Genomic DNA, 114,624 nt, shown 5'->3' with positions numbered 1-114,624 from the left:
ACGCGCACCGCCAGCGGCTCATTCAAGTGGGATGCATCCGCGCTGGCAAACGGCGACTACGAGTTTTCCTACGACCTCTACAACGCGGCCGGGCGGGTTGTCTCGTCCAGCAACGGCTTCTTCAATCCGAGGAACACGGCGGGGGCGGTCAACATCGACGCGCGCTGGATGGTCGATGGCCTGACCAACACCAGCAGCCTGATCCATCGGCGCCAGACCCACAATGCCTTTGGCGAGGTGGATTCCGAGATCGATGGCAACGGCAATGTCACCAACCTCGGCTACAACACCATGGGACTGCTGACATCCAAGCAGGCACCGCTGGTGACCAACACCCACGCCAACGGGGTGAAATACACCGAGCGTCCGACCACGTACTACTACTACGACCGTACGGGGCAGGCGGTCGCCATGACAGATGCCAACGGCAACCGCACGGCCCAGACCTTCAATGCCGCCGGGCTCGTCACGAGAGAATGGCACGCCGATGGAAGCTCCAAGCAGAGCGCCTTCGACATCTTTGGACAGCTGCGCATCGCCACCGACGAAATCGGCCGCGTGACGCTCAACACCTACGACAAGAACAAGCACCTCATCCGCGCCGACCGTCCGGTGATCGATGGCGTCACCGGCGCGCGCAGCTTCGATGTCTACGAATACGACGAGCTGGGCCAGCGCATCGCACAGACCAATGCGCTGAATTTCCGCCAGCGCACCTACTACGATGCCCTGGGTCGCGTGAGCAAAACCACCAGCGCGCAAGGCGTCAGCGTTCGCTACAGCTACCAATACGACAGCGGCATCCTGGGCATCACCGGTGCCGCGGCCGGCGGCTGGAAGGTGACCCAGACCACGGACAACAACGATGGGCATGCCACCTTCATCACCATGGTCGACGCCTTCGGCCGCAGGATGTGGCATCAGGATTTTGGCGGCAACGTCTACACCTACACGTACAACTTTGCCGGGCTGATTGCCAGCCAGACCAGCGTTTTGGCCGGAGGCATCCTAGGGCAGAACATCCGCTACAGCTACTACGGCAACGGCTATATCAGCCAGATCGTGGACTCTGGCGCCGGCACTCAGAGCGACTTCGAATACGACAACAACGGCAACCGCAACTACGAGTCCTACCGCTCCACGGCTGGCTCGGGCATCACCTTCCAGGCCTCGCGCACCACCTACGATGCGCTCAACCGCATCACCCGCGTGGACGACAGTGGGCGCTACGACACCAGCTACGAATACGACGCCAACGGCAACCGGATCCGGGTGGTGTCCAACTACTACGATGCGCTGCACAACGTCAAGGCCAACCAGGACTACTACTACGCCTACGACAGCATGAACCGCTTCACGGTGACCATGGGGAAACTGGTGGGCGGCGTGGTCACGCGCGGCACCAGCGGCGACGGCGTGAGCATCGAATACGACTCGGCGGGCCAGCGCAGGCGCGCCATCTACGCCAGCGACGGGCACGCGGAAAACTACGACTACGACGCCAACGGGCTGCTGACCACCACGACCCTGTCCACCGGCCAGCGCACGGTGCGCACCAACGACCTGGCTGGCCGGGTGATCCAGTACCAGGAATGGAACGCGGACGGAACCGGCCGCTCCAGCTCGAGCCGCACCTGGGACAAAGACAACAAGCTGCTGGACGACCACAACGACCTGAAAAACAGCGGCACCCGCTACAGCTACCTGAACGACGGCACACTCAGCGGCTCGGTCACCTACTCGGCCGACAGCAGCGCCACCACCATCACCACCTCCTATGGCTACCTGTGGTTTGACGACGCCAAACAGGCGGGCATCGACGTGCAGGCCAGCAACGGCCAGGTCAACGGCCCATGGGCGCCGGGCTTCACCCGCTTTGGCTACGACGTCAACGGCAACCTGAAAACCGCCTACGACCCCACGGGGCGGCGCAGCTTCAGCTACTACACCGACGCGCAAGGCCACATCCTGCAGCGAGACGAACTCATGGGAGGCACCTTCGATCAGGCCAGCCGCACCGTGATCGGCGCCTCCAAGAACCGCACGCAAAGCTACTACTACTTTGACGGGCGGCGCATCGGCAACGTCGGCAACGACGGGGTGGAGCGCGAAGACTACGCCCAGCAACTGGCGCGGCCGCTGGACGCGCCCAGCGACCCGGACTCCAAATACAAGAACTTCACGCCGGTGGCCAGCGCGGACTTTGACCAGAACTACCAGCCCATCAACGCCACCTACCCCAGCTCCAGCGCCTCCAGCTACACGGTGCGCGAAGGAGAGAGCCTGCAGTCGATTGCACGCTCGGTGTGGGGAGACGCCAGCCTGTGGTACCTGATCGCCGACGCCAACGGCCTGCAGGGCACCCAGCCCGGGGTGGCGCTGACGGCCAACACCGTGCTGGCGATCCCCAACAAAGTCACCAACATCCACAACACCAGCCAGACCTTCAGGCCCTACGACGCGGGCAAGGCCATCGGCGACACCAGCCCCACCATCCCCAACCCGCCGCCGGCCGGAGGCGACGACGACTGCGGAGGCTTTGGCGAAATCATCATGATCGTGGTGGCCGTGGTGGTGGTGGTCTACGCGGGCCCGCAAATCCTCGAATACCTCGCAAAAATCGGAGCCCAGGCAGCCGCCACAGAAGCCGCAGCCGCAGCAACGGTCACCGGTGGCAGCGGAGGAGCGGCCGGCGCGGCGGCGTATGGCAGCGCCATGATGGCACCCGGCGCCCTCGTCACCGCTACGGCGGGAGCCGTCACCGGCATTGCGGCCTCGGTGGCCAGCCAACTCACGGGCATGGCGCTGGGCGTGCAGAAATCCTTTGACTGGAAAGGCGTGGCGCTGAGCGCCCTCGGCGGCGGGGTGGCCGGCGGGCTGCAGGGAGCGGGCATCCTGGCCGACTCCACCGCGCTGCGCATGGCGGCGGGCAACGCGATCACCCAGGGCCTGGCAGTGGCCACGGGGCTGCAGCAGCGCTTTGACTGGAAGGGCGTGATGGCCTCGGCGGCCCAGGGCTACATGGGCGAGTACCTGTCCAAGGACGTGATGGGCGAGCAGGCCAGGAGGTTGGTGGGCAACCTGGGCGGGGGGCTGGCCTACGCGGCGGTGCACGGCGGCAGCGTGGCGCAGGCGCTGCCGGGCATCATCGCCAACGCCATCGGCAACACGGTAGCTGACAACCTGCGAGGGCAGACGACGCAGAGGGGGGTGTTGGCTGAGGGCGGGGCGTTTGGCAATGCGCTGGGTCAAGGGCTCGTGGGCTCGGTGAGTTCGTCGCCTGCAACGACGTTCGGCGAGGACCATGCCCAACGCTTGGCACAATCGAATCCGATGAACTTGCCGATCTACAGCGCGAACGCTGGCCCATCGTTTAGCACGCCCTATGCCTCTGCTGCTTACGACCAGCTGGTGCAAGCGTTTGATGACAACACGCCTGTAGCTGCGAATCCCGACGACGTAATCGTCGTTGCTGGCACTGGCCCGCTCACCAACATGAGAGCGCCGCTCACGCCCGCTTCGGGCGATCGAAATCGTCCACCAGCTGGTGGTCCTGGTCGCACGATGCAGATTCCGGAAATGGATATCGCGGGCAACCCGACTGGCGGCACCACCGATGTTCCCGTGCCGGACAACGTGCTGCTGCCCGGCGAGAACGTCAAGGGCAATGTGTTCTTCGGTGGCGCGGGCATGGATGGTTCGTACATCAAAGACATGGTGCGCGCCTTCAACAAGCAAGGCATCGCGCTCACGCCTGCCAACAGAGACGTTTACTCGAATGGCACCGGGCTAGATGCGACGGTTGGTGTACAGCTCACTCGCTTCGGTGAGTTGCCTTACGTGCCGTTGCTGGACAACGTGCCTCAGGTTGGCGGAAGTCAGTTCAACTTGCTCGGCTACTCGTATGGTTCGAATGTGGCTGCGCAAGTGGCGGTCACCTACGCACGCGGCGGAACAACTGTCGATAACCTGGTGCTCATTGGCTCGCCGATCAGCGCGGACTACTTGAAGACGCTGCAAGCGGAGACGAACATCAAGAACGTCGTCATCGTGAACCTCAACGACAAGGGCGATCCGATTACTGCGGGCATGTCGGATGCCTCTCTCATCGGGTCGGCCTTCACATTGAAGAATCAGATGTCTCAGGGTGCGGGCCACTTCTACTACGCGCCGGACACGCCGGCTGCGGCCGTAAGGAGAGACGCACTTGCACAATATCTTTACCAGCGCGGATTGCGCTGATGCTTTAAGGGAGAGGTACTGTGGCTGAAATCGCTTCGAATCTTCGACTCAAGCTCTGGTTCATGTTCAGCGCAGCGCATGCTGCGTGCACAGCGATCCTGTGGATCTGGACACTTGGGGTGACGGGCCTTGGCTTCAAGGACAAAGACGCTTGGACCACGTTCGATCACTTCCAGGCAACGGTGATACCGGCACTGCTGTCTGCTCTGACGACGCCGGGTCGATTCGTGATGACTACGGATCCCGGATGGGCGGGACTCCTCCTGGCGTTGATTGCGAATAGTTTGCTGTGGGGCGCGGCCATCACGTTGATCTATGTGCTGGCACGACGCCAACCTGCTGCTTGAAAAAGAAACCCTTCTCCCCACCCCTTAGCCGCTAAGGACAGGGGGATCATCAAACACAAGGGCCGCTAGATGCGGCCCTTGGTGCGTTCAACGCTCGATCAGCGGGCCTGTTGCTGCAAGACCGACTCCAGCACCTGCATGACGAACTTCTGCTTGGACTTGGGCAGGGCGCTGATGCGCTCGAGCTGCTGCTGGAACTTGGGAGCCGGCCCTCTCTTGCGAGCGGCGGGCGAAGGCTGCTCGCCGATCAGCTCCTCGACGCTCACGCCCAGGATGCGGGCCAGGGCAGGCAGCATGGAGACGGGCACGCGGCGCTGGCCGCTCTCGTAGGCGGTGATGGCGGCTTGGGAGAGCTCCAGGGCTTCTGCGAGCTGGACCTGGGTGATACCGCTTTGCTTGCGCAGCTGGGCGACGCGGGCTCCCAGCTGCACAAAGAACTCGCGCTCGTCCTGGCTGATGGCCACGTGCAGGGACCTCAAGGAAATGATGGTGTGCATACCTTAAACCCCCGATCTGGAATCGCGTTTGAGAATAACACGAAACGTGATAACGTCCGTCCGAGAAAAATATTTCCTCCCCCGAATCGAGCAATGACCCCGCGCTGGGGTCGGACAAGGACACCCAGATGGCGCGCATCCCCGAAGACGAGATCGAACGCATCAAAAGCGAAGTGAGCGTGCAGCGGCTGGTGGAAGCGGCGGGGATCGAGTTGAAGCGCGTAGGCCGCGACCTGGCCGCGCGCTGCCCGTTCCACGAAGAGGAGACCGCGAGCTTCAAGGTCACGCCCGCGAAGAACCTGTGGCGGTGCTTCGGCTGCAACGAAGGCGGCGGTCCGATCGACTGGGTGATGAAAGCCCGTGGCGTGAGCTTCCGGCATGCGGTGGAGCTGTTGAAAGCCGATCCGGCCTTAGCCGCGGGAGCGCCGCGCAAGGCGACGACCGTGCGCGCGCTTGCCGCGCCGGTCTCGTTCGATGCGAACGAGCAGGCCTTGCTCGCGCAAGTGGTGGACTACTACCACCAGCAGCTCAAGGACAACGAAGCAGCACTCGCGTACCTCAAGGTGCGCGGCCTGGTGCACCCGCAGTTGATCGAGACCTTCAAGCTGGGCGTAGGCGACCGCACGCTGGGCCTGCGCCTGCCGCTAAAAAACCGCGCGGCCGGCGCCGACATACGCGGTCGCCTGCAGCGCGTGGGCATCCTGCGCGAGTCGGGCCACGAACACTTCAACGGGTGCCTGGTGGTGCCCGTGCTGGACGAGCGCGGCCAGGTGCTGGACGTGTACGGCCGTCAACTCAACGACGACAAGCGCCGCGAGCAGGCGCGGCACCTGTACCTGCGCCAGCCCGAAGAAGGGCGGCGGTCGCGCGGCGTGTTCAACATCGCCGGCATCGTGGAAGCGGGCCAGCGCCCGCAAGGCCAGCGCGAAGTGATCCAGTGCGAGGCGATCCTGGACGCGCTGAGCTTCTGGAGCTGCGGCTACACGAACGTGACGGCCAGCTACGGCACGAGCGGCTTCACGGCAGACATGCTCGAAGCGCTCAAAGCCAACCACATCGAGCGCGTGCTGATCGCGTATGACCGCGACGAGGCGGGCGAAGCAGGCGCGCGCGAGCTGGCGGCGCACTTGATCGCCGAAGGCTTCGAAGTGCTGCGCGTGCAGTTCCCCAAGGGGATGGACGCCAACGAATTCGCCTGCAAGATGAGCCCGCCTGAGAAGGCGCTCGCGCTGGTGGTGCGGCAAGCCGAGTGGATCGGCAGCGGCCGGCCCTCGGTTCAACCGGTTGAACTCGCACCCACTGCCGCGCCCGCAGCGAAGACCGCGGCGAAGGAAGAAGGCCCGGAACCCGCCACCTTCTTAGCCGCTAAAACTCCCGGCGCGCCACAGCATTCGACGCACGAGCCTGCTGGCGCGCTGCCCGACGAAGTGCAGCTCGAAGCGGCTGCATGCACGTGGCGCATTCGCGGCTGGAAGAAGAACGCGACGCCTGAGGCGATGCGGGTGAACGTGCAGGTGCGCTGCGACAAGAGCGGCGGCTACTTCGTGGACACGCTGGACGTGTACGCGGCCAGGGCGCGCGCGAGCTTCGTGAAGCAAGCGAGCGTGGAGCTGGGCGTGGGCGAAGACGCTGTCAAGCGCGAGCTGGGCGCGGTGCTGATGAAGCTCGAAGGCCTGCAAGACGAGCTGATGGCGCAGGCGCGCAAGCCACAGACCCCCACGGCGCCGATCCTGTCGGCCGAGGAAGAGGCTGAGGCGATGCAGTTGCTGCGCTCACCCGACCTCATGCAGCGCATCGTGCAGGACCTGCATGCGCTGGGTGTGGTGGGCGAGGACATGAACCTCGTGGCCGCGTACCTGGCGGCCGTGAGCAGGAAGCTCGACGCGCCGCTCGCGGTGCTGATCCAGTCCACGAGCGCAGCGGGCAAAAGCGCGCTCATGGACGCGGTGCTGAACCTGGTGCCGCCCGAAGAGCGCATCCGCTACAGCGCGATGACGGGCCAGAGCCTGTACTACCTGGGCGAAACCAACCTGCAACACAAGATCCTGGCGATTGCCGAAGAAGAAGGCGTGCGGCAAGCCGCGTATGCGCTCAAGCTCTTGCAATCGGACGGTGAACTCACGATCGCGAGCACGGCCAAGGACGAAGCCACGGGCAACCTGCAAACGAGGCAATACACCGTCAAGGGCCCGGTCATGCTGATGCTCACCACAACGGCGATCGACGTGGACGAAGAACTGCTCAATCGCTGCCTGGTCCTCTCGGTGAACGAAAGCCGCGAGCAGACGGCCGCGATCCACGCGAGGCAGCGGCACAAGCAAACGCTCGAAGGCCTGCTGCAATCGGCCGGCCGCGAGCGCGTGCAGGCGCTGCACCACAACGCGCAGCGGCTGCTCGCGAGCGTGGCGGTAGTCAACCCGTATGCGGACCAGCTCACCTTCCTGGCGGACAAGACGCGCACGCGGCGCGACCACATGAAGTACCTCACGCTCATCCGCGCGATCGCGCTCGTGCACCAGCACCAGCGCGAGGTCAAGAGCGTGGAGCACGCGGGCCAGCAGCTGCACTACATCGAAGTCACCAAGGGCGACATAGCGCTGGCGAACCGGGTGGCGCACGAAGTGCTGGGCCGCACGCTCGATGAGATGCCGCCGCAAACGAGAAAACTCCTGCGCCTGATCGCGGCGATGGTCGCCCAGCGCGCGAGCGATGCGCGCATCACGCCCGCGCAGGTGCGCTTCACGCGCAGGGACGTGCGAGGCGCCACCGGCTGGAGCGACAACCAGCTGAAGGTGCACTGCGCGCGCCTGGCCGACATGGAATACCTGCTCGTGCACGCGGGCAGCCGCGGCCACAGCTTCAGCTACGAGCTGCTGTGGGACGGCGGCGGCGAAGACGACGAGCGCAGGCTGTGCGGGCTGATCGAGACCGAAGCGCTGGAGACCGGGCCATCACTACGACCAACGCAAGTTGGGGTCGAGGGCGCGCAAGATGGGCTCAAGATGGCCTCAAGTGGCGGCCATGTTGGAGGCAAGTTGGAGTGGCTGGATGGCCGCGCAAGCTGCGCCCATGCTCGCCTGGCGGGCGATGGCGCCTTGGCTGCGGCGGCCGTTGCATCGTAAGGAGCTCACATGCGAAGCGGCATCGAAGCTCACCCGCACAAGCCACTTGCGCGCGGCCAGTTCAGCCAGGGCGACTACGCACGCGCGACCGGCGCGCCCGGGGACCTGCGAGGCCTGTTCGCGGCGATGCGCCGCTACCTGGAGCATCTGGGCGTGAAGGGCTACACGCGCATGGGCCGCGCGAACGTGGAGCGCTACGTGCGCGACTTCATCATCTGGGCCGACGAGCGCGGCGTGACGCACCCGCAGCAAGTGAGCCTGCAAGTGCTCGAGCGCTACCAGCGCTGGCTGTTCCATTACAGAAAAAAGCGCGACGGCGAGCCGCTGTCGGTAGCCAGCCAGCGCGCCAAGATCACGCCCTTGCGCGGCTTCTTCAAGTGGCTCACGCGCGTGGGCGAAATCCCGGCGAACCCGGCGGCGGACGTCGAGCTGCCGCGCAAGATCAAGCGCTTGCCGCATGCGGTGCTCACCTTCGCGGAGGCCGAGCGGGTGCTGGCGATGGCCGACACGGGCTCGCCGATCGGGCTGCGCGACCGGGCGATGATGGAGCTGCTCTACGCCACGGGCATCCGCCGCGCGGAGATCGCCGGCCTGGCCGTGACGGACATGGAGTTCGATCGGCGCGTGGTGCTCGTGAGGCAGGGCAAGGGCCAGAAAGACCGCATGGTGCCGATGGGCGAGCGCGCGGCGCACTGGGTGCGGCTGTACCTCGACGAGGCGCGGCCGCAGCTCGTGTGGAACCATCAGGACGCCACGCTCTTCTTGGGCAGGGAAGGCGTGCCGCTGTCGCCCACGTGGCTGTCCACGCACATCGCGACCTACGTGCAGGCGGCCGGCGTGAACAAGCGCGGCGGCTGCCACCTGTGGCGCCACACGATGGCGACGCTCATGCTCGAAGGAGGCGCGGACATCCGGCACATCCAGGCGATGCTCGGACACGCGGACATCAGCTCCACGCAGATCTACACGCAGGTGGCGATCCGCCAGCTCGCGCAGGTGCACGCGATCACGCACCCGGGAGCCAGGCTGCGCCCGCGCGCGCGCATCCAGGGCGGCCTGCAAGAGGCGCCGCTCACGCTGGATGCGGCCGAGCCCTGGCTCGATCACGATGCGAGCGCCCGGGACCTTCTGGAGGCGCTGGAGGCCGAGGCCGAGGAAGAAGAAAAGAGTTGATGCGCATGCGCACGGCGGCCGTCGTGACGACCTAATGGGTGACTCCATCAACCCCGGAGCTTGAAATGAAAGACCTGAAAACCCGTGACGAGATTCGTGCGCTGCTGCGCGATGCCGTGATCGCCGATCCCGCCTCGATCGGGCGAGCCGGCGAGCTTGGCGCGATCGAAATCCATCCCCACCCGACGATGCTGCACGAGGTCGACGGCCTGTCCTGGACGTGGAGCTGCACGGGCGCATCGCCGGCGATCCTGGCCGCGCTCGGGCGACATGCACCGGGCCTGCAAGCGCGGCTGGACCTGCGCGGCTGACGCTGGAGCGCGCGGCTCGCGCATGTAAATTACATTGCGCACGGCCGTCACGCGAGAGCGGCTGCTGGCGAGGGACCGCTCTCGTCACGCGGCTTGCGCCGGGTTGGCGCGCGAAGTGCAGCAGCATGCGGGCAAGCCGCGCGCCGTCGCTATACCGTGGCCGCGCTCGGGCGTGACGGGCGGGCCAGCGCTGCTAAGACAAAGCATGGCGCTTCGCGCGAAGCAGGGATGCAGGTTGCATCGGGCATCGAGCCCGCTGCAACCTGGCAGGCGACGCGGGGTGAATTGCTGCGCAATTCAACGTAACGTGGCGTTGCACCCAGCGCGTCCAGTCGCGCGCAAAGCGCGCTTGGTGGCCGCGCTGGACGCAACACACGTTACGTCTGGCGCCCCGCGTCGCCTGCGCGCGCGGTCAGCGCTCACGCGGTGTAGCGCTCACCGCGCGCTGAACATCCATGGTCGGTGCGGTAGCGGCAAGCCGCAACCGCAAGAGCTTTGGTCAGGCGCGCTCTGCGCGCAGTCATCACAAAACAAGGCCCGCCCACCCCGGGCCTGTCTGCCGGCGGCGCGCTTCAGCCCTGCGGGCTTGCCGCCGCGCCGCCGACAGCCAAGCCCTCCCCCAAACAGCCGGGGACCAACAGCCGAACAGCCTGCACGGCGCTGCGCGCCGTGCCCGGTCAGTGCCTCACCACCCATCCCTCTTGAAGGGCGAGGCTGCGGCGCCGTCGCCAGTCAGTCAAGGCCGCTGCGCGCCGCGCCAAGCGCGGTGGCCTGCGGCCAGCCTTGACAGCCTGGCGCCGACGCCGCGTGTTGCGCTCATGAGGGGTGGGGGGTGCTGTGCCCGCTTGCGGGCCAGTCTTCACACATCACTCATCAACCCGAAAGGAAACCCTTCATGCAGCACGAGTCCATCCCCATCACCGTGTACCTCACCGACGAGCAGGCGCAGGCCTTCGCTCAGTTCCTCAAGCGCGTCGGGCTCGATGACTACCGTGGCCTGGCCGTCGACCAGCAGGAAGCCTATGTGATGCGCAGTGCCGGGGAGGCCGTGCGCGCGGGCCTGGCGCTGGCCGGCTACGCGCCTCGCTGAGATCAACCCTCCGCGCGGGCTGCGCCCGCGCTCGGGCGGCCGTGCGTGTGCCGGAAAACCCGCAAGAGGAAAAGTTCGATGAGATTGAGCCCAATGAGGCGAACACCTCAGGAGCCCGGTCCACCATGAATCGAAAGCCCAATCGCAAGCACGCGTCGGAAAAACCGCAGGAAGAAAAGTTCGATGTGATCGAGCACGCTCTTCGCATGAACCGAAAATCCAAACGGAAGATCCCGCTGCATGAAGTGGTGCTGCTCATCACAGCGCTTGGAACACTGCTGCACGAGTTGCATCCCTACGTCGCGCCCTTGCTCTCTTAGCCGCCAGCGCCGCAGGCGCAAAACCGCGTATCGGCGAAATTGCAGCAGAATCGCGCCCATGCCTGCCGCCTCTCACGCCCGCAAGCCCGCGCCAGCATTGGCGCGCGGGCGTGTGCGACTACGGCGGTGCGTCAGGGCAAATGCGTTTGGCAATGCGCTGGGTCAAGGGCTCGTGGGCTCGGTGAGTTCGTCGCCTGCAACGACGTTCGGCGAGGACCATGCCCAACGCTTGGCACAATCGAATCCGATGAACTTGCCGATCTACAGCGCGAACGCTGGCCCATCGTTTAGCACGCCCTATGCCTCTGCTGCTTACGACCAGCTGGTGCAAGCGTTTGATGACAACACGCCTGTAGCTGCGAATCCCGACGACGTAATCGTCGTTGCTGGCACTGGCCCGCTCACCAACATGAGAGCGCCGCTCACGCCCGCTTCGGGCGATCGAAATCGTCCACCAGCTGGTGGTCCTGGTCGCACGATGCAGATTCCGGAAATGGATATCGCGGGCAACCCGACTGGCGGCACCACCGATGTTCCCGTGCCGGACAACGTGCTGCTGCCCGGCGAGAACGTCAAGGGCAATGTGTTCTTCGGTGGCGCGGGCATGGATGGTTCGTACATCAAAGACATGGTGCGCGCCTTCAACAAGCAAGGCATCGCGCTCACGCCTGCCAACAGAGACGTTTACTCGAATGGCACCGGGCTAGATGCGACGGTTGGTGTACAGCTCACTCGCTTCGGTGAGTTGCCTTACGTGCCGTTGCTGGACAACGTGCCTCAGGTTGGCGGAAGTCAGTTCAACTTGCTCGGCTACTCGTATGGTTCGAATGTGGCTGCGCAAGTGGCGGTCACCTACGCACGCGGCGGAACAACTGTCGATAACCTGGTGCTCATTGGCTCGCCGATCAGCGCGGACTACTTGAAGACGCTGCAAGCGGAGACGAACATCAAGAACGTCGTCATCGTGAACCTCAACGACAAGGGCGATCCGATTACTGCGGGCATGTCGGATGCCTCTCTCATCGGGTCGGCCTTCACATTGAAGAATCAGATGTCTCAGGGTGCGGGCCACTTCTACTACGCGCCGGACACGCCGGCTGCGGCCGTAAGGAGAGACGCACTTGCACAATATCTTTACCAGCGCGGATTGCGCTGATGCTTTAAGGGAGAGGTACTGTGGCTGAAATCGCTTCGAATCTTCGACTCAAGCTCTGGTTCATGTTCAGCGCAGCGCATGCTGCGTGCACAGCGATCCTGTGGATCTGGACACTTGGGGTGACGGGCCTTGGCTTCAAGGACAAAGACGCTTGGACCACGTTCGATCACTTCCAGGCAACGGTGATACCGGCACTGCTGTCTGCTCTGACGACGCCGGGTCGATTCGTGATGACTACGGATCCCGGATGGGCGGGACTCCTCCTGGCGTTGATTGCGAATAGTTTGCTGTGGGGCGCGGCCATCACGTTGATCTATGTGCTGGCACGACGCCAACCTGCTGCTTGAAAAAGAAACCCTTCTCCCCACCCCTTAGCCGCTAAGGACAGGGGGATCATCAAACACAAGGGCCGCTAGATGCGGCCCTTGGTGCGTTCAACGCTCGATCAGCGGGCCTGTTGCTGCAAGACCGACTCCAGCACCTGCATGACGAACTTCTGCTTGGACTTGGGCAGGGCGCTGATGCGCTCGAGCTGCTGCTGGAACTTGGGAGCCGGCCCTCTCTTGCGAGCGGCGGGCGAAGGCTGCTCGCCGATCAGCTCCTCGACGCTCACGCCCAGGATGCGGGCCAGGGCAGGCAGCATGGAGACGGGCACGCGGCGCTGGCCGCTCTCGTAGGCGGTGATGGCGGCTTGGGAGAGCTCCAGGGCTTCTGCGAGCTGGACCTGGGTGATACCGCTTTGCTTGCGCAGCTGGGCGACGCGGGCTCCCAGCTGCACAAAGAACTCGCGCTCGTCCTGGCTGATGGCCACGTGCAGGGACCTCAAGGAAATGATGGTGTGCATACCTTAAACCCCCGATCTGGAATCGCGTTTGAGAATAACACGAAACGTGATAACGTCCGTCCGAGAAAAATATTTCCTCCCCCGAATCGAGCAATGACCCCGCGCTGGGGTCGGACAAGGACACCCAGATGGCGCGCATCCCCGAAGACGAGATCGAACGCATCAAAAGCGAAGTGAGCGTGCAGCGGCTGGTGGAAGCGGCGGGGATCGAGTTGAAGCGCGTAGGCCGCGACCTGGCCGCGCGCTGCCCGTTCCACGAAGAGGAGACCGCGAGCTTCAAGGTCACGCCCGCGAAGAACCTGTGGCGGTGCTTCGGCTGCAACGAAGGCGGCGGTCCGATCGACTGGGTGATGAAAGCCCGTGGCGTGAGCTTCCGGCATGCGGTGGAGCTGTTGAAAGCCGATCCGGCCTTAGCCGCGGGAGCGCCGCGCAAGGCGACGACCGTGCGCGCGCTTGCCGCGCCGGTCTCGTTCGATGCGAACGAGCAGGCCTTGCTCGCGCAAGTGGTGGACTACTACCACCAGCAGCTCAAGGACAACGAAGCAGCACTCGCGTACCTCAAGGTGCGCGGCCTGGTGCACCCGCAGTTGATCGAGACCTTCAAGCTGGGCGTAGGCGACCGCACGCTGGGCCTGCGCCTGCCGCTAAAAAACCGCGCGGCCGGCGCCGACATACGCGGTCGCCTGCAGCGCGTGGGCATCCTGCGCGAGTCGGGCCACGAACACTTCAACGGGTGCCTGGTGGTGCCCGTGCTGGACGAGCGCGGCCAGGTGCTGGACGTGTACGGCCGTCAACTCAACGACGACAAGCGCCGCGAGCAGGCGCGGCACCTGTACCTGCGCCAGCCCGAAGAAGGGCGGCGGTCGCGCGGCGTGTTCAACATCGCCGGCATCGTGGAAGCGGGCCAGCGCCCGCAAGGCCAGCGCGAAGTGATCCAGTGCGAGGCGATCCTGGACGCGCTGAGCTTCTGGAGCTGCGGCTACACGAACGTGACGGCCAGCTACGGCACGAGCGGCTTCACGGCAGACATGCTCGAAGCGCTCAAAGCCAACCACATCGAGCGCGTGCTGATCGCGTATGACCGCGACGAGGCGGGCGAAGCAGGCGCGCGCGAGCTGGCGGCGCACTTGATCGCCGAAGGCTTCGAAGTGCTGCGCGTGCAGTTCCCCAAGGGGATGGACGCCAACGAATTCGCCTGCAAGATGAGCCCGCCTGAGAAGGCGCTCGCGCTGGTGGTGCGGCAAGCCGAGTGGATCGGCAGCGGCCGGCCCTCGGTTCAACCGGTTGAACTCGCACCCACTGCCGCGCCCGCAGCGAAGACCGCGGCGAAGGAAGAAGGCCCGGAACCCGCCACCTTCTTAGCCGCTAAAACTCCCGGCGCGCCACAGCATTCGACGCACGAGCCTGCTGGCGCGCTGCCCGACGAAGTGCAGCTCGAAGCGGCTGCATGCACGTGGCGCATTCGCGGCTGGAAGAAGAACGCGACGCCTGAGGCGATGCGGGTGAACGTGCAGGTGCGCTGCGACAAGAGCGGCGGCTACTTCGTGGACACGCTGGACGTGTACGCGGCCAGGGCGCGCGCGAGCTTCGTGAAGCAAGCGAGCGTGGAGCTGGGCGTGGGCGAAGACGCTGTCAAGCGCGAGCTGGGCGCGGTGCTGATGAAGCTCGAAGGCCTGCAAGACGAGCTGATGGCGCAGGCGCGCAAGCCACAGACCCCCACGGCGCCGATCCTGTCGGCCGAGGAAGAGGCTGAGGCGATGCAGTTGCTGCGCTCACCCGACCTCATGCAGCGCATCGTGCAGGACCTGCATGCGCTGGGTGTGGTGGGCGAGGACATGAACCTCGTGGCCGCGTACCTGGCGGCCGTGAGCAGGAAGCTCGACGCGCCGCTCGCGGTGCTGATCCAGTCCACGAGCGCAGCGGGCAAAAGCGCGCTCATGGACGCGGTGCTGAACCTGGTGCCGCCCGAAGAGCGCATCCGCTACAGCGCGATGACGGGCCAGAGCCTGTACTACCTGGGCGAAACCAACCTGCAACACAAGATCCTGGCGATTGCCGAAGAAGAAGGCGTGCGGCAAGCCGCGTATGCGCTCAAGCTCTTGCAATCGGACGGTGAACTCACGATCGCGAGCACGGCCAAGGACGAAGCCACGGGCAACCTGCAAACGAGGCAATACACCGTCAAGGGCCCGGTCATGCTGATGCTCACCACAACGGCGATCGACGTGGACGAAGAACTGCTCAATCGCTGCCTGGTCCTCTCGGTGAACGAAAGCCGCGAGCAGACGGCCGCGATCCACGCGAGGCAGCGGCACAAGCAAACGCTCGAAGGCCTGCTGCAATCGGCCGGCCGCGAGCGCGTGCAGGCGCTGCACCACAACGCGCAGCGGCTGCTCGCGAGCGTGGCGGTAGTCAACCCGTATGCGGACCAGCTCACCTTCCTGGCGGACAAGACGCGCACGCGGCGCGACCACATGAAGTACCTCACGCTCATCCGCGCGATCGCGCTCGTGCACCAGCACCAGCGCGAGGTCAAGAGCGTGGAGCACGCGGGCCAGCAGCTGCACTACATCGAAGTCACCAAGGGCGACATAGCGCTGGCGAACCGGGTGGCGCACGAAGTGCTGGGCCGCACGCTCGATGAGATGCCGCCGCAAACGAGAAAACTCCTGCGCCTGATCGCGGCGATGGTCGCCCAGCGCGCGAGCGATGCGCGCATCACGCCCGCGCAGGTGCGCTTCACGCGCAGGGACGTGCGAGGCGCCACCGGCTGGAGCGACAACCAGCTGAAGGTGCACTGCGCGCGCCTGGCCGACATGGAATACCTGCTCGTGCACGCGGGCAGCCGCGGCCACAGCTTCAGCTACGAGCTGCTGTGGGACGGCGGCGGCGAAGACGACGAGCGCAGGCTGTGCGGGCTGATCGAGACCGAAGCGCTGGAGACCGGGCCATCACTACGACCAACGCAAGTTGGGGTCGAGGGCGCGCAAGATGGGCTCAAGATGGCCTCAAGTGGCGGCCATGTTGGAGGCAAGTTGGAGTGGCTGGATGGCCGCGCAAGCTGCGCCCATGCTCGCCTGGCGGGCGATGGCGCCTTGGCTGCGGCGGCCGTTGCATCGTAAGGAGCTCACATGCGAAGCGGCATCGAAGCTCACCCGCACAAGCCACTTGCGCGCGGCCAGTTCAGCCAGGGCGACTACGCACGCGCGACCGGCGCGCCCGGGGACCTGCGAGGCCTGTTCGCGGCGATGCGCCGCTACCTGGAGCATCTGGGCGTGAAGGGCTACACGCGCATGGGCCGCGCGAACGTGGAGCGCTACGTGCGCGACTTCATCATCTGGGCCGACGAGCGCGGCGTGACGCACCCGCAGCAAGTGAGCCTGCAAGTGCTCGAGCGCTACCAGCGCTGGCTGTTCCATTACAGAAAAAAGCGCGACGGCGAGCCGCTGTCGGTAGCCAGCCAGCGCGCCAAGATCACGCCCTTGCGCGGCTTCTTCAAGTGGCTCACGCGCGTGGGCGAAATCCCGGCGAACCCGGCGGCGGACGTCGAGCTGCCGCGCAAGATCAAGCGCTTGCCGCATGCGGTGCTCACCTTCGCGGAGGCCGAGCGGGTGCTGGCGATGGCCGACACGGGCTCGCCGATCGGGCTGCGCGACCGGGCGATGATGGAGCTGCTCTACGCCACGGGCATCCGCCGCGCGGAGATCGCCGGCCTGGCCGTGACGGACATGGAGTTCGATCGGCGCGTGGTGCTCGTGAGGCAGGGCAAGGGCCAGAAAGACCGCATGGTGCCGATGGGCGAGCGCGCGGCGCACTGGGTGCGGCTGTACCTCGACGAGGCGCGGCCGCAGCTCGTGTGGAACCATCAGGACGCCACGCTCTTCTTGGGCAGGGAAGGCGTGCCGCTGTCGCCCACGTGGCTGTCCACGCACATCGCGACCTACGTGCAGGCGGCCGGCGTGAACAAGCGCGGCGGCTGCCACCTGTGGCGCCACACGATGGCGACGCTCATGCTCGAAGGAGGCGCGGACATCCGGCACATCCAGGCGATGCTCGGACACGCGGACATCAGCTCCACGCAGATCTACACGCAGGTGGCGATCCGCCAGCTCGCGCAGGTGCACGCGATCACGCACCCGGGAGCCAGGCTGCGCCCGCGCGCGCGCATCCAGGGCGGCCTGCAAGAGGCGCCGCTCACGCTGGATGCGGCCGAGCCCTGGCTCGATCACGATGCGAGCGCCCGGGACCTTCTGGAGGCGCTGGAGGCCGAGGCCGAGGAAGAAGAAAAGAGTTGATGCGCATGCGCACGGCGGCCGTCGTGACGACCTAATGGGTGACTCCATCAACCCCGGAGCTTGAAATGAAAGACCTGAAAACCCGTGACGAGATTCGTGCGCTGCTGCGCGATGCCGTGATCGCCGATCCCGCCTCGATCGGGCGAGCCGGCGAGCTTGGCGCGATCGAAATCCATCCCCACCCGACGATGCTGCACGAGGTCGACGGCCTGTCCTGGACGTGGAGCTGCACGGGCGCATCGCCGGCGATCCTGGCCGCGCTCGGGCGACATGCACCGGGCCTGCAAGCGCGGCTGGACCTGCGCGGCTGACGCTGGAGCGCGCGGCTCGCGCATGTAAATTACATTGCGCACGGCCGTCACGCGAGAGCGGCTGCTGGCGAGGGACCGCTCTCGTCACGCGGCTTGCGCCGGGTTGGCGCGCGAAGTGCAGCAGCATGCGGGCAAGCCGCGCGCCGTCGCTATACCGTGGCCGCGCTCGGGCGTGACGGGCGGGCCAGCGCTGCTAAGACAAAGCATGGCGCTTCGCGCGAAGCAGGGATGCAGGTTGCATCGGGCATCGAGCCCGCTGCAACCTGGCAGGCGACGCGGGGTGAATTGCTGCGCAATTCAACGTAACGTGGCGTTGCACCCAGCGCGTCCAGTCGCGCGCAAAGCGCGCTTGGTGGCCGCGCTGGACGCAACACACGTTACGTCTGGCGCCCCGCGTCGCCTGCGCGCGCGGTCAGCGCTCACGCGGTGTAGCGCTCACCGCGCGCTGAACATCCATGGTCGGTGCGGTAGCGGCAAGCCGCAACCGCAAGAGCTTTGGTCAGGCGCGCTCTGCGCGCAGTCATCACAAAACAAGGCCCGCCCACCCCGGGCCTGTCTGCCGGCGGCGCGCTTCAGCCCTGCGGGCTTGCCGCCGCGCCGCCGACAGCCAAGCCCTCCCCCAAACAGCCGGGGACCAACAGCCGAACAGCCTGCACGGCGCTGCGCGCCGTGCCCGGTCAGTGCCTCACCACCCATCCCTCTTGAAGGGCGAGGCTGCGGCGCCGTCGCCAGTCAGTCAAGGCCGCTGCGCGCCGCGCCAAGCGCGGTGGCCTGCGGCCAGCCTTGACAGCCTGGCGCCGACGCCGCGTGTTGCGCTCATGAGGGGTGGGGGGTGCTGTGCCCGCTTGCGGGCCAGTCTTCACACATCACTCATCAACCCGAAAGGAAACCCTTCATGCAGCACGAGTCCATCCCCATCACCGTGTACCTCACCGACGAGCAGGCGCAGGCCTTCGCTCAGTTCCTCAAGCGCGTCGGGCTCGATGACTACCGTGGCCTGGCCGTCGACCAGCAGGAAGCCTATGTGATGCGCAGTGCCGGGGAGGCCGTGCGCGCGGGCCTGGCGCTGGCCGGCTACGCGCCTCGCTGAGATCAACCCTCCGCGCGGGCTGCGCCCGCGCTCGGGCGGCCGTGCGTGTGCCGGAAAACCCGCAAGAGGAAAAGTTCGATGAGATTGAGCCCAATGAGGCGAACACCTCAGGAGCCCGGTCCACCATGAATCGAAAGCCCAATCGCAAGCACGCGTCGGAAAAACCGCAGGAAGAAAAGTTCGATGTGATCGAGCACGCTCTTCGCATGAACCGAAAATCCAAACGGAAGATCCCGCTGCATGAAGTGGTGCTGCTCATCACAGCGCTTGGAACACTGCTGCACGAGTTGCATCCCTACGTCGCGCCCTTGCTCTCTTAGCCGCCAGCGCCGCAGGCGCAAAACCGCGTATCGGCGAAATTGCAGCAGAATCGCGCCCATGCCTGCCGCCTCTCACGCCCGCAAGCCCGCGCCAGCATTGGCGCGCGGGCGTGTGCGACTACGGCGGTGCGTCAGGGCAAATGCGTTTGGTAATGCTATCGGTAGCTCTCTGGCGGAGAGCATGAGCAACAGCCAAGGAGCGGGTGCCATGAGGCAACCGTACGTGGATGCCAACGGTGACCACATCGTTCTGGGCGATGTACCCAAAAACAACTGGGCAACCATTGAAGGGTTAGGCACTCGGCCATACGTGCCGCAGCCATCTGATACCAGCGAAGATGTGTTGGTCGCAAACGGCGCCACCTCTGGTGTGTATCAGTACGAAAGCGTGAAATGGGGAGCTCCTGCGAGCCAGGGCACTTTGCGTGAGGTCGTTGTGATTGCTCATTCCTCGGGGCCGGATGACTTGGTGGACGGACTCGGTGATTTCCGAAGCGTGCCCATGGTTACCATGACCCCGTCGATTGCGAGTGACCTCAGTGCCGGCTGGAATCAGCCGTATTGGAGCGTTCTGCAAGGGGAGCAGTCCTGGGCCAACAAACTCGGGAGCGCTGCCAAAACTGTTACCGATGGAGCGCGCACTTTGGGGGGAGCAATTGTCAGCGGGTTGACCGGCTATGGCGCTGCGACGCAATCCCGGCAAGCCGTTGCGCAAGGTCAATATGTCCGAGGAGTCGTCTACGGCATGCAAGCTGTAGGTGAAGCGAGCCTGACACTACTGTCCGGGACCAGCTACGCGTTGGGCAAGGCCGCAGCGACTGGCGCATGGACAGCGAGGAACGTGACAAGCGCTTCAATGATGTCAAGAACTGGCGGTGCAGGAAGTTCCGGTGCACTTGATGCTGCAGCAGGCGCTTCCCCCATTAAGCTGTCGGAGCTACGAGCCTTGCGCGATATGGGACTTAGCACTACTGGTCGTAGAGCAGTTTTGGAAGGCTTCGACCTCGGGCTGGGTCTTACACGTACTGAAGGTCAATGGGCATTGCGCGACTTTGCCAGCAGCCAGAACGCAAAAATCTACTACTCCTATGGTGGTGGAAACTTGAATATGTTCGCATCTGCTATGCCCGCGAGCGACGAGGCGCTCGCGTCCAATATTCGGTTCCTCATGCAGCGCTCGGAGGGTATTAAGTTCAATTTGAACGGCGTGATATCGTCTGCCGCTGAAATTCCAGCCGTTTCACAACTAGGAACACAGGGACTTGGTGCTCGTGTTACATATCGAGGGCTTGAGATTGGAAATCACACCAACTGGGAGCTTTCAACTATTCTTGCGAATGATGAACTCTTTGCAAAAACGACGTTCTTTTTCGGAGGAAAGCCGCTGAATGTGGTGAGGTAAGTATGACTATGACGAATCGAGATATTGAAAAACTCCGGTCTCATTTGCAGGAATGGAGGGGAGGAGTTGTGTCCTTCAATGCATTTCATGATGACCATGACCGGCTCATTCTCAAACTTGTACATCCGTCTGGAGCAAAGGAGCCGATTGGGCTTGCGCTGTTTTACTGCAACTATTTGGCTGGACCGATTAGATGGTCCAGTTCAGAACTGGAGCCGAAAATTTGGATTCAACCAGATGGGATTGCAGGCCTTGAGTTGACCGACAAAGCGGCTGGATTTACCGTTCGCTGCGCCAGTGCGTCGCTCTATGGGGAGCCAGGATTAACAATTCCTCAGACTTAAGGTAAAAATGCGCTCGCAGCTACGGGCCAGTTGCGTTTGGCAAACTACGACTACGACGCCAACGGGCTGCTGACCACCACGACCCTGTCCACCGGCCAGCGCACGGTGCGCACCAACGACCTGGCTGGCCGGGTGATCCAGTACCAGGAATGGAACGCGGACGGAACCGGCCGCTCCAGCTCGAGCCGCACCTGGGACAAAGACAACAAGCTGCTGGACGACCACAACGACCTGAAAAACAGCGGCACCCGCTACAGCTACCTGAACGACGGCACACTCAGCGGCTCGGTCACCTACTCGGCCGACAGCAGCGCCACCACCATCACCACCTCCTATGGCTACCTGTGGTTTGACGACGCCAAACAGGCGGGCATCGACGTGCAGGCCAGCAACGGCCAGGTCAACGGCCCATGGGCGCCGGGCTTCACGCGCTTTGGCTACGACGTCAACGGCAACCTGAAGACCGCCTACGACCCCACGGGGCGGCGCAGCTTCAGCTACTACACCGACGCGCAAGGCCACATCCTGCAGCGAGACGAACTCATGGGAGGCACCTTCGATCAGGCCAGCCGCACCGTGATCGGCGCCTCCAAGAACCGCACGCAAAGCTACTACTACTTTGACGGGCGGCGCATCGGCAACGTCGGCAACGACGGGGTGGAGCGCGAAGACTACGCCCAGCAACTGGCGCGGCCGCTGGACGCGCCCAGCGACCCGGACTCCAAATACAAGAACTTCACGCCGGTGGCCAGCGCGGACTTTGACCAGAACTACCAGCCCATCAACGCCACCTACCCCAGCTCCAGCGCCTCCAGCTACACGGTGCGCGAAGGAGAGAGCCTGCAGTCGATTGCACGCTCGGTGTGGGGAGACGCCAGCCTGTGGTACCTGATCGCCGACGCCAACGGCCTGCAGGGCACCCAGCCCGGGGTGGCGCTGACGGCCAACACCGTGCTGGCGATCCCCAACAAAGTCACCAACATCCACAACACCAGCCAGACCTTCAGGCCCTACGACGCGGGCAAGGCCATCGGCGACACCAGCCCCACCATCCCCAACCCGCCGCCGGCCGGAGACGACGACGACTGCGGAGGCCTGGGCGAAATCATCATGATCGTGGTGGCCATCGTGGTGGTGATCAATGGGGGCCCAGACATCTCCGAGTACTTTGCGGAAATCGGGGCCGAGGCGGCCGCAGCGGAGGCGGCCGCTTCGGCTGCAGCCATCGGTGGCAGTGAGGCGGCCGTTGCGACGGCCTATGGCTCAGCCTACGCCAGCGCCCTGGCGGCGCCCGGGGCCTTCGTCACCGCTGCGGCGGGAGCCGTCACCGGCATTGCGGCCTCGGTGGCCAGCCAACTCACGGGCATGGCGCTGGGCGTGCAGAAATCCTTTGACTGGAAAGGCGTGGCGCTGGGCGCGCTGGGCGGCGGGGTGGCCGGTGGGCTGCAGGGCGCGGGCATCCTGGCCAACTCGCCCGCGCTGCGCATGGCGGCGGGCAGCGCGATCACCCAGGGCCTGGCAGTGGCCACGGGGCTGCAGCAGCGCTTTGACTGGAAGGGCGTGATGGCCTCGGCGGCCCAGGGCTACATGGGCGAGTACCTGTCCAAGGACGTGATGGGCGAGCAGGCCAAGAGGTTGGTGGGCAACCTGGGCGGGGGGCTGGCCTACGCAGCGGTGCACGGCGGCAGCGTGGCGCAGGCGCTGCCGGGCATCATCGCCAATGCGGTGGGCAACACGGTGGCTGACAACCTGCGGGGGCAGACGACGCAGAGAGGGGTGTCGGCTTTGGAGGGGGTGTTTGGCAATGGGCTGGAAGGTGCCTTCGTGGATAACGCCGGCAGGCTGGGCACGAAAGAGGACCGCCTCGGCGATTTCATAGCCCAGCAGCAGGCCGCGCAGGACCAACGCGATAGGTCCACTGCGCTGTATGGATTGAACAGTGGCGGTACAGCGCGGCTCGGTGAGCCCTCAGGCTCAGGCGTTGCTGAATGGTGGAACGGTGTTGATCGTGCGATCTCACGCAGCGCAACCGAGCAAGCTGCCATTGAGCAGCGTCTGGTTGAGCTTGCGCCAAAGCCTGTGAGTTTTGGGCCAAGCATCATGCTGGCCGACGCGGGAGGTGGTTCTCCCTTCACGCGTGGCAGTAGTGGGCCGAGCTTTCAGGAAATAAACGATCGAAAAGTTCTTGCAGGCGCATACGACCGTATTAACGAAATTGGTCGTGCCTGGTCTGCTGGTGACTATGGTTCGGTATGGCGTCACGTAACCTTTGAATCCTCGGGGGAAGCTCGGGCCGCGCTGAATCAACGAATGAATCCAACTCCTACTGTGGAGCAATTGCGATTTCAGACGGATATTGGTTTAGCTGTGGGTGGTCCATTGACTGGCTGGGCAGCTGGTGCACGCTTGCTGGATGCGCCTGATAACATTGTCAACGGAATCGGTGTTGCACAATCTGGTCTTATCGGATCTTTTGCCCCTGCTGTGCTGGGGCGCGGATCACTAGTAGCTCGGCCGGAGTGGGGTGGTCCGGTAAGCTATAGTTTCGTTGATTCTCCGAGCGTTGGGCTTGGTAAGGAGTTCACCCAAACGCAGAAGATCAACATTTACGCGGAGAACATTCGAGTAAACGGTGGTGTGTTGCGCTCCGACCTGAATGGTGAAGTGCTTGTCCTGCCGGTGAGGAATCAATCTGGTGTCACACCTCCTTTGAATGCGGCCCAGATTGACCATGTAGTGCCGCGTCGACCGGCCGATCCGACTGTTTCGCCAGGATCAAACAGCTATACGAATGCTGAAGTTCTGTCGCGGGTTCAGAATCGCTGGAAATCGAATCGCTGAGGTACTTTCATGGATGATTGGAGTTTTGCGGATCCACCGAACGTTGCGGTCTTCATTGACCGCAGCATCGTGGAAGGCGGCAATTGGATCGCATACGTTTACCACGACGCAGATGACGGCGCTTGGCAGTTCCGAGCAACTTCATCTAGTGACGAGGGCGCCCCAATGCTTGTCAGTTTGCGCAGCGTGACAAAGATGGACTCTTCGGTAGCTGAGCTGGCTGATTTGCCTTTGGGGTGGCGGGCATGGCGCGATACGCCGCAGTCGATGTGGGAGCGTGCGGAGAAGTAAGCTGGTTGCGAGGGGCGTGCCCACTCGCAAAGGCTTTGATGTCAGCCCGGAGCTTGGTCTCAACCCGCGCTATGGCCGCCGCCGAGGCGATGCCTATGCCCTGATGGCTGTGCATGGACAGCAGATGCCGATTCCCGGAGAAACAGTAACCCTATACCGCGTTGCGCGAAGCCAAGGCGTGGGCTTCAGCCGCAATAAGCAAGGGCCGCCTTTGCGGCCCTTGCTTATTTATCGAGTCTCTTAAACCGGTGGCGTCCAGTTCGATATGTGCGCATCCAAACCGAGGCGTCTTTGCAACTCAATGATTACGTCGTATGTGCCTCCACGATCTGAAGAAATCCTCTGCGCATCTTCTGCTGTGATTTCATCCTCTCGCCAATTTGGCTGATGTGCGCCCGCGTCATAGCGAACGTAGTAATGATCCTCGCGCCTGACCACCTCAAAGTAGTCCCTGTCTAAGTCTAAGGCTACGCTGAATACGCCATCGCGTTTCGCGCTTGCGCGACGAAGATGGCGCAGAGGCTGAATCCTTGAGTCGGCAGACGCGACTTGGAGCGAATGGGGCAGTTTGCCCGCGCCAAGGCGTGAGAGCCGGCCGCCTCACCTTCGAGCTGCCAGTATCTTGAATCATTTGCTACGCTTTTGATAGCAAAAAATGACCACTGCACCTGGACTGTTGGCTGATTTGATACTGGATTCTTCCAAAACCCCAGGTACAACGCATCGCTAGCTGGTGCAGTAGCCCGGCAACCGCATCAGTGGCTTCTTCCGCCTAGATCAAGACATATGAGCGCCAGTGTTCCCACAATGCGAGAAACAGGGTAAGCGGCTGGCGATCCCCTCTTGACGCAGGCAAGACTGAGCGCAGGAGTCCTCAGGCGGCAGGCATCCAGCGGTGCGGTAACAGCTCGTCGATGCGGTGGTTGGGGTGCGAGAGCAGCCGCTCGAGCACATCCTTGAGGTAAGCCCATGGATCGTGCCCATGCAACTTGGCCGAGTGCACCAGACTCATGACCATGGCCGCACGCTGGCCGGCCAGTTCACTGCCGGCGAACAGCCATGCCTTCCTGCCCATCGCCCAGGGGCGCATGAGGTTCTCGATATGGTTGTTGTCGATGCTCACCGCGCCGTCGTGCAGGAATTGCCCCAATGCCTGCCAGCGTCTGAGGCTGTAGTCCAGCGCCGCAGCGATGCCGCTGCCATCGGGCACGCGTGCGCGCTCCAAGCACAGCCAGGCGTGCAATTCGTCCCACAGCGGCCGGGCATACCGCTGCCGATGCGCCAGCCGTTCGGTACCCATCATCCCACGCGCCTGGGCCTCGACGCGGTACAGCCACGCGATGCGCTGCAGGGCTTGCTCGGCCACGGGGCTGGTGTGGGCCTTGGCCAGTTCATCGAACTTGCGTCGCGCATGCGCCAGGCACCCCGCCTCGATGCAGCCCTGGCGTTTGAGCAAGGCGTCGTAGCCTGCGTAATCGTCGCAACTGAGCGTGCCCCTCCATTGGGCCAGGAAGTCGGCGGGGTATCTGGAGCCCCGACCTCGGCAGAAGTCGTAGATGACACCCGGTATTGCGTCATGCTCGCCCCGGGCGTACGCCCACACATAGGCCTTGACGGTCTTGCCCGCACCAGGATCGAGCATCCGCACCGGTGTCTCGTCAGCGTGCAGCACCGCAGCGCCCAGCACGAAGGCGCGGTGCGCCTCGTACAGCGGCATCAGGCTGGCAGCGGCTGCCCTCGACCAGGCCGCCAGCGTGGAGCGCGGCGTGTGCACGCCCGAGCGGGCGTTGATCTGCTCTTGCCGGTAGTACGGCAGGTGGTCCACGAAGCGGCTGACCAGCGTGTGCGCGAGCAGCCCGGCCGTGGGCTGGCCCTTGTCGATGATCTGGGGTGCCACGCTCTCCTGCACGAGGGTGCCTTCGCCCTTGCGCAGGCAGCACTTGCAAACCCACTTGCCGCGAATGTGGCGGTGCACGAAGAACTCCGCCGGCACGATGTCCAGCCGCTCCGAGATGTCCTCGCCGATGCGCGTCATGGGCTGGCCGCAGCCGAGGGATGGGCACAAGGTGCTTTCGGGTTCGTGGCGATGCTCGACACGGCGCAGGTGTTCGGGCAGCGCCTGGCGACGCGGCTTGTGCGGGGCCTGTCCGTCGGCTGGCGGTGCCGATGCTTGGTCACCTTTGCCCTGCAGCGCTTGCAACTGGGCCTCCAGGCTGGCTTGATCCTCGGCCAGCGTCTCCTCGAACAACTGGCGCTGCTCGGCGTTCATGGCCTCGGTCCTGGCGCCGAACCTCCAGGCCTTCAGCCGCGCCAGCTCGAATGTGATGCGCTCGATCCTGGCGTCCTTGAACTTGAGCGCCTGCGCCTGCTGGGCGATCTGCTGGTCGCGTGCGTCGATCTGCCTCGTTTGCTCGGCCATGTGCGCAAGCATCTGCTCGGCGAGCCGGGCCATCGCAGCAGGGTCCAGGGCACGCAGGTCCTGGGCCTTGAGTGTGTGCAGATCGAGCATGTCTTGATTGTGGAATGCCGACCACTACAACGCCATCGGACATTCTCGGATTGCCTTGCCTGCGGCTCACATCCGCGTGATGGTCTTGAGCTGCTCCAGGCGTTGCCAAGGCAGCCCCAGCACCAAGGCGTCGAACTGTTCGCGCGTGAGCGTGATGCAAGAGGCGCCCGCCGCACCTTGGTGCGGCCACACGAAGCCGCCCAGGTGCAGGCGCCGCGTGGCGCACCATACGCCGAAGCCGTCGTGCACCACCAGCTTGATGCGGTTGGCCCGCACGTTGGCGAAGAGATAGCCGTGGTGTGCGTGGGCGGCGCCAAAGACCTGGACCACGCGCGCAAGCAGGCTGTCCACTCCTGCCCGGATGTCGATGGGCTGCACTGCCAGCCATACGGCATCGATGCGAATCACAGCAGTACCTCGCGCAGCCAGGCCGCGCAGGAGGATGCCTCGCTGGCCGGCCAGTGCACGGTTACCTGAGTGCCTGCAATGCTCAGCTCAATGCAGATGCTTGGCGCTGTCTGGCTGGTACCTGGCTCGATGGAGATGGGTAGGAACATCGTGGCGCCGTGGTGTTCCTGGACACTTGCGCCGCAGGTGGTCGTTTGAGCATCATCTGTCCCATGGTCATCGCGCACGCCCGCATCGCTGATCCAGCGTTGCAGCAGATCGGGTCGGATGCCGTGTGAGCGCGCGATGGCAGAGATCGTCTGGCGCGACTGCCTGTAGCTTGCGATGACACGATCCTTGAACTGCTGATCGTGCCGGAAGTAGGGGCGTGCTGTCAGGTCCGGGGAAAGGGAGGTCGTGCTCATGGCGACTCATGCAGAAGTTGACATCGGCACGAGACTCCTATGCCGATGGCCAAGGAGCAAGAGGGGATCGCCAGCCGCTTACGAAACAGGCGCAGGGTGTTGGACAGATCCGAAAGACCGCGCAGAACGCTCGCAATGGCTTTGATTCGTTTCATTCGCATGAACATGACTCCTTGGTAGTTACCTAACCAAGCTCTCACACATCGTTCGTCTGTCAAGGGCCTGACAGGTCCGTGGGACCAAAAAATCAGATCGAAGGACTTACGGAGATGAGTATTTGTGACAGCCGCTACGCTTTCCTGTGGCGAAATGCCCCCGCTCTTGCGCCTCTTGACCACTGTGCCGCATGCGCAAGAAAACGCATATCGGTAAGGCAAAATTGGGGCCGGATCGGCTAAACAGGTATAAACATCCTCGGATATATTGCGTGTGGGTCTTCGGATTCCATATGGCGTTTCTGGGGCTCCTTCAGCCTGATTGCCCCGTTTGTTGTTCGAAGGGTTGGGGTAGCCTCTAATTTCACTGAAATTTCTGGAGTCACTTGATGAAAACCAAGGTTCAAACCGCTGCTACCGAATTGCAGCAATCTGTCAAGGCGCCGCCCATGTCGGCAGCCGCTCGCAATGCGTGGGTGGTTAATTTTGCGCCCGCACAACCCAAGGGCATGCCCTCCGATCGGCTCAAGGCGCGTGCCGAACTCGTGCGCAATGCTCTTTCGAGCGGTACCTACTAACCCGAGGAGGGTACAGACTGGGGAGCGTTGAGCAAAGGCAAAACCAGATGCCGCTCCCGGGGCTGGCCCATGGTTTGCAATGTACCTCTCCAAACGTCTTTACAGTCCGCTCGCTGCGGTTGACGATGATCATTGGCAGCGATTGCTGGCCAGCCATGCATTCTGGAAAAACCCGGGTGTGAGTCTCGACGAGGACCACAGAGACATCGCGTTCCATATTTTGATGGAAGAGGGGGCATTGGGGCTTTCAAACAAGAAGCTAGATGCCGCTTTCGAGTTCGATGCCGTTCCGATTCCCGCTCCGGCTTTCGAGGATCCTGCACTGTGTGCGGCTGTACAGCATTGGTCCGACATGCACGCGGGCAACTATGGTCCCGGTGTCACGACCAAGATGGGGTTCTACGTCATTCGTGCGGGAGGCACCCTTGGGTTTCACGTTGACGGGCCGGTTTTCTTGCGGGGTGCGCGGGCCGATCTGTCGTCCGAGGGCATCCAGCGCGGCCTCATGGAAGTGCAAGCGTCGCATCGAACGATTCTGCCGCTTCAGTTCAATGTCGAAGACCGCTTCATGCTGTGCGGGTACAAAGCACCACTCAAAAGAGGCGAACTTTTTGAGTTCAGCAATGTCTTGCCTCATGCCTATTTCAATAGAGGGGCTGAGCATGCTGTTTTGTTGGTCACCACCTACCTTGAGGAAGAGTTGCTTCCCCAGGAGGTGACGTATTCGTCGGTTGAGTCGGGCCTCGTGGCATAGAACGGTCGCCGTCATGCAGTATGAATTCATTGAGCCGCGGTTTCCTCCGTGCTCGGAGGAGGCTGGGAAATCACCTCTCTGCTTGTCGCCTCAGGTCCAGACCTATTCTGTGCTGAATGAAGCGGAGTGTCATGTATTGGCTGCGGTGATTACACAAGCGCACGAAACCGGGCAGAGTTGGGCCTCTCGCACACGTTATGCTGCGGGCGCACAGTGGAACGTCAATCAGCAGTTCCGTAGTTCTAAAAATCTGCCGCCTGAACTGGCGGGGCTCTCCCTGGCTTTCGAGGCCATGCATACCCGGGTTCAAGAAGATCTGTCCGCGTTGGGGTTGAATCCCCGAAGGCATTCATTGAAACTTGTCGAGCGTCAATGCCTGGTTTATCAAAAGGGGGATCACATCGGGGATCATGCAGACGACAGTGCCCTGGTTCCTGCCAAGGATAGTGGCATGCCGCAATGGCATGTGGTTAAGCCGGAACGGCAGATCGCCGGCATTCTGTGGCTGACTTCCCAAGCTTCAACGGCCGAACGCCCGCACGAGTTTGCGGGAGGAACGTTTCGATTCAATTCGCTGGTGAATCGGGAGTCCAAGCTCCCGCTTGACATAGCGCCCAAGGCGGGGGCCATGGTGATATTCCCTGCAAATCCATGGTTTCGCCATGAGGTGCTGCCTGTGCTTGCCGGAACGCGGATAGCGTTGGCCTGTTGGTGGCAAGTGTTGCCGCTTGCAGAAGAGCGTATCGAGGGCGTGTCGTGACGCTGGCGCAACCTACGGCCTTGCTGCATGGTGAGCGATGGCCTGTTCAGGGGTTCGAGAGCATTCAACCGGGAACATTCGATGCCGCCACGGTGGTGTTCCCGAATATGGCTGCGTATAGGGCGCGAGATTGGACGCGCAAGGACGGGTTCATCTATGGATCCCACGGGACGCCCACCACATTTGAGCTTGAAGCCAGGATCGCACGCCTTGAAGGCGGCCTGCATTGCCTGCTTTCTCCGAGCGGGCTGAGCGCGATTGCGCTCGTTTACATGACCTTCCTGAAGCCTGGAGATGAGTTGCTGGTGCCGCTCAATGTCTATGCGGCCAACCGAGTTTTCATTACGCATGAACTCGCTGCATGGGGCATTCATGTTCGGCTCTATGACCCGACGGACTTGGAGACTCTCGAGTTTTCAGACACCACCAAATTGGTATGGATCGAGGCGCCATGCTCGACGACATTTGAGTTCCCCGATATTGTCGAGATCGCGGCGTCTGCACAGGCGCGAGGTGTGTTGACGGCGCTTGACAGCACCTGGGGGGCTGGCATAGCTTATCGGCCGTTTGAACTGGGTGTTGACATTGCGGTGCAGTCCCTGAGCAAGTATGCGAATGGAAGTGGTGACACGGTCATGGGGGCCATCACGTGTAACGACAAAGGGCTCTACGAAGCTCTCAAACTCTGCGCCATGCGAATGGGGTTGGGTGTTTCCGCGCGGGATGCTGCATCTATCTTGAGGGGGTTGGACACCCTTTGCGTGCGATACCGTGCCCAGGATGCTGCCGCCAGATTTCTTGTTTCAGAGTTATCCAGGTACGGCGATGTGTTGCGCGTGCTCCACCCGTCATTGACGGCGTGCCCGGGGCACACTTTCTGGCAGCGCGACTGTGTCGCCGCCGCCGGCATTTTCAGCCTCGTTTTTCAGGAGCGTTTTAGTTCAACGGATGTCGATCGGTTTGTCGATGGGCTGAAGTTGTTCAAAATCGGATTTGGCTGGGGTGGCCCTGTGAGTCTGGCTCTTTCTTACGGTCGATCAGTTGTCAGTGCGGAGCCGCTTGAGGGCGAATTGGTGCGCATCAGCGTCGGCTTGGAGGATCCTGAAGATTTGCTGGCAGATCTGGCGCAGGGGCTCCGGCTATTGCCTTCAATTGACTGAGCCAAAAAATAAATATGAATGCTCCTCAGTGGATTTTTAATGCTTTGCGCTTCATCGAAAAAAAAGCGGCATATGGGCAGGGAAAAGGATATGGCTCTGGGACCGTCAAACATGAAGTGGCCCTGGTTGCGAGCCTGCTGGAACAAAAACCCGTGCTGGCCGTTGACATGGGGGGACACAGTGGAACCTATACGCGCGAGTTGAAAAGGTTGTTTCCTCATCTGCCGATTCACATTTTCGAGCCGTCAACCGCGAATATCGCGAAGCTCAAGGCGCGGCATGGAAATGACAAAACCATCGTTATCAATCCTTGCGCCATTTCCGATACGAATGGATTCACATCATTTTATTCTGACAAACCCGGATCGGGGCTTGGTAGCCTGCACAAGCGAAAACTCGATCACTATGGAATGCCTTTTGACGTTGAAGAGCAAGTGCGTACAGTGCGCTTCGACGAATACTGGATCCAGGTCTTGGATCGATGCACCATTGATATTCTGAAGATGGATATCGAAGGGCATGAACTGTGTGCTCTCAGTGCTTTTGGCGATGCACTAAGTGCGACAAAGGTATTGCAGTTCGAGTTTGGCGGAACCAATATTGACAGCCGAACCTACTTTCAGGACTTTTTCTATCTTTTCTCTGAAGCAGGTTTCGATTTGCATCGCATTACGCCCATTGGCTTGGAGAAAATTACCCGCTATCGAGAGGCGGATGAGTTCTTCTTCACAATCAACTATTTGGCGACAAACCAGCGATTTCTGCGTAGTGCTTAAAGCAAGGTAGATTGACGCTGATATCAGCGTTGACTGCCCGCCAATGCTTGGTCAAGGTCTGACAGCAGATCATCAACATGCTCGATTCCAATTGATAGACGTATTAGGTCGTCCGTAACGCCGCTTTTGGCCAAGCCTTCGTCCGATAGCTGACGATGCGTGGTGGAGGCGGGATGGCAGGCCAGTGTTTTGCAATCACCTAGATTGACTGATCGTCTAATCAATCGCAATGCGTCCTGGAATTTGGCCCCCGCCGACGCTCCGCCCTTGATGCCAAAACTGAGGACGCCTGAACCTTGGCCGTTCAGGTACTTCTTGACGAGTTCGGCGTTGTGATAGTTGGGCAGGCCGGCGTAGCGAACCCATTCTGCACACGGATGTTGCTGAAGAAAACCGGCAATCAATGTCGCGTTGAAACAGATTCGTTCCATTCGCAAGGCAAGCGTCTCAATCCCTTGCATGATGGATATCGCTGTTGCTGGCGCCATAACCGCACCTAGGTTCCTCAGAGGGACAGAAGCGCAGCGTGCGATGTATGCACGATGGCCGTAGGTCTGTGTAAATGACGTCTGGTGATGGCTGTCATCTGGTGCCGTCAGTCGGGAAAATTTACGTGGATGGTCGTCCCATGGGAATTTGCCACCATCCACAACGGCGCCGCCAAGTGCTGCGCCGTGTCCTCCCATGTATTTAGTCAGGGAGTGGACAACAATGTCTGCTCCATGACTGAGTGGCTGGCACAAATAGGGGGTTGCTACAGTGTTGTCGACGATGAGCGGGACGCCGCGCTCATGTGCGAGATTCGCCAGCGCTTCAATGTCTGCGACGTCTCCTGCCGGATTGGCAATTGTCTCGCAAAAAACTGCGCGGGTATCACCATCAACCAATGCTTGAAATTGGTTCAGATCGTTCGAGTCCGCAAAGCGTGCTTTGATGCCATATTGCGGAAGAAGATGCCCCAGCAAGTTGTAAGTTGTGCCATACAAGGACGACGCTGAAACAATATTGCTCCCGGCTTCGGTCAATGTCAGAAAGGCGCAAGCAAGGGCTGCCTGCCCAGACGCCACGGCTGTAGCTCCGACACCTTGTTCAAGCGTCGCAACGCGTGCCTCGAGCATCTGCACCGTCGGATTGGCTATCCGACTGTAGATGGGACCGCTCTCCCTGCCGTCAAACAAATCGACGGCATGTTGCGCATCATTGAACGCGAAGGCTGCAGTTTGATAGATTGGAGGTGCGACAGATGTCTGCGACTCGCTAGGTTCATAGCCAGCATGAACCGCTGCGGTTTCAAAGCGCCAGTACTTGTCCATGGCAGATATGACCTATGACATGAATTATGCAAAAGGATGAATTTCGGGAGTGTTGACTCGAAACCAGGTATCCATGCCCAGCGGCAGGCGACCATATCCAAAAGCCATAGGGATTAGATGAGTGCTAAGAACTCTCACTGTATAGATGGTTCTGCCATCCAGTATCCCTCGGGTCTCGGGAATCGTCAGATCCACCCAATAGAGTTGATGGCCCGCGGATTCGAGTCGTTGATAAAGGGCGTCTGAATTGGTTTCAAACGCAGCTGCGGCATCCGAAAATGAGCGTTGTGGAGCCTCGCCATACCAGAGCGCATCGGCTTTCTGAAAGTAGTTTTTTGTCGAATAGATGGCCGCGTGATCCGCCGGACCCCGCACTTCACTGGGCTGGATAGATTGTTCAGGAACACCTTCAAGACGGACGAGCGCCATGGTTTCTAGCTCGTTTAGCGCCGTTTCAAGCGCCAACTCTCCGTTGAGTCCCGATGCGCTGCCGATGCTTGTGAAGAACAAGGTTGGATGCTGGGCCCATGCGAGCCATGTGGGATGCGTGCCCATGTAGAGCCATTGCACTCCTGCCCGGCATCCGGCTTCGTGCAATCTATTGATGCGGCTTCTGAATTGCTGCGGGAGCGTGGGGATTGAAATATGGTAACCCGAGGTTTGCGAAAACCAATGGCGCATGAAAGCATCGCGCTCAATGAGCTCCAGCGTTGCATGCATGATCGCCACGTCGATAGAGCCAGAACTGGCGCATCCCGAAGTTGACGCATTCGTTGTCAAGCGGCGCCGGTAGGTGGCATCGAAGGCCCGAGGACTGCAAACAAAGTCGGCGAGGATATGATTTGTTGCATCGCTTCGAACGCGCTTGGCACAGACCCAGTGCCTAGGCTCTAAAGCATCAAATGGTGCGAACTTGAAATCCGGCATCGCATACTGTCGTGGTAAATAGCGAACGAACATTGCGGGTTCAACATAGCGTTCCAACTCTGTGGCAGAAGAGTAAATGGACCTAGGCAGGCGTGTGTAACAGAGCCGCTCTACCGCCTCATTGATAGCTTTCCATTTAGCGGTTTCGAAGTCGCGGTCCCGTCCCCAGCCTGAGCTTTGGACATTGGAAGTCCAGTCGATCTTTGCTTCGACCAACTTGAATGCAGCCTGTTCCAGGACATCTGTACACAGAAGCTCAACGGTGGGTGGCATATGTCAACAGCGACGCGATTTTTTTCTAAGGGAAAATATCAGAAAACATCGCGGCGTAGCCCTCTGGCGGCATCAGTGAGTTGGTGTTCATTTCCAACCACCAGATATTGCCGTCATGATCAAGCATCCCATCGACTGAAATCATGATGGGCGCAGCAAAGTTTGGTTTTAGAAGATTTGCCAGTGCAGACCCCATGTCGTGAATCTGCGTGCCTGTTTGCTCCAGGAGGCTTGGCAGATTGTTGTCGCTGTCAGGCGTGGCGCCGTGGACCGGCTCGTAGTGTTTCCCATACCGATAATCAAACCACAGTGATTCACCGGTTTTCAGAACGGCGCCGCTACTGATGTTCTGAAAACGGAGGCATTCAAGAATGATGGATCGATCTGAGAAATGCTCCCAATCGAGCCTGCAACTGGTCAACCTTTGTCGCAGCAAACTCTCTACGGTTGTAACTCCATCTCCTTCAATCTCTGGAAATGATTGGGCATGAGCAAAAAAAGCCTTTGCTCCCCAAAACCAAACTTTCAAACTCGTACCTTCGATGAATTTTTCAACGAAATGGGTGCTCGGGGGGGGATTCGTTGTGCTCCCATTGAGATCTGCAGGTTGTGAAGCCCTAAATGGCCCAGCTATTTCTCTCCCGAACGAGCCGCTAGTGCCTTTCAATATATAGTCGAATTCCGGTTGTGATTGACCGGCCTTGGTAAGGAACGTGGGGGTTCGAAGTTCTGATTTCCGTAGAAAATCCTTGAAGAGCAGTTTATTGAGAGAGTGGGGATGCCTGATGGGAGGGTAGGGCCTCCATCCGCCGAAGCCAACGACATCTTTTGGTAGAAAACCGGTGTGTCTAAGCTGCCCTTCGCTTGATGCTTGGAAGAGCGGATACATATGATAGTAGCGACCTCTGTGCTTTACTTCGAGCACGAAGGTTTTGACATCCAAATCTAGTTGCGCTTCTTTGTCGATGGCCCACTCTTGAAGTGCACGGAAATGATTGGAAATAACAGATAGATAGTTTCGCATAATCAACAGGAGTGCTTCGGATTGCTAAAGCATCAGACGGTGTCTTAGATGTGATTTGATCGCTGGCCATTCGTCATCGACGATGCTGTAGAGAAGTGCATTGCGTTTTCTACCGTCGGGCATGACGCGTTCATGGCGAATGAGGCCTTCTTCCTTTGCGCCGAGTCGGAGCACGGCCGTTCGGGATTTGCTGTTCGTTTCATCAACACGAAATTGAACGCGTATGCACGCCAGCTGTTCGAATGCAAACTGCAGCATAAGGTACTTCACCTCTGTATTCACGAAAGTGCGTTGGTAGGAAAAGGCCAACCATGTATGGCTGATTTCAATGGTTCGTGCGCTGATATCTGCATTCCAAAATCGTGTGGAACCGATGATCTTTCCTGTTGAAATCAGCTCAATAACGAAGGGAATTCCTGTGCCTGCCGCATGCCCAGAAAGTGCTATGCGAATATAGTCATCGATTGTTTCATGGGAAGGTACTATCGTGAATGGCAGCGACCAGAGCTCGCCATCAAATGCCGCGGCCAACAAAGAGGGACCATCTGCTTCGTCTAGCAGCCTCAATTGGATTCGCGGGCCTAAAAGCTGGGTCACAGGAAGAGGTCAATTCGTTGCTGAATAAGCGGCGGCACGGCGGCATGCAGAGCGAGTGGTCGTAATCAGACCGGGTTCAATTCCCGCACCCCGCACCATCTAAGTCGTCTTGGATGATGGCTTGAATATGGGGTGGATCGATGCATGGTCCAGCGATCGTCCCATACAACGAGGTCATGGTCGAGCCATTCATGCACATGTACAAACTGCGGTTGAGTCGCAAAACTGGTCAATTTGCGAAGGAGTGCGCGTCCCTTGTCAACAGGCCATCCAATGACGTGCGACGCATGGGAGGATAGATACAGTGATTTCCGATCGTTTCCTGGGTGCGTACGTACCAAGGGATGGACGACAGGAGGGAGCATGGCTCTTGTCTGCTCAGAAAAGTCAGAAGGTTTCATTCCAATCTGCTGACGAGACCACAGTATGCTGTGCTCAACCATCAGCGTAGAAATTTCATTCTGTGCTGAGCAAGGCAGTGCCTCCCAGGCGGCACGCATATCAGCATATTCGGTTGGAGGCGGCACAGAGGGAAGTAAACGAGCATGCAGAATAGTCAATCGAATAGGCGGCTGGGCTTGTGATCCATCGGTATGCCAGAGTTGATTGGCGCGCATATAGAGATCTCGCGCGCCATGTCGCGCATACATCTGGCCATTCTCATCCACGTTGCCGACATCGACGAAATGGGGGTGTCGCCCCGCGATCTCCTTGACCCTGCCTCCAATCGGAGGGCCGAGTTGTTGGATAAATGAAAGCAACTGGTCGTCATCAAGGCGCTGCCGCCGAAAAACTAGCACTCCATAGGTTGTAAGTGCCTTTTCTATCATTTCTATGAACTGACTGTCACATCGATCTCGCAGATCCACTTTGGCGACCTCCGCGACAAAGGATCTTCCGATCTTCCGAAGTTCTAAGCTCAAGATATTTCTCTGAAGAGTCGAAGTTTATCGTTTTTGAAATCACACATTGAACGATGCAATCTCAATGCTGTTCTACATTCAATAGAGTAGCTGAAAAAAAAGCCAAGCCGAATGAGAAAACTACCGGCCGATTCGAACCAGCTCTTGGCAAAGAGCGGAGGGAAATATATCCATAGAAAAAGCCGTTGGTTTAGTTGATCTCGGGAAAATGGAAGGGTCAGGATGTGTCAAGAATCGGATTGTCAGCCGAATGATTAGATTGGAGTCTGCAGAACGCAGAAGGGTCCGTGATTAATGAATGATATTGCTCAAGCTGACACAGTGCCAGTATCAGAAATTCTTGACCATCCTGTCCTGGGGGAGCGAGCATGGTCTCGGGACGAGGTCGACACTTCGAATTGGCGCATTGAACTCACTGATTCGATGGTCGCCGAACTGATCTCGGTGGTGACGCAGTTGCGTTCCGCCCCATTGCCGCTACTCCTTTGCCGTGCGCGAGATTTTCTTCTAGTTGAATGCCGCACCGTAGTGCAGCAGGTGCGCAACAAGCTACATCACGGGATGGGCTTGGCCATTGTCAGCGGTCTGCCAATGAATGTTCTCAGCAAGCAGGAGGCCGTGACCATTTTCTGGCTGATCGGCCAGATGCTGTCCAATCCCGTTGCAACAAAATGGGATGGAACCATGCTGTATGACGTTATTGATACAGAGAAAGAAATCGGCTATGGCGTGCGTGCAGCGGAGACCAATGCTGAACTTTTTTTTCATACTGACAATGCTTTTGGTCTCTCGGTGCCCGACTATGTCGGATTGCTTTGTATCTATCCGGCGGCGCGTGGTGGAATCAGTCGCTTCTGTAGTATGTATTCCGTTCACAACGAACTACTGAAGCTGAGTCCGAAGCTATTGCGACGTTTGTATGAACCTGTGTACTACGACAGACAGGAAGAGCATTGTCGTGGTGCCTCGAAGACTCTGACTGCACCCGTATTCCATTTTTCTCGGCAACAGTTAACGGTAAGGCTCTCGTTCAAGCTCATTCGGCGAGGCTACGCACTCGCAGGCCAGAGGCTGGATGCCTTGCTTGTTGAAGCCCTGGAATGCCTTGAGCATATTTTGCGTCGCGATGAGATGTCGATCGAATATCGCATCGAACGCGGCGAAATGCAGTTTGTCAACAACCATTGGACCGCACATGCTCGCAGCGCCTTTGAAGATGAAGTAAATCCGAAGTACAGGAGGCACCTTGTTCGCAGTTGGTACCGCGAACAAGGACGTCCCACATATGATGGATGAGAACTTGTTTGCGAATTACCTTTGGTAGAGAAAAGAAAAGGCAGGGTTGATTCAACGCACGGTGCAGCTGTACGAGCTTCATGACTCATGTCCTGGCCCCCCAAAAGCCGCCTCAAACCCTTTGAACGCCACACTCAGAGAGCAATGGCGTGAGGAGACTCTGGACCGGCTCTACGGATTCGGCGGCAACGGCCAGCCGCCGGCAAGATTCTTGAGCAACTGATTGGCGGCAGCGAGACGCCGGTTGTGCGTGTCGAGAAGGCTGCGCTCAATCGACAGCGCGGTCGTTTGGGCGGCCACCACGTTGAGGTAGCTCACGGTGCCCGCGCGGTACTGGTGGGTGGTGATGTCGAGTGCGCGCCGTGCTTCCCCCTGTGACTCTTCCAAGTACGTGGCCTCTTCCTGCAATGTCGCAACCGACACCAGGTTGTCTTCCACTTCCTGCAGCGCTGCGAGCACGGTCTGGCGGTAGGCGGCGGCGGCCTGGTCGGCGGCGGCTTGCGCGCTGTCGACGCCGGCGCGGCGAGCTCCGCCGTCGAACACCGCCAGTGCCATGGCCGGCCCCAGCGACCAGAACAGGTGAGGAGCCGACATGAGGTTGGCGATGGTTTCGCCACGGTAGCCGGCATTGGCCGACAGCGTGACCGCCGGGAAGAACGCCGCCTGCGCGACGCCGATCTGGGCGTTGGCCGCGGCGACGCGGCGCTCCGCGGCGGCGATGTCGGGCCGGCGCTCCAGCAACTGCGCCGGCAGCTGGGCCGGCACATCGGGCACCGCCGGCAAGCGCGCCATCACGTCCAGCGTGAACAGCGAGGGCGGCCGGCCCAGCAGCACGGCCAGTGCATGTTCCAGCTGGGCGCGGCTTCTTCGCGTTTCAACCCATTGCGCCAACGCTAGCTTCAACTGCGTCTGGGCCTGCGCGACATCGGCTGCAGAGGCAATGCCGACCCGGTAGCGGTCCTGCGTCATCTCGACCGAGCGGCGATAGGCCTGCACGGCGTTGTTCAGCGACTCGGTCTGCGCTTCGGCCGTTCGCAGCGAGAAGTAGGTCTGCGCCAGCGCGGCCTGAAGCGACAGCCGCACGGCCGCCCAATCCGCTTCGCTGGCGTCCAGCCGCGCCTGGGCGCCATCCACCTGGGCTGAGATGCGCCCCCACAGATCGACCTCCCAGCTCGCGCTGCCAGACAAAGAGACGGTGGTCTCGGCCGATGGCAGGGACGGCGACCGGCCGCGCGACGTGGAAGCGCCGACTCCCAGGCTGGGCGCCAGGGCCGCGCGGCTGGCTGCGAGCGCCGCGCGTGCCGCGCGGTACTGGGCGAAGGCCAGACCGAGGTTCTCGTTGCCGATCACGAGCTGTGCCTGCAGGCTGTTCAGTGTCTCGTCCCCGAACACCCGCCACCATTCGCCCTGCAACAAAAGGCGAGGCTGCGCCGGCTGAAACAGTGCGGCCTCCTTGAAGGCCGGGGGGATGTCCATGGCCGGCCGCTGGTAGGGTGGGGTGCTGCCGCAGGCGGCCAGCAATCCGGCGGCCAGCGTCGCCAGGCCGCGCTGGAGGGCGTGTGACAACTCAGAACGCATGAGGGGCCTCCATCAATGCCGGCGCTGGTTGCGTGTGCCTGGGTCGGCGCGAGCGCATGCCCATTCGCAGCCGGTCGATCGCCACGTAGACGACGGGTGTGGTGTAGAGCGTCAGCAACTGGCTGAGCACCAATCCGCCCACCACGGCGATGCCCAGCGGCTGGCGCAGCTCGGCGCCGTCGCCGCTGCCCACCGCCAGCGGCACGGCACCGAAGATGGCCGCCACGGTGGTCATCAGGATCGGCCGCAGGCGCAGCCTGGCGGCCCGGTAGATGGCCGGTGCGGCTCCTAGCCGGCCACGGCGTTGCCGGTCGATGGCGAAGTCGATCATCATGATGGCGTTCTTCTTGACGATGCCGATCAGCAGGATGATCCCGATCAGCGCGATGATGGAAAACTCGGTCTTGAACATCATCAGGGCGAGCAGGGCGCCGACGCCCGCCGACGGCAGGGTGGACAAGATGGTGAAGGGGTGGATGAGGCTTTCATACAGGATGCCAAGAACCAGGTAGATGGTGACAAGCGCGGCCAGGATCAACAGCGGCTGGCTGTCCAGCGATTGGGCGAACACGCGCGCGGTGCCCTGGAATGTGCCGCGTATCGACACGGGAACGCCCAGCTCGGCCATCGCGTTGCGCACGGCCTCGCTGGCTTGCGACAGCGATACCCCCAGCGGCAGGTTGAAACTGATGGTGGAGGCCGGTGTCCCGGCCTGGTGGGCAACCGACAGGGGCGCCACGGTGGTTTCCTCGCGTGCGAAGGCCGACAGCGGCACCTGATTGCCGGTGCTGGAGATGAAGTACAGGTTGCGCAGCGACTCCGGCCCCTGCAGGAACTCGGATGCCAGTTCCAGCACCACGCGGTACTGGTTCAGTGGGTTGTAGATCACGCCCACCTGGCGCTGGCCGAACGCGTTGTTCAGCGTGGCGTCGATCGCGCGCACCGACAGGCCCATGCGGGTGGCGGCGTCGCGGTCCAGCACCAGCGTGGTCTGCTTCCCGCGGTCCTGGACGTCACTGTCGATGTCCACCAGCTCCGGCAGCTTCATGAGCGCCTGGCGAATCCGGGTCTCCCAGGTGCGCAGGTCTTCCAGGTTGTCGGCCTGCAGCGTGAACTGGTACTGGGCATTGGATTGACGCCCGCCGACGCGAATGTCCTGCACCGGCACCAGGAAGAGGCTGGCTCCCGGCTCCTTGGCCAGCCGGGTGCGCAGCCGGGCCACGACCTGGTCCGCTGATGCGTCGCGCTGGTCCAGCGGCTTGAGCGCCATAAACATCTGCGCCACATTGCGCGCCGACCCACCGGTGAACCCGGTGACGGTTTCCACCGCGGGGTCGGCCCGCACCACCGCCAGAAAGCGGTCCAGCCGCTGCTGCATGGCCTGGAACGACGTGGCTTGGTCGGCCCGGATGAAGCCCACGATGCGCCCGGTATCCTGCTGTGGGAAGAAGCCCTTGGCGATGGCTCCGTACAGATAGACATTCAACGCGATCACACCGGCAAAAATCAACAGCACCCAGGGCTGGTGCCTGAGCGCCCAGGCCAGCGAGCGCCTGTAGCCGCGCAGCAGCCCCGCCTGCGCGCGGGCCGCCCAGCGCGAGCCTCTGGATGGCAAGCGGTGGTGAAGGGACGGCTTGAGCAGGGCGGCGCACATCATGGGCGTGGTGGTCAGCGAAACCACCATCGACACCAGAATGGCCACCGACAGCACCACCGCGAACTCGCGGAACAGGCGGCCGACGATGCCTCCCATCAGCAGGATGGGAATGAAAACGGCAATCAGCGACAGGCTGATGGAGAGAACGGTGAACCCGATCTCCCGCGCGCCATCCAGCGCGGCCTGCAAGGCGGATTTGCCTCTCTCCAGGTGCCGCGAGATGTTCTCCAGCACGACGATGGCATCGTCCACCACAAAGCCCGTGGCCACGGTCAGCGCCATCAGCGACAGGTTGTCCAGGCTGTAGCCGGCCAGGTACATCACGCCGAAGGTGCCGGCCAGGGAAACCGGCACCGCCACGCTGGGCACCAGCGCGGCACGCACGTTGCGCAGGAACAGGAACACCACCAGGATCACCAGCCCCACGGCGATGGCGAGCGAGCGTTCGATTTCGCGCAGGGAGGCCCGAATGGTGGGGGTGCGATCCGTCACCACGCGCAAATCGATCGCCGGCGGGATCGAGGACTGCAGCCTGGGAAGCAGCGCGCGGACCCGGTCGACCGCATCGATGATGTTTGCCCCCGGCTGTTTGTAGAGAAGCAGGAGGATGGAGGGCTGGCCGTCAGCCACCCCGTAGTTGCGCACGTCCTGGACAGAGTCCACCACCTGAGCCACATCGCTCAGCTGCACTGCATTGCCGTTGCGGTAGCGCACGATCAGGGACGCGTAGTCCGCCGCGGAGCGCGCCTGATCGTTCGCATCGATGTGCCAGTAGCGCGCCTCATCCTCGATCGCGCCCTTGGGGCGGTTGCTGTTGGTCGAGATCACCGCGGCTCGGATGTCCTCCAGCGAGATGCCGCTGGCTGCCAGCCGGTTGGGGTCGGCCCCGATCCGCACCGCTGGCAAGGCGCCGCCGCCGATCACCACGTTCCCGATGCCCTCCACCTGCGCCAGGCTTTGCGCCAGCACCGTGGAGGCTGCGTCGTACATCTGGCCGCGCGACAGGATGCCCGAGGTGAGCGAGAGGATCATGATCGGCGCGTCGGCCGGATTGACCTTGCGGTAGCTCGGGTTGCTGGGCATGCCGACAGGCAGCAGGTTGCGGCTTGCGTTGATGGCGGCCTGCACCTCGCGCGCCGCGCCGTTGATGTCGCGATCGAGGTCGAACTGCAAGACGATCCGGGTGTTGCCCAGGGTCGAGGACGACGTGATCTCGTTGACGCCGGCAATGGCGCCCAGGGAGCGCTCCAGCGGCGTCGCGACGCTGGTGGCCATGGTGTCCGGGCTTGCGCCAGGCAACGAGGCCGACACCGAGATGGTGGGGTAGTCGACCTTCGGCAACGGCGCCACGGGCAGCAGCAGGAAGCTGATCGCACCCACCAAGGCCACGCCAAGGGTGATCAGGGTCGTGGCCACGGGTCGGCGGATGAAGGGTTCGCTGAAATTCATGCCGGCACCCCGCTGCGCTGCCGCCAGGACTGCGCCAATGTGGCGAAACGCAGGTAGATCACCGGTGTGGTGAACAGGGTCAGCACCTGGCTGACAATCAGCCCTCCCACCATGGTGACGCCCAGCGGATGGCGCAGCTCACTGCCCCAGCCGCTGCCCAGCATCAGGGGCAGGGCGCCCAGCAGCGCCGCCAGCGTGGTCATCAGGATTGGCCGGAAGCGCAGCAGGGTTGCCTGGTAGATCGCGTCCCGCGGCGCCAATCCCTGCTCGCGCTCGGCGTCCAGGGCGAAGTCGATCATCATGATGGCGTTCTTCTTGACGATGCCGATCAAGAGGACGATGCCGATGACGGCAATGATGTCCAGGTCCAGCCGCCAAACGGCCAGGGCCAGCAGCGCGCCCAGGCCGGCGGACGGCAGCGTCGAGAGAATCGTCACCGGGTGGATGTAGCTCTCGTACAGGACCCCCAGCACGATGTACATCGTGACAATGGCCGCAAGGATCAGCCACAGCGTGTTGGACAGCGATGCCTGGAAGGCCAGCGCGGCGCCCTGAAAGCTGGTGTCGATGCCGGGCGGCAGCGAGAGCGCCGCCTGCTCTGCCTTGATCGCCTTGACGGCGTCGCCGAGGGAATGGCCCGAGGCCGTGTTGAAGGAGAGGGTGACGGCGGGAAACTGGCCGACGTGGTTCACCGCAAGCGAGCCCGGCCCTTCGACGATCCGCGCCACGGACGACAGCGGAATCTGCGCGCCGCTGCTTGCCGGCACGAACAGATTGGCCAGCGCCTCCATGCCCAGATTGCGTCGCGGCGCGACCTCGAGCACGACCCGGTACTGATTGGACTGCGTGAAGATGGTGGAGACCTGGCGCTGGCCGAAGGCGTTGTACAGCGCGTTGTCGATGCCCGCCACATTCACACCCAGCCGGCTCGCGGCGCCGCGGTCGATCTCGACAAAGGCGCGAAGCCCCTTGTCCTGCAGGTCGCTGGCCACATCCGTCAGCTGCGGCAGGCCGCGCAGGCGTTCCAGCAGGCGCTGCGTGCCATCCGCCAGCGCCGCCGCGTCGGGCGACGACAGCAGGAACTGGTACTGCGTCTTCGACACCCTGTCCTCGATGGTGAGATCCTGCACGGGCTGCATGAACAGCGCGATGCCGGGCACGCTGCGGGTGGACGACGCCAGGCGGCGGATGACGTCGCTGACGCTGCCCTCGCGCTGTTCGCGCGGCTTCAGGTTGATCAGCATGCGTCCCGTGTTGAGGGTGGTGTTGCCGCCATCGACCCCGATGAACGACGACAGGCTCTCCACGGCCGGATCCTGGAGCACGGCTTCGGCAAGCGCCTGCTGCCGCTGCGACATGGCTTCGTACGACGTGGACTGCGAGGCTTCGGTGATGCCCTGGATGACCCCCGTGTCCTGCACCGGGAAGAAGCCCTTGGGCACCACCACGTAGAGCCAGGCAGTCAGCGCGACGGTGAGCGCGAACACCAGAAGCGTCGCACCGCTGCGGTTCAGGACCCAGTTGAGCATCACACCGTACTGCCGGATCATGCCGTCGAACAGCCGGCCCGTGACCTGGTAGAGCCGCCCATGGCTTGCCTCGGGGGTGTGGCGCAGCAGCCTGGCGCACAGCATCGGCGTGAGCGTCAACGACACCACGGCCGAGATCAGGATGGAAACGGCCAGCGTGATGGCGAATTCATGAAACAGCCGGCCGACGACATCGCCCATGAACAGCAGCGGGATCAGCACCGCGATCAGCGAGATCGTCAACGAGATGATGGTGAAGCCAATCTGCCGTGCGCCCTTCAGGGCGGCCTGCAGGGGTGGTTCGCCCTGCTCCACATAGCGGGCGATGTTCTCGATCATCACGATGGCGTCGTCCACCACGAAGCCGGTGGAGATGGTCAAGGCCATCAGCGTCAGGTTGTTGATCGAGAAGCCCGCCAGATGCATCACGGCGAAGGTGCCGATCAGGGAGAGCGGCACCGCCATGCCCGGAATGAGGGTGGCCGAAGGGCTTCGCAGGAAGACAAAAATCACGGCGACCACCAGCAGCACCGCCAGCAGCAGTTCCACTTGCACGTCGTGGACCGAGGCCCGGATGGTGACGGTGCGGTCGGTCAGGATCTGCACGTCCATCGACGCCGGCAGCGTGAGTTGCAACTGCGGCAGCAGCGCCTTCACGCGGTCCACGGTTTCGATGACGTTCGCCCCGGGCTGGCGGTGGATGTTCAGGATGACCGCGGGCATCAGGCCGGCCCAGGCGGCCAGCCGCGCGTTCTCCGCATCGTCCACCACCTCGGCCACGTCGGCGAGCCGCAACGGGTTGCCGCTGCGGTAGGTCAGGATCAGGTTGCCGTAGTCGGCCGCCGAGCGAAGCTGGTCGTTGGCGTCGATGGTCGAGGCATGCGCATGGCCGTCGAAGCTGCCCTTGGCCTGGTTGACGTTGGCGGCATTCGTGACGACGCGCACATCCTCCAGCGACATGCGGGCCGAGGCCAGGGCGTCGGGATTGACGCGAATGCGAATGGCGGGGCGGCGTCCACCCGCGATGGCGACCACGCCGACGCCCGGTACCTGCGACAGCTTGGGCGCCAGCCGGTTCTCCACCAGATCGTGGACGCGAATCACCTGCAGCGAAGGCGAGCTGATCGCCAGGGTGAGGATGGGGGCATCGGCCGGGTTGAACTTGCGGTAGGTCGGGGGCATGGGCAAGTCGTTCGGCAACAGGTTGCTGGCGACGTTGATGGCGGCCTGCACCTGCTGCTCGGCCACGTCCAGCGTGATGTCCAGCGAGAAGCGCAGCGTGATCACCGAGGCGCCGCCCGAACTGACCGAGGACATCTGATTGAGCCCCGGCATTTGCCCAAAATGACGCTCCAGCGGCGCCGTCACCGCGGAGGTCATGACGTCCGGGCTTGCGCCCGGGTACAGCGTGGTGACCTGGATGGTGGGGTAGTCCACCTCCGGCAGCGCCGAAAGCGGCAGGACGCGCCAGGCCAGCGCGCCAGCAATCAGGAGGGCGACCATCAGCAGCGAAGTCGCCACCGGCCGCAGAATAAAGATTCGCGAGAAATTCATGGTCGAGCAGCGCTTAGCCGCCCCCGCTTTCCATCTGGCGGCGCCGTTCGCGCAGTTTTTCGATGAACGCGCGGCGCTCCTCCGGCGTCATCTTCATGAAGCGCTCCTGCACCTCGGGCGGCAGGCGGTCCAGCCAGGCGGGCCGTTCTGCGGTGGCCGCCCCTCCTGAGGCGGCGCCTGCCGCCGCGGGCCGGGGCGGGGCGCTTGCGGCAGGTTGAGCGGATGGCGCGGCATGGCTGCTGCCGCCCTTGGCTTTGGGCGCCGGTGCGCTTGCGGAGGTGGAGGGTGCTGACGCTGCACGGTGCGCGCCTGTGGTCTCTTCGGCGGCCCGTGGGCTGGCCGCTGAAGCGGGGCGCGGTGGCGGCTTGATCACTTCCGCCTTGGCGCCCTCGCGCAGCCGGTCAGCACCGTCGGTTACCACCTTGTCGCCGGCGGCGAGCTCACCTTGGACACTGACCCATTCGCCATCCACTGCACCTGGACGCACGCCGCGGATGGTGACGGTGCCATCGTCCTTGACCACATACACGAAACTGCCTCGTGCGCCGCGCTGCAGCGCCGTGACCGGAATGGCCAGTGCATCGGCTTGCGTGTCCAGCTGCAGGCGGATGTTGACGAACTGGTTGGGAAAGAGCACACCTTGCGCGTTGGCGAACTCGGCTTTGAGCTTGATGGTGCCGGTGACCGGGTCGATGGCGTTGTCGGTCGTGCTGATCTTGCCCTGCGCGAGACGGTTGCGCTGCTCGCGGTCCCAGGCCTCGACCACGGGCGCATCGCTGGCGCGGAGCTTCGCTGTCAATCGCGGCAGCAGCGCTTCGGGCACGGCGAAGACCACGCTGATGGGCTGGGTCTGGGTGATGGTGACGATGCCCGTCGCATCGTTGGCGCGCACCAGGTTGCCCAGGTCGGCCAGCTTCAGGCCCAGTTGCCCGCTGATGGGGGCGGTAATCCGGGTGTAGGACAGCATCAGCCGTGCGTTGTCCACCGCGGCCTGGTCCACCTGCAGCGTGCCCTGGAGCTGGCGCACCAGCGCCTCCTGGGTATCGACCTGCTGCCGTGCGATCGAGTCTCGCGACGACAGGTCCTTGTAACGGTCCAGGTCCAGCTGGGCATTGCGGAACAAGGCCTGGTCGCGCGCCAGCTGGCCTTGCGCCTGCGCCAGCTGCACCTCGAAAGCTCGCGGATCGAGTTCGGCGAGCAGCTGGCCGGCGCGAACCTGTTGCCCTTCCTTGAAGTGGATGGCCCGCAACTCTCCGTCCACGCGCGCTCGAATCACCGCCGTGTTGAGGGCCGCAATATTGCCGATGGCCGCGTGGATGGCACGCATGTCCCGGCGTTGAACGGTGCCCACCGTGACGGGCTGGACACGGTTCTCGGCCGTAAAACGCCGACCGCCGGTGCCGGCTGCCGGCGCACTTCCCGCTAGGGCGGGGCCAGGCAGGTTCGCTTCCTTGGCCGCGCCGCGCCACAACCACAGTGAAGCGCTCGCTCCAATCGCCAGCGCGCAGGCGCCAATCACCAGCCAGCGGCGTCGCGTGAGCGCGTGACGCGCAGGTAGTTCCGAATGTCCCATGATGTCCTCGTTGACTCTTGTTCTTGACGAATCGGCGAGCCGGCCATCCCTCCCGACGGCTTCACTGCGCTCCCCGCTGGTGGACTGGATCGCTTCGCTCACCGGTGAGCGTCCCGCGTCCAGCCAGGCAAATAAAAAACTTTCCTCGTAAGGTGAGGGCCTCGGCTCAAGCTCGCAGCAGGCGAGGCAGGGTCTTCACCCCGGCAACCCGCGGAAACACCGTTCTCGCGACTCGCTCCGGCTCGATGCCGAAGCACTCACCTGCCGCCGAGGCGATCAGCGAATCCAGTCCCGTGGTGGGCTGCAGGTCGCGTCCTTGGTAGAGTGCGCCAGGCGCCAGGCCAGGCCAGTCACCAATCACCCGGCCACCCTGGACGGCGCCACCCAGCAGCATGGCCACCGACGCCGTTCCGTGGTCGGTGCCGCCGGTACCGTTGGCCGCGGCGGTGCGCCCGAACTCGGTGGCAACCAGCACAGTGGTGTTTGCCCACGTGGCGCCCAGGCCCTCCCGCAGCGCCGCGATCATGGCGTCCAGCGCCTTGAACTGATTCGCCATACGAGGCGCCTGGGCGCTGTGGGTGTCCCAGCCACTGGTTTCAAGCATCGCGATGCGCGGGCCGGCCGGCTGCGCAAGAAACCGTGCGGCAAGCTGCCCAAGTTCGGCCGGGTTCTGCCGCACCGCCGGGCCGGCCATGCCGCGCGCCTCCATCGCGGCAGACCACAGGGCGTGGAGCTGGGCATCCTGCGCGTACAGCTGCTGCACGCGCTGCAGCAGGTCGTCGTCCGGTGCCTCCTTGAGCGCCGAAGGTGCGTAGGAGCCGACCTCGGCCCCGCCGCGCAGCGCGAGCGGCACGGTGGGGCTGATCGCGATCGCTTCGCCCGTGGCCTTGGGCAGCAGCGCGACCAGCCGGTTCAGCCAGCCATCCTTCGCTTCATAAGGTGCGGAACCACCCGACTCGAGCACATTCTGGCCATCGAAATGCGAGCGATCGCGGTAGGGCGAGGCCACGGCGTGGACGAACAGCGCCTCCTTTGCAGCATAGAGCCTGGCAGTTTCGACCAGTGCCGGGTGCAGGGCAAACAGGCCATCGAGCCGCGTCGCGGCCGCCGTGTCGAGTGCGAGCGCGCCGCGCAGGCGTGCATATCCGGGATCGGCGTAGGGGATGACGGTGTCGAGGCCGTCGGCCGCACCGCGCTGGATCACGAACACGAAGCGGCGGTCGGTCGCGGCCTGGGCCAGCACCAGGTGCGGCGCCACCAGGAATCCGCCGGCACCAACGGCGGCGAATTGAAGGAAATGGCGGCGGGAATGTGAACGCGAGGGCATGGTCTATCTCCTCAGGAATTCGGGCGAGGCGAGCAGCAGGGCCAGCGCGGTGGCGGGGCTTTCGGCGCGCGCGAGGGCGCTTGCCGTGGCCGGGCTCAGTCCGGCCGGCAGCAGTTGCGGGCCGAGCAGGCGCGCATCGACGGTGCTTGCGGCCTGGGCCGCAAAGCGCTGCGCCAGCTCGACCCGGCGCATCAGCATGTCGGGCGCCGCCCAGCTCTCGGTGATGTCGTCGTAGCCTGCCGGTGAACCGGGTCGCCACACGGGCTGGCCGAGCTGCACCAGGACGGGGGCGAGCTGCTGATCGCCCAGATCCCGCCAGCCCAGGCCGCGCAGCGAAGACAGGGTCCATTCCCAGGGTGTTTTGAACTTGGTCTGGGCCAGGCTCCAGGCCTCGGGCGCGCCGATCAAGGCCCGATAGACACTGGGCAGGTCGCCCCGGCTCTGCAGGAAGGTGCTGGCAAGACGCTCCACCAGGGCCGGGGGCGGCGCATCGCCCACGAAATGGCGCGCCAGCTTGTCGGCGATGTGCTGCGCGGTCGCAGGCGAGGCGGCAAGATCGCGCAGGATGGCCCGCGCCTGGGCTTCGCCCCGTTGTTCGTAGCGTTGCCCCAGCACGGTGCGTGGCCCGGGTTCGTGCAGCATGGGTTGAAACGCGAACGTGCCCGGCGCCCCCCCGGGAGGCAGCCCGGGCAGGCCGCCGATGCTCCAGCCGGTGAGCGCCCGCGCGAATTCGGTGACGTCGCCCTGGCTGTAGCCACTGCGCACGCCCAGGGTGTGCAGCTCCAGGATCTCGCGTGCGAGGTTCTCATTGAGGCCGCGCTGGCGCTCGGGGTTGAGGCGCGCGGCGCGCTGGGCCACCATGCTGTCGGGGCCGATCGATCGCGCCTGGTCGAGATAGAACAGCATGGCCGGATGGTGTTCGACCGCCGCGAGCATGTCCTCGAAGCGCCCGAAGATGTGGGGGCGGATGGCTTCGAGCTCGAACGTCCCGGCCAGCGCCGCGATCGGTGCCTTGTCAATGGAAACCGCGAAATGATTGGCCCAGAAGTGCACCAGTCGCTCGGCGAAGGGCGCAGGGGTGGCCAGGGCGCTCGCGACCCGGGCATTCACCGCCGAGCGGTAGCGGGCCTGCGTCTGGTTCCTCAGCTTCTGCCGCATCGCCAGTTCGTTGGTCGCGTCGGCCTGGCGCAGCGCGCGCTGGTAGTCCACATATTCGGTCACCCGCGAGGCACTGTCCGGCTGCCCGGCCCAGGCGGGCGGCAGCGGTGCATAGCGGTCGAACTGCGCGAGCAGCCAGCCCTTGGGGTCGGTGGGCAGCGATTCATCGGCGCGCACCCCGAGCCCGAATCGGTTGAGTGCGACAGCGGCGGTCTTCGTGGCGGATGAGGCGGTCATAGCGCGTCCTGTCAAGGCACCGTGCCTGCGGCACAGGTTCGCTGCGTTAAACGCCGGCCGGCTCCGAATCCGTCGCTCGTTTGCCAGAAATCCGCTGCAAACCTGTTTCTAGGGTTTGGGCTGCGCGGGAGGCAGCAGGCCCAGCGTGCTGCGCCGCGTCAGGCCGCTGACCAGTTTTTGCCGATCTTCGGGCGACAAGGTCGCCGCAAAATCGACCACACTGGTTTCCACGCGCGCACGCAAGGCCTTGTCGGCCTCGCGGGTGCGCGCCAGGGCATCCGCCACGGCGGCGCGATCGAGCTCTGGCGCCCCCAGCAGGCGAAGAACCTCTTGCCGCCCGTCGCGAGCAGCCTGCAGGGACGGGGCCGCATCGCGTCGCGCATCGCGCAGGCCGACGCGAAACGCCCGGCGCTGATCGGCGCTCAATTCGTCCGCCGCAAAACGCAGCCCGCGCGGCTGCGCCGCCATGGCGGCGGCCGTCGCCGCCCGTTCAGACGCCCACCAGCGCCAGGCTCCGCCCGCGATGCTGCACACCAGAAAGAGATTGACCACCAGTGAAACCACCAGTCCGCGCTTGAGGGCAGGCTCGTTCATTCGCCACTCCAGTCCGGGGACATCTGGCTGAAAGCCGTGCTGCGCTCCGGTAAATCCAGCGGCGTGGGGGGCGCAGCGCTGCGCAGGGCGATCGACACCGCAAACACCCCTGCCAGCGTGCCCGCCAGCCCGATGCCTGCCAGCCCGGCGCCGGGCCACCACCAGCGCAACTGTCGCCACGGTTTTTTCGGCGCAGCCAGGCCAGGCCTTGCCGCCGCCGTGGCGGAGGCCACGACACGCCGCATGAGCTGCTCATCCGGCGCGGCCACCGTGTACTGGTCGAGCCAGTCGTCGAGCAGCGCGGCTTCGGCCAGTGGCTCGCGCCATTCGGGCCGGTCCTGCAGCGCGAAGGCGCGCGCGGGGGCACGTTCGGCCTCGGGCCAACGCCGAAAGTCGGTGCCATAGGCATCCAGCAGCGCATTGAATTGTTCGGGTGTCATGACCTCTCCTTTCAATCACTCATGAGCTGCGCACGCAGGGCGCGGCGCGCGCGCGACAGCAAGCTCTCCAGCGCTTCGACGCTGATGCCCATCAGCCCCGCTGCCTCGGCGTTGGACAGCTCCTGGTAGTACTGCAGCACCAGCGCCTCGCGCTGGCGTGCAGGCAAGGCAGCCAGCGCGGCGGCCATGCGCGCGCTGCGCTGCACGGCCTGGAGTGCTTCGTCCGGCGCGGCCGCCGGATCGGCCGCTTCGTGCAGTTCGTCTTCATAGGGCTCTTCATCGCGCCGCCCGCGCAGGCGGTCGTAGCAGAGGTTGAGCACCACACGATGCAGCCAGGTGTCGAACCGGGCCTGCCCGGATTGCCACTGTGCGGCATGCTTCCAGATACGCACGAAAGCCTCCTGCGCCACCTCTTCCGCCTCGCTCCGCCGCCCCAGCAGGCGCATGGCGAGCGACAGCATGCGCGGCAGCTTGCGCGCAACCATTTCCTGCACGGCTTGCGGCTCGCTTCGGCCCACGCGCGCCAGCAGTTCCGCATCGGGATCACTGTCGATCAATGGTCACCATGACATGCATGAGATGTTCTTTCGGGAGCGACCGGCCAAGCCCCATGCCTGTTCCTACCTGGCTTGAACGAAGCAGGCTGGGGAATCCGTCGCTGCGGCATTCAAATTCCCGAGGTTTTGAGTTTTTTGTAGATTTGGGGGGAGTGTAAAGTCACCCTGGCGGATCAGGCCGGTCCACGGGGCTGGCAGGGGTGTTTGCCGACTGACGCAGGCGATCCCGGTGGATGAACTGCTCGCCCATCAAGTGTGACGATGGCAAGCTGCTGGCCGCGCAAGGCCCGGCCCTCAGGCCTCCCGCGCGCCGCCGGCTCCCAGCAGCATCCGATGCAGTTTCTGCCTGAGCGGCGACTGCTCGCGCGGTGGCGGGCTGGCCCATTCCTGGCGCGCATAGTCGCGGCTCGAGGCGTCATGCAGGTTGATTTCCTGCACAACCTGTCCCTGCCGGTACACGAAGGCCACGTCGGCCAGTTCCAGCACGTCATCGACGTCGTGGGTGATCATCAAGGCCGGGATGCCCCATGTGCTGCGCACCCGGGCCAGATCCTGGCGCAAGGCCTGGCGCAGCATCGGGTTGAGGGAGGCAAAGGGCTCATCCAGCAGCAGCACCTGCGGCTGGCATGCCAGGGCGCGGGCCAGCGCGACGCGCTGCTGCTGGCCCCCCGAAAGCGTGTGGGGGCGGCTGTCGGCCATGCTGGCGAGGCCGAAGCTGTCGAGCAGCGCCTGGACATGGTCGCGTTCCGGGGCCGATGGCCGCCGCCTGTGCCAGGACGTCAGCCCGAATGAGATGTTCTCGCGCACCGACAGGTGAGGGAACAGCGCGTAGCTCTGGAACAGGTAGCCGATGCGCCGCTGCGGCGGCGGCACATGGATGCCGGCGGCGGAGTCGTACAGCGTGCGTCCGTCAAGCCGGATATGCCCCTCGTCGGGACGCTGCAGCCCGGCGATGGCCTGCAGCGTCAGTGTCTTGCCCGAGCCCGAGGGACCATAGAGTGCGGCAAACGGAGCATCCGTGGCGAATCGCACGGCGAGGTCGAAACGCCGGTTGCGATCCGCGACGCTGAGCCGCACATCGACATCGATCATGGCTTGCCGAAGCCATAGCGCGTCAGGACCTGCTGCGCTGCATCGGTGGAGAGGAAGGCAACGAAATCCCGGGCCAGCGCCTTCTGCCGGCTGTCGTTCACCACCGCCACCGGGTAGGACACCGGGGTATGGCCGGACGGCGCCAGCACCACCTTCACCTTGTCGCTCATGATGGCGGCATCGGTGCGGTAGACGAAGCCGGCTTCGGCTTCGCCCCGGCTGACGTAGTCGAGCACCTGGCGCACGCTGTCGGCCTGCACGAACTTCGGCTCCAGCGCGGCCCACAGGTTGGCGCTGTCGAGCACCTGCTTGGTGTAGCGGCCGACGGGCACGGTGGCCGTCTTGCCGATCGCGATCTTCCGGACGGCGGGGCCGTTCAGGTCTGCCAGCGCCTTCAGGCCCGGGCCGTCCTTGGCGGGCTCGATCAAAACCAGGCTGTTGGTGGCGAAATCCTTGCGCGTCTCGACATCGATCAGCTTCTGGTCGACCCCGCGATTCATGGTTTCCTGATCGGCGCTGGCGAACACATCGACCGGAGCTCCCTGGCTGATCTGCTGCAGCAGCACGCCCGAGGCGGCGAAATTGAAGCGAACCGTGGTGCCGGGCTTGCTGGCCTCGAACTTCGGCGCCAGTTCCTTGAACGCGTCCGTCAGGCTGGCGGCGGCAGACACGGTGATCTGCTGCGCCATGGCGGCCCATGGCAGGGCCAGCGCGAGAACGAGGGACAAAAGGCGGGATCGACGCATTGCGGGGCTCCTTGGGTTCAGCGAAGTGAGAAAAACCGGTTCGACAGAACCAGCACGATGATGGACAGGACAGAGGTCACCACGACCAGCAGCAATGCCCGGTCGTCCTGCCCGGCCTGGACGGCGTCGTAGATGGCCATGGACAGGGTCTGCGTCTGTCCCGGGATGGAGCCGGCCACCATCAGCGAGGCGCCGAACTCTCCCATGGCGCGCGCATAGGCCAGCAGCGTGCCGGCCAGAATGCCGGGCCAGGCCAGCGGCAGGGTCACGCGCAGGAACACGGACAGCGGCGATTGGCGCAGGGTGCTGGCCGCCGCTTCCAACGAACGGTCAACCCCCGCGAAGGCCGCGCTGGCCGATTTCAGCACCAGGGGCAGGGCCACGACCGCCGAAGCGACCACCGCGCCATGCCAGCTGAAGATGATGGTGTAGTTCAGGTGCTCGCGCAGCCAGGCGCCCAGGGGGCTGCGGCGTCCGGCCGCGACCAGGATGCCGTAGCCCAGCACGGTGGGCGGCAGGACCAGCGGCAGCATGAAGACCGATTCCAGCACGCTGCTGCCGGGAAACCGTGTGCGCGCGAACACCCAGCCGAGCGTCACCCCCGCAATCAGGGCCAGCACGGTGGCGACGGCCGCGACTTTCAGCGAAAGAATCAGCGGGAACCAGTCCATCGAAGCCATGTCGGTATCGTAATGTCTTATTGGATATTACGATATTGTTGCATAGCATCTGCCGGCTCGAATGGAGCTCATCCGGAATCCGAAGAGCGGTCCTTGAGGGAGGCGCGTGTGCTTTCAGGGACGCTCATGGCGCTGGATGCTCTTTGTATATTGTTGAACATAGCGTGAGGGCCCACAGCTTGCCGACAGAAGCTCCAGAAGACATGGAACGCGCGATCTCGAACATGACGCCACGGTGTGCTCGGTTTCCGAGCCGGACGGAGTGGCGCCGTGTGACCGAAGTCCAGGAGTGGCGCATCGAACAGGAGACGGCTTCGGGCGACGTCCTGCGGCGGTAAGCCGGCCGCTTCATGCGGCCGGGCTGATCCTGGTCAGCCGGCGCCGTGCCCGCAGGCGATGCGCATCATGGCGCCAGCAGCCGGGTGAGGGCGGCGATGTCGGCCGCGGCGGCTACACGTGCCGTGCTTTCGATGGCGCGGTAGCGCTTGACGAGGTCCTGGCCCACGGAAGTCAGGGCCGTGCCGCCGCCATGCATGCCGCCGGTGGCGGTCTGCACCGCCGGAGCACTGAGCGCGCGGTTCATCTCGTCCACCAGTACCCAGGCTCGCCGGTACGACATCCCGAGCTGCTTGGCGGCGGCGGAAATCGAACCGGTTTCGGCGATGGCCTCGAGCAGCGCGATCTTGCCTGGACCGACGGCAATGTGGTCCTCCCGGTAGATGCGCAGGCGAAACTGCACTTTGGATTTCATCCTGCGATTGTTGCAGGGTTCACGGGCGCGGCGGAAGCGGCGCCGCTTTCAGAGCCTCACGTTGCTCAACTCAGCGGCTTCAGATGGGTGTGGCGGGTCGTCGTGGCCGGGTCGTGCGAGCGCGGATGGCGGTGGCCATGGGCATCTTCCCCCAGCGGCACCAGGTGGATGTTGCCGTGGCGCACGCCGCGCAGGGCCACCAGTTGCTCTGCGAGCGCCTGGACGGCAGCCGTGGGGCCGCGCAGCACCACGTTCTCCAGGCAATGATCGTGGTCCAGGTGGGTGTGCAGGCTGGTGATGACGAGGTCGTGGTGGTCATGCTGCAGGCTCATCACGCGGTCGGCCACGGTGTGCTCGTGGTGGTCATAGACGTAGCTCACGCAGGCCACGGCCCACTTGGCGGTCCGCGCGGCCAGCGTGGCATCGCCCAGTTGGGTGCGGATCAGGTCGCGCACGGCCTCGGAGCGGTTTTCGTAGCCCTTGGCGGCGATCAGCTCGTCGAACTGCTGTGCCAGCGCGTCGTCCAGCGAGATGGTGAAGCGTTGCATGGTGGCGGTCTTTCGTGTGGCGGCTCAGGCGGCCTGCAGCATACCCCGCGTTTCGATGAACGACACCACCTCGCTCAGCCCGGCGCGGGTCTTGAGGTTGGTCATCACATAGGGCTTGATGCCTTTGGGCGACTGCCGCATGCGCTGCGTGTCGGCCTCCATCACCGAGAGGTCGGCGCCGACGTAGGGCGCGAGATCGGTCTTGTTGATCACGAACAGGTCGCTCTTGGTGATGCCGGGGCCGCCCTTGCGCGGAATCTTCTCGCCGGCCGCCACGTCGATCACGTAGATGGTGAGGTCGCTCAGCTCCGGGCTGAAGGTGGCAGCAAGGTTGTCGCCGCCGCTTTCGACGAACACCACGTCGGCATCGGGAAAATCCGCCAGCATGCGGTCGATGGCCTCGAGATTGATCGAAGCGTCCTCGCGGATCGCGGTGTGCGGGCAGCCACCGGTTTCCACGCCCATGATGCGTTCGGCCGGCAGCGCGCCGCTCACGGTCAGCAGGCGCTGGTCTTCCTTGGTGTAGATGTCGTTGGTGATGGCCACCAGGTCGTACTTGTCGCGCATGGCCTTGCACAGCATCTCGAGCAGCGTGGTCTTGCCCGAACCGACGGGGCCGCCGATGCCCACGCGCAGCGGCGGCAGTTTCTTGGTGCGGCGGGCGGCAGGGTGCGGAGCGGAGTTCATGGCGGGGCCTTTCAGCTTCTGAACAAGCGTGAGTATTGTGTTTCATGCCGGGCCGACAACACGGCGAGCATGGGTGAAAAAGCCTGGCGCTCGCCGTCGGCCAGGGCGGCGGCGCGGGAGACGGCGGCGGGGATGTCGCGCGCCAGCCGGGCCAGGATGCGCTGGCCCGCGCTCTGGCCCAGCGGCACGGCCTTGACCGCAGCGCTCACCATGTTTTCGGCCCAGCCGAAGGCGAAGGCCAGGCAGCCGTCGTGCGCCGGCGCCTGGGTGCGCGCTGCGGCGAAGGCGAAGGCCACGGGGTAGGTGGCGGGTAGGCCGGAAAAGGCGTCGGCGGCGTCGGCGTGGTGCAGCCGCAGCCATTCGACGAAGGAGCGGCCCATCTGCTCGGCCTGAAGGCGGAACTCGGCCGATTCGCGCGTCTGTAGCACCCAGCCGTTGAGGCCGCGGATGCGTGTGAGGTCATTCGCTCGCCAGGCTTCAATGGCCTGGGCCACGATGGCGAGGTCGCCGCGCGCCAGGGTGAGCTGCAACTGGTCGGCAACCCAGTCGGACGCTGTGGCTTCCGTGCTGACGCCGGCCCATTCCACGGCGGCCTCCAGTCCCTCCGAGTAGGAGAAGCCCCCCACCGGCAGGGCCGGCGAAGCCAGCCAGATCAGCTGCAGCAGGCTCGCGGCATCGGGGCCCGTGCCTTCATTCATGAAGCGCCTGCTCAGTGGGAGTGGGGGTGGCCGCCGTGGCCATGGTCGTGCGCGTGGCCATGGCCCGCAGGCCCGGGGCCGTGCCCCGCGTCCGGCTCCTGCGCGTGCCGATGGCCCCCGTGGGAGCTGTAGGCCCCGCCCTCGGGCTCGAACGCCTCATGGCCCTCGCGCACGATCAGGTGCATGGCGCGCAGCAGGTCGGCCAGCACGTGGTCAGGCTCGATCTTCAGGTGGGTGGGAGTGAGTTCGAGCGGCACATGCCGGTTGCCCAGGTGGTAGGCCGCGCGCGCCAGATCGAAAGGCGTGCCGTGCTCGCCGCAGTGCGTGATCACCAGCACCGGCTGCGGTGCGGCCAGCACCTTGATGAGCGAACCGTCTTCGGCCACCAGCACGTCGCCGCCGCGCACGGCGGTGCCGCGCGGCAGGAACACGCCGAGCTGGCGGCCCTGCGAATCCGTGGCGTCGAAGCGGCTTTTCTGGCGCACGTCCCAGTCGAGTTCCACGGTGGACGCGCGTTTGACGAGCACGGGCGCGAGCCCGTGACCGCCTGGAATGAGTTTGGAGATTTGAAGCATCAGAACAGGAAGTATCGCTGCGCCATCGGCAGCACGGTCGCCGGCTCGCAGCTCAGCAACTGGCCGTCGGCGCGCACGCTGTAGGTCTGCGGGTCGATTTCCATCCGGGGCGTGTAGCCATTGTGGATCATGTGCTGTTTGCGCACCTGGCGCACGTTCTTTACCGTGCTGAGGGTCTTGGCCAGGCCATAGCGCTCCTTCACACCGGCCGCCAGGCCGGCCTGCGAGACGAAGGTCAGCGAGGTTTTCGCGATGGCGCCGCCGAAGGCCCCGAACATCGGCCGGTAGTGCACCGGCTGCGGCGTGGGGATGGAGGCGTTGGGGTCGCCCATGGCGGCGTAGGCGATGAAGCCGCCCTTGAGGATCAGCGCGGGCTTGATGCCGAAGAACGCGGGCTTGAAGATCACCAGGTCGGCCCATTTGCCGAGCTCGATGCTGCCCACCTCGTGGCTGATGCCGTGGGCGATGGCCGGGTTGATCGTGTACTTGGCCACGTAGCGCCTGGCGCGGAAGTTGTCGTTGCGCGCCGAGTCTTCAGGTAGCGTGCCGCGCTGCAGCTTCATCTTGTGCGCGGTCTGCCAGGTGCGGAGGATGACTTCGCCGACGCGGCCCATGGCCTGGCTGTCGGAGCTCATCATGCTGATCGCGCCCAGGTCCTGCAGGATGTCCTCGGCCGCGATGGTCTCCTTGCGGATGCGGCTCTCGGCGAAGGCCAGGTCCTCGGCAATCGCCGGATTGAGGTGGTGGCACACCATGAGCATGTCCACATGCTCGTCCAGCGTGTTCACCGTGTAGGGCATGGTGGGGTTGGTGGAGCTGGGCAGGAAGTTGGCCTCGCCCACCACGCGCAGGATGTCGGGCGCATGGCCGCCGCCCGCGCCCTCGGTGTGGAAGGCGCAGAGGCCCCGGCCCCGGGTGGCGGCGATGGTGTTCTCGACGAAGCCCGACTCGTTGAGCGTGTCGGAGTGGATCGCCACCTGGGTGTCGGTCTCGTCGGCCACGTCCAGGCAGTTGCTGATGGCCGCGGGCGTGGTGCCCCAGTCTTCATGCAGCTTCAGGCCGATCACGCCGGCGCTGATCTGCTCGTGCAGCGCGGCCGGCAGGCTGGCATTGCCCTTGCCGAGGAAGCCCAGGTTCATCGGGAAGGCGTCGGCCGCCTGCAGCATGCGCTCGATGTTCCAGGGGCCGGGCGTGCAGGTGGTGGCCAGGGTGCCGGTGGCCGGGCCCGTGCCGCCGCCGAGCATGGTGGTCACGCCCGAGCACAGCGCCTCTTCGATCTGCTGCGGGCTGATGAAGTGGACATGGCTGTCGACGCCGCCCGCGGTGACGATGTTGCCCTCGCACGAGATGATCTCCGTGCCCGGGCCGATGACGATGTCCACGCCCGGCTGCGTGTCCGGGTTGCCGGCCTTGCCGATGGCGGCGATGCGGCCGTCCTTGATACCGATGTCGGCCTTGACGATGCCCCAGTGGTCGAGGATCAGCGCATTGGTGAGCACGCAGTCCATCGCCCCTTCGGCACGCGTGTGCTGGCTCTGCGCCATGCCGTCGCGGATGGTCTTGCCGCCGCCGAACTTCACTTCCTCGCCGTAGCCGCCGGCGGCCAGGGTGTAGTCCTTCTCGACCTCGATGATCAGTTCCGTGTCGGCCAGGCGCACGCGGTCGCCCACCGTGGGGCCGAAGATTTCCGCGTAGGCGCGGCGTCCGATGGTGGCCATGGTCAAAGGGCTCCTTGAATGAGTCCGCGGAAACCATGGACGCGGCGCGCGCCCGCATAGTCCACCAGTTCCACCGTGCGCTGCTGGCCGGGCTCGAAGCGCACGGCCGTGCCGGAGGTGATGTTCAGGCGCATGCCGCGCGCGGCGCTGCGGTCGAAGTCGAGCGCGCCGTTGGTTTCGGCGAAGTGGTAGTGCGAGCCGACCTGGATCGGCCGGTCGGCGGTGTTCTTCACCACCAAAGTGAGGGTGCGCCGGCCGGGATTGAGCACGTGGTCGGCGCCGTCGGTGAGCAGTTCTCCGGGAATCATGGCCTGGCCCTTCAGATCCGTTGCGCCAGCAGGCTGAGGCCGAGCAGCGCCACGGCGGCTCCCGCCGCACGCGGCAGCCAGGCATGGGCGTGGCGCAGCACCCAGCCGGCGGCAATGCCCGTGGCATGCAGCAGCACGGTGGCGCACAGCATGCCCGCCAGCGTGGGCAGGGCCTGCGCGTTGCCTGTCAGTTCCTGGCCGTGGGCCACCCCATGAAAGACCGCAAAAACGCCCACGATGGCCGCGGCCGCCAGGGCCGGCACGCGCAGGCGCGTCACCACCAGCAGGCCGATCACCAGCAGCGAGGCCGCGATCATCGGCTCCACCGCCGGCACGTCCACGCCGGCCAGGCCCAGCGCCGCGCCGCCCAGCAGCATGGCCGCGAAGCCCAGCGGCGCCCACAGCAGGTCGGGCCAGGCGCGGCGCGCGGCCAGCGCGCTCCACAGGCCCACGGCCACCATGGCGGCCAGGTGGTCGGCGCCCGTCAGCGGGTGCAGCAGGCCGGCCAGGGCGCCGTGGTGCGCGCCGCTGTCCACACCGGTGTGGGCCAGCGCGGCGAGCGGCAGGGCGCCGACAGACGCCATCAGCGCGAAGAGAGCAGAACGGGAAGTGCGCATCAGGTTCTCCAATGAATGCGAGTGGATGTCAGCGGGCCGCCGCAGGCCGGCCCTTTCCAGAAAACGCCGTGGAACCGGCTCTGCCGGGCCACTGGCGTTGCCCCCGGCAGGGGGGAGGCGAAGCGCAGCGCAGCCTGGGGGTGTTTCATACGATCGGCTGATGCACCGTCACAAGCTTGGTGCCGTCCGGGAACGTGGCCTCGACCTGGATGTCGGGGATCATCTCGGCCACGCCGTCCATCACGTCGGCGCGGGTGAGCACGCTGCGGCCCTCGCTCATGAGCTGCGCCACGCTCTTGCCGTCGCGCGCCCCCTCCATCACGGCCGCCGAGATCAGGGCCACGGCCTCGGGGTAGTTGAGCTGGAGGCCGCGCGCGCGGCGCCGTTCGGCCAGCAGGGCGGCGGTGAAGATCAGAAGCTTGTCTTTTTCGCGGGGCGTCAGTTCCATGGGCCGCAATCGTAGGAGTCTCGATTCATTATCGAGCAATAGGCGTGCCTGGCCCCTGCGCCGGATGGCCCGGCGGCGGGCTCGCTGTGGCATGAAATCTGCACCGCATGGCTGTGAACGAGAGCGCCGCCCCCCCGATTGAGCACGACGCGCCGCAGCGCGTGGTGAAGGTGCGGCGCGACTACAACAGCTGGGTGGCCCGGGAGACCATGGAGGACTACGCGCTGCGCTTCACGCCGCAGCGCTTTCGCCGGTGGTCCGAATGGCGGGTGGCCAACACCGCGTTCGGCGCGGCCTCGTTCCTGATCCTGGAGGCCGTGGGCGCCACGCTGCTGGTGCAGTACGGCTTCATCAACGCCTTCTGGGCCATCCTGGCCACCGGCCTGATCATTTTCGCGGCGGGGCTGCCCATCAGCATCTATGCGGCGCGCTACGGCGTGGACATGGACCTGCTCACGCGCGGCGCGGGCTTCGGCTACATCGGCTCCACCGTCACCTCGCTGATCTACGCCTCGTTCACCTTCATCTTCTTCGCGCTCGAGGCGGCGGTGATGGCCTACGCGCTCGACCTCGCGCTGGGCATTCCGCCGAGCTGGGGCTACCTGATCTGCGCGCTGGTGGTGATCCCGCTCGTCACGCACGGGGTCTCCGCCATCAGCCGCCTGCAGGTGTGGACGCAGCCGCTGTGGCTGCTGATGCTGGTGGTGCCCTTCGTCTATGTCCTCGTGCGCGATCCTGGTGCCTTTGCGGGCGTGACGCACTACATCGGTGAGCGGGGCACGGAGGCCCGGTTCGATTTGCACCTGTTTGGTGCTTCCCTCACCGTGGGCATCGCGCTGATCACGCAGATGGGCGAGCAGGCCGACTACCTGCGCTTCATGCCGGCCAGGACCGGCGCGAACCGCCGCCGCTGGTGGTTCGGCGTGCTTGCGGGCGGGCCGGGCTGGGTGCTGCTGGGCGTGGTCAAGATGCTGGGCGGCGCCTTGCTGGCCTATCTCGCCATCAGCCACATGGTGCCGATCGACCGCGCGGTGGACCCGAACCAGATGTACCTGGCCGCCTACGAGTACGTGTTCCCGCGCTACGGCTGGGCGGTGGCGGCCACGGCGCTGTTCGTCGTGATCTCGCAGCTCAAGATCAACGTCACCAACGCCTATGCCGGTTCGCTGGCGTGGTCCAATTTCTTCTCGCGGCTCACGCACAGCCATCCGGGCCGCGTGGTGTGGGTGGTGTTCAACACGCTGATCGCCTTCATGCTGATGGAGATGAACGTGTTCGAGGCGCTGGACGACGTGCTCGGGCTGTACTCCAACATCGCCATCGCCTGGATCATGACGGTGGTGGCCGATCTGGTGATCAACAAGCCGCTGGGCCTGTCGCCGCCCGGCATCGAGTTCAAGCGCGCCTATCTCTACGACATCAACCCGGTGGGCGTGGGCGCGATGGCGCTGGCCTCGGGGCTGTCCGTCACGGCGCACCTGGGGCTGTTCGGCCCCACGGCCCAGGCCTTCTCGGCGCTGATCGCGCTGGGCGCGGCCTTCGCGGCAGCGCCGCTGCTGGCCTGGGCCACCAAGGGCCGCTACTACATCGCGCGCGCGCCGCTGATGCCGCTGGCGGCCGGGGCCGGCAGCCCGAGCCACGGCCTTCGGCGCTGCGTGATCTGCGAGCGCGAATACGAGGGGCCGGACATGGCGCATTGCCCGGCCTACCAGGGGCCGATCTGCTCGCTGTGCTGCACGCTCGATGCGCGCTGCGGCGACCTGTGCAAGCCGCACGCGAGCCTGTCGACGCAGTGGTCGGGCGCGCTGCGCTGGCTGCTGCCGCGGCGCATCTGGCCCTATCTCGACACCGGGCTGAGCCACTTCCTGCTGCTGATGCTGGTCGTGGTGCCGCTGCTGGCCATGGTGTTCGGCCTGCTCTACCACCAGGAGCTGCGCGCGCTGGGCGACACGCTGGTGTCCGACACCCCGGACGGCTCGCTGCGCTCGGGTTTCCTCAAGGCCTACATGGCGCTGCTGGTGATCGCCGGCATCGTGGCCTGGTGGCTGGTGCTGGCCCACAAGAGCCGCCAGGTGGCGCAGGAGGAGTCGAACCGCCAGACCCACCTGCTGGTGCGCGAGATCGAGTCGCACCGCCAGACCGACGAGGCGCTGCAGCAGGCCAAGCTGCTGGCGGAGCAGGCCATGCGCGCGGCCGAGCACGCCAACCAGGCCAAGAGCCGCTACATCAGCGCCATCAGCCACGAGCTGCGCACACCGCTCAACAGCATCCTCGGCTATGCCCAGCTCATGGGCGAGGATGCCGCGGTGCCGCCGCATCGGCGCCAGGCGGTCACCGTCATCAAGCGTGGCGGCGAGCACCTGCTGTCCTTGATCGAGGGCACGCTGGACATCGCGCGCATCGAGTCCGGCAAGCTCACGCTCAACGTCAGGCCCATGTACTTTGCCGACTGCGTGCAGGAGATCGCCGGCATGTTCGAGCTGCAGGCGGCCGAGAAAGGGCTGGCCTTCCGCTTCGAGGCCGGGAGCGCGCTGCCCGAGCGGGTGCGCGCCGACGAGAAGCGGGTGCGCCAGATCCTGATCAACCTGCTGGGCAATGCCATCAAGTTCACCGCGCGCGGGCAGGTCGTGTTCCGGCTGCGCCATGCGCGCGAGATGGCCACCATCGAGATCGAGGACACCGGCCCGGGCCTGGCGGCGCAGGAGATCGAGACCATCTTCGAGCCGTTCGCGCGCGGCGCCAGCGCCAGCCAGGGCGCACCCGGCGCCGGGCTGGGGCTGACCATGGCCAAGATGCTGACCGACCTGATGGGCGGCGAGCTGACCGTGGCCAGCACGCCGGGCGCGGGCTCGGTGTTCCGCATCAAGCTGTTCCTGCCCGAGGTGAGCGGCGCGGCCGCCGAGCCGGCGCGGCCAGCGCCGGCGCGTGCGCGCCACGGCTACGCGGGGCCGCGCCGCAAGGTGCTGGTGGTGGACAACGAGGAGGCCGACCGCGAGCTGCTGGTGACGCTGCTGGAGCCGCTGGGCTTCGAGCTGCGCACCGCTGCCAGCGGCCACGACTGCCTGGACCTGCTGGCCGCCGGCTACCGGCCGGACGTGATCTTCATGGACCTGGCCATGCCTGGCATCGACGGCTGGGAGACTTTGCGGCGTTTGCGCCAGCTGGAGCAAACCCTCTCCGCCGCCGGGCCGCCCCAAGGCGGAGAAGCTCCCTCGGGGGGCAGCGCACTACACGCAGTGAGAAGCGTGGGGGCCCTCTCCGCCGCCGGGCCGCCCCAAGGCGGAGAAGCCCCCTCGGGGGGCAGCGTACTACACGCAGTGAGAAGCGTGGGGGCCCTCTCCGCCGCCGGGCCGCCCCAAGGCGGAGAAGCCCCCTCGGGGGGCAGCGCACGACACGCAGTGAGAAGCGTGGGGGCCCATGTGGCCATCGTCTCCGCCAACGCCTTCGACAAGGGGCTGGACAACGACGCGGGCATCCGCGCCGAGGACTTCATCCTCAAGCCGGTGCGCCACAGCGAGCTGCTCGACTGGCTGGAGCGCCGCCTGGCCCTGGCCTGGCTCGACGAGGCACCGCCGCCGTCAGTGGCCGCCGCGCCACCGGCGGCGCGCGCGTACCCGGCGCCGGCGCGCATCGCGGCGTTGCAGGAGGTGATCCATCTCGGGTTCTACCGCGGCATCGTGAACCAGCTCGACGAGATCGAGCGCATGCAGCCCGAGTGCGCCGAGTTCGCCGCCGCCATGCGCGAGCTGGCGCGGCAGTTCCAGTTCGATGCCATGAGCCAACAGTTGCAGCAGGCCCGCCATGACGCCCACGCCCCTTGACCACACGCTCGACCGCGCCAACAGCGACGTGGTGCTGATCGTGGACGACGTGCCCGACAACCTCGCGGTGCTGCACGACGCGCTCGATGAGTCGGGCTACACGGTGCTGGTGGCCACCGGCGGCGAGGCCGCGCTGCAGCGCGCCGCGCAGGCGCTGCCCGACATCGTGCTGCTGGACGCCATGATGCCGGGCATCGACGGCTTCGAGGTGGCCAAGCGCCTGAAAGCCGCGCCGCAGACCGCGCACATTCCCATCATCTTCATGACCGGGCTGACCGAGACCGAGCACCTGGTGGCGGCGCTGGAGGCCGGCGGTGTGGACTACGTGACCAAGCCGATCAAGCCCAAGGAGGTGCTGGCGCGCATGGGCGTGCACATGCAGGGCGCGCGCGAGCGGCGCCAGGCGCGCAACGCGCTCGACGCCTTCGGCTACGCCAGCATCACCGTGCGCGCGGGCGACGGCCGGCTGATGTGGCAGACGCCGCTGGCGCGCGAGCTGCTGCTGCGCTACTACGGCACCAGCGCGCCGCAGACGCCGCCGCCGGTGATCGACTGGCTGCGCCGCCACCTGCGCGAGGCCGAGCAGCAGATCGAGCCGCCGCGTCTGTCGGTCGAGCAGGGGCCGCGGCGATTGACGTTCCGCCTGCACCAGCAGACCGGCGACGACGACTGGCTGATCGTGATGCGCGAGGTGTCGGATGCCGCGGTGATCGAGGCCATGAGCCTGTCGTTCAGGCTCACGGCGCGCGAGGCCGAGGTGCTGTACTGGGTGGTCAAGGGCAAGATCAACCGCGACATCGGCGACATCCTGGGCACTTCGCCGATGACGGTGAAGAAGCACCTGGAGCGCGTGTTCGCCAAGCTCGGCGTGGAAACGCGCACCGCCGCCGCCGGCATGGCGATGAACCGCATCCGGCAGTTGCACCCGCAGTTCGAGGGCTGAGGGCGGGCGTTTTGGGTGCTATCGGATTGATAGCATCAAATGACCGCCCCACCTGGACATCAGGCCAAAATGGCCTGAAATTCAGTCGACCTTGGCGCCCGAGGCCTTGACCACCTGCCCGTACTTGGCCAGCTCGCTCTTCATGAACGCGCCGAACTCCTCGGGCGTGTTGGCCACCGGCTCGGCCAGCAGGTTGGCGAAGCGGGTCCGGGTTTCCGGCGCGTTGAGCGCGGCGACGAAGGCGTGGTTGAGCTTCGCCACCACGTCCTTCGGCGTGGCGGCCGGCGCCACCAGGCCCCACCAGGTGTCGATGGAAAAGCCCTTGAGCACGTCGGCCACGGGCGGCGCCTCCGGCAGCGCCGGCGAGCGCTGCAGCGTGGTCACGGCCAGCGCCTTGAGCTTGCCCGAGCGGATGTTGGGCGCGGCGGTGGCGAGGTTGTCGAAGTTGAAGTCGACCTGGCCGCTCAGCAGCGCGAGCTGCGCCGGGCTGCCGCCGTTGTAGGGGATGTGCACCGCGAAGATGCCGGCCTGGGCCTTGAACATCTCGCCGGCCAGGTGGCCCGCGCTGCCGTTGCCGCCGCTGCCGTAGTTGAGCTGCGCGGGGTGGGCCTTGGCGTAGGCGATCAGGTCCTTCAGCGTGTTGATCTTCAGGCGCTGGGCCGTCTCGGCGTTCATCACCAGCACGTTGGGCACGCGCACCATCTGCGTGATGGGGGCGAAGTCGCGCGCCGCGTCGTACGGCATCTTGCTGTAGAGCCAGGGGTTCACCGCGTGTGTGGCGGTGGCGGCGATGCCGATGGTCAGGCCGTCGGGCGCGGCCTTGGCGATCGCATCAGCGCCGATGTTGCCGCCCGCGCCGGCGCGGTTCTCGATGATGACGGGCCCGAGCGTGTCTTTCACCCGCTCGGCCAGCACACGCGCCGTCACGTCGATCGGGCCGCCCGGTGCATAGGGCACGACCAGGCGGATGACCTTGTTGGCCTGGGCCCGGGCCGGCAGCGCGGACGAGAGCGCCAGCGGCGCGGCCATCGAGGAGAGAAGAAGGGTTCTGCGTTTCATGGGGAGTCCTGAGGGTATCGGCCAATATTACCGTGACAAGCGCTTACAACCATTTGCTTAAGCGCTGTGATGCGGCGCCGGGGCCTTGGGCGTTGCAGGTGCATGGAGGCCGTCTCCATCGCTTCACCCTCAAGGAGTTCACCATGAAGTTTCAGTCCCTGCTCGTTGCCCTGACCCTCGCTGCCGGCGGCGCCGCTTTCGCCCAGGCCCCGGCGGCTGCGCCAGCCACCCCGGCCGCGCCCGCTGCGGCTGCGGCACCCGCCGCCCCGGCCCCGGAGGCTAAGCCGATGGCCAAGACCGGGAAGAAGCATCACCACCACAAGAAGCATCACGCGGCCAAGCAGGCCGCCGAAGCCAAGACCGAAGCCGCGCCGGCGGCCAAGTGAGCGCGTCCCGGGCCGGCGCCGGCCCAGGAAAAACGCCCGTGGTCCCAGGACCACGGGCGTTTTTTTGCCGTATCAGTTATGCGCTACGCGCCACCCGCGACGCCTGAAAACCGCGCGGCCCAGGCCAGGGCCACCGCGGAGCCGGCTTTGCCGGTCCGCTGGTGGCGCCCCCTTGAGGGGGCTGAGAGGCCGCGGCTCCAGACCTGCCTGCGCAGGTCTGGACGGCCTCGAAGAGCCATGGCCTCTGGCCATAGCACCACGCCGTAGGCGCTTCGGGGGGGCGTCAGTTACCGTGCTTGTCCTGCTCGGAGGTGAACGAGTCGGCGTAGAACTCCTCGGCGGGCAGCCCGCCTTGCGCAGAGTACTCGGCGCGCGCGGAGTCCACCACGATCGGGGCGCCGCAGGCATAGACCTGGTGGCCCGAGAGGTCGGGGAAATCTTCCAGCACCGCCTTGTGCACGAAGCCCGTGCGGCCGGTCCAGTTGTCCTCGGGCAGGGCGTTGGAGATCACCGGTACGTAGGTCAGGTGGGGCATGTCGGCCAGCCGGGCCTGGACCCAGTCGTCCATGTACAGGTCTTCCGGCCGGCGGCCGCCCCAGTACAGCGTGACGGGGCGGGTGATGCCCTTGTGCTGCAGGTGCTCGATCAGTGCCTTGATCGGTGCGAAGCCCGTGCCCGAGGCCAGCAGCACCATGGGCTTGTCGGAGTCCTCGCGCAGGAAGAAGCTGCCGTAGGGGCCTTCGACGCGCAGGATTTCCTTCTCCTTCATCACGCCGAACACATGGTCGGTGAACTTGCCGCCGGGCATGTGGCGGATGTGCAGCTCCACGCCGGGGCCGTTGTGCGGCGCGTTGGCCATCGAGTAGCTGCGCCGCGCGCCGTCGCGCAGGATGAACTCCACGTACTGGCCGGCGTGGTAGCGCAGGGTGTCGTTGGCCGGCAGCTGCAGCTTGAGCACGATCACGTCGTGCGACTTCTTCTCCAGCGAGGTCACGCGCGAAGGCATCTTCTTGACCGGGAAGGCGCTCTCGTCGGTGACCTGGCGCGATTCCAGCACCACGTCGGACAGCGGCACCGCGCTGCAGGTCAGGATGAAGCCGGCGGCCTCTTCCTCGGGGCTCAGCGCCTTGCTCTGGTGCGGGCCGAGGGCCACCGTGCCTTCGAGCTTCCTGCATTTGCACGAGCCGCAGGCACCGTCCTTGCAGCCGTAGGGCAGGCCGATGCCCTGGCGGATGGCGGCGGCCAGGATCGCCTCGTCGGGCGCGGCGGTGAAAGCGCGGCCACTGGGCTGCACGGTGATGTTGAAGCTCATCTTTTCTGTATCCTCGGGGGAAATCCGATTTTCCCAACCCCCCGATTTTGCCTTCAAACCAGAACCCCCTTGGCGCACTGCCCGCGCGCTTTCGGCGCGAGCGCCTGCTGATCGTGGGTTGCGGCGATGTCGGCCTGCGCGCCGCGCAGGCCCTGGGCGCGGCGCCGGGCGCCACGCCGCGCATCCGCCTGCTGGCGCTGACCTCGTCCGCGGAACGCCGCGCCGCGCTGCGCGGGCAGGGCATCACGCCGCTGCTCGGCAACCTGGATCAGCCGGCGAGCCTCCGGCGCCTGGCCGGCCTGGCCACCCGCGTGCTGCACCTGGCGCCGCCGCCGGCCGAGGGGCAGGCCCCGTGGTGGCGCGACCCGCGCACGCAGGCGCTGCTGCGCGTGCTGCGCCTGCGCGGTGCGCCCGTCTCGCTGGTCTACGGCTCGACTAGCGGCGTCTACGGCGATTGCGGGGGCCGCCGGGTGGCCGAGACGCAGCCGACCCAGGCCCACACCCCGCGCGCCCACCGGCGCGTGGACGCAGAGCGGCTGGTGCGCCACTACGGCCGCGCCGCGCATGTGCGCACGGCCCTGCTGCGCATTCCCGGCATCTACGCGCCCGGCCGCGAGGGCGGCACGCCGCGCGAGCGGCTGCTGCGGCGCACGCCGGTGCTGGCGGCGGACGACGACGTCTACACCAACCACATCCATGCCGACGACCTGGCGCGCGCCTGCCTGGCGGCGCTGTGGCGCGGCGCGCCGCAGCGCATCTACAACGCCAGCGACGACACGCAGCTCAAGATGGGCGACTACTTCGACCTGGCGGCCGACCTGTATGGCCTGGCGCGCCCGCCGCGCGTGCCGCGCAGCACGGCGGCCGACGAGCTGCCGCTGATGCTGCTGAGCTTCATGTCGGAGTCGCGGCGCCTGGACAACGCGCGGCTCAAGCGGGAGCTGCGCCTACGCCTGCGCTATCCCACGGTGGCGCAGGGTCTGCTATCGAAGTGATAGCTGAAAATCACCGTGCCGCCTGGACATCGGGCCGATTTGATGCAAAAACAGGGTGAACCGGCCTCCTAGATGCCGGCCGGCTTCTGCATCGTGCTCATGCGGTCCACGCCCTTGAGCACGATGGTGCGCAGGGCGCTGCCCTGCAGCACCGTGAGGCGGATCTCGGCCTCGGGCTCGGCGTGCACCCACAGCTTCTTGTAGAAGGCCTCGAGCGTTGCGACCTTGGCGCCGTCCACCGCCAGCACCACGTCGCCGGGCTGCAGCCCGGCCGCCTCGGCCGGCCCGCCCTGGCTGACGCGCACGATCAGCACGTGCCCGCCTTGTTCGCTCGACGCCAGCCCCAGCCACGGGCGGTGGCTCAGGTGGCTGCTGCCGGTGCGCTGCAGCTCGCCGAGGATGGGCTTGAGCAGGTCCACCGGCACGAACATGTTGCCCGGCAGGCGCTGGCGGCCGCCCGCGGCGTCCAGCACCAGCAGGCTGCCGATGCCGAGCAGCTCGCCTTTCTGGTTGAACAGCGGCGCGCCCGAGTGGCGGGCGATCGGTGGGCTGGTGAACAGCGCGCTGTCGATGTGGTATTCCCAGTAGCCGGAGAAGGGGCGCTGGCTGACGAGCCGGGTCATGGCCACGTCGCCTTCCTCGCCGCCGGTGGCGGTCATCAGCACCTCGCCGGTCTGCAGGCCCTTGAGGCTGCCCAGCGTCATGGGGCGCGGGCCATGCCAGGGCAGCAGGGGCCGGACCAAGCCGAAGCCGGTGGCGAGGTCGTAGGCCACGGCGCGGGCGGGCAGGGTCTTGTTGTCCTGCGTGACGATCTGGATCGAGTCGGCCTCCTGCATCAGGTAGCCGATGGTGAGGATCAGCCCGTCGGCGCCGATCACCACGCCCGAGCCGCTGCGCTCCAGGCCCAGCGCTTCCGCCGAGCGCGAGCCCTCGATGGCCGTGACCTGCACCCCCACCACGGCGGCCTGGGCCCGGCTGAGCGCCTCGATGACCGCCTGCACGGCGGGAGCCGGAGGGCTGGCGGCCTGGACCTGCGCCCAGCCGAACAGCAGCGCCGCTGCCAGGAAACGGAACCCGCGGTGATGGTGGGCCAGGGTGCGCATGATGGACTCCTCAAGACGCGTGCCTGTCTGGAAGGATGCGCCGAAACGGCGGCCCGCGCAAGGCTCCGCCGCATGCCCCTGCTGCTGCAAGCACAGCCCGGCGACCGATGGGCTCAAAGACTGTGAACAAGTTCTCAGGGTTGTCCATCAGCAAAATATTTGACCAAATGGTTAAACTGGTTGTATAGTAATTTCGAGATCACCTGCAGCCGGCCGACAGCCCGGCCCAGCAGTTTCACCGGCACCATGATTGGAGATAGGCATGTCAAAGTTTCGCTTCGCGGGGGTGACCCACCTGCTTGCAGCCGCCGTGGCGGTCACCCTCAGCCTGGGCGCGAACGCGCAGGACAAGGTGACGTTCGCGCTCAACTGGAAGGCGCAGGCCAGCCAGGGCGGGTTCTTCCAGGCCGCGGCTGACGGCACCTACAAGAAGTACGGCCTCGACGTCGAGATCCAGCAGGGCGGCCCGCAGGTCAACAACCGGCCCATGCTGCCGGCCGGCAAGATCGACTTCCTGCTCACGGGCGGGCTGCTGACCGCGCTGGAGACCACGCGCGCCAAGATCCCCACCGTGGTGGTGGCGGCCTTCTTCCAGAAGGACCCGACCGCGCTCATCACGCACGCCGGCCAGTACAAGAACTTCGCCGAGCTCAAGGGCGCCAAGACGGTGCTGATCGCCAAGTCCAACCAGTTCGGCTTCTGGCAGTGGCTCAAGGCCGAGCACGGCTTCAGCGACGAGCAGTTCAAGCCCTACACCTACAGCCTGGCGCCGTTCCTGGCCGACAAGAACGCGGTGCAGCAGGCCTTCGCCACGGCCGAGCCGATCTACGCGGAAGAGCAGGGCGTGAAGACCGACATCTACATGCTGGCCGACGTGGGCTACAACACCTACGGCAACATGGTGGAGACCCGGCGCGACCTGGTCGAGAAGAACCCCGAGCTGGTGCGCCGTTTCGTCGAGGCCTCGATCGTCGGCTGGTACAACTTCCTCTATGCCGACCGCAAGCCCGCGATGGAGATGATCAAGCGCCTCAACCCCGAACTCAACGACGCCAAGCTCGAAGCCGAGTTCGCGCGCGTCAAGAACCTGGGGCTGGTGGACTCGGGCGAGTCGCTCACCAGCGGCATCGGCGCCATCAACCAGGCCCGCATCCAGGACTTCGCGGCCCGCATGACCAAGGCCGGCGTCTACAAGCCGGGCGAGGTCGATCCCAACCTGGTGGCGACCGACCGGTTCGTCAACAAGAAGATCGGCATGGACATCAAGGCCGCTGCCCAGAAGAAGTAAGGCCCGCCGCCAGCCGCCGCCCCGTGGGCGGGTGTCGCGAGCGCGGCGTCCGCCCGGTTTTCCACCCTCCCTGTTTCACGTAGTCGAGCCGCCCCGGCCGGGCGGGGCGGGCGCAGCCATGGCCGGCCCGCCCGCCCGCGCGCCGCGCCGGCTCACCCCATCCGCATGAGCAACAAGTTTTTCTGGACCGACCACACCAGCGGTGAACTCGCGGGCCGCGACACCGCCGGCACGGTGGTGATCATCCCGCTGGGCGCGACCGAGCAGCACGGGCCGCACCTGCCGCTGTCGGTGGACGTGGACATCGTCGAGGCCGTGCTGGCCCGGCTGCAGGCGCTGCGGCCGGACGAGCTGCCGGTGGTCCGCCTGCCCACGCTGGGCATCGGCAAGAGCAATGAGCACATCAGCTTTCCCGGCACGCTCACGCTCAGCGCCGAGACGCTGCTGCGGCTGTGGATGGAGGTGGCCGACTGCGTGGTGCGCGCGGGCTTCCGGCGGCTGCTGTTCCTCAACAGCCATGGCGGCCAGGGCGGGCTGGCCGACGCGCTGGCGCGCGACGTGCGGGTGCGCCACGGCGTGCTGGCGGTGACGGCGAGCACCTACAGCCTGGGCGTGCCCGAGGGCAGCCTGAGCGAGGCCGAGATGCGCCACGGCATCCATGCCGGGCAGGAGGAGACCTCGGTCATGCTGGCCTTCAGGCCGGGCCTGGTGCAGATGGACAAGGCGCGCCGGTTCGACTCGCGCTCGGCGGCGCTGGAGCAGGACTTCACGCGCCTGTCGCTGCAGGCGCGCGGCCGGCTGGCCTGGCAGATCGAGGACCTGAACGAGCAGGGGGCCTGCGGCGACGCCGCGGCCGCCAGCGCCGAGCTGGGCCAGCGGCTGATCGACTGCGCCGCGGCGGGCCTGCTGGAGCTGCTGCGCGACATGGTCCGCTACGACATGAAGAACCTGCGCCACCGCGCGATTTTCACCACAGGAGAGACAACGGATGCAACATGACAACCCCCTGGTTTCCATGCAGGGCGTCGGCAAGCGCTATGCCAATGGCACGCTGGCGCTGGACGGCATGGACCTCGAGATCGGAGACCACGAGTTCGTGAGTTTCCTCGGCCCCTCGGGCTGCGGCAAGAGCACGGCCCTGCGCATGATCGCGGGCCTGATGAGCCCGTCCGCGGGCCGCATCCGCATCGGCGCCGACAGCGCGGTGCAGCCGGCCGACGTGAGCTTCGTTTTCCAGGAGCCGACGCTGATGCCCTGGGCCACCGTGGCCGACAACGTGGCGCTGCCGCTGTCGCTGGCCGGGCTCGAGCGTGCCGAGATGGCGCGCCGGGTCGGCGAGGCGCTGGAGATGGTGGGGCTCGGTGCGTTCGGCAAGGTCTACCCGCGCGAGCTGTCGGGCGGCATGAAGATGCGCGTGTCGATCGCGCGCGCCATGGTCACGCGCCCGAAGCTGCTGCTGATGGACGAGCCGTTCGCCGCGCTCGACGAGATGACGCGCATCAAGCTCAACAACGACGTGCTGGCCCTGTGGTCGGCGCACCGGCTGACCACCATCTTCGTGACGCACAGCGTCTACGAGTCGGTCTACCTGTCCAGCCGCATCGTGGTCATGGCCGCGCGGCCGGGCCGCGTGGTGGCGGATCTGGCGGTCGATGCGCCCTACCCGCGCAACGAGGAGTTCCGCATGTCGGCCGCCTACAGCGACTGCTGCCGCTCGGTCAGCACCGCGCTGCAACAGACCCTGAATGGAGTGGAACATGCACATTGAGAACAACGCAGGCGGGCAGGACTGGCTGGCCCGCCGGGAGCGCGCGGAGCAGGTCCGGCGCGTGGTGTCGCCGCTGGTGGTGCTGGCCGCGCTGCTGCTGGTGTGGGAGCTGTGGGTGCGGCTCAACCAGATTCCGAGCTACATCCTGCCGGCCCCGAGCCTGGTGGCCGTCACGCTGGCACAGACCTTCGGCTCGCTGCTCGGCTCGCTGTGGTTCACGGTCAAGCTCACGCTGATGTCGCTGGCGCTGGCGGTGGCCGGCGGCGTGCTGCTGGGCACGGCGTTCGCGCTGTCGCGCACGGTGGAGTACAGCCTGTTCCCGTTCGCGGTGATCCTGCAGGTGACGCCGATCATCGCGATCGCGCCGCTGATCCTGATCTACGTGGACAGCACCTTCGCCGCGCTGCTGATCTGCGCCTGGCTGGTGGCGTTCTTCCCGATCCTGTCCAACACCGTGATCGGCCTGCGCAGCGCCGACCACAACCTGCGCGACCTGTTCACGCTGTACCGCGCCACGCCCTGGCAGCGCTTTCGCCGCCTGCTGGTGCCGTCGGCCACGCCGTACTTCTTCGCCGGGCTCAAGATCGCCGGCGGCCTGTCGCTGATCGGCGCCGTGGTGGCCGAGTTCGTGGCCGGCAGCTCGGGGCGCGACACAGGCCTGGCCTCGCGCATCCTGGAGGCGAGCTTTCGCAACGAGGTGCCACGCATGTTCGCCGCGCTGGTGCTGGTGTCGCTGTGCGGCGTGGTGATCTTCCTGGTGACCGCCTACGCGGCGCGCAAGGCGCTCGGCCACTGGCACGAGAGCGAAGTCAAGCGCGAGGCCTGAAGCCCCGTGCGCGTGCCGACATAATGGGCAGTCCTGTCGAACCGGTGTCTATGTCCCATCCCAACAAAGTCGTGTCCCAGGCGGCCTTGCGCCGCCTGAAGCTGCTGGAGCAGGTCCGCCGGGCGGCCATCGAGGAGTTCGCGCAGTACGGCCTGCGGGGCGCCTCCACGCAGGGCATCGCGCAGCGCGCCGGCCTGTCCAAGCCGTCGCTGCACTACTACATCGAGAGCAAGGAAGCCCTGTACGAAGAGGTGCTGCGCGCCACCACGCGGCAATGGGGCCAGCTCATCGACCAGACCGACGCCACCATGGAGCCGGCGCAGGCCATCGCGCGGCTGGTGCGCCAGAAGCTCGAGTTCGCCTTCGACAACCCGGCGGTGTCGCGGCTGTTCACCAAGGAGGTGATGGACGGCGCCACCTACATCCGCGAGTACTGGGCCGAATGGGCGCAGGGGCGCGTCAAGGCGCTCGAGCTGATCCAGAGCTGGGTCGACCGCGGCCTGATCGCGCCGGTGGACCCGCTGATCTTCCTGTTCCACATCTGGGCCGTGACGCAGCACTACGCCGACTACGAGAGCCAGGTGCGCTACATGATGCAGCGCGAGGACGGCTCGCTGGACCGCGCGCGCATCACGCACGAGGTGACGCGGCTGGTGCTGCGCGGCTGCGGTATCGAGTGGCAGCCGCCCGCCGAGGCTAAAGCCCCGGCTGCTGCCCCGGCCGCCGCCCCGCGTTCGCGGGCCACCGTGCGCAAGCCCACGGCCACCACGGCGCCGGCGCGCAAGACCCGCAAGGCCACGGGCTGAATCCCGTTCAGCCGCGGCGGGCGCCGCGGGCGGTTTCACCATAATATTTGACCAAATGGTCTGAATCATTGGTTAAAATTTACCCATCGCGCCGGCCCGGCCCGCATCGGCCTGCCGCCGGTGCAGTTCCCGGGCCGCGGCGCCTGGCTGTCGCGGGCCTTGCGGGCCCGCCCTTTCCGGAAAAGATCCTGATGAATCCACACACCGACTCCCTGGCCCGATTCACCGAAGAACTGGGCGGCATCCGCGTGCTGAGCGCGCCCGAGCAACTGCGGCGCAAGTCGCGGGATTTCTTCTGGTACAGCCCGATCCTGAACGAGCAGCTCGAAGGCCGCACGGCCGATCTCGTGGTGGTGCCGCAGACCGAGGACGAGGTGGTGACCATCGCGCGCGCCGCCGCCCGCCACGGCCTGCCGGTGACGGTGCGCGGCGGCGGCACCGGCAACTACGGCCAGTGCGTGCCGCTGGCCGGCGGCGTGGTGCTGGACATGACCGCGATGAACCGCATCCTCTCAATCCGCGACGGCGTGGCCGAGGTGCAGGCCGGCGTGCTGCTGCACGCGCTGCAGCAGGAGGCCGAGAAAGTGGGCCAGCAGCTGCGCATGTTCCCGTCCACGCTGCGGGCGGCCACGGTGGGCGGCTTCATCGCGGGCGGCTCGGCCGGTGTCGGCTCGGTGCGCAACGGCGTGCTCAAGGACCCGGGCAACGTGCTGTCGGTGCAGGTGGTGACGCTGGAGGAAACGCCGCGCGTGCTGGAACTGCAGGGCGAGGACGTGCAGAAGGTGCACCACGCCTATGGCACCAACGGCATCATCACGCGCGTCACGCTGGCGCTGCAGGCCGCCGTGCACTGGTACCACTCGATCGCCACCTTCGGCAGCTACGCCGATGCCACCCGCTTTTGCCACGGCATCTGCGGCACCGACATCGACCTGTTCCTGCTGACCGCCGTGGAGAGCGGCTTCACGCCGTACTACAAGCACCTGGCCGAGTACTTCCCGCCGGGCAGCCACGCCGTCTTCGCGATGGTGGGCGAGGACAGCCGCGAGCGCTACCGGGCGCAGGCCCGCGCCTTCGGCGGGCAGGAAACCCTGTGCCTGCCGGAGGCCGAGCTGCACGCCCGGCGGCTGCCGCCGGCCTACGAATGCGCCTACAACCACACGACGCTGCAGGCGCTGAAGGCCGACAAGAGCTGGACCTACCTGCAGTTCGAGCACCCGCATCCGTTCGACCTCGACCTGTGCACGCGCTTCAAGCAGCGCTTTGGCGACGAGGTGCTGTGCCACGACGAGTTCCTGCGCGCCACGCCGACGGAGTACGGTGCCTACGGCCTGCCCCTGGTGCGCTTCACAACGGCGGCGCGCCAGTACGAGATCATGGATTTCCTCGAGGCCAGCGGCTGCCTGATCTTCGACCCGCATGTCTACACCATTGAGGACGGCGGCATGAAGACGATCGACCAGAACCAGCTCGCCTTCAAGCGGCTGGCCGATCCGGCCGGGCTGATGAACCCGGGCAAGATGAAGGCCTGGGAGGCGCAGCGGGCCCCCGCCTGATCCGGGGCGGCCCTGAAGACTCTTTTTGGGGAAATTTCAAGCCAGATCGGGCCGATGTCCTTGTCGGGTGGACCTCGGTCGCTATCAAAAAGTGAGCGATTGGTCGGCGGCACGAGGCCTCGCTTCACGCGGCGGGGCAGCCCGGGCTACTCAAAATTGATAGCAGAGAATGACGGCGGGACAAGGACCTCGGGCCGATTCTTCTCAAGAATGGCGCGCCGGGCTCCTTCAGGCCGCGATCGGCGCTTCGGCCACGCGGCGCGCCAGGTGCGCCAGCGCCTCTTCCACCTGGTCCACCAGGATCAGGCACAGGTCGCCCGGCTGCAGGCGCGCCAGCGCGGTGTCGATGGCCAGGAACTCGCCATGGATCTCCTCGATGTGGCGCGTGCGGCTCGCCTGGGCCAGGCCCTCGCGCAGCAGGCCCATCACCTCGCCGTCGGCGCGGCCGCGCTGGGCCGCGTCCTGGTAGAGGAGGACGTCGTCGAAGGCTTCGCCGAGGATCACGGTCTGGTCGCGGATGTCGCTGTCGCGGCGGTCGCCCGCGCCGCTGATGACCACGCTGCGCCGGCGCGAGGGCATGGCGTTCACGGCGGCCACCAGCGCGTGCATGGCGTCGGGGTTGTGGCCGTAGTCGGCGATCACGGTGGCGCCGCGGTAGTCCATCACGTTGAAGCGGCCGGGCGCGTTGCTGCTGTCGTTGACGAAGCTGGCCAGGCCGTGGCGCAGCGTGTCCCAGTTCAGCCCCACGGCCCAGGCGGCCGCCACCGCGGCCATCACGTTCTCGATCTGGAAGCCGATGGTGCCGCCGCGCGTGATCGGCACGTCGCGCAGCGCCACGCGCTCGCGCCACGAGCCCTCGGCGGCCACCAGGGTGTCGCCGTCCAGGTAGACCACGCGCCGGTTCTGCGCGCGGTGCGCGGCCAGCACGCCGTTGTGGCGGTCGCCGCCGAAGAAGATGACCTGCCCCGGGCAGCTCGCGGCCATGCCGGCCACGATGGGGTCGGCCGCGTTGAGCACGGCCCAGCCTTGCGGCGCCACGTTCTGCACGATCACGCGCTTGAGCACCGCCAGGTCTTCCACCGTGGTGATGTAGTTCAGGCCCAGGTGGTCGCCCATGCCGACGTTGGTGACCACGGCCACCTGGCAGCGGTCGAAGCCCAGGCCCTCGCGCAGCACGCCGCCGCGCGCCACCTCGAACACGGCGGCGTCCACGTCGGGGTGCATCAGCACGTTGCGCGCGCTCTTGGGGCCGCTGCAGTCGCCGCTGTCGGTCTGGTGGCCGTTGACGTAGACGCCGTCGGTGTTGGTCATGCCGGTGCGCAGGCCGCTGGCCGACAGCAGGTGGTTGATCAGGCGGGTGGTGGTGGTCTTGCCGTTGGTGCCGGTCACGGCCACGATGGGAATGCGGCCGTCGTTGCCGTGGCCGAACAACTCGTCGATCATGGCCGCGCCCACGGGGCGGCCCTTGCCATACGAGGGCGACAGGTGCATGCGCAGCCCGGGCGCGGCGTTCACCTCGACGATGCCGCCATGCTGCTCCTCGAGCGGGCGCAGCACGCTCTCGCAGACCACGTCCACGCCGCAGATGTGAAGGCCCACCATCTGCGCGGCCGCCACGGCGCGCGCCGCCACGTCGGGGTGCACGTCGTCGGTCACGTCGGTGGCGGTGCCGCCGGTGCTGAGGTTGGCGTTGTTGCGCAGGATCACGCGCCGGCCCTTGGGCGGAATCGAGTCGGCCGTGAAGCCCTGCAGCTCAAGGCGGGCCAGCGCGATCTCGTCCAGCCGGATCTTGGTCAGCGAGGTGGCATGGCCCTCGCCGCGGCGCGGGTCCTGGTTGACGATCTCCACCAGCTCGCGCACGGTGTGCAGGCCGTCGCCCAGCACCTGCGGCGGATCGCGCCGTGCGGCGGCGACGAGCTTCCTGCCCACCACCAGCAGCCGGAAATCGCTGCCCGGCAGGAAGGTCTCGACCATCACGCTGCCGTATTCGGCGGCGGCGCGGTAGGCAACGTCGAGGTGCTCGCGGCTCGCGATGTTGACGGTCACGCCCTTGCCCTGGTTGCCGTCCTGCGGCTTCACGACCACCGGCAGGCCGATGCGCTGGGCGGCCTCCCAGGCCTCGTCGGCGCTGCCGACCAGGCAGCCCGTGGGCACCGGCACGCCGGCCGCGTGCAGCAGCTTCTTGGTGAGGTCCTTGTCCTGGGCGATCGATTCGGCCACGGCGCTGGTGGCGTCCAGCTCGGCGGCCTGGATGCGGCGCTGGCGCGCGCCCCAGCCGAACTGCACCATGCTGCCGCGCGTCAGGCGGCGGTAGGGAATGCCGCGCGCCACGGCCGCGTCCACGATGGCGCCGGTGCTCGGGCCCAGGCGCTCGTCCTCGTCCATCTCGCGCAGCTGGGCGATGGCGGCTTCCACATCGAAGCAAGTGTCCTGCAGCGCGGCATGGATCAGGGCCTGCGCCAACTCGAGCGCGAGGCGGCCCACGGCTTCCTCGCTGTACTGCACCACCACCTGGTAGACGCCGGCTTCCAGCGTGGCGGCCGTGCGGCTGAAGGTGACCGGGCAGCCGGCCTCGGCCTGCAGCTCCAGCGCCGCCGATTCGAGCACGTGGGCCAGCGACACCGGCCCCTCGTGGCCGCCGGGGCGCAAGGCGCCGACGGCGGGGAACAGCGCGCGCACGCGTGGCTCGAAGCCGGGCAGGGCGTCGATGTCGCGCTCGGCTTCGGCGCAGGCGACGATGGCTTCGAGCGCCGTATGGCGGCTCCAGAGGTTGGGGCCGCGCAGGGCCCGGGTGCGGGAGATATCCATCAGCGTTGTCTTTCTGCGCTGTTGTCTTGAAATGCCTCGATGCCGGTCCCGATCAGCGGGGCCGGAATGCCCAGGGCCCAGGCCGCCGCAACAGCGGCTAGCAGGGTTTCGTCGGCCGTGCCGCCGCGGCGCTCGTGCCAGGAGCCGAGCTTGCTCAGGTCGGGCAGGAAGGCCTCGGTGGCGCCGGTGGCCAGCACCACCTGCTGCTGGCGGATGAAGACGGCCCGGCCGCCCTGGGCGCGGTGCGCCGCCAGGGCGGGCAGGTTGGGGCTGAGCCCGTAGAAGATGACCTCGCCGTCGCACAGGCCGGCCATCTCCGCCACGCGCTCCTCGGCGGCGTTCAGCACGGCGGTGCCTTGCGACAGCACCACGTCCACCTGGGTGCGCAGCACCTTGAACATCTGCTCGTCCTGCGAGATGTCGAACTCGCCCAGGTCCTGCGCGCCGTCCAGGTCGGTGACGATGCCGACCTGGCAGCGGTCGTAGGCCAGGCCATCGCGCAGGATGGCGGCGGCGCCGTTCTCGATCACGGCGGCCTGCACCAGGCGGTTCATCAGCAGCCGGTGGCTGGCGTCGAAGTGGGTGCTGTCGCCGGCTTCCACGCGGCGGCGGTCCAGGAACAGGCCGTCGCGGCAGGCCAGGCCGGTGTGGCGCCCGCTCAGGTGCAGCAGCCAGGCCACCAGTTGCGCGATGTGGTGCGTGTCGCGGCTGCCGGCCACGCCGACCACCGGGATGCGGCCGCTCTCGCCCTCGGGAAAGAGGTGGTCGCAGATCGCGCGGCCGACCGGGCGCGGCGCGCCTTCGGCGGGCTTGAGGTGCATCAGCAGGCCAGGGCCGGCGTTGACCTCGACGATGGCGCCGCCCTGGGCGCCCAGGGGCCGGGAGATGTCCTGCGCCACCACGTCCACGCCGGCGATGTCCAGCCCGACGATGCGGGCGGCCAGGCTCACGACGCGGTCCACCTCGGGGTGGACTGCGTCGGTGCAGTCGATGGCGACGTTGCCGTTGCGCTGGATCAGCACCTCGCGCCCGGCGGCGGGCACGGAGCCGGGCGCCAGGCCCTGGCGCTGCAGGTCGAGCACCACGGCCTCGTCCTTGTCGAGTTCGATGCGGCTGAGCGGGTAGTCTTCTTCCAGGCCGCGCCGCGGGTCGGTGTTGAGCTGGGCGTCGATCAGCTGCACCACGGTCGAATGGCCGTCGCCCGTGACCCAGGCGGTCTCGCCGCGCGCGGCGGCCACCACGCGGCCGCCCACCACCAGCAGCCGGTGTTCGTGGCCGCGGATGAAGCGTTCCACGATCACCTCGCTGCCATGCGGCTCGGCCACGCGGAAGGCCGCTTCCACTTCCTCGCGGGTCTTCAGGTCGAGCGAGACGCCGCGCCCGTGGTTGCCGTCCGACGGCTTGACCACCACCGGCAGGCCCATGTCCTGCGCGGCCTCCCAGGCGGTTTCGGGGCTGTCGACGAGTTCGCCTTCGGGCACCGGCACGCCGCAGGAGGCCAGCAGGCTCTTGGTGAGGTCCTTGTCGTGGGCGATGCCCTCGCCGATGGCGCTGGTGAATTCGGTCTCGGCGGTCCAGATGCGGCGCTGGCTGGCGCCGTAGCCGAGCTGCACCAGGTTGCCGTCGTTCAGGCGAATGTGGGGGATGCGCCGGTCGGTGGCGGCCGCGACGATGGAGGCGGTGCTGGGGCCCAGGTAGCAGTCGTCCACCCGGGCGCGGATGCGGCTGACGGCCGCCTGCACGTCGGCCGCGGTGAACGGCTCGTCGTTGATGACGGCCATCAGCAGGCGGTGGCCTTCGGCCAGCGCGGTGCGCGCCACCTGCTCCTCGCGCGCGCGAAACACCATGCGGTAGACGCCGTGCTGCGAGGTGCTGCGCGTCTGGCCGAAGCCGGTGGGCATGTCGGCCAGGTTCAGCAGTTCGATCACCACATGCTCCAGCACATGGCCGGCCCAGGTGCCTTCCAGCAGCCGCTGCAGGAAGCCGCCGCGCTCGCCCACGCCGCAGTGGTGCTCGACCAGGGAGGGCAGCAGGGCGATCAGCCGGTCGTTGAAGCCGGGCAGGGTCTGGGAGGGGTGGTCTTCCAGTTCGCCGAGGTCGAGCCAGACCTCGAGGACCGGGCGGTAGGTCCAGATATTGGGGCCGCGCAGGTAGCGGGTGCGCAGCAGCTTGATGTCGTTCTTTTTGCTCATCGGGATGGCGTGGGTGTCAATTGACCCTGCTCCAGCCGGGGGTGCTCCGTGGAGGCCGGGGGACGCTGGCCGGGCCAGCAAGGGGGCGGCAGGGAAATGAGCCATGTTCTGAAAGATAGGGACAAAGGCCTGCGTGCTTCGGCGAAAATCCCTGGATCCGCCATCCCGGTACCGGCAACTGGGCTCTGCAACAAAGAATCATGCAACAAACTCTTCCCGCCAACGTTTCAAATGCCGTCCACCAGGCGCACATCGATTTGCGCGCACAACTCGCAGCAGGTGAGAACGTTTTGGCCAGTCTGCCGGTTGACCTGAATGCGCAAATGCAGTTTTCGGCCGGGCTGGTGGCCCTGACCGACCGGCGCCTGCTGGCCTGGGAGGCCGGCGCCACCGGGTGGCGGGACTGGCCGCTGGACGCCGGCGGGGCGGATCTGGCCCTGCGCCATTTCGACCATGCCGGGGTCGGCACGCTGGAACTGCACGATGGCTTTGGCCGCCTGGCGTTCTGGCGCTTCACCCTGGAGGGACAGCCGCAGGCGCTGCAGCTGGTGCGGCTGTTCGAGCGCGAGACAGCGCGGCGCCAGTCGGGCGTCCCGCCCGAGGCCGGCGCGGACGGCCCGCCGGCCGCCCTGTGCCCCCATTGCCAGACGCCCCTGCCGCCCGATTCGGAGGAGTGCCCGCTGTGCGAGCCGGACCTGCAGGCGCCGCCGTCCACCTGGGTGCTGCTGCGCCTGTGGCGCTTTGCCCGGCCCTACCGCAAGCAGCTGGCGACCGGGTTCGCGCTCACGCTGGCGTCCACGGCGGCCACGCTGGTGCCGCCATACCTGACGATTCCGCTGATGGACGACATCCTGATCCCGTTCCAGAACGGCCAGCAGATCCCGCCCTGGCGGGTGCTGGCCTACCTCGGGGCGCTGCTGGGCGCGGCGCTGCTGGGCTGGGGCCTGAGCTGGGCGCGCACCTACCTGCTGGCGCTGGTGTCGGAGCGCATCGGGGCCGATCTGCGCACGGCCACCTTTGAACACCTGTTACAACTTTCGCTGGATTATTTCGGCGGGAAACGCACCGGCGACCTGATGGCGCGCATCGGCTCGGAAACCGACCGCATCTGCGTCTTCCTGTCGCTGCATGCGCTGGATTTCGCGACCGACGTGCTGATGATCGTGATGACGGCGGTCATCCTGTTTTCCATCAATCCCTGGCTGGCGCTGGTGACGCTGCTGCCGCTGCCCTTCATCGCCTGGATGATCCACATCGTGCGCGACCGGCTGCGCACCGGCTTCGAGAAGATCGACCGCGTCTGGTCCGAGGTCACCAACGTGCTGGCCGACACCATCCCGGGGATCCGCGTGGTCAAGGCGTTCGCCCAGGAAAAGCGCGAGGCGCAGCGTTTTCGCGAGGCCAACCAGCACAACCTGCAGGTCAACGACCGGCTGAACAGGACCTGGAGCCTGTTCACGCCCACGGTGTCGCTGCTGACCGAGATCGGCCTGCTGGTGGTCTGGGCGTTCGGCATCTGGCTGGTGTCGCGCCAGCAGATCACGGTGGGGGTGCTGACCGCCTTCATCGCCTACATCGGCCGCTTCTACACCCGGCTCGACTCGATGAGCCGCATCGTCTCGGTCACGCAGAAGGCGGCGGCCGGCGCCAAGCGCATCTTCGACATCCTCGACCACGTGTCCAACGTGCCCGAGCCGGCGCAGCCGGTGAAGCTGGCGGCGCTCAAGGGGCGCATCGAGATGCACGGCATCGGCTTTCGCTACGGCAACCGCGCGGTGATCCGCGGGCTCGACCTGGCCATCGAACCCGGCGAGATGATCGGCCTAGTGGGCCACAGCGGCTCGGGCAAGAGCACGCTGGTCAACCTGATCTGCCGCTTCTACGACGTGAGCGACGGCAGCATCCGGGTGGACGGCACCGACATCCGCCGCCTCGGCGTGGCCGACTACCGGCGCCACATCGGCCTGGTGCTGCAGGAGCCGTTCCTGTTCTTCGGCACCATTGCCGAGAACATCGCCTACGGCCGACCGGACGCCAGCCGCGCCGAGATCATCGCCGCCGCGCGCGCCGCGCACGCGCACGAATTCATCCTGCGCCTGCCGCAGGGCTACGACTCGCTGGTGGGCGAGCGCGGCCAGGGCCTGTCGGGCGGCGAGCGCCAGCGCATCTCGATCGCGCGCGCGCTGCTGATCGACCCGCGCATCCTGATCCTGGACGAGGCCACCTCGTCGGTGGACACCGAGACCGAGAAGGAGATCCAGAAGGCGCTGGACAACCTGGTGCAGGGCCGCACCACCATCGCCATCGCGCACCGCCTGTCGACGCTGCGCAAGGCCGACCGCCTGGTGGTGATGGACCGCGGCCAGGTGGTGGAGGTGGGGCCGCACGATGAGCTGATGGCCCGCCAGGGCGCCTACTGGCGCCTGTACGAGGCGCAGGCGCGCCAGGTCGATACAGAGGCCGACGAGGCCGGCATGGATGCGGGCTCCAGCGTGGCGCTGGCCACCTCGCAGGCGGCCCACGTGGCCCAGCGCACCGGAACCCCATGAGCCTGCACGCTAGGAACTGACATGACCCCCATGCCCTTATCCCCTGTTCCCGCGTTCGAGCTCGAACGCGACGCGTTTGGCCGCCTGGTGTTCGTGGCGGCCCACGGCGAACGCCACATCGGCGTGGTGCCGGTGCGCGCGTTTCCGATCGCGGCGCCCGACGAAGGCATCTCGATCGTGGGCGCCGACGGCCACGAACTCATCTGGATCGACCGGCTCGACGCGCTGCCCGGGCCGCTGCAGGCCCTGCTGCGCGAAGAGTTTGCGCAGCGCGAATTCGTGCCCGAGATCCGGCGCCTCAAGCAGGTGTCCACGTTCTCCACGCCCAGCATCTGGGAGGTGGAAACCGATCGCGGCGATGCCCGCTTCGTGCTCCATGCCGAAGAAGACATCCGGCGCGTGGGGCGCTTTGCGCTGCTGATCGTCGGCAGCCAGGGCGTGCAGTTCAGCGTGCGCGACATGAGCGCGCTCGACCGCGGCTCGCGCCGGCTGATCGAACGCTTTCTCTGAGCGCTCAGCGCCGCCAGAAACCCTGGTGCGGTTCGCTGGCTTCCTCCCGCAGGGCCGGGCCGATGCATTCGATGGGGTGCGGCGAGGCAGCGAACACGTCGCGGCACGACAGCTCGGCATCGCGCTGCTCGGCGCGTTCGCCGCGGAACACGCGCAGGCTCACGGCGTCGATGCCGAATACCACGCGGCCGATGTTGCACCAGAAGATGGCCCCGGCGCACATCACGCAGGGCTCGCCCGAGGCGTACATCGTGGCACCGGCAAAACGCTCGCGCGGATGCGCGGGCGAGGCCCGGCGCACCGCCTCCGTTTCGGCGTGGGCAGTGCAGTCGCCGGTTTCGGCGGTGGCGTTCCAGGCTTCGGCCAGCACCGCGCCATCGGCCGCGACGATGACGGCGCCAAAGGGCCGGTTGCCGCGCTCGCGGGCGGTGCGCGACAGCTCGATGGCGCGGCGCAGATAGCGACCGTCCTGCTCGGCAAGAAGGGCTTGACCGTTCACGAGGATCACGCCTTCAGCATGCGCTCGGCCCGGTGCGGCAGCATCGAGAGGTTGAAGATGCCGTCGGCGCTCGGGCGGCTCTTGAGGCCGAACACCTCGACTACCTCGTCCACCTGCTGCTCCAGGTACAGCTTGCGGATGTCGCCCAGTCCGTGCGAGCGGGTGTCGGGCGCGCCCACGTACTGCGCAGTGATGCGCCAGCGCTCGAGCTCCACCTTCTCGTCGAGGATGGGCTCGCGCTGGCGCATGGCGGTGATGGACGGCAGCGGGTTGGCAAAGGTTTCCACCAGCGCGCGGTTGGTTGCGCGCAGGAAGCCGGCCACCACCCGGGGGTTCTGGGCGATCAGGCCGGCGCTGGCGAGAATCGCATTGCCATAGAGGTTGACGCCGGCCTGCGCGTACTCGAGCACCGACAGCTCCTCGGGCTTCATGCGCGCGAACAGCGAAATGGCCGAATCGTGGAAGTAGGTGGCGCCGTCCACGTCGCCGCGCACCACGACGTTGTCGCGCGCACTGAAGTCGGTGGTCGCCCACTGGAAGGCTTCGGGCTTCATGCGCAGCTTGCGCGCCACCATGGGCCAGCAGCGGCGCGTGGATTCGACCGCGGCCGCCGCGATCTTCTTGCCTTCCAGGCTCTTGAAATCGGTGGTGATGCCGCGATCCTTGCGCCCGATGATCGCAAACGGTGCGCGGTTGTAGTACTGGTACACGGCCTGCACCAAAGGCGTGCCCGGGTTCTGCACATTGAACTCCATCAGCGAGCTCACGTCGCCGAGGCCCATCTGGTAGACGCCGCTGGCGATGCGGGTGATCGAGGCGACCGAACCCGCTCCCACGTCGAGGGTGACATCCAGCCCCTCATCGCGGTAGTAGCCTCTGGACTGGGCCAGGAAGAAAGCGGCGGTCTGTCCCGTGACACGGAAGTCCAGGGTGAACTTGAGGGGCGTGAGACGGGCGGCGGGCTGGCTCCGCACGGAGGGGGCGGCGAGCGCGGCGGCGCTGGCGGATGCGGCGAGAAAGTGACGGCGTTTCATGGCAACTCCTGCTCGGACATGGCTTTGGGCTGCCCCGCCGTTGGCAGCGGGGCCACACAAGAGCAATTTCCGGGCGGCGGGTGAACCGGCCGCTGAACGCTTCTACTCTCTGCACGGGCTCAAGCATTTCGTGTGCCAGCGCGTTCTGGGTGCGTTTATTGCTAACATGGTTCGCGAGAGTAGAAGCGTTCACCGGCGGCCCGTCTGGGCGGTCGATCGGAAATTGCTCTTGGACTTTTCCCGTTTCAAGGAGCGCTTCATGTTGGTGTCCCAACAACCCATCTTCCGCAAGTTCTGGCATGCCGTCATGCCTTTGAGCGAGCTGCAGTTCGGCCCCAAGCCGTTCACCCTGCTGGGCGAGAACATCGTGCTGTTCATCGACGAGACCGGCGAGCCGGCCGCGCTGCGCGACCGCTGCTGCCACCGAACGGCCCGGCTGTCTAAGGGCTGGTGCGTGGACGGCGCAGGCCAGGCCTGCGGCACCGGTGCGCTGCGCTGCGGCTACCACGGCTGGACCTACGACCGCAGCGGCCGCGTGATCATCATCCCGCAGTACGAGGCGGATCGCCCGGTCCCGCCCGACTACAAGACCACGGCCTACCACTGCACCGCGCGCTACGGCTATGCTTGGGTGGCGCTGGAGGATCCGGTGGCCGCCATCCCCGACATCCCGGAGTTCGCCGATCCGGCCTGGCGCACCATCTTCCAGTTCTACGAGCGCTGGCAGACCAGCCCGATGCGGGCGCTGGAGAACTCGTTCGACAATTCGCACTTCAGCTTCGTGCACCGTGCCACCTTCGGTGTGGCCGCCGCGCCCAAGCCCAGCCGGTATGAGCTGGTGGAGAACGAAGCGGGCTTCTACGCCGAAACGGTGGTCGACGCGAGCAACCCGGTGAAGTTCCAGCGCATCAGCGGCGTGAGCGATCCCATCACCCAGCGCCACATGCGCAATGCCTATTTCCTGCCGTTCTCGCGCCGGCTCGACATCGAGTACCCCAGCGGCATCCGTCACGTGATCATCAACTGCTTCACGCCGATCAACGACGGCAGCATCCAGCTGTGCCAATGGCTGTTTCGCAACGACACCGAAGCGGACTGCCCGGCGCAGATGCTGATCGACTTCGACGAGGAGATCACGCGCGAGGACAAGGACATCCTGGAGTCCACCGATCCCGATGCCGTCATCGACATGCGCCGGCGCGGCATCGAGTACTCGATGGATTCGGACCGGCCTGGCATGCTGATCCGCAAGCACCTGATGCAACTGCTGGCGCGCCACGGCGAGGCCGAGGTGCATCGCTGACGCGGGGCGGTTGCGGCGCATACTTCGCGCTGCCGGCCCCGCGAGGCCGTGCCCGGAACCCCGATGAAGAAAACACGCCTGCCATCCACTGCCGCGCTGCTGGCCTTCGAGAGCGCCGCGCGGCACCTGAACTTCAGCCGCGCGGCGGCCGAACTGCACCTGACGCAAGGCGCCGTCAGCCACCAGGTGCGCCAGCTCGAGGCGCAACTGGGCGTGGCGCTGTTCGAGCGAGTACGCCAGCGGGTGCTGCTGACGGGCGCCGGGGTGCGCTACCTCGGCGAGGTCGAACGCATCCTGGGCGACCTGGCCCAGACCACGCACCGTGCCATGGCCGCGGGCGACAAGGAGGTGCTCAACCTCGCCGTGGTGCCAACCTTCGCCGCCAAGTGGCTGGTGCCGCGCCTGCATGATTTCCTGGCGCGGCATCCGGACGTGAACGTCAACTTCGTGTCGCGCAACGCACCGTTCGATTTCGACAAGGAACCCTTTGATGCCGCCATCCACTATGGCGAGCCCACCTGGGCGCATGCATTCGTGAGCCCGATCATGGAAGAGGACATGATTCCGGTGTGCAGCCGCACCTTTCGCCAGCGGCACCGCATCCGCACGCCGCAGGATCTGGCCCGTGCCGCGCTGCTCCAGCAGTTCACGCGGCCGTCGGCCTGGGCCGACTGGTTCAGCCAGTTCGAGCTGGACGGCGAACACCTGTTCCGCGGCCTGCGCTTCGACAGTTTCAACATGATCTGCGAAGGCGTCCGGGCCAGTCTGGGGGCGGCCCTGCTGCCGCGCTTCCTGGTGGAAGAGGAGATCGCGCGCGGCGACTTTGTGCTGCTGGCCCCACAAGGCCTGCCGAGTTCGCGCGGCTACCACCTCGTCTGTCCCGAGGCCAAACGCGACGCGCCGGCCGTGCAGGCCTTCCGCGATTGGCTGACGGAGGTCGTGCGTCGGCCCACTTGATTAAAAATAATGATCAACTGATCAGAACATATCGTTTTGACGCCGTGGGGCCCGTCGGCAGAATCCATGAGCGCCATCGAGGGCGTGAAAGAGATTCAGCAACCGATGGAACCTATGAATTCACCCCTGTCCCTGGGACGGCGCTGGAAAGCGCCCGTGGTGCCGTTTCGCATCCGGCGCCAGTTTCCACGGCCGGAGCCCGCCCAGGTCGGCGCACTGCGGGGCGTGGACGTGACCCGCATCAGCGACCTGGTGGGCCGCATGTACACCTGCGACGCTTCGATCCGGCCGCTGTGTTCGCCGGCAGTGCCGGTGGTCGGCATCGCCACCACGGTGAAATGCCCGCCGGGTGACAACCTCGCCCTGATGCGGGCCCTGCGCATGGTCGAGCCGGGCGACGTGCTGGTGGTGGACGGCCAGGGCTTCACGCAGTGGTGCCTGGGCGGCTTCCAGCTGCTGCAGATGGCACGCGACCACCATGGGCTGGCCGGCATCGTGGTCAACGGCGCCTACCGCGACGTGCTGGAGGCGCAGGCAGCCGGGTTCCCGTTGTATGGCCTGGCCGTTTCGCCGCACTCGGGTCCGAAGCTCGGCCCCGGCGAAATCAACGTGCCGGTGTGTTGCGGCGGCGTGATCGTGCATCCCGGCGACGTGGTCGCCGCCAGCGGTGAAGGCGTGGCGGTGGTGCCGCGCGATGCGCTTGGCGCGGTGGTGGCGGCGCTGCAGGCCAGTGAACCGGCACCGGGTGCGCCGCGCGACGACCACGGCATTCTGGACTTCGTGGACGACATGGACCGGCAGATCGACGCCTGGTTTGCCGCCGGGCGCGGGCAGGTCCTCGAATGACCGGCGTTGCACTGACCCGCGTGCTCGCCGAGTTCGTGGCCGGCCACCGCGGCGAAACCATGCCTGCGGCGGTGGGCCAGGAAGCCACGCGGGCCATCGCGGATTGCATCGGTGCCGCCATGGCCGGGCGCAGCGAGCCGGTGGCCGGCATCGTCAGCGCACAGGCTGCCGGCGAGACCGGGCCCTGCGTGCTCTGGGGGCATGGGGCCACGACCACCGCGCGCAACGCTGCCCTGATCAACGGCTGCGTGGCGCACGCCCATGCGATCGACGACACCCATGAGTCGATGCGCGGCCATCCCTCGGTGCCGGTGGTGCCGGCGGTCTTTGCGGTGGCGGACGAGATCGGGGCCGGCGGCGCGCAGCGCCTGTCGGCCTATGCGGTGGGCGTCGAAGTCGCCGCCAAGCTCGGGCGCGCGGTGAACGACCGGCATGCCCAGATCGGCTGGCACACCACCTGCACGCTGGGCAGCGTGGGCGCAGCCGCGGCCGCGGCGCACCTGCTCGGACTGGATGCGCATCGCACGGCGCATGCCCTGGGCATGGCCGCGTCGATGGCCGGTGGGCTGCGCGTGAACTTCGGCACCATGACCAAGCCCCTGCACGCCGGTCTGGCCGCGCACAACGGTGTGCTGGCGGCGCGGCTGGCGGCCGGCGGCATGACCGCCAGTCCCGTGGCGCTGGAAGGCGGCGAGGGCTTTCTTGATCTGTTCTGCGGCGCCGTCCACTCGCGCCCCGAGCGTGCCGTCGAGTCGCTGGGGCAGCCCTACGAACTGCTGCAGCCCGGCATCGTCTACAAGCTGTACCCGACCTGTTCGCTGATGCACGCCCTGATCGACCTCGTGCTCGATGCCGTGGCCGGCGGGCACATTGAACGCCACGACGTGGCGCAGGTGCGTTGCCGGATCAGCCGCCGCCTGGAGGCGGCGCGCGGCAAGCGCTGGCCCGCGGGCGGCATGGAAGCCAAGTTCCATGTGGAGTACTGCGTGGGGGTTGCGCTCGCCTACGGCCGCCAGGCACTGGGCGATTTCAGCGACGCAAGTGTCCATGACCCGCTGCTGCGGCCGTGGGCCGACCGCATCCTGGTGGAGGTCGGCGACGACTTCCCTGCGGACAATGGCGATTTCGCCGAGGTCATCGTGACCCACCGGACGCGGCCCGAATTCCGTGCGCGCCAGGCCAAGCCGCGTGGCCACCCGAGCCTGCCCCTGTCGGCCGCCGAGCATGCCGGCAAGTTCGTTCGCTGCGCGCAGCCGCTGCTCGGTGAAGCCCGCGCGCGCAACCTGCATGAGACGCTGATGCAGATGCCAGCACTGACGGCGGATGACCTCCGCCGGGCGCTGGCTCTCGATTCCCAACCTTGAACCGGAGAAATACCATGTTTTCAAACCTGCGGCGCCATACGCTGGCCTGCGCGCTGACCGTGCTGGCGGGGCTGCCCCTGCTGGCGCAGGCCCAGGGCGCCGAGCGCGACATCAATCTCGTGGTCGGCTACCCGGCGGGCGGCGCGCTGGACGCGATGGCCCGCGTGCTGGGCCAGAAGCTCTCGGCGCTGCGCGGCAAGCCGGTGATCATCGACAACCGTCCAGGCTTCTCGGGCAATATCGGCGCCCAGTACGTGGCCAAGGCGCCGGCCGACGGCAACACGCTGCTGATGGCGCCGATCACGTCCTACGCGATGAATGCGACGCTGATGGCCGGCACCAACGGCTACGACCTCGTGAAGGATTTCGAGCCGGTGGCGATCTCGGCCAACCTGCCCAACGTGATGATCGCCAACCAGTCGCTGCCGGCGAACACGCTGCAGGAATTCATCCAGCTCGCGAAAGCGAAACCCGGCGCGTACTCGTTCGCGACCACGGGCAACGGATCGCTGGAGCACATTGCCGGCGAAATGCTCAAGCGCGAGGCAAGGATCGACCTGCTGCCCGTGCCCTACAAGGGCTCGGCACCAGGCGTGACGGACCTGATCGGCGGGCAGATCAACGTCATGTTCGTCAACGTGTCCACCGCGCTGAACAACCTCAAGACTGGCCGCATCAAGGTGCTGGCCGTGTCCAATGCCCAGCGCATCGCGGCGCTGCCGGATGTGCCGACCTTTCGCGAGTCCGGCATCCGCCTGGGCAACGACGTGGTGTCCATCTTCGGCATCATGGCGCCGCGCGGCACGCCCAGGCCGGTGGTCGATCGGCTCAATGCCGACTTGAACCGCGTCATGCGCGACCCGGAGGTCAAGGCCCGCTTCGAGCAGCAGGGGGTGGATCTGGTGATCGACACGCCGGCGCATGCCGCCCAGGTGATCGCATCCCAGGTCGATGTGTGGCGCAAGGTGTTTCGCGACACCGGCATCAGCTTGCAGTGATGCGGCGGCCTCGCGCCGCTAGGTCCAGAAGCCGCGGTGCAGCGCCGCGATCTCTTCTGCCACCGCCTCCACGGGGCCGATGACCTCGACCGCCTTCTGGCCGCTCGCGAACACCGTGCGGCAGGGCAAATCCAGGGTCGGATTCTCCTGGTGGCTTCCGGTGAGCGCCAGCAGGCGCTGCTCGGTCATGCCGAAGACCAGGCGGCCGATGTGGGCCCAGTATTGGGTGCCGGCGCACATGGCGCAGGGCTCCACCGTGGTCACGAGCGTGCAGCCCCAGAGATAGTCGGCGGAGAAATTCTGCGCCGCGCTGCGAGCCAGCACGGCCTCGGCATGGTTGACCGTGTCCACATTGCCCTGCTCGGCCAGCACGGTCTCGCCATCGGGCGCGACCAGGACCGCGCCAAACGGATGCCTCCCCAGCGACAGCGCGTGGCGCGCCACCTCGTTGGCGCGCCGCAGGTGGCGCTGCACCTGTTCCGGGCTCATTCGCCCTGCGAGCCGCGGTGGGCCCAGGCCGTGGTGTGTTTTTCCACGTAGCTGAACAGCTCGTACATCACCATCGCCATGGCGCCGACCACCACCAGGCCCGCAAAGGCCAGGCCCATCTGCATGGCAGAGCCGGCGGAGATCAGCAGGTAGCCGATGCCCTCATTGGCGGCCGTCATCTCGGAGACGGTGGTGCCGACGAAGGCCAGCGTGATGGCGACCTTGAGCGAGCCGTAGAAGTAGGGCATGGAGCGCGGCAGGCCGACCTTGATCAGCACGTCCCAGCGCTTGGCGCCGAGCACGCGCAGCACATCTTCCAGCTCGGGCTCCAGCGTGGCGAGCCCGGTGGCGATGTTCACCATGATGGGGAAGAACGAGATCAGGAAGGCGGTGAGGATGGCGGGCCCGACGCCGATGCCGAACCACACCACCAGGATCGGCACGAAGGCGGCCTTGGGCAGCGCATTGAAGGCGGTCATCAGGGGGTACATGGCGGCATAGGCCAGGCGCGAACTGCCGATCACGAAGCCCAGCAGCACCCCGACCACGATGGCGATGCCGAAGCCCGCCATGGTGACCCAGAAGGTGCGCCAGGCGTGGCCGGCGATGATGAGCTTGAACTCCATGAACTGGGTCCAGATGCGCCACGGGCTCGGGAAGATGAACTCGGACACGTTGAAGGCCGCGCAGATGAACTGCCACAGCATGATGACGGCGACCAGCAGGATCCAGGGGGACCAGCGCTCGATCTGTTTTCTGTTCTTCATGGCTTGTGTGCTCGCTTCTACTGATGGACCTCGGCGCCCTGCTTACGGATGGCGCCAATGTGGCCGCGCAGCTCGAGCACGATGTCGGTGAATTCCTTGGTGTAGGTGACCTCCAGGTCGCGCGGGCGCGGCAGGTTGATCTCGCGCTTGACCACGAAGCGCCCGGGGCTCTTGCTCATCACATACACGGTGTCGGCCAGGAACACCGATTCGCGCAGGTCGTGGGTGACCAGGATGACGTTGAATTTCTGTTCGGTCCAGAGGTCGCGCAGGATGCACCACAGCTCCTCGCGCGTGAAGGCGTCGAGCGCGCCGAAGGGCTCGTCGAGCAACAGCATCTTGGGCTCGTGGATCAGCGCGCGGCAGATCGAGGCGCGCTGCTGCATGCCGCCCGAGAGCTGCCATGGGAATTTGTCCTCGTAGCCGCCCAGGCCCACCTTCTGCAGCAGGCGGCGGGCGCGCTCCTCGTATTCCTTGCGCTTGCGCTTGTGCTTGAAGCTGGAGCGGTAGGGCTCGACGATCTCCAGCGGCAGCAGCACGTTGTCCACGGTGGTGCGCCAGGGCAGCAGCGAGGGCGCCTGGAAGGCCATGCCCGAGATCTTGAGCGGGCCGGCGACCGGTTGGCCGTCGATCAGGATCTTGCCCATCGACGGCATCTTCAGCCCGGTGGTGAGCTTCATGAAGGTGGACTTGCCGCAACCCGAAGGGCCGACGATGGCGATGAACTCGCCCTCGCGCACCTTGAGGTCGATGGCTTCCACCGCGAAGTGGTTCTGGGCGAGCAGCTCGTCATTGTAGGCGAGCCAGACGTCGCGGAAGTCGACAAAGTAGTCGGATTCGGGAGGGGCAGTGGGCATGGTGGTATGACTGAGACCGAAGCCTATCGGCTCCGGCGGGGCAGGAGAGTCAGCGCGCACGGAGCGCCGCGCGAAAGGGCGGCTGCCCTTTCGCGGTTCAAGGCATCACTTCTTCGCGGGCAGCACGTTCAGCTCGGCCTGGGACGGCAGGAACGAGCCGTTCCAGACCGCCTCGGGATTCACGCGCGTCTTGGTGGCGAATGCGTCCGACACCTGGGAGGCCATCAGCGACATGCGCCCGGGATTGGCCTGGCCGAAGCCTTCGGCTCGCGCGTCGGGGCTGTTGATCACGGTGTCGATGGCCAGCTTCAGGCGGCGCGTTTCGAGCGCCACGTTGATGATGCCGTCACGCTGCTTCACGTACTCGATCGCGGCTTCGGGCTTGGCCATGACTTCCTTGGCGCCCTTGGCGAAGGCCTGCAGGAAGGCCTTCACCGCGCCCGGGTTGTCCTTGATGATCTGGGGCGAGGCAATGATGACGTTGCCGTAGAGCTTCACGCCGTAGTCGGCGTAAGGCAGGATCACCACCTCGTCGGCCTTGGCGCCGCGCGCCTCGAGATTGAGCAGGGAGGTGAACGTGAAGCCGGTGATGGCGTCCACGTCGCCGCGCATCAGCATGGTTTCGCGCAGCGGCGGGTCCATGGAGGTCCATTGCACGCTGCTCACGTTGTTGGCCTTGGCGAAGATCGGGAAGGCGCGGCGTCCGGCATCGAACACCGGGGCGCCGAGCTTCTTGCCGTTCAGGTCGGCCGGGCTCTTGATGCCGGATTTCTTGAGCGCCATCACCGACGCCGGCGTATTGTTGTAGACCATCATCACGGCCACCGGCTTGTTCGGCGCATCGGGATTGTTGGCGTGGAACTCCATCAGCGCGGCGAGGTCGGCAAAACCGATCTGGTAGGCCCCCGATGCCACGCGCTGCACTGCGCCGCCGGAGCCGTTGCCTGCATCGACGGTCACATCGAGCTTGGCGTCCTTGAAGTAGCCCTTGGCGGCGGGCAGCAGGAACAGGGCGGCGGGGCCTTCGAAGCGCCAGTCGAGCTGGAATTTGATGGGCGTGGTCTGGGCCTGGGCGCTGGCGAAGGCGCCCGCTGCGGCAAGGGCGGCCGTGATTTGGAGGAAAACGCGTTTTTGCATGAAGGCTCCTGAACTTTGAGAATCAGCGGAAAGCAAAATCGGTGCCTGTTGCTTGTTCTGATGCACCATTTGCATGCTTCATTCTGGCTTCATTCGCGCATATCAAGGTGCGTGTTAACCCCGGAAATACCCCGATCAGGTGCATTCAACCAGGGCTGGGCCCAAGCGCCCCCATCGCGGGCGCTGCGAGCCGTGGGGAGTCAGGAGAGGGTGGCTGGCCTGAGGCTGGGGGAGACGGGGGCCGGCTTGCGCGGCTCCCAGGACACACTGACGTTGCCGTGGATGAACGTCTGGCAGGCCATGCGGTAGCCGTCCCGGATGTCGGCTTCGGACAGATGCTTTCGTTCCTTGTCCTTGATGCCATCCGTGTTCTCGAGCCCCTGCTCGATCTTGCAGCGACAGGTGCCGCACAGGCCCCCTCCGCACTTGAAGGGGATGCCGCCCTGTTCACGCAGCGACACGCGCAGCAGATTGCTGTTCTCCGGCGCCTTGACGGCTTTGGCCTGGTTGGTAATGAAAATTACTTCAATCATCGGTCGGGGTTCGGCAAGGGTGGGGAGGGTCACTGTCTGACCAGTTCGGCATCGCCGCCGCCGCAGGCCGCCAGATGCATGAGCTGGCCGCGGGCGTGGTCAAGGGTGCTGAATTTCTCCAGAAACTTGGACGGCACATGGTTGACCACCGGAGGAAATGTTTCATCGACGATGCGCACCTTCACGGCGGTGAGCAGTTCGGCAATCACGAACCGGGCCCGGGCCCGGCCGCAGAACCGGTATTCGTAGGTCTCCAGCGGCTGCAGGCCGTCAACGGCCTCGGTCCTGAACTGGCCGGGCCGGCTGGTGAGGATCACATACGTGGACATGGCATTCGCTCCTCAGGCGCAGGCCGGCAAGGCGCCGGCGCCGCCGTCGGTGGCGGCTTCTTCCTGCGTCAATTCCAGATCGTGGTGGATCCACAGCTGGCAGACGAGGCGATAGCCGCGCTCGAGGCGCTCGCCCAATTGCTTCTTTTCCTTCCAGTTGGGCGCGGGCAGATGCTCGGCGCCGCGGTCGATGCGGCAGGCGCACTTGGCGCATTTGCCCATGCCGCAGCCATAGACGAGGTTGGGATAAGGGAACTGGCGGACACCGGCCCGCACCACCAGGTTGGTGTTTTCCTTGACCTCGTCTTCGTAGGTGTGTCCGCTCTTGTGGAATACGACTTTGGGCATATCAAGGATATGAGGAGGTACTGTGAATTTGGAATATTGTATACCAAAAATAACAGCCAACCCTCTACGAAGTGCTTCTAGGCGTGTTTGCCATCCATGATGCGGCTGTAGGCAAAGCCGGCCAGGGCCACATCTTCGAGGCCCACGCCGACCGATTTGTAGATCAGGATGTCATTGTTGTTTCGGCGCGGCTGCGCCTCGCCTGTGACCACCTGGGCCAGTTCCACGATTTTGCGGTCGGGCAGGATGCCTGGGGCGGCCATCACGATGTCGCCGGCCTCGCGCATGGATTGCGTTCGCCACTCGACCACCAGCGCCGCGCAGCGCTCCAGCGCCGAATCATCGAGTTCGCGGGTGTGTGGCAGGCTGGAGCCAATGGCCGCCACGAATGCGCCCGGCCGCAGCCGCTGGCCTGAAAACAGGGGCTCCGGCGAGCGCGAGGCCGTGATGACAAGATCGGCTTGCGCCACGGCTTCTTCCGGCGCGGCCAGGCTGACCGGAACGCCGCAGCTTCGGGACAGCCGCTCCGCCGCGTCATCGGGCGCATAGGGATCGCACAGCAGGATGTGCTGCAGCGCGAAATGCTCCGCGAACTGCCGGGCATGGGCGCTGCCCTGCGTGCCTGCGCCATACAGGGCGAGCACGCGCGCATCGCTGCGGGCCAGGTGCTGCGCGGCCAGGGTCGAGCAGGCGGCGGTGCGCAGCCGGGTGATGGCGCCGGCATCGAACGAGGCCAGGGGCCGGCCGTCCACCGTGGAAAAGATCAGGATGACGAACGAGAACCGGCCCTGGATGGTGGTGTAGACCTTCGCGCCGGCGACCTGCTGGTCGGGCAGGACGGCTCCCAGTGTCGAGAGCTTGACGCCGCCCGACTCGGTGCGGATACGCTCCTGCATGGCGGCGTGGCCCTGGCCGAAGCTCAGGTAGGCATCGCGCATCACGGCCAGCGCATCGGCCGGCGTGACATGGCGTTCCACCATCTCATCATTCATGTGCAGCATGGCGCACGCATCCTTTCGTGGTTGAAGTTAGCAGGCGCGCGATTTCCCCGGCATCCGGGCGCGCCGGGGTGCCGCAGGAAACAGCGAGGCGGGGGCCCCGTGGCGGAAAAAGACTCAGGGGGCCGGCGGGCGGCTTGCAGCGTAGGCCTGGGCGGCGTTGTGCACGTGCTGCATGGCCAGCAGCGAGGCCAGTTCCCCGTTGCCGGCAATCACGGCCTGCAGGATCTGGGCGTGCTCCTCCCAGTTCTGCCGCGCGCGCTGCATGTTGCTGGGGGCGAACAGCAGGCCGGTGCGTTCGCGCAGCGAACGCATCAGTTCGGTGAGGACACCATTGTTGGCGATGGTGGCCAGCAGTTCGTGAAACTGTGCATTCAGCTCGACGAAGCGTTCGGTGTGCCCATCGTTGACAGCCGTTTTGCCCTGGTCCAGGACGTCCTGCAGCCGGGCGACCGTCTTGTCGTCGCGTCGCTGGGCTGCCAGCTTGGCGTTCAGCCCTTCGAGCGTGGCCCGCACTTCGACCATGTCATGCGCCATCTGGTCCGACAGCAGCGCCACCGAAGCGCCGCGCCGCGGCTCGATGGTGAGCAGGCCCTCGGCCGCCAGGAGGCGCAGGGCTTCGCGAATGGGGATGCGGGAGACTCCCATTTCCTCCGACAGATGGCCTTCGACCAGGCGGTGGCCGGTCGGAAACTCGCCGCTCAGGATGCGCTCGCGCAGGGTGTCGCTGATGATGGCGGAGAGCGGCCGATGCTGCTCCCCGAGCTTCACCGGGGATGTCGTCGCAACGGGCAGACTGGAGGCAGGCATATCGATGAGTTGCGGCCGGTATTTCGGTTGAATGTATACCTATTGTAGTCACCCGCGGCCGTACGGTTCGCAAGAGAAGGAGGGGGCTACCCGTCAACGCTGCTGAGGCGGCACCACTGCTGCCCGAGGCCATGGCGACTCTCGCCCTTGCAGGAGCAGGATGTCGGGTCGCGGGCGTCTTTCTCATGTTTTATCGAGATTATTGAATATAGTATACTAAATTTACTGAGGTAAACAACTGACGGCCGCCGAAGAGGCTGCTCCTATGACCATGACCCCATCCCCTTCTCTTCGCGAAGCTGTTCGCGCCCACCGCTGCATGGTGGCGACCGGCCATCCGCTGGCCGCGGCGGCGGCGTTGAACCTGTTGCGCGAAGGCGGCTCCGCCGTCGATGCCGCCATCGGGGCGGATGCCGTGTTGGGCGTGGTCGAGCCGATGGCGACCAGCATCGGTGGGGACCTGCTTGCCATGCTGGTGCCGGCGCAAGGGCCAGCGCATTGCTACAACGGCACGGGCCGGGCGCCCGCCGCGCTGTCGCCGGAGCAGGTTGCTCGCCTGCCCGGGGCCCGCATCCCCGAGCGCCATGCCTATTCCGTGACCACGCCGGGCGTGGTGCGCGGCTGGCATGACCTCCATCAGCGCCATGGCCGGCTGGACTGGCCGCGGCTGTTCACTGCCGCCATCGAGGCTGCGCAGCAGGGCTTTCCCGTCGCGCCGGTGGCCGCGCGTGAGTGGGCTTTGTTCGAGCCCGTGCTGCGGGCCGATCTGCACTGCGCCGCGCTGTACCGTGCAGGCCGCACGCCACGCGCCGGTGAACGTTTTTCCAACCCTGAACTGGCGGCCGTGCTGCGCGCCATCGCCGAGGGCGGCTGGCAGGCGTTCTACCATGGGGCGGTGGCGAACGCGGTGGCCCGGGCCTCCCAGGAGCGAGGGGGGCTGCTGAGCACGGAGGATCTGGCGGCACACAGTGGCAATTTCGACGAACCGCTGTCGGCGTCGTTCCGTGGCTTGCAGGTGCTGGAGTGTCCGCCCAACACGCATGGCGTGGCGGTGCTGGATGCCCTGCGCGCCATCGAGTCCCTGGATCTGGACACGAACAGGCCCCGGGCGATGGCTCAGTTGGTCGATGCGATGGCCGAGGCCATGGCCAACGCCAGGAGAACCGTGGCCGATCCCTCGGGCAACACGGTCTGCACGGTCGTGGTCGATGGCGATGGGCTGGCCGTCACCTTGATGAGCAGCATCTTCAAGCGCTTCGGTTCGGGGATTGCGGTGCCGGGCTGTGGCTTCGTGCTGCAGAACCGGGGTTTCGGTTTCGCAGGGCTGGACCATATCAACGGCCCCGCAGGCGGGAAGCGCCCTTTCCATACGGTCGTGCCCGGTGCCGCGCTGCGCGATGGGCGTTTCCATGCCGCATTCGGAGTCGTGGGCGGGCTGATGCAGCCGCAAGGCCATCTGCAACTGCTGCTGCGCCTGGCGGCCTGGCAGCAGCCGCTGCAGCAGGCCATCGATGCGCCGCGCTGGCGGCTGGAGCCGGACAACCGCCTGGCCGTCGAGGCCGGCATGCCAGACGACTTCACGAAGGCCTTGCGGGCGGCCGGCTACGCCGAACCGGCGGCGGGAGCGGGAGAACTGGCGGGGCGCAGCGATTTTGGCGGCGCCCAGGTGGTGCTGCGCGAAGAGGACGGGCGCCTGGCCGGCGGCACCGATCCGCGCAAGGACGGCATGGCCTGCGGAGACTAGGGTGAACAGGCCCTGAGATCTGTTCAGCGGTGCTGCCACAGCAGCACCAGGGCCGACAGGGCGCACACGCCCAGCACCAGGCGGCGCAATGCCGTGGCATCGATGCGTTCGCGCAGCGGATTGGACAGCCAGAAACCCAGGGCCAGCGCGGGCAGCAGCAACAGGCTGCGCTGCACTTCGGGCCAGCCGAAGCGGCCTATGCCTGACAGCACCGCGAGCGAAACCGCCGAGCCTGCCACGAGAAAGAGCCCGATGGTGGCGCGCAGGCGGGCAGGCGCCATGTTCTGCATCACCAGCCCCATGGGGGGCGTGCCCACCGAGGTGATCGTGCCCATGAATCCCGAGGCGAAGCCCGCGCCACCCATGACCAGCGGACTGGCACGGATGCGCCAGCCCGAGAGGCTCAGGGCCACGGCCCCCAGGATCAGCCCCGCGAAGAGCAGCGCAAAGGCCGAGCGCGGCAGCAGGCCCATGGCCAGGCCGGCCAGCAGGGAGCCCGGCACCCGTCCGGCCAGGGCCGCCGCGGCGGCGCGGTAGTCGATGGCCTGGCGCTCGCGCAGCGCGGCCAGCAGCGAGACACAGCCGCCCAGGAAGATCATCGGCCCCGGCACCAGGTCGGGAGACACCAGCGCCACCAGCGGCGCCGCAAACAGCGCGAAGCCGATGCCGCCGGCACCCTGCAGGCAGGCGCCTGTCATCACGGCCAGCGCGCACCAGAGCGTGTCGGTCGACAGCACCATGCTCAGCTCGCGTAGCCTGCCCAGAGGGCCAGGCGATCAGGCCGGTGTAGCGGCATGGCCCGCGGCGCGGGGGCCGCGAACTGCATGGCGCGGGGTTGCCGGGTGTCAAACGCCGGCCACGGCGACGGGGTGGACGGAACACCGTCCCGCGCGAACGATCCCCAGGCGGCGCGCATGGCCTGCGAGAGGGTCCGGACGTCGTCCGAGGCCTCCAGCTTGCCTGCGAAATGCGCATGGCCCGTGGTGCCGAAGACGAAGGGTACGTCGCTGGCGTGCGGCGAGCCGCGGCCCGGAGCCGCCACCGGCTGGGCAAACTCGTAGGCATAGGTGCCGTGTCCCGCGCGCGCCTGGCGCGCGGCGAAATGCACGATGGGGGCTCGGAACACGAGATCGGTGTACAGCGCCGACCACGCGCGGGCCGGGTCGCGGGCAGCCTCGTAGGCAGCGGTGAGTGCGGCGATATCGGGGCCGGTATCGAACGCATGGTGCAGGCGCGCCAGCGCGGCGGCGCGCTCGGCGAAGGCCTCGACGGTGCGCGGTGGCTGCAGCGGCGCGATCTCGCGGCCTTCGCCATCGCGCAGGTCGAACCAGAAATCCGCCTCGTCACGGGTCCAGCCCAACAGGGTCGGGCAGGGGGCGGGCGGCGTGTCGTAAGACCAGGCCCGCAGCAGGCGGCCGTCGCACACCGGGGCGGTGCGGGGGCGGCCCATGATGGCGGCCAGCTCCGGCGACGCCGCGAGCGCCTGCTCCGCCTGCTGCAGCGCGCGGCCGTCCATCTCGCGCAGCTGCGGCACGGTACGGTCCAGTTGCCGCGCGAGGAACTCGGTGTACTGCGCCGCGGCGTCGAGCTCCACGAACAGCGGCGGGCGGAACAGTGGCGGGCTTTGCAGCACCAGCCGGTGGTAGCTGCCCGCAGCCAGGCCATGGCCCGCGATCAGGGCCGCGTTGGCGGCGCCCGAGGACTGGCCTGCCAATGTCACCTGGCCCGGGTCGCCGCCGAAGGCAGCGATGCTGCGCTGCACCCAGTCGAGCGCCGCGAGTTTGTCCTGCAGGCCCCAGTTGGCGCAGTGGCCGCTTGCCTCATCCTGCAGCGCGGGATGGGCGAGGCCGCCCAGCGCGCCGAGCCGGTAGTTCAGGGTGACGACCACCAGACGCTGCTCGCGCGCGAGCGTGCTCCCGTCGAAGGCCGCGCCGGCACCATGGCCGTTGCGTGTCTGGCCGCCGTGCACCCAGACCAGCACCGGCAGCCTGGCGTGGAGGTCCGGGGTCCAGACGTTCAGGAACAGGCAGTCCTCGCTCTGATCCGGGCAGGCGTCGTTGAGCCAGGTCTGATGGCCCTTCAGCGTCTGCAGGCTGGCCGGCCCCGGCCGCAGGGCCTCGCGCAGGCCGGGCCACGGAACCGGGGGGCGCGGCGAGCGCAGGCGCAGCGCTCCGGTGGGCGCCGCCGCATAGGGAATACCGAGAAAGCGCGTGACGCCCTGGCTGCTGCTGCCCTGGAGGCGGCCCCAGGGAGTCTCGACGATGGAAGATGGCATGCGGCAGCGACGGGGTTCAATCGAGCGTGATGTGGGTGTGTGTGATCACGTCGCTCCACTTCTTGCGCATCTCGCGCAGCCAGGCGGCGGACTGCTGGGGCGTCATGGCCATCGCCGTGTAGTCGGACATCCGGTTCTTCTCCTGCAGATCGGGCGTGGCGAGGGCGCGGATGATTTCCTGGTTGAGCAGCTGCACGATCTCGTTGGGCGTGCCCGCGGGGGCCATCACGGCATAGGCGAACGTGGCGCTGAAGCCCGGGAAGCCGCTTTCGCTGACAGTCGGCACCTCGGGAGCCATGGCCGAGCGCTGGGTGCCCGACACCGCGAGCGCGCGCAGCTTGCCGCCCTTGACCTGCGGCAGCACGCCGGTGCTGACGGCAAAGATGGAGTCCACCTGGCCGCCCACCACGTCGATCACGGACTGCCCGGTGCCCTTGTAGGGGATATGGGTCATGTCGATGCCGGCGGTCGAGAGGAACGACGCCATGGTCAGGTGGCTGGGCGAGCCGTTGCCGCCGGTCGCGTAGCTCAGCTTGCGCTGCTTGGCGAGGGCGACGAGTTCGGCGACCGTGTTGGCTTTCACCCCGGGGTTGACGGCCATCAGCTGGTCGTAGGTCACGGGCACCGAGATGGTCGCGAAATCCTTCTCCGGATCGAAGGGCATCTTCTTCTTGTAGAGCGCGGGATTGACCGTGAAGGTGGTGTCGATCGCGAACAGCAAGGTGTAGCCATCGGGCTGTGCCCGGGCCACCATCTCGGCGCCCACGTTGCCGCCGGCTCCCGGCTTGTTGTCGATGATGAAGGGCTGCTTGAGCCGGTCGGCGACTTTTTCCATCACGGCGCGCGCAAACACGTCGAGGGGGCCCGGAACCGTGGGGACGACAACGCGCACGGGCTTGGAGGGGTAGGTCTGCGCCATGGCCGCGCCCGCGAGAAGCGAGAGGGCGGCAATGGCGGTCAGCTTTCGATAAACACTCATGGGGAGTTCTCCTGGCATTGGGATCATGGCCCTTCGGATCGGCCGCAGGTATACGGTAACAGGACCGCTACTTGGTATACTATATATAATTCAAACACGCAATCAAGCCAAATTGCAATAGGAGTTGCCTTGATTGCTTGTTTTTTCTGATTTTTGGTATACAGTATTCTTTTTTGAAATGGATGTTCGGCATGAGAGCCGAACACTCGCTTGTTTCCAACCCCCAGAGGAGTCCTCATGTCTGCATTGATGAACCGCGACGATTTCCGCACCGCGCTGGAAAATGCCATCAAGGGCAAAAGCGCCAACAAGGCCCCCTTCAGCGTGGCCTGGTCCAGCGGCCTGCTCAGCCGCGCGCACCTGGCGCGCTGGGCCGAGAACCACTACCACTACGTGGGGCCGTTCGCCGACTACCTGGCCAGCATCTATGCGCGCATGCCCGACCAGTACACCGAGGCCAAGGACTTCCTGCTGGCCAACATGTACGAGGAAGAGATCGGCGGCGACCGCCATACCGACCTGCTGATCCGCTTCGCTGAGGCCTGCGGCACCACGCGCGAGCGCGTCATCGACCCCGACAACATGTCGCCCACCACGCGCGGGCTGCAAAGCTGGTGCTATGCCGTGGCCATGCGCGAAGACCCGATCGTGGCGGTGGCCGGCCTCGTGGTGGGGCTGGAGTCGCAGGTGCCGTCGATCTACCGCAAGCAGACCCCCACGCTGCGCGACAACTACAAGTTCAGCGACGAGGAGGTGGAGTTCTTCGACCTGCACATCGTGTCGGACGAGATTCACGGCGAGCGCGGCTACCAGATCGTGCTGGAGCACGCCAACACGCCCGAGCTGCAGCGGCGCTGCCTGAAGATCTGCGAAGTGGGCGCGCAGATGCGCCTGCTCTACACCACGGCGCTCTACCACGACTATGTGGCGGGCGAGGTGCCGATCGAGCGGCTGGACATGCGCCAGCCGCTCGAACTGCTGGCCGCCGCCTGAGCGCGCGATGGCGATGACCCAAGCCAGCCAGCCCATGAACGTCCTGCCCGCCGAGGAATTCTGCAACCACATCCAGGGCGAGTGGAGCCGCAGCCGCACGGGGCGGACCTTCGACAACGTCAACCCCGCCGACACCCGCGACATCGTGGGCCGCTTCCAGGCTTCTTCCGCCGACGACGCGCACGCTGCCGTGGCCGCGGCCGCCGCCGCCTTCGACGGCTGGAAGCGGACACCGATCGGCCGGCGCGCCCGCATCCTGGAGGCCGCCGCCGCTTACCTGGAGGCGCATGCGGACCGCTTCGCCGCCGAACTGACGCGCGAGGAGGGCAAGCCCCTGAGCTTGAGCCGCGACGAGTTCCTGCGCTCGGCCCAGACGCTGCGCTTCTACGCGACCGAGGGCCAGACCTTCTCGGGCGAAACCTATCCCAATGACGACCCCGATCTGCTGGTCTACAGTCAGCGCGAGCCGCTGGGCGTGGTGACGGTGATCTCGCCCTGGAACTTCCCGGTGTCGATCCCCTCGCGCAAGATCGCACCGGCCCTGATCGCCGGCAACACCGTGGTGTTCAAGCCCTCGTCCGACGCGCCGCTGAGCGGCCTGCGGCTCACCGAGGCCCTGGTGCAGGCGGGCTTGCCCAAGGGCGTGCTGAACTTCATCACGGGCCGCGCCGCCGAGGTCGGACCCGTCATCACCGAGTCGCCGCAGATCCGTGCGGTGTCGTTCACCGGCTCCACCACCGCGGGCGAGCAGATCCACCGCGCGGTGGCCATGACCACGCGCACCCAGATGGAGCTGGGCGGCAAGAACCCGCTGATCGTGATGGAGGACGCCGACCTCGACCGCGCCGTCGATCTGGTGGTCAAGGGCGGCTTCTCGCTCAGCGGCCAGGCCTGCACCGGCACCAGCCGCGTGCTGGTGGTGCCGGCCGTGAAGGCGGAGTTCACGCGCCGGCTGGTCGAGAAGGTGCGCGGCCTCAAGATCGGCAGCGGCATGACGACGGGCATGGACCTGGGGCCGCTGGCCACCGCCGGGCAGCTCGACACCGTGCTCGGCTACATCGAGATCGGCCGGCGCGAGGCCACCCTGCTGTGCGGCGGCGAGCGCTTGCAGGGCCCGGACTACGAGCACGGCTACTACGTGAGCCCGGCCGTGTTCGCCGACGTGACGCAGCAGATGCGCATTGCGCGCGAGGAAATCTTCGGCCCCGTGATCGCGCTGATCGAGGTGCGGGACTACGCCGACGCGCTGGCCCAGGCCAACGACACCGAGTACGGCCTGTCGGCCGCCATCGCGACGCGCAACCCGCGCTACATGCACGACTTCGCCAACGACATCCAGGCCGGCACGGTCAAGATCAACCGCACCACCACCGGCAACCTCATCAACGCGCCGTTCGGCGGGCTCAAGCGTTCGAGCACCTCCACCTTCCGCGAATCCGGGCGTGCAGGCCTGGAGTTCTACACGCAGATCAAGACCGTGTACCGCGGCTGCTGATCCCCCTGTCCTTCATTCCCTGATGCCCAGACCATGAAAACCGCCCTCAAGCTCGAACTCGCCGAAGCCCGCCACATGATCGCCGCCGCCCTGGACAAGGCGCGCGAGATCGGCGTGCTGGAAACCATCTGCATCGCCGACGACGGCGGCTACCCGATCGCGATGGACCGCATGGATGGCGCGCGCATCACCGGCCCGCAGATCGCCTGGAACAAGGCCTTCACGGCGGCCGGCCACAAGCGCTCGACGCACTTGTTCACCACACCGCCCAACGGCCCCGCGCTGCCCGGCAACGAGGCCTTCGGCATCCAACTGAGCTTCGAGGGCCGGTTCGCGGCCTTCGTGGGCGGCTTCCCGATCGTGGTGGACGGCGCGGTCATTGGCGGCATCGGCCTGTCCGGCGGCAATGGCGAGCAGGACACGAAGTGCGGCCTGGCCGCGCTGGCCGCGCTGGCCGCGCTGCTCGCGCCGCTGGGGCACACGGTGCTGGCCGAGGCCGACATCAAGAAATAGGGGTTGCGCCATGAACCACCGCGTGCAGGTCGCCGACACCGGCGAGTCATTTTTCGCGCAGGCGCAGGAGCCGCTGCTGGAAGCGGCCGAGCGGGCCGGTGTCGCGCTGGCGCACGACTGCCGCGCGGGCGGCTGCGGCACCTGCCGCATCCGGCTGCTGCAGGGCCGCGTGGCCTATGAAGACTTTCCCATGGGCCTGACGGCGGAAGAGGCGGACGAGGGCTTTGCCCTGGCCTGCCAGGCCCGGGCCTGCAGCGACCTGACGATCAGCGCCGCGCGCGCCTTGCCGCTGTGCTCGCCGCCGTCGCGGTATCGCGCGGCGGTGCGCAGCGTGCGCGCGCTGGGCCCGGACGTGGTGCACCTGGGGCTGGCGATCGAGGCGGCGCAGGCGCTGGTCTACCGGCCCGGACAGTACATGAATATCCTGCTGCCCGATGGCAGCCCGCGCAGCTTCTCGATGGCGTCGGCGCCGGCGGCGCAGCAGGAGGTGGACTTCCATGTGCGCCGCATCCCCGGCGGCCGTTTCACCGAAGGCATGCTGGCGCAGATGCGCAGCGGCGACCCGCTGGAGGTGGAGGTGCCGCTCGGGGGCTTCGCCTACCACGCGGAGGACTACCGGCCCCTGCTCATGGTGGCCACCGGCACCGGCCTTGCGCCGATCAAGAGCATCCTGGAATCGCTGATGGATGACCCGGACTGCCCGCCGGTCACGCTCTACTGGGGCGCGCGCCATGCCGAAGACCTCTACCTGCACGAACAGATCCAGGAATGGGCCGGGCGCCTCTACGACTTCCAGTACGTGCCCGTGCTGTCCCGCGCCGACGAGCGCTGGACCGGCCGGCGCGGCTACGTGACCGAGGCGATCGCGCAGGACTTTCCCGATCTGTCGGAGCACGCCATCTACCTGTGCGGCTCGCCCCGCATGATCGTCGATGCCAAGCGCCGGTTCGCGTCGCAGAACGCCAGCCTGGCCCATGTGTACGCCGACAGCTTCAACTTCCAGCACGAACTGGCGCCGAGCTTGTAAGGCGTTCCTGCGCCTGGGCGGCGCAGGCGGCGGTCAGGCGCGCGGGGCGTCCGGCATGACGGGATGCTGCGCCATCGCCTCCAGCGCACGCACCAGGGCCGAGTGATCGGCCTGGGCGTGGCCCAGGGCCGCGCACGACTGCATCAGCTGGGCCGCGCCGGCCGTCTGCGGCAGTGCCACACCGAGGGCGCGCGCGCCCTGCAAGGCGAGGTTCAGGTCCTTCTGGTGCAGGGCGATGCGAAAGCCAGGCTCAAAGCTGCGCTTGACCATGCGCTCGCCATGCACTTCGAGGATGCGCGAGGCCGCGAAGCCGCCCATCAGCGCCTGGCGGATGCGCGCCGGGTCGGCACCGGCCTTGGAGGCGAACACCAGGGCCTCGCCCACCGCCGCGATGTTGAGCGCCACGATGATCTGGTTGGCCACCTTGCAGGTCTGGCCGTCGCCGTTGCCGCCGACCAGGGTGATGTTCTTGCCCATCAGCTCGAACAGCGGCCGGATGCGCTCGAACACCGCCGGCTCGCCGCCCACCATGATGGTCAGGCTGGCGGCCTTGGCGCCGACCTCGCCGCCGGACACGGGCGCGTCGAGGTAGTCGGCGCCGAGCTTGTTGATGCGCGCGGCGAAGTCCTTGGTGGCGATCGGGTCGATCGAGCTCATGTCCACCACCGTCTTGCCCTGGCTGCCCTTGAGGCCGGCGGCCACGCCCTGTTCGTCGAACAGCACGGCCTGAACGTCGGGCGTGTCGGGCACCATGATGAAGACCACGTCGGCGCGCTCGGCCACGCCCTGCGCGGTGGTGCAGAGCGTGGCGCCGCCGTCGGCCAGCGCCTGCGGCACCTTGCCGTGGGTGTGGACGAACAGCACGTGGCCCGCCTTGAGCAGATGTGCCGCCATCGGTGCGCCCATGATGCCCAGGCCGATGAAGCCGAGCTTGAGTCCTGATTTGGTCATGTTGAAGCGTCTTTCGTTCAGTGGGTGAGCCGGTCCATCCAGCCGAGGCCGTGGTGGGTGTTGCCGGCGGGTTTGTATTCGCAGCCGATCCAGCCCCGGTAGCCCAGGGCGTCGATGTGGCGCAGCAGCCAGGCGTAGTTGATCTCGCCGGTGCCGGGCTCGTGGCGCCCGGGGTTGTCCGCGAGCTGGATGTGGCCGATGCGCGGCAGGTGGTTCTGAATCGTGCTGCCGAGCTCGCCTTCCATGCGCTGGGCGTGGTAGATGTCGTACTGCAGGAACAGGTTGTCCGAGCCGACCTCGTCCAGGATCTCCAGCGCCTGCGCGGTGCGCGTGAGGAAGAAGCCGGGGATGTCGTAGCTGTTGATGGGCTCCACCAGCAGGCGGATGCTGGCGGCCCCGAGCTCGGCGGCGGCGAATCTCAGGTTGGCCACCAGCGTGGCGCGCGCCTGCTCGCCGCTCACGCCCGTTGGCACCTTGCCGGCCAGGCAGTTGAGCTGCGGGCAGTCGAGCGCGTGGGCATAGGCGATGGCCCGGCCCACGCCTTCGCGGAACTCGTCCACGCGGTGGGGGTGGCAGGCGATGCCGCGCTCGCCGGCCTCCCAGTCGCCGGCCGGCAGGTTGTGCAGCACCTGCTTGAGGCTGTTGCGGCGCAGCGCCGAGGCCAGCTCCTCCGGGCTGTGGGCATAGGGGAACAGGTATTCCACGGCCTCGAAGCCGGCGCTGCGGGCTTCGGCAAAGCGGTCCATGAACGGCACCTCGGTGAAGAGCATGCTGAGGTTGGCGGCGAAACGGGGCATGGGTGTGTCTCCTAGTCGAGCAGGGCGGCCACGAGGGCGGTGGGCGCGTCGGCGCGGCTTTCGGCCAGCGGCTCGAACTCGTTGATGTTGTCGATCTCGGTGCCCATGGCGATGTTGGTCACGCGCTCCAGGATCACCTCGATCACCACCGGCACCTGGAACTCCTTCATCCAGGCGCGGGCCTGGGTGATGGCGGGCGCCAGCTCGTCGGGCCGGTGCACGCGCAGCGCCTTGCAGCCCAGGCCCTCGACCACCTTGAGGTGGTCCACGCCGTAGCCCCTGATCGCCTGCTCCTCGTCGGGCGTGTTGATGTTGTCGAAGGCGAGCTGCACGCAGTAGTCCATCTCGAAGCCGCGCTGCGCCTGGCGGATCAGGCCGAGGTAGGCGTTGTTCACCACCATGTGGATGTAGGGCAGCTTGAACTGTGCGCCCACGGCCAGCTCCTCGATCATGAACTGGAAGTCGTAGTCGCCCGACAGCGCCACGATCTCGCGCGTTGGGTCGGCCGCGCGCACGCCCAGGGCGGCCGGCACGGTCCAGCCCAGCGGGCCGGCCTGGCCGCAGTTGATCCAGTGGCGCGGGTGGTAGACATGCAGGAACTGCGCGGCGGCGATCTGCGACAGGCCGATGGTGCTCACGTAGCAGGTGTCGCGGCCGAAGGCGTTGTTCATGCACTGGTAGACGCGCTGCGGTTTCATCGGCACCTGCTCGAAGTTGGTCTTGCGCAACAGCGTGCCCTTGCGCGCCTGGCAGTCGGCGGCCCAGGCCGCGCGGTCCTTGAGCAGGCCCGCGGCGCGGCGCTCGCGCGCGGCCTGCACGAACAGTTCGAGCGCGGCCTTCGCGTCCGACACGATGCCGTAGTCGGGCGCGAACACGCGGCCGATCTGCGTGGGCTCGATGTCCACGTGCACGAAGGTGCGGCCCTTGGTGTAGACGTCGACCGAGCCGGTGTGCCGGTTGGCCCAGCGGTTGCCGATGCCGAGCACGAAGTCGCTGGCCAGCATCGTGGCGTTGCCGTAGCGGTGGCTGGTCTGCAGGCCGCACATGCCGGCCATCAGCGGGTGGTCGTCGGGCAGGGTGCCCCAGCCCATCAGCGTGGGGATCACCGGCACGCCGGTGAGTTCGGCGAATTCCACCAGCAGGTCCGAGGCATCGGCGTTGATGATGCCGCCGCCGGCCACGATCAGCGGGCGCTCGGCGGCCTCCAGCAGGTCCAGCGCCTTGTCGATCTGGGCGCGCGTGGCCGCGGGCTTGTAGGCCGGCAGCGGTGCGTAGGTGTCGGGGTCGAACTCGATCTCGGCCATCTGCACGTCGAACGGCAGGTCGATCAGCACCGGGCCGGGGCGGCCCGAGCGCATCAGGTGGAAGGCCTGCTGGAACACGCGCGGCACCTGGGCCGGCTCGCGCACCGTGACCGACCATTTGGTGACGGGCTTGGAGATCGACTCGATGTCCACTGCCTGGAAGTCCTCCTTGTACAGGCGCGCGCGCGGCGCCTGGCCGGTGATGCAGAGGATGGGGATGGAATCGGCCCAGGCCGAATAGAGGCCGGTGATCATGTCGGTGCCGGCCGGCCCCGAGGTGCCGATGCACACGCCGATGTTGCCGGCGGCGGCGCGGGTGTAGCCCTCGGCCATGTGCGAGGCGCCCTCCACGTGGCGCGCCAGGATGTGGCCGATGCTGCCCTGCTTGCGCAGCGCGGCGTACAGCGGGTTGATGGCGGCGCCGGGCACGCCGAAGGCCTGCGTGATGCCTTCCTTTTCCATCACCCAGACGGCGGCCTGGATTGCGGTCATTCTCGTCATGTTGCGACTCCTTGCAGATGAGTCACGACTGTAGGAATCAAAGCCGTCTTGAAGAAGAGCCCTGCGCTCCATAACATCTATTCGGTACAGGAATGACTGGAGACCGGCCATGGACCGATTGCAGGCGATGGAGATGTTCGTGCGCGTGGTGGAGACCGGCAGCTTTTCCAAGGCGGCGCGCGAGTTCAACACCACCCAGCCCACGGTGACCAAGCATGTGGCCGCAGCCGAGGCGCGCCTGAAGGTGCGGCTGCTCAACCGCAACACGCGCGGCGTGAGCCTGACCGAGCCGGGCGCGCTGTACTACGAGAAGTGCAAGTCCATCGTGCGCGAAGTGGAGGAGGCCGACAGCGTGGTGCGGCGGCGCCAGTCGCAGGCCCAGGGCCTGCTGCGCATCGGCACCTCGGTGGCGTTCGGCCGCCGCGTGGTGGTGCCGCTGGCGCTGGAGTTCATGGCCCGGCACCCGCAGGTGCAGGTGGACCTGAGCTTCGAGGACCGCTATGTGGACCTCGTGGCGCAGGGCATCGACGTGGCCGTGCGCATGGGCAAGCTGGCCGACTCCACGCTGGGCGCGCGCTTTCTCGGCATGAACCCTTGGGTGCTGGTGGCCGCGCCCGGCTATCTGCGCGAGGCGGGCACGCCGCGGCGGCCGGCCGAGTTGAGCGGCCACAACGCCCTGATCTACAGCAGCGTTCAGGGCGACGACATCTGGCGCCTGTTCACGCACAAGGGCGAACCGGTCACCGTGCCGGTGACGGGCCGGCTGCGCTCGAACAACCTGTCGGCCGTGCTGGCCGCGGCCCGCGAGGGCCTGGGCATTGCGGCCCTGCCGCGCTATGTGGCGCAGGCCTCGCTGGACTCGGGCCAGGTGCTGGAGGTGCTGAAGGACCACAACCTGCCCGAGCAGGAGATCCACGCCGTGTTTCCCTCGCCCAAGCTCGTGCCGGGCAAGGTGCAGGCCTTCATCGCGTTCCTGCAGGGGCGCTTTGGCGAACGCTGGTGGGAAACGCTCGCCAAGGCCTAAATCGGGCCCCAAGACGGGTTTTATGAATCAAATCGGGCCGATGTCCTCGTCGGGTGGTGATAGTTTGCTATCAAATATGTAGCAACCTGATCGCCAGGTGCTTCACTCGACGAACCGCCCCTGCCGGTTGATGATGGTCAGGCCGACGTAGGACGAGCCCTCCCGGTCGCCCGGCCCGTACTTGACCGACATCAGGCCGCCGTAGTTCTTCTCGTCCATCGATTCGAGCGCCGCCACCAGGCTTTCGCGGCTGGGGCTGCGCCCCGCCTTGCGCAGGCCCTCGACCAGCACCTTGGCGTTGATGAAGACCTCGAGCCCGAGGTAGGAGTAGTCGCTCTTGCCGCTGCCGGCGCTGTAGGCCTGCTGGTATTCCTTGACCACCGGCAGGGCGTCGCGCCAGGGGCTGGGCACCAGCGTGGTGAAGATCACCCCGTTGGTGTGTTCACCGAGGTCGGCAGCCACCTTGCGGTTGGCTTGCGCCGCCAGGTTGTAGAACTGGGTCGCGATGCCGCCCTGGCGCGCCAGCGTGATGAGCTTCACGCTGGGCACCGGCGAGCCCACCAGGATGATGCCGTTGGCGTCGGATTTCTTCAGCGCCGCGACCACCGCGGCCGCGTTGCCGCCGTCCGGCGCGAGCGCGATCTCGGCGGCGGGCGGCAGTGCGGCCTTGGCCAGCACGCCCTGGGCCGAGGCCAGGCCGCTCTTGCCGAAAGGGTCGTCCTGGTAGACCACGGCGATGCGGGTCTGGCCGACCGTGCTCATCTGCCGCACCATGCGGGCGATCTCGTCGTCGGTGGTGGGGCGCACGTTGAAGGCGTAGCGGCCCGGCGCCGCGCGCATCGGGCCGCCGCCGGCGATGCCGGCCACCAGGGGCAGCCGGTGTTCCGTGATCACCGGCACCATGGCGCTGCAGCTCGCGGTGCCCCAGCAGTTGAACACGGCCAGCACCTTGTCGTCGGCAAGCTGGCGCGCGTTGTCGGCGGCGGTCTTCGGGTTGAAGCCGTCATCAAGCGCGCGCAGCGCAATGCGCCGCCCGTGGATGCCGCCGGCCTTGTTGACGGCGTCGAAATACGCCTTCATCACGGCCAGCCCTTCCTGCCCGGCGGCGGCGTTCGGGCCCGACAGCGGCAGGCTGGCGCCGATCACGAGGTCGTCGCTGTCCTGGGCCGCCGCGCCGGCGGCCAGTGCCAGCAGGGCCAGGGACGCGATGCCGTGCCGCATGATCAGTGCGCCTCGGCCTGGCGGGCGGCCTCGATGGTGGCCGCGGCGTCTTCGCGGGCGCCGTTGAAGAACAAGTTCAGCAGCACGGCGCAGATCGAGGCCAGCAGGATGCCCGATTCGATCACCGGGTGGATCGCGTGCGGCATCCACTGCTTGAAGTTGGGCGCGATCAGCGGAATCATGCCGACGCCGATCGAGATGGCGACGATCAGCGGGTTGTAGCGGTTGGTCTTGAAATCCACCGCGGCCAGGATGCGGATGCCGGTGGCGGCCACCATGCCGAACATCACGAGGCCCGCGCCGCCCAGCACCACCGTGGGCAGCGATTCGACCAGCGCCGCCATCTTGGGCAGCAGGCCCAGCACGATCAGGATGGCGCCGCCGGCCACGCAGACGAAGCGGCTGCGCACGCCGGTGACGGCCACCAGCCCGACGTTCTGCGAGAAGCTGGTGTAGGGGAAGGTGTTGAAGATGCCGCCGATCAGCGTGCCCAGGCCGTCGGTGCGCAGGCCGCGCGCGAGGTCGGCCTGCTCCACCTTGCGGCCCGTCATCTCGCCGAGCGCGAGGAACATGCCGGTGGACTCGATCATGACCACGATCATGATCAGCGTCATGGTGAGGATCAGCACCGGGTCGAACACCGGCAGGCCGAACTGGAACGGCAGCACGATGTCCACCCAGGCGGCCTTGCCGACCTTCTCGAACGTCATCAGCCCCATGGCCGCCGCCGCGACGGCGCCGACCACGATGCCCAGCAGCACCGAGATGTTGGCCATGAAGCCCTTGGCGTACTTGGCGATCAGCAGGATGGACGCCAGCACCAGCGCCGCGATGCCCAGGCCGGTGAGGTCCGCGTACTTGGGGTTGGGCACGGTGGGCATCAGGGCCAGGCCCTTGGGCAGGGGCGGCAGGGCCGAGCCGGGCGAGGTCACGTCGGCCAGCCACTTCAGGTAGGCCGGGTCGACGATGTTGGGCGCGGTCGGTCCCACCGGGTTGCCGAAGATCCAGTTGATGCCGATGCGCATCAGGCTGATGCCGATCACCGCGATGATGGTGCCCGTGACCACCGGCGGGAAGAAGCGCAGCATGCGGCTCACGGCCGGGGCGATCAGCAGCGAGATGATGCCCGCGCCGATGATCGAGCCGAAGATCAGCTGGGCGCCCGCCGTGCCGGGATTGGCGTTGGCCATGGTCACCATCGGCGCGACGGAGGCGAAGGTCACCCCCATCATGACCGGCAGCTTGATGCCGAACCATTGCGTGGCGCCCAGCGCCTGGATCAGCGTCACCAGGCCGCAGCAGAACAGATCGGCCGAGATCAGCATGGCCACCTGGTCGGGGCTCAGCTTGAGCGCCCGGCCCACGATCAGCGGCACCGCCACGGCGCCGGCGTACATCACCAGCACATGCTGCAGGCCGAGCGCCGTGAGCTTGCCGGCGGGCAGCCGCTCGTCAACGGGATGGACGGAAGAGGTCATCGAAGTCTCCTGTGTTGTGCACTTGAATGTGCACTAAACTGTATACACTTCAGATGGTTTCGCGTATAGCGGGAAACCCGGTGACGCCGGGCTTCCCTGCGCAAGTCAGTTTTGCCCTGGCTGGGGGTAATGGCGAAACAACCCCCAGGCTGCGCGCCTTGCGCTTCGCCTCCCCCCTTCCGCTGCGCGAAGGGGGCGCACCCAGCGGCCGGGCCCAGCCCGATCCGCGGGTGCACTGGCAGGGCTTGCTCCGCAGTCTTCTGAATGGCAGCGGGGTTGGGGGCCGGCCCCGCGCTCAGGAATCGTCAGGCCAGCAGGTCGCGCAGGGTGCGGGCCACCACCTTGGTGGCGCGGCGCAGGTCGTCCAGGTCGAGCCGCTCGTCGGCGCGCTTGGCGTGCGATTCCAGCACCGTGCGCGGGCCGGCACCGTAGATCACGCCGGGAATGCCGGCCTCGCCATAGAGCCGCACGTCGGTGTACAGCGGCGTGCCCATGGCCGGGATCGGCTGGCCGAACAGCTCGCCGCCATGCTTCTGGAGGGCCTCGACCAGCGGCCGGTTGCCGGCCAGCGGCTTCATCGAGTTGGCCAGCAGCAGCCGCTTGATGTCCACCGTGATGCCGGGGCGCTGCGCCGCCGCGTCGGCGATCACCTTGCGGATCGTGGCCTCGACCTCCACCGGGTTTTCCTCGGGGATCATGCGGCGGTCGAGCTTGAACATCACCTTGCCGGGCACCACGTTGGTGTTGGTGCCGCCTT

Annotated in this window: 103 protein-coding genes (2 of these 103 cut by a window edge); 47 read left to right on the top strand and 56 right to left on the bottom strand. The window is 66.2% G+C overall.

Annotated elements, in window-relative coordinates:
* Positions 1–4,242 carry the end of an RHS repeat domain-containing protein gene (locus tag MMF98_RS15020; RefSeq protein ID WP_243307179.1) on the top strand. 10,500 nt of this gene lie to the left of the window's left edge, so the window shows 4,242 of its 14,742 coding nt (coding positions 10,501–14,742); its start codon lies off the left edge, out of view; the stop codon is at positions 4,240–4,242.
* A 20-nt stretch (positions 4,243–4,262) separates the two neighbouring features.
* Entirely contained in the window at positions 4,263–4,589 is a 327-nt protein-coding gene (locus tag MMF98_RS15015) for a hypothetical protein (RefSeq protein ID WP_243307177.1), read from the top strand.
* A 98-nt stretch (positions 4,590–4,687) separates the two neighbouring features.
* Here MMF98_RS15015 and MMF98_RS15010 read toward each other — a convergent pair whose 3' ends face one another.
* The gene (locus MMF98_RS15010; RefSeq protein ID WP_243307176.1) at positions 4,688–5,068 is read right to left on the bottom strand and encodes a helix-turn-helix domain-containing protein; all 381 of its coding nucleotides are present in this window, start codon (positions 5,066–5,068) and stop codon (positions 4,688–4,690) included.
* A 146-nt stretch (positions 5,069–5,214) separates the two neighbouring features.
* Between MMF98_RS15010 and MMF98_RS15005 the strand changes: the two genes are divergently transcribed.
* The 7 genes from MMF98_RS15005 to MMF98_RS14975 all read left to right on the top strand — a co-directional run bounded on the left by MMF98_RS15005 (position 5,215) and on the right by MMF98_RS14975 (position 12,605).
* Positions 5,215–8,208, top strand: coding sequence for a CHC2 zinc finger domain-containing protein (locus MMF98_RS15005; RefSeq protein WP_243307174.1), 2,994 nt, complete (start codon positions 5,215–5,217; stop codon positions 8,206–8,208).
* 9 nt (positions 8,209–8,217) lie between these two features.
* Entirely contained in the window at positions 8,218–9,381 is a 1,164-nt protein-coding gene (xerC, locus tag MMF98_RS15000) for a site-specific tyrosine recombinase XerC (protein ID WP_243307173.1), read from the top strand.
* 65 nt (positions 9,382–9,446) lie between these two features.
* Positions 9,447–9,692 carry a hypothetical protein gene (locus MMF98_RS14995; RefSeq protein ID WP_243307172.1) on the top strand — a complete coding sequence of 82 codons (246 nt, stop codon included), beginning with the start codon at positions 9,447–9,449 and terminating at the stop codon, positions 9,690–9,692.
* 895 nt (positions 9,693–10,587) lie between these two features.
* Positions 10,588–10,782 carry a DUF7706 family protein gene (locus MMF98_RS14990; protein ID WP_243307170.1) on the top strand — a complete coding sequence of 65 codons (195 nt, stop codon included), beginning with the start codon at positions 10,588–10,590 and terminating at the stop codon, positions 10,780–10,782.
* Positions 10,783–10,907: 125 nt separating this feature from the next.
* A complete protein-coding gene (locus MMF98_RS14985; protein WP_243307168.1) occupies positions 10,908–11,102 on the top strand; it encodes a hypothetical protein in 195 nt (64 codons plus the stop codon).
* Positions 11,103–11,160: 58 nt separating this feature from the next.
* Positions 11,161–12,258: a hypothetical protein gene (locus tag MMF98_RS14980; protein WP_243307178.1), complete on the top strand. Its 1,098-nt coding sequence runs from the start codon at positions 11,161–11,163 to the stop codon at positions 12,256–12,258.
* A 20-nt stretch (positions 12,259–12,278) separates the two neighbouring features.
* Positions 12,279–12,605: a hypothetical protein gene (locus MMF98_RS14975; RefSeq protein ID WP_243307177.1), complete on the top strand. Its 327-nt coding sequence runs from the start codon at positions 12,279–12,281 to the stop codon at positions 12,603–12,605.
* Between the two features lie 98 nt (positions 12,606–12,703).
* Here the strand turns inward: MMF98_RS14975 and MMF98_RS14970 are convergent, their stop codons facing one another.
* Positions 12,704–13,084, bottom strand: a complete 381-nt coding sequence (locus MMF98_RS14970; protein ID WP_243307176.1) for a helix-turn-helix domain-containing protein — start codon at positions 13,082–13,084, stop codon at positions 12,704–12,706.
* A 146-nt stretch (positions 13,085–13,230) separates the two neighbouring features.
* On the opposite strand from MMF98_RS14970, the gene MMF98_RS14965 reads away from it, so the two are divergent.
* The 9 genes from MMF98_RS14965 (at position 13,231) to MMF98_RS14925 (ending at position 23,996) form a co-directional block, all read left to right on the top strand.
* Positions 13,231–16,224, top strand: a complete 2,994-nt coding sequence (locus tag MMF98_RS14965) for a CHC2 zinc finger domain-containing protein (protein ID WP_243307174.1) — start codon at positions 13,231–13,233, stop codon at positions 16,222–16,224.
* 9 nt (positions 16,225–16,233) lie between these two features.
* Entirely contained in the window at positions 16,234–17,397 is a 1,164-nt protein-coding gene (gene xerC, locus MMF98_RS14960) for a site-specific tyrosine recombinase XerC (RefSeq protein WP_243307173.1), read from the top strand.
* 65 nt (positions 17,398–17,462) lie between these two features.
* Positions 17,463–17,708 (top strand): hypothetical protein, encoded by a 246-nt coding sequence (locus MMF98_RS14955; RefSeq protein WP_243307172.1) that lies wholly within the window; start codon positions 17,463–17,465, stop codon positions 17,706–17,708.
* An 895-nt stretch (positions 17,709–18,603) separates the two neighbouring features.
* A complete protein-coding gene (locus MMF98_RS14950; RefSeq protein WP_243307170.1) occupies positions 18,604–18,798 on the top strand; it encodes a DUF7706 family protein in 195 nt (64 codons plus the stop codon).
* Positions 18,799–18,923: 125 nt separating this feature from the next.
* Positions 18,924–19,118, top strand: coding sequence for a hypothetical protein (locus tag MMF98_RS14945; protein ID WP_243307168.1), 195 nt, complete (start codon positions 18,924–18,926; stop codon positions 19,116–19,118).
* 208 nt (positions 19,119–19,326) lie between these two features.
* Positions 19,327–20,520: a hypothetical protein gene (locus MMF98_RS14940; protein ID WP_243307167.1), complete on the top strand. Its 1,194-nt coding sequence runs from the start codon at positions 19,327–19,329 to the stop codon at positions 20,518–20,520.
* 87 nt (positions 20,521–20,607) lie between these two features.
* The gene (locus tag MMF98_RS14935; protein ID WP_243307166.1) at positions 20,608–20,781 is read left to right on the top strand and encodes a hypothetical protein; all 174 of its coding nucleotides are present in this window, start codon (positions 20,608–20,610) and stop codon (positions 20,779–20,781) included.
* Between the two features lie 119 nt (positions 20,782–20,900).
* A complete protein-coding gene (locus MMF98_RS14930) occupies positions 20,901–23,705 on the top strand; it encodes a LysM peptidoglycan-binding domain-containing protein (protein ID WP_243307165.1) in 2,805 nt (934 codons plus the stop codon).
* Between the two features lie 9 nt (positions 23,706–23,714).
* A complete protein-coding gene (locus MMF98_RS14925) occupies positions 23,715–23,996 on the top strand; it encodes a hypothetical protein (protein WP_243307164.1) in 282 nt (93 codons plus the stop codon).
* Between the two features lie 874 nt (positions 23,997–24,870).
* Here the strand turns inward: MMF98_RS14925 and tnpC are convergent.
* The 3 genes from tnpC to MMF98_RS14910 form a co-directional block, all read right to left on the bottom strand.
* Positions 24,871–26,505 (bottom strand): IS66 family transposase, encoded by a 1,635-nt coding sequence (gene tnpC / locus MMF98_RS14920; protein ID WP_423837603.1) that lies wholly within the window; start codon positions 26,503–26,505, stop codon positions 24,871–24,873.
* 66 nt (positions 26,506–26,571) lie between these two features.
* Complete coding sequence (gene tnpB, locus MMF98_RS14915) at positions 26,572–26,913, bottom strand: IS66 family insertion sequence element accessory protein TnpB (RefSeq protein ID WP_243307163.1); 342 nt, start codon at positions 26,911–26,913, stop codon at positions 26,572–26,574.
* Positions 26,910–27,317 (bottom strand): transposase, encoded by a 408-nt coding sequence (locus MMF98_RS14910; protein WP_243307162.1) that lies wholly within the window; start codon positions 27,315–27,317, stop codon positions 26,910–26,912. The genes tnpB and MMF98_RS14910 overlap by 4 nt, the downstream gene beginning before the upstream one ends.
* Positions 27,318–27,861: 544 nt before the next feature.
* On the opposite strand from MMF98_RS14910, the gene MMF98_RS14905 reads away from it, so the two are divergent.
* The 5 genes from MMF98_RS14905 (at position 27,862) to MMF98_RS14885 (ending at position 31,500) form a co-directional block, all read left to right on the top strand.
* Positions 27,862–28,050 (top strand): hypothetical protein, encoded by a 189-nt coding sequence (locus tag MMF98_RS14905; protein WP_243307161.1) that lies wholly within the window; start codon positions 27,862–27,864, stop codon positions 28,048–28,050.
* 79 nt (positions 28,051–28,129) lie between these two features.
* Positions 28,130–28,804, top strand: coding sequence for a hypothetical protein (locus MMF98_RS14900; protein WP_243307160.1), 675 nt, complete (start codon positions 28,130–28,132; stop codon positions 28,802–28,804).
* A 13-nt stretch (positions 28,805–28,817) separates the two neighbouring features.
* Entirely contained in the window at positions 28,818–29,564 is a 747-nt protein-coding gene (locus MMF98_RS14895) for a 2OG-Fe(II) oxygenase (protein WP_243307159.1), read from the top strand.
* Positions 29,561–30,724, top strand: coding sequence for a PLP-dependent transferase (locus MMF98_RS14890; RefSeq protein ID WP_341481305.1), 1,164 nt, complete (start codon positions 29,561–29,563; stop codon positions 30,722–30,724). Before MMF98_RS14895 ends, MMF98_RS14890 begins: the two co-directional genes overlap by 4 nt.
* Before the next feature lie 14 nt (positions 30,725–30,738).
* Positions 30,739–31,500, top strand: a complete 762-nt coding sequence (locus MMF98_RS14885; protein ID WP_243307158.1) for an FkbM family methyltransferase — start codon at positions 30,739–30,741, stop codon at positions 31,498–31,500.
* Positions 31,501–31,523: 23 nt separating this feature from the next.
* Here MMF98_RS14885 and MMF98_RS14880 read toward each other — a convergent pair whose 3' ends face one another.
* From MMF98_RS14880 to MMF98_RS14860, 5 genes are all read right to left on the bottom strand, one after another.
* Positions 31,524–32,813: an O-acetylhomoserine aminocarboxypropyltransferase/cysteine synthase family protein gene (locus MMF98_RS14880; RefSeq protein ID WP_243307157.1), complete on the bottom strand. Its 1,290-nt coding sequence runs from the start codon at positions 32,811–32,813 to the stop codon at positions 31,524–31,526.
* A gap of 24 nt (positions 32,814–32,837) precedes the next feature.
* Positions 32,838–34,013, bottom strand: coding sequence for a YcaO-like family protein (locus MMF98_RS14875; protein ID WP_243307156.1), 1,176 nt, complete (start codon positions 34,011–34,013; stop codon positions 32,838–32,840).
* A gap of 25 nt (positions 34,014–34,038) precedes the next feature.
* Positions 34,039–35,037, bottom strand: coding sequence for a hypothetical protein (locus MMF98_RS14870; protein WP_243307155.1), 999 nt, complete (start codon positions 35,035–35,037; stop codon positions 34,039–34,041).
* Between the two features lie 24 nt (positions 35,038–35,061).
* A complete protein-coding gene (locus MMF98_RS14865) occupies positions 35,062–35,634 on the bottom strand; it encodes a GNAT family N-acetyltransferase (protein WP_243307154.1) in 573 nt (190 codons plus the stop codon).
* A 65-nt stretch (positions 35,635–35,699) separates the two neighbouring features.
* Entirely contained in the window at positions 35,700–36,557 is an 858-nt protein-coding gene (locus tag MMF98_RS14860) for a TauD/TfdA dioxygenase family protein (RefSeq protein ID WP_243307153.1), read from the bottom strand.
* Positions 36,558–36,851: 294 nt separating this feature from the next.
* Between MMF98_RS14860 and MMF98_RS14855 the strand changes: the two genes are divergently transcribed.
* Positions 36,852–37,853, top strand: a complete 1,002-nt coding sequence (locus tag MMF98_RS14855) for a TauD/TfdA family dioxygenase (protein ID WP_243307152.1) — start codon at positions 36,852–36,854, stop codon at positions 37,851–37,853.
* A 171-nt stretch (positions 37,854–38,024) separates the two neighbouring features.
* On the opposite strand, the gene MMF98_RS14850 is transcribed toward MMF98_RS14855, so the two are convergent.
* From MMF98_RS14850 to MMF98_RS14750, 21 genes are all read right to left on the bottom strand, one after another.
* A complete protein-coding gene (locus tag MMF98_RS14850) occupies positions 38,025–39,431 on the bottom strand; it encodes an efflux transporter outer membrane subunit (protein ID WP_243307151.1) in 1,407 nt (468 codons plus the stop codon).
* Positions 39,421–42,537 (bottom strand): multidrug efflux RND transporter permease subunit, encoded by a 3,117-nt coding sequence (locus MMF98_RS14845; RefSeq protein WP_243307150.1) that lies wholly within the window; start codon positions 42,535–42,537, stop codon positions 39,421–39,423. The genes MMF98_RS14850 and MMF98_RS14845 overlap by 11 nt, the downstream gene beginning before the upstream one ends.
* Positions 42,534–45,620 carry a multidrug efflux RND transporter permease subunit gene (locus tag MMF98_RS14840; protein WP_243307149.1) on the bottom strand — a complete coding sequence of 1,029 codons (3,087 nt, stop codon included), beginning with the start codon at positions 45,618–45,620 and terminating at the stop codon, positions 42,534–42,536. The genes MMF98_RS14845 and MMF98_RS14840 overlap by 4 nt, the downstream gene beginning before the upstream one ends.
* A 13-nt stretch (positions 45,621–45,633) precedes the next feature.
* Entirely contained in the window at positions 45,634–47,295 is a 1,662-nt protein-coding gene (locus MMF98_RS14835) for an MdtA/MuxA family multidrug efflux RND transporter periplasmic adaptor subunit (protein ID WP_243307148.1), read from the bottom strand.
* A gap of 64 nt (positions 47,296–47,359) precedes the next feature.
* On the bottom strand, positions 47,360–48,520 hold the full coding sequence (locus MMF98_RS14830) for a DUF1501 domain-containing protein (RefSeq protein ID WP_243307147.1): 1,161 nt from the start codon (positions 48,518–48,520) through the stop codon (positions 47,360–47,362).
* Between the two features lie 3 nt (positions 48,521–48,523).
* Entirely contained in the window at positions 48,524–49,915 is a 1,392-nt protein-coding gene (locus MMF98_RS14825; protein WP_243307146.1) for a DUF1800 domain-containing protein, read from the bottom strand.
* Positions 49,916–50,023: 108 nt separating this feature from the next.
* Positions 50,024–50,509, bottom strand: coding sequence for a periplasmic heavy metal sensor (locus MMF98_RS14820; RefSeq protein ID WP_243307145.1), 486 nt, complete (start codon positions 50,507–50,509; stop codon positions 50,024–50,026).
* Complete coding sequence (locus tag MMF98_RS14815) at positions 50,506–50,949, bottom strand: hypothetical protein (protein ID WP_243307143.1); 444 nt, start codon at positions 50,947–50,949, stop codon at positions 50,506–50,508. The genes MMF98_RS14820 and MMF98_RS14815 overlap by 4 nt, the downstream gene beginning before the upstream one ends.
* An 11-nt stretch (positions 50,950–50,960) precedes the next feature.
* Positions 50,961–51,506, bottom strand: coding sequence for an RNA polymerase sigma factor (locus tag MMF98_RS14810; protein WP_243307142.1), 546 nt, complete (start codon positions 51,504–51,506; stop codon positions 50,961–50,963).
* A gap of 294 nt (positions 51,507–51,800) precedes the next feature.
* Positions 51,801–52,598, bottom strand: a complete 798-nt coding sequence (locus MMF98_RS14805; protein ID WP_243307140.1) for an ABC transporter ATP-binding protein — start codon at positions 52,596–52,598, stop codon at positions 51,801–51,803.
* Complete coding sequence (modA, locus tag MMF98_RS14800; RefSeq protein ID WP_243307139.1) at positions 52,595–53,344, bottom strand: molybdate ABC transporter substrate-binding protein; 750 nt, start codon at positions 53,342–53,344, stop codon at positions 52,595–52,597. Before modA ends, MMF98_RS14805 begins: the two co-directional genes overlap by 4 nt.
* Positions 53,345–53,361: 17 nt before the next feature.
* Complete coding sequence (gene modB, locus MMF98_RS14795; protein WP_243307138.1) at positions 53,362–54,024, bottom strand: molybdate ABC transporter permease subunit; 663 nt, start codon at positions 54,022–54,024, stop codon at positions 53,362–53,364.
* 403 nt (positions 54,025–54,427) lie between these two features.
* Positions 54,428–54,775 carry a winged helix-turn-helix domain-containing protein gene (locus MMF98_RS14790; protein ID WP_243307137.1) on the bottom strand — a complete coding sequence of 116 codons (348 nt, stop codon included), beginning with the start codon at positions 54,773–54,775 and terminating at the stop codon, positions 54,428–54,430.
* Between the two features lie 65 nt (positions 54,776–54,840).
* On the bottom strand, positions 54,841–55,323 hold the full coding sequence (gene nikR, locus MMF98_RS14785; protein ID WP_243307136.1) for a nickel-responsive transcriptional regulator NikR: 483 nt from the start codon (positions 55,321–55,323) through the stop codon (positions 54,841–54,843).
* 24 nt (positions 55,324–55,347) lie between these two features.
* Entirely contained in the window at positions 55,348–56,010 is a 663-nt protein-coding gene (gene ureG / locus MMF98_RS14780) for an urease accessory protein UreG (RefSeq protein WP_243307135.1), read from the bottom strand.
* 11 nt (positions 56,011–56,021) lie between these two features.
* Positions 56,022–56,708 carry an urease accessory protein UreF gene (locus MMF98_RS14775; RefSeq protein ID WP_243307134.1) on the bottom strand — a complete coding sequence of 229 codons (687 nt, stop codon included), beginning with the start codon at positions 56,706–56,708 and terminating at the stop codon, positions 56,022–56,024.
* An 11-nt stretch (positions 56,709–56,719) separates the two neighbouring features.
* Positions 56,720–57,235, bottom strand: coding sequence for an urease accessory protein UreE (gene ureE, locus MMF98_RS14770; RefSeq protein WP_243307132.1), 516 nt, complete (start codon positions 57,233–57,235; stop codon positions 56,720–56,722).
* 47 nt (positions 57,236–57,282) lie between these two features.
* A complete protein-coding gene (gene ureC, locus MMF98_RS14765) occupies positions 57,283–59,001 on the bottom strand; it encodes an urease subunit alpha (protein WP_243307131.1) in 1,719 nt (572 codons plus the stop codon).
* 2 nt (positions 59,002–59,003) lie between these two features.
* On the bottom strand, positions 59,004–59,309 hold the full coding sequence (locus MMF98_RS14760; protein WP_243307129.1) for an urease subunit beta: 306 nt from the start codon (positions 59,307–59,309) through the stop codon (positions 59,004–59,006).
* 11 nt (positions 59,310–59,320) lie between these two features.
* Positions 59,321–59,926 (bottom strand): HupE/UreJ family protein, encoded by a 606-nt coding sequence (locus tag MMF98_RS14755; protein WP_243307128.1) that lies wholly within the window; start codon positions 59,924–59,926, stop codon positions 59,321–59,323.
* Positions 59,927–60,071: 145 nt separating this feature from the next.
* A complete protein-coding gene (locus MMF98_RS14750) occupies positions 60,072–60,374 on the bottom strand; it encodes an urease subunit gamma (protein WP_243307126.1) in 303 nt (100 codons plus the stop codon).
* Between the two features lie 107 nt (positions 60,375–60,481).
* Here MMF98_RS14750 and MMF98_RS14745 point away from each other — a divergent pair, with 107 nt between their 5' ends.
* Entirely contained in the window at positions 60,482–64,195 is a 3,714-nt protein-coding gene (locus MMF98_RS14745; protein WP_243307124.1) for a hybrid sensor histidine kinase/response regulator, read from the top strand.
* Positions 64,176–65,138, top strand: coding sequence for a response regulator transcription factor (locus MMF98_RS14740; RefSeq protein ID WP_243307122.1), 963 nt, complete (start codon positions 64,176–64,178; stop codon positions 65,136–65,138). The genes MMF98_RS14745 and MMF98_RS14740 overlap by 20 nt, the downstream gene beginning before the upstream one ends.
* Before the next feature lie 81 nt (positions 65,139–65,219).
* Here MMF98_RS14740 and MMF98_RS14735 read toward each other — a convergent pair whose 3' ends face one another.
* The gene (locus tag MMF98_RS14735; RefSeq protein ID WP_243307121.1) at positions 65,220–66,197 is read right to left on the bottom strand and encodes a Bug family tripartite tricarboxylate transporter substrate binding protein; all 978 of its coding nucleotides are present in this window, start codon (positions 66,195–66,197) and stop codon (positions 65,220–65,222) included.
* A gap of 143 nt (positions 66,198–66,340) precedes the next feature.
* Between MMF98_RS14735 and MMF98_RS14730 the strand changes: the two genes are divergently transcribed.
* Complete coding sequence (locus MMF98_RS14730) at positions 66,341–66,583, top strand: hypothetical protein (RefSeq protein ID WP_243307120.1); 243 nt, start codon at positions 66,341–66,343, stop codon at positions 66,581–66,583.
* Between the two features lie 283 nt (positions 66,584–66,866).
* Here MMF98_RS14730 and MMF98_RS14725 read toward each other — a convergent pair whose 3' ends face one another.
* Positions 66,867–67,895 (bottom strand): CDP-6-deoxy-delta-3,4-glucoseen reductase, encoded by a 1,029-nt coding sequence (locus MMF98_RS14725; RefSeq protein WP_243307119.1) that lies wholly within the window; start codon positions 67,893–67,895, stop codon positions 66,867–66,869.
* A 47-nt stretch (positions 67,896–67,942) separates the two neighbouring features.
* Between MMF98_RS14725 and MMF98_RS14720 the strand changes: the two genes are divergently transcribed.
* Complete coding sequence (locus MMF98_RS14720) at positions 67,943–68,890, top strand: NAD-dependent epimerase/dehydratase family protein (protein WP_243307118.1); 948 nt, start codon at positions 67,943–67,945, stop codon at positions 68,888–68,890.
* 68 nt (positions 68,891–68,958) lie between these two features.
* Here MMF98_RS14720 and MMF98_RS14715 read toward each other — a convergent pair whose 3' ends face one another.
* A complete protein-coding gene (locus MMF98_RS14715) occupies positions 68,959–69,993 on the bottom strand; it encodes a S1C family serine protease (protein WP_243307117.1) in 1,035 nt (344 codons plus the stop codon).
* A gap of 262 nt (positions 69,994–70,255) precedes the next feature.
* Here MMF98_RS14715 and MMF98_RS14710 point away from each other — a divergent pair, with 262 nt between their 5' ends.
* From MMF98_RS14710 to MMF98_RS14685, 6 genes are all read left to right on the top strand, one after another.
* Positions 70,256–71,281: an ABC transporter substrate-binding protein gene (locus MMF98_RS14710; protein ID WP_243307116.1), complete on the top strand. Its 1,026-nt coding sequence runs from the start codon at positions 70,256–70,258 to the stop codon at positions 71,279–71,281.
* 165 nt (positions 71,282–71,446) lie between these two features.
* The gene (locus tag MMF98_RS14705; protein WP_243307115.1) at positions 71,447–72,280 is read left to right on the top strand and encodes a creatininase family protein; all 834 of its coding nucleotides are present in this window, start codon (positions 71,447–71,449) and stop codon (positions 72,278–72,280) included.
* Complete coding sequence (locus tag MMF98_RS14700) at positions 72,270–73,049, top strand: ABC transporter ATP-binding protein (protein ID WP_243307114.1); 780 nt, start codon at positions 72,270–72,272, stop codon at positions 73,047–73,049. The genes MMF98_RS14705 and MMF98_RS14700 overlap by 11 nt, the downstream gene beginning before the upstream one ends.
* Entirely contained in the window at positions 73,039–73,875 is an 837-nt protein-coding gene (locus tag MMF98_RS14695) for an ABC transporter permease (RefSeq protein ID WP_243307113.1), read from the top strand. The genes MMF98_RS14700 and MMF98_RS14695 overlap by 11 nt, the downstream gene beginning before the upstream one ends.
* A 50-nt stretch (positions 73,876–73,925) precedes the next feature.
* Positions 73,926–74,681, top strand: a complete 756-nt coding sequence (locus MMF98_RS14690; protein WP_243307112.1) for a TetR family transcriptional regulator C-terminal domain-containing protein — start codon at positions 73,926–73,928, stop codon at positions 74,679–74,681.
* A 191-nt stretch (positions 74,682–74,872) separates the two neighbouring features.
* Positions 74,873–76,237, top strand: a complete 1,365-nt coding sequence (locus MMF98_RS14685; protein WP_243307111.1) for an FAD-binding oxidoreductase — start codon at positions 74,873–74,875, stop codon at positions 76,235–76,237.
* A gap of 228 nt (positions 76,238–76,465) precedes the next feature.
* On the opposite strand, the gene cphA is transcribed toward MMF98_RS14685, so the two are convergent.
* Positions 76,466–79,045 carry a cyanophycin synthetase gene (gene cphA / locus MMF98_RS14680; protein WP_243307110.1) on the bottom strand — a complete coding sequence of 860 codons (2,580 nt, stop codon included), beginning with the start codon at positions 79,043–79,045 and terminating at the stop codon, positions 76,466–76,468.
* Positions 79,045–81,237 (bottom strand): cyanophycin synthetase, encoded by a 2,193-nt coding sequence (locus MMF98_RS14675; protein ID WP_243307109.1) that lies wholly within the window; start codon positions 81,235–81,237, stop codon positions 79,045–79,047. Before MMF98_RS14675 ends, cphA begins: the two co-directional genes overlap by 1 nt.
* Positions 81,238–81,437: 200 nt before the next feature.
* Here MMF98_RS14675 and MMF98_RS14670 point away from each other — a divergent pair, with 200 nt between their 5' ends.
* Positions 81,438–83,786 (top strand): cyanophycin metabolism-associated ABC transporter, encoded by a 2,349-nt coding sequence (locus MMF98_RS14670; protein ID WP_243307108.1) that lies wholly within the window; start codon positions 81,438–81,440, stop codon positions 83,784–83,786.
* 21 nt (positions 83,787–83,807) lie between these two features.
* A complete protein-coding gene (locus MMF98_RS14665) occupies positions 83,808–84,296 on the top strand; it encodes a cyanophycin metabolism-associated DUF1854 family protein (RefSeq protein WP_243307107.1) in 489 nt (162 codons plus the stop codon).
* A gap of 4 nt (positions 84,297–84,300) precedes the next feature.
* On the opposite strand, the gene MMF98_RS14660 is transcribed toward MMF98_RS14665, so the two are convergent.
* Positions 84,301–84,795 (bottom strand): nucleoside deaminase, encoded by a 495-nt coding sequence (locus tag MMF98_RS14660; RefSeq protein ID WP_423837602.1) that lies wholly within the window; start codon positions 84,793–84,795, stop codon positions 84,301–84,303.
* Positions 84,796–84,800: 5 nt separating this feature from the next.
* Positions 84,801–85,829, bottom strand: coding sequence for an ABC transporter substrate-binding protein (locus MMF98_RS14655; RefSeq protein WP_243307104.1), 1,029 nt, complete (start codon positions 85,827–85,829; stop codon positions 84,801–84,803).
* A 259-nt stretch (positions 85,830–86,088) separates the two neighbouring features.
* Between MMF98_RS14655 and MMF98_RS14650 the strand changes: the two genes are divergently transcribed.
* The 5 genes from MMF98_RS14650 (at position 86,089) to MMF98_RS14630 (ending at position 91,297) form a co-directional block, all read left to right on the top strand.
* On the top strand, positions 86,089–87,132 hold the full coding sequence (locus MMF98_RS14650; RefSeq protein WP_243307102.1) for an aromatic ring-hydroxylating dioxygenase subunit alpha: 1,044 nt from the start codon (positions 86,089–86,091) through the stop codon (positions 87,130–87,132).
* Between the two features lie 63 nt (positions 87,133–87,195).
* Positions 87,196–88,089 (top strand): transcriptional regulator GcvA, encoded by an 894-nt coding sequence (gene gcvA / locus MMF98_RS14645; RefSeq protein ID WP_243307100.1) that lies wholly within the window; start codon positions 87,196–87,198, stop codon positions 88,087–88,089.
* Positions 88,090–88,203: 114 nt separating this feature from the next.
* Positions 88,204–88,935 (top strand): RraA family protein, encoded by a 732-nt coding sequence (locus tag MMF98_RS14640; protein WP_243307099.1) that lies wholly within the window; start codon positions 88,204–88,206, stop codon positions 88,933–88,935.
* Positions 88,932–90,299 carry an MmgE/PrpD family protein gene (locus MMF98_RS14635; protein ID WP_243307097.1) on the top strand — a complete coding sequence of 456 codons (1,368 nt, stop codon included), beginning with the start codon at positions 88,932–88,934 and terminating at the stop codon, positions 90,297–90,299. The genes MMF98_RS14640 and MMF98_RS14635 overlap by 4 nt, the downstream gene beginning before the upstream one ends.
* Before the next feature lie 14 nt (positions 90,300–90,313).
* Positions 90,314–91,297 (top strand): Bug family tripartite tricarboxylate transporter substrate binding protein, encoded by a 984-nt coding sequence (locus tag MMF98_RS14630; protein WP_243307095.1) that lies wholly within the window; start codon positions 90,314–90,316, stop codon positions 91,295–91,297.
* A gap of 18 nt (positions 91,298–91,315) precedes the next feature.
* Here MMF98_RS14630 and MMF98_RS14625 read toward each other — a convergent pair whose 3' ends face one another.
* From MMF98_RS14625 to MMF98_RS14585, 9 genes are all read right to left on the bottom strand, one after another.
* Positions 91,316–91,786, bottom strand: a complete 471-nt coding sequence (locus tag MMF98_RS14625) for a nucleoside deaminase (RefSeq protein ID WP_243307093.1) — start codon at positions 91,784–91,786, stop codon at positions 91,316–91,318.
* Complete coding sequence (locus MMF98_RS14620; protein WP_243307091.1) at positions 91,783–92,553, bottom strand: ABC transporter permease; 771 nt, start codon at positions 92,551–92,553, stop codon at positions 91,783–91,785. Before MMF98_RS14620 ends, MMF98_RS14625 begins: the two co-directional genes overlap by 4 nt.
* A 17-nt stretch (positions 92,554–92,570) precedes the next feature.
* Positions 92,571–93,410, bottom strand: coding sequence for an ABC transporter ATP-binding protein (locus tag MMF98_RS14615; protein WP_243307089.1), 840 nt, complete (start codon positions 93,408–93,410; stop codon positions 92,571–92,573).
* A 105-nt stretch (positions 93,411–93,515) separates the two neighbouring features.
* Positions 93,516–94,547 carry an ABC transporter substrate-binding protein gene (locus tag MMF98_RS14610; protein ID WP_243307088.1) on the bottom strand — a complete coding sequence of 344 codons (1,032 nt, stop codon included), beginning with the start codon at positions 94,545–94,547 and terminating at the stop codon, positions 93,516–93,518.
* A 200-nt stretch (positions 94,548–94,747) separates the two neighbouring features.
* Entirely contained in the window at positions 94,748–95,080 is a 333-nt protein-coding gene (locus MMF98_RS14605) for a 2Fe-2S iron-sulfur cluster-binding protein (RefSeq protein ID WP_243307087.1), read from the bottom strand.
* A gap of 29 nt (positions 95,081–95,109) precedes the next feature.
* Entirely contained in the window at positions 95,110–95,409 is a 300-nt protein-coding gene (locus tag MMF98_RS14600) for a ferredoxin (RefSeq protein ID WP_243307086.1), read from the bottom strand.
* Between the two features lie 12 nt (positions 95,410–95,421).
* The gene (locus tag MMF98_RS14595) at positions 95,422–95,757 is read right to left on the bottom strand and encodes a 2Fe-2S iron-sulfur cluster-binding protein (RefSeq protein ID WP_243307085.1); all 336 of its coding nucleotides are present in this window, start codon (positions 95,755–95,757) and stop codon (positions 95,422–95,424) included.
* Positions 95,758–95,834: 77 nt separating this feature from the next.
* A complete protein-coding gene (locus MMF98_RS14590; protein ID WP_243307084.1) occupies positions 95,835–96,758 on the bottom strand; it encodes an ornithine cyclodeaminase family protein in 924 nt (307 codons plus the stop codon).
* A 114-nt stretch (positions 96,759–96,872) separates the two neighbouring features.
* Positions 96,873–97,565: a GntR family transcriptional regulator gene (locus tag MMF98_RS14585; RefSeq protein WP_243307083.1), complete on the bottom strand. Its 693-nt coding sequence runs from the start codon at positions 97,563–97,565 to the stop codon at positions 96,873–96,875.
* A 265-nt stretch (positions 97,566–97,830) separates the two neighbouring features.
* Between MMF98_RS14585 and MMF98_RS14580 the strand changes: the two genes are divergently transcribed.
* Positions 97,831–99,309, top strand: a complete 1,479-nt coding sequence (locus tag MMF98_RS14580) for a gamma-glutamyltransferase family protein (RefSeq protein ID WP_243307082.1) — start codon at positions 97,831–97,833, stop codon at positions 99,307–99,309.
* A gap of 23 nt (positions 99,310–99,332) precedes the next feature.
* Here the strand turns inward: MMF98_RS14580 and MMF98_RS14575 are convergent, their stop codons facing one another.
* The 3 genes from MMF98_RS14575 to MMF98_RS14565 are packed head-to-tail and all read right to left on the bottom strand — an operon-like array spanning position 99,333 to position 102,563.
* Positions 99,333–100,049, bottom strand: coding sequence for a sulfite exporter TauE/SafE family protein (locus tag MMF98_RS14575; protein ID WP_243307080.1), 717 nt, complete (start codon positions 100,047–100,049; stop codon positions 99,333–99,335).
* A gap of 2 nt (positions 100,050–100,051) precedes the next feature.
* Positions 100,052–101,584 (bottom strand): carboxylesterase/lipase family protein, encoded by a 1,533-nt coding sequence (locus MMF98_RS14570; protein WP_243307078.1) that lies wholly within the window; start codon positions 101,582–101,584, stop codon positions 100,052–100,054.
* Between the two features lie 16 nt (positions 101,585–101,600).
* Positions 101,601–102,563 (bottom strand): tripartite tricarboxylate transporter substrate binding protein, encoded by a 963-nt coding sequence (locus tag MMF98_RS14565; protein ID WP_243307076.1) that lies wholly within the window; start codon positions 102,561–102,563, stop codon positions 101,601–101,603.
* Between the two features lie 237 nt (positions 102,564–102,800).
* On the opposite strand from MMF98_RS14565, the gene MMF98_RS14560 reads away from it, so the two are divergent.
* From MMF98_RS14560 to MMF98_RS14545, 4 genes are read left to right on the top strand one after another with little or no spacing between them, the layout of a single operon-like run.
* On the top strand, positions 102,801–103,556 hold the full coding sequence (locus MMF98_RS14560; protein ID WP_243307074.1) for an iron-containing redox enzyme family protein: 756 nt from the start codon (positions 102,801–102,803) through the stop codon (positions 103,554–103,556).
* 13 nt (positions 103,557–103,569) lie between these two features.
* Positions 103,570–105,051, top strand: coding sequence for an aldehyde dehydrogenase family protein (locus MMF98_RS14555; protein WP_423837625.1), 1,482 nt, complete (start codon positions 103,570–103,572; stop codon positions 105,049–105,051).
* 33 nt (positions 105,052–105,084) lie between these two features.
* Positions 105,085–105,564, top strand: a complete 480-nt coding sequence (locus MMF98_RS14550; protein ID WP_243307073.1) for a GlcG/HbpS family heme-binding protein — start codon at positions 105,085–105,087, stop codon at positions 105,562–105,564.
* 10 nt (positions 105,565–105,574) lie between these two features.
* On the top strand, positions 105,575–106,591 hold the full coding sequence (locus MMF98_RS14545; protein ID WP_243307072.1) for a 2Fe-2S iron-sulfur cluster-binding protein: 1,017 nt from the start codon (positions 105,575–105,577) through the stop codon (positions 106,589–106,591).
* 33 nt (positions 106,592–106,624) lie between these two features.
* On the opposite strand, the gene glxR is transcribed toward MMF98_RS14545, so the two are convergent.
* From glxR to gcl, 3 genes are read right to left on the bottom strand one after another with little or no spacing between them, the layout of a single operon-like run.
* Positions 106,625–107,542 carry a 2-hydroxy-3-oxopropionate reductase gene (glxR, locus tag MMF98_RS14540; protein WP_243307071.1) on the bottom strand — a complete coding sequence of 306 codons (918 nt, stop codon included), beginning with the start codon at positions 107,540–107,542 and terminating at the stop codon, positions 106,625–106,627.
* A gap of 17 nt (positions 107,543–107,559) precedes the next feature.
* A complete protein-coding gene (gene hyi / locus MMF98_RS14535; protein WP_243307070.1) occupies positions 107,560–108,339 on the bottom strand; it encodes a hydroxypyruvate isomerase in 780 nt (259 codons plus the stop codon).
* A gap of 11 nt (positions 108,340–108,350) precedes the next feature.
* A complete protein-coding gene (gene gcl, locus MMF98_RS14530; RefSeq protein WP_243307069.1) occupies positions 108,351–110,144 on the bottom strand; it encodes a glyoxylate carboligase in 1,794 nt (597 codons plus the stop codon).
* Positions 110,145–110,253: 109 nt separating this feature from the next.
* On the opposite strand from gcl, the gene MMF98_RS14525 reads away from it, so the two are divergent.
* Positions 110,254–111,168 (top strand): LysR family transcriptional regulator, encoded by a 915-nt coding sequence (locus MMF98_RS14525; protein WP_243307068.1) that lies wholly within the window; start codon positions 110,254–110,256, stop codon positions 111,166–111,168.
* A 102-nt stretch (positions 111,169–111,270) separates the two neighbouring features.
* Here MMF98_RS14525 and MMF98_RS14520 read toward each other — a convergent pair whose 3' ends face one another.
* The 3 genes from MMF98_RS14520 to MMF98_RS14510 all read right to left on the bottom strand — a co-directional run.
* Positions 111,271–112,389, bottom strand: coding sequence for an ABC transporter substrate-binding protein (locus MMF98_RS14520; RefSeq protein WP_243307067.1), 1,119 nt, complete (start codon positions 112,387–112,389; stop codon positions 111,271–111,273).
* A 2-nt stretch (positions 112,390–112,391) separates the two neighbouring features.
* A complete protein-coding gene (locus MMF98_RS14515) occupies positions 112,392–113,867 on the bottom strand; it encodes a nucleobase:cation symporter-2 family protein (RefSeq protein ID WP_243307065.1) in 1,476 nt (491 codons plus the stop codon).
* Between the two features lie 305 nt (positions 113,868–114,172).
* Positions 114,173–114,624, bottom strand: partial view of a M20 family metallopeptidase gene (locus MMF98_RS14510; RefSeq protein ID WP_243307064.1) — the end only. It continues 772 nt past the right edge of the window; 452 of the gene's 1,224 nt are visible here — the last part of the coding sequence; its start codon lies off the right edge, out of view — the gene reads right to left on this strand; its stop codon occupies positions 114,173–114,175.

The sequence above is a fragment of the Variovorax terrae genome (assembly GCF_022809125.1).
Lineage (GTDB): Bacteria > Pseudomonadota > Gammaproteobacteria > Burkholderiales > Burkholderiaceae_C > Variovorax_A > Variovorax_A terrae.
Note: the sequence above shows the minus strand (reverse complement) of the source record. Positions and strands in the feature narration are given on the sequence as shown.

Bases quoted from the DNA above. Each gene is read 5' to 3' on its own strand.
- MMF98_RS14620 (WP_243307091.1), bottom strand. From the start codon at position 92,553: ATGAAGAACAGAAAACAGATCGAGCGCTGGTCCCCCTGGATCCTGCTG.
- MMF98_RS14560 (WP_243307074.1), top strand. From the start codon at position 102,801: ATGTCTGCATTGATGAACCGCGACGATTTCCGCACCGCGCTGGAAAAT.
- MMF98_RS14840 (WP_243307149.1), bottom strand. From the start codon at position 45,620: ATGAATTTCTCGCGAATCTTTATTCTGCGGCCGGTGGCGACTTCGCTG.
- gcvA (WP_243307100.1), top strand. From the start codon at position 87,196: ATGAAGAAAACACGCCTGCCATCCACTGCCGCGCTGCTGGCCTTCGAG.
- MMF98_RS14870 (WP_243307155.1), bottom strand. From the start codon at position 35,037: ATGCGAAACTATCTATCTGTTATTTCCAATCATTTCCGTGCACTTCAA.
- tnpC (WP_423837603.1), bottom strand. From the start codon at position 26,505: ATGCTCGATCTGCACACACTCAAGGCCCAGGACCTGCGTGCCCTGGAC.
- MMF98_RS14555 (WP_423837625.1), top strand. From the start codon at position 103,570: ATGACCCAAGCCAGCCAGCCCATGAACGTCCTGCCCGCCGAGGAATTC.
- nikR (WP_243307136.1), bottom strand. From the start codon at position 55,323: ATGCAACGCTTCACCATCTCGCTGGACGACGCGCTGGCACAGCAGTTC.
- MMF98_RS14885 (WP_243307158.1), top strand. From the start codon at position 30,739: ATGAATGCTCCTCAGTGGATTTTTAATGCTTTGCGCTTCATCGAAAAA.
- MMF98_RS14760 (WP_243307129.1), bottom strand. From the start codon at position 59,309: ATGATTCCCGGAGAACTGCTCACCGACGGCGCCGACCACGTGCTCAAT.
- hyi (WP_243307070.1), bottom strand. From the start codon at position 108,339: ATGCCCCGTTTCGCCGCCAACCTCAGCATGCTCTTCACCGAGGTGCCG.
- MMF98_RS14895 (WP_243307159.1), top strand. From the start codon at position 28,818: ATGCAGTATGAATTCATTGAGCCGCGGTTTCCTCCGTGCTCGGAGGAG.
- MMF98_RS14640 (WP_243307099.1), top strand. From the start codon at position 88,204: ATGAATTCACCCCTGTCCCTGGGACGGCGCTGGAAAGCGCCCGTGGTG.
- MMF98_RS14830 (WP_243307147.1), bottom strand. From the start codon at position 48,520: ATGCCCTCGCGTTCACATTCCCGCCGCCATTTCCTTCAATTCGCCGCC.
- MMF98_RS14575 (WP_243307080.1), bottom strand. From the start codon at position 100,049: ATGGTGCTGTCGACCGACACGCTCTGGTGCGCGCTGGCCGTGATGACA.
- MMF98_RS14605 (WP_243307087.1), bottom strand. From the start codon at position 95,080: ATGATTGAAGTAATTTTCATTACCAACCAGGCCAAAGCCGTCAAGGCG.
- MMF98_RS14815 (WP_243307143.1), bottom strand. From the start codon at position 50,949: ATGACACCCGAACAATTCAATGCGCTGCTGGATGCCTATGGCACCGAC.
- modA (WP_243307139.1), bottom strand. From the start codon at position 53,344: ATGCGTCGATCCCGCCTTTTGTCCCTCGTTCTCGCGCTGGCCCTGCCA.
- MMF98_RS14730 (WP_243307120.1), top strand. From the start codon at position 66,341: ATGAAGTTTCAGTCCCTGCTCGTTGCCCTGACCCTCGCTGCCGGCGGC.
- MMF98_RS14925 (WP_243307164.1), top strand. From the start codon at position 23,715: ATGGATGATTGGAGTTTTGCGGATCCACCGAACGTTGCGGTCTTCATT.
- MMF98_RS15005 (WP_243307174.1), top strand. From the start codon at position 5,215: ATGGCGCGCATCCCCGAAGACGAGATCGAACGCATCAAAAGCGAAGTG.
- MMF98_RS14855 (WP_243307152.1), top strand. From the start codon at position 36,852: ATGAATGATATTGCTCAAGCTGACACAGTGCCAGTATCAGAAATTCTT.
- MMF98_RS14595 (WP_243307085.1), bottom strand. From the start codon at position 95,757: ATGCCCAAAGTCGTATTCCACAAGAGCGGACACACCTACGAAGACGAG.
- xerC (WP_243307173.1), top strand. From the start codon at position 8,218: ATGCGAAGCGGCATCGAAGCTCACCCGCACAAGCCACTTGCGCGCGGC.
- MMF98_RS14935 (WP_243307166.1), top strand. From the start codon at position 20,608: ATGATGACCATGACCGGCTCATTCTCAAACTTGTACATCCGTCTGGAG.
- MMF98_RS14695 (WP_243307113.1), top strand. From the start codon at position 73,039: ATGCACATTGAGAACAACGCAGGCGGGCAGGACTGGCTGGCCCGCCGG.
- MMF98_RS14775 (WP_243307134.1), bottom strand. From the start codon at position 56,708: ATGAATGAAGGCACGGGCCCCGATGCCGCGAGCCTGCTGCAGCTGATC.
- MMF98_RS14710 (WP_243307116.1), top strand. From the start codon at position 70,256: ATGTCAAAGTTTCGCTTCGCGGGGGTGACCCACCTGCTTGCAGCCGCC.
- MMF98_RS14525 (WP_243307068.1), top strand. From the start codon at position 110,254: ATGGACCGATTGCAGGCGATGGAGATGTTCGTGCGCGTGGTGGAGACC.
- xerC (WP_243307173.1), top strand. From the start codon at position 16,234: ATGCGAAGCGGCATCGAAGCTCACCCGCACAAGCCACTTGCGCGCGGC.
- MMF98_RS14850 (WP_243307151.1), bottom strand. From the start codon at position 39,431: ATGCGTTCTGAGTTGTCACACGCCCTCCAGCGCGGCCTGGCGACGCTG.
- MMF98_RS14980 (WP_243307178.1), top strand. From the start codon at position 11,161: ATGCCTGCCGCCTCTCACGCCCGCAAGCCCGCGCCAGCATTGGCGCGC.
- MMF98_RS14690 (WP_243307112.1), top strand. From the start codon at position 73,926: ATGTCCCATCCCAACAAAGTCGTGTCCCAGGCGGCCTTGCGCCGCCTG.
- MMF98_RS14615 (WP_243307089.1), bottom strand. From the start codon at position 93,410: ATGCCCACTGCCCCTCCCGAATCCGACTACTTTGTCGACTTCCGCGAC.
- MMF98_RS14745 (WP_243307124.1), top strand. From the start codon at position 60,482: ATGGCTGTGAACGAGAGCGCCGCCCCCCCGATTGAGCACGACGCGCCG.
- MMF98_RS14705 (WP_243307115.1), top strand. From the start codon at position 71,447: ATGAGCAACAAGTTTTTCTGGACCGACCACACCAGCGGTGAACTCGCG.
- MMF98_RS14880 (WP_243307157.1), bottom strand. From the start codon at position 32,813: ATGGACAAGTACTGGCGCTTTGAAACCGCAGCGGTTCATGCTGGCTAT.
- MMF98_RS14825 (WP_243307146.1), bottom strand. From the start codon at position 49,915: ATGACCGCCTCATCCGCCACGAAGACCGCCGCTGTCGCACTCAACCGA.
- MMF98_RS14685 (WP_243307111.1), top strand. From the start codon at position 74,873: ATGAATCCACACACCGACTCCCTGGCCCGATTCACCGAAGAACTGGGC.
- MMF98_RS14590 (WP_243307084.1), bottom strand. From the start codon at position 96,758: ATGCTGCACATGAATGATGAGATGGTGGAACGCCATGTCACGCCGGCC.
- MMF98_RS14725 (WP_243307119.1), bottom strand. From the start codon at position 67,895: ATGAGCTTCAACATCACCGTGCAGCCCAGTGGCCGCGCTTTCACCGCC.
- MMF98_RS14665 (WP_243307107.1), top strand. From the start codon at position 83,808: ATGACCCCCATGCCCTTATCCCCTGTTCCCGCGTTCGAGCTCGAACGC.
- MMF98_RS14995 (WP_243307172.1), top strand. From the start codon at position 9,447: ATGAAAGACCTGAAAACCCGTGACGAGATTCGTGCGCTGCTGCGCGAT.
- MMF98_RS14635 (WP_243307097.1), top strand. From the start codon at position 88,932: ATGACCGGCGTTGCACTGACCCGCGTGCTCGCCGAGTTCGTGGCCGGC.
- MMF98_RS14845 (WP_243307150.1), bottom strand. From the start codon at position 42,537: ATGAATTTCAGCGAACCCTTCATCCGCCGACCCGTGGCCACGACCCTG.
- MMF98_RS14955 (WP_243307172.1), top strand. From the start codon at position 17,463: ATGAAAGACCTGAAAACCCGTGACGAGATTCGTGCGCTGCTGCGCGAT.
- MMF98_RS14630 (WP_243307095.1), top strand. From the start codon at position 90,314: ATGTTTTCAAACCTGCGGCGCCATACGCTGGCCTGCGCGCTGACCGTG.
- MMF98_RS14550 (WP_243307073.1), top strand. From the start codon at position 105,085: ATGAAAACCGCCCTCAAGCTCGAACTCGCCGAAGCCCGCCACATGATC.
- MMF98_RS14610 (WP_243307088.1), bottom strand. From the start codon at position 94,547: ATGCAAAAACGCGTTTTCCTCCAAATCACGGCCGCCCTTGCCGCAGCG.
- MMF98_RS14805 (WP_243307140.1), bottom strand. From the start codon at position 52,598: ATGATCGATGTCGATGTGCGGCTCAGCGTCGCGGATCGCAACCGGCGT.
- MMF98_RS14950 (WP_243307170.1), top strand. From the start codon at position 18,604: ATGCAGCACGAGTCCATCCCCATCACCGTGTACCTCACCGACGAGCAG.
- MMF98_RS14735 (WP_243307121.1), bottom strand. From the start codon at position 66,197: ATGAAACGCAGAACCCTTCTTCTCTCCTCGATGGCCGCGCCGCTGGCG.
- MMF98_RS14965 (WP_243307174.1), top strand. From the start codon at position 13,231: ATGGCGCGCATCCCCGAAGACGAGATCGAACGCATCAAAAGCGAAGTG.
- glxR (WP_243307071.1), bottom strand. From the start codon at position 107,542: ATGACCAAATCAGGACTCAAGCTCGGCTTCATCGGCCTGGGCATCATG.
- MMF98_RS14580 (WP_243307082.1), top strand. From the start codon at position 97,831: ATGACCATGACCCCATCCCCTTCTCTTCGCGAAGCTGTTCGCGCCCAC.
- MMF98_RS14740 (WP_243307122.1), top strand. From the start codon at position 64,176: ATGACGCCCACGCCCCTTGACCACACGCTCGACCGCGCCAACAGCGAC.
- MMF98_RS14545 (WP_243307072.1), top strand. From the start codon at position 105,575: ATGAACCACCGCGTGCAGGTCGCCGACACCGGCGAGTCATTTTTCGCG.
- MMF98_RS14985 (WP_243307168.1), top strand. From the start codon at position 10,908: ATGAATCGAAAGCCCAATCGCAAGCACGCGTCGGAAAAACCGCAGGAA.
- MMF98_RS14700 (WP_243307114.1), top strand. From the start codon at position 72,270: ATGCAACATGACAACCCCCTGGTTTCCATGCAGGGCGTCGGCAAGCGC.
- MMF98_RS14990 (WP_243307170.1), top strand. From the start codon at position 10,588: ATGCAGCACGAGTCCATCCCCATCACCGTGTACCTCACCGACGAGCAG.
- MMF98_RS14650 (WP_243307102.1), top strand. From the start codon at position 86,089: ATGTTGGTGTCCCAACAACCCATCTTCCGCAAGTTCTGGCATGCCGTC.
- MMF98_RS14585 (WP_243307083.1), bottom strand. From the start codon at position 97,565: ATGCCTGCCTCCAGTCTGCCCGTTGCGACGACATCCCCGGTGAAGCTC.
- MMF98_RS14670 (WP_243307108.1), top strand. From the start codon at position 81,438: ATGCAACAAACTCTTCCCGCCAACGTTTCAAATGCCGTCCACCAGGCG.
- MMF98_RS14655 (WP_243307104.1), bottom strand. From the start codon at position 85,829: ATGAAACGCCGTCACTTTCTCGCCGCATCCGCCAGCGCCGCCGCGCTC.
- MMF98_RS14675 (WP_243307109.1), bottom strand. From the start codon at position 81,237: ATGAGCAAAAAGAACGACATCAAGCTGCTGCGCACCCGCTACCTGCGC.
- MMF98_RS14515 (WP_243307065.1), bottom strand. From the start codon at position 113,867: ATGACCTCTTCCGTCCATCCCGTTGACGAGCGGCTGCCCGCCGGCAAG.
- MMF98_RS14570 (WP_243307078.1), bottom strand. From the start codon at position 101,584: ATGCCATCTTCCATCGTCGAGACTCCCTGGGGCCGCCTCCAGGGCAGC.
- MMF98_RS14520 (WP_243307067.1), bottom strand. From the start codon at position 112,389: ATGCGGCACGGCATCGCGTCCCTGGCCCTGCTGGCACTGGCCGCCGGC.
- MMF98_RS14625 (WP_243307093.1), bottom strand. From the start codon at position 91,786: ATGAGCCCGGAACAGGTGCAGCGCCACCTGCGGCGCGCCAACGAGGTG.
- MMF98_RS14875 (WP_243307156.1), bottom strand. From the start codon at position 34,013: ATGCCACCCACCGTTGAGCTTCTGTGTACAGATGTCCTGGAACAGGCT.
- MMF98_RS14715 (WP_243307117.1), bottom strand. From the start codon at position 69,993: ATGCGCACCCTGGCCCACCATCACCGCGGGTTCCGTTTCCTGGCAGCG.
- MMF98_RS14565 (WP_243307076.1), bottom strand. From the start codon at position 102,563: ATGAGTGTTTATCGAAAGCTGACCGCCATTGCCGCCCTCTCGCTTCTC.
- MMF98_RS14945 (WP_243307168.1), top strand. From the start codon at position 18,924: ATGAATCGAAAGCCCAATCGCAAGCACGCGTCGGAAAAACCGCAGGAA.
- MMF98_RS14910 (WP_243307162.1), bottom strand. From the start codon at position 27,317: ATGAGCACGACCTCCCTTTCCCCGGACCTGACAGCACGCCCCTACTTC.
- MMF98_RS14820 (WP_243307145.1), bottom strand. From the start codon at position 50,509: ATGAACGAGCCTGCCCTCAAGCGCGGACTGGTGGTTTCACTGGTGGTC.
- gcl (WP_243307069.1), bottom strand. From the start codon at position 110,144: ATGACGAGAATGACCGCAATCCAGGCCGCCGTCTGGGTGATGGAAAAG.
- MMF98_RS14750 (WP_243307126.1), bottom strand. From the start codon at position 60,374: ATGGAACTGACGCCCCGCGAAAAAGACAAGCTTCTGATCTTCACCGCC.
- MMF98_RS14755 (WP_243307128.1), bottom strand. From the start codon at position 59,926: ATGCGCACTTCCCGTTCTGCTCTCTTCGCGCTGATGGCGTCTGTCGGC.
- MMF98_RS14600 (WP_243307086.1), bottom strand. From the start codon at position 95,409: ATGTCCACGTATGTGATCCTCACCAGCCGGCCCGGCCAGTTCAGGACC.
- MMF98_RS14900 (WP_243307160.1), top strand. From the start codon at position 28,130: ATGTACCTCTCCAAACGTCTTTACAGTCCGCTCGCTGCGGTTGACGAT.
- ureG (WP_243307135.1), bottom strand. From the start codon at position 56,010: ATGAACTCCGCTCCGCACCCTGCCGCCCGCCGCACCAAGAAACTGCCG.
- ureC (WP_243307131.1), bottom strand. From the start codon at position 59,001: ATGGCCACCATCGGACGCCGCGCCTACGCGGAAATCTTCGGCCCCACG.
- MMF98_RS14790 (WP_243307137.1), bottom strand. From the start codon at position 54,775: ATGAAATCCAAAGTGCAGTTTCGCCTGCGCATCTACCGGGAGGACCAC.
- cphA (WP_243307110.1), bottom strand. From the start codon at position 79,045: ATGGATATCTCCCGCACCCGGGCCCTGCGCGGCCCCAACCTCTGGAGC.
- MMF98_RS14940 (WP_243307167.1), top strand. From the start codon at position 19,327: ATGAGGCAACCGTACGTGGATGCCAACGGTGACCACATCGTTCTGGGC.
- MMF98_RS14905 (WP_243307161.1), top strand. From the start codon at position 27,862: ATGAAAACCAAGGTTCAAACCGCTGCTACCGAATTGCAGCAATCTGTC.
- modB (WP_243307138.1), bottom strand. From the start codon at position 54,024: ATGGCTTCGATGGACTGGTTCCCGCTGATTCTTTCGCTGAAAGTCGCG.